Annotated in this window: 102 protein-coding genes (1 of these 102 running past the window's edge); 50 read left to right on the top strand and 52 right to left on the bottom strand. The window is 56.7% G+C overall.

All coding sequences use genetic code 11. The annotated features are described in order from the left end of the window. Positions 1-1,349, bottom strand: partial view of a M20 family metallopeptidase gene (locus HX773_RS13530; RefSeq protein ID WP_176971931.1) — the 5' portion only. 73 nt of this gene lie to the left of the window's left edge; only the first 1,349 of its 1,422 coding nucleotides appear in the window; its start codon is at positions 1,347-1,349; its stop codon lies off the left edge, out of view. A gap of 148 nt (positions 1,350-1,497) precedes the next feature. Between HX773_RS13530 and HX773_RS13525 the strand changes: the two genes are divergently transcribed. Beyond that, positions 1,498-2,424, top strand: a complete 927-nt coding sequence (locus HX773_RS13525) for a LysR family transcriptional regulator (RefSeq protein WP_176971930.1) — start codon at positions 1,498-1,500, stop codon at positions 2,422-2,424. Position 2,425: 1 nt separating this feature from the next. Here HX773_RS13525 and HX773_RS13520 read toward each other — a convergent pair whose 3' ends face one another. Then, complete coding sequence (locus tag HX773_RS13520) at positions 2,426-4,021, bottom strand: ABC transporter substrate-binding protein (protein ID WP_176971929.1); 1,596 nt, start codon at positions 4,019-4,021, stop codon at positions 2,426-2,428. 126 nt (positions 4,022-4,147) lie between these two features. On the opposite strand from HX773_RS13520, the gene pepT reads away from it, so the two are divergent. After that, complete coding sequence (gene pepT, locus HX773_RS13515) at positions 4,148-5,374, top strand: peptidase T (RefSeq protein WP_176971928.1); 1,227 nt, start codon at positions 4,148-4,150, stop codon at positions 5,372-5,374. A 68-nt stretch (positions 5,375-5,442) separates the two neighbouring features. On the opposite strand, the gene HX773_RS13510 is transcribed toward pepT, so the two are convergent. Beyond that, entirely contained in the window at positions 5,443-6,222 is a 780-nt protein-coding gene (locus tag HX773_RS13510) for a transporter substrate-binding domain-containing protein (RefSeq protein WP_176971927.1), read from the bottom strand. A 16-nt stretch (positions 6,223-6,238) separates the two neighbouring features. After that, a complete protein-coding gene (locus HX773_RS13505) occupies positions 6,239-7,405 on the bottom strand; it encodes a methionine aminotransferase (RefSeq protein WP_176971926.1) in 1,167 nt (388 codons plus the stop codon). A 126-nt stretch (positions 7,406-7,531) separates the two neighbouring features. Between HX773_RS13505 and HX773_RS13500 the strand changes: the two genes are divergently transcribed. Continuing rightward, the gene (locus tag HX773_RS13500; protein WP_176971925.1) at positions 7,532-8,374 is read left to right on the top strand and encodes a LysR substrate-binding domain-containing protein; all 843 of its coding nucleotides are present in this window, start codon (positions 7,532-7,534) and stop codon (positions 8,372-8,374) included. On the opposite strand, the gene HX773_RS13495 is transcribed toward HX773_RS13500, so the two are convergent. Then, entirely contained in the window at positions 8,371-10,038 is a 1,668-nt protein-coding gene (locus HX773_RS13495; RefSeq protein ID WP_176971924.1) for a methyl-accepting chemotaxis protein, read from the bottom strand. The two genes, HX773_RS13500 and HX773_RS13495, sit on opposite strands and share 4 nt — an antisense overlap. Before the next feature lie 213 nt (positions 10,039-10,251). Continuing rightward, positions 10,252-11,769 carry a carboxylesterase/lipase family protein gene (locus HX773_RS13490; protein ID WP_176971923.1) on the bottom strand — a complete coding sequence of 506 codons (1,518 nt, stop codon included), beginning with the start codon at positions 11,767-11,769 and terminating at the stop codon, positions 10,252-10,254. Positions 11,770-11,961: 192 nt separating this feature from the next. On the opposite strand from HX773_RS13490, the gene HX773_RS13485 reads away from it, so the two are divergent. Further along, complete coding sequence (locus tag HX773_RS13485; RefSeq protein ID WP_176971922.1) at positions 11,962-12,396, top strand: DoxX family protein; 435 nt, start codon at positions 11,962-11,964, stop codon at positions 12,394-12,396. A gap of 54 nt (positions 12,397-12,450) precedes the next feature. On the opposite strand, the gene HX773_RS13480 is transcribed toward HX773_RS13485, so the two are convergent. Continuing rightward, positions 12,451-13,788 carry a VOC family protein gene (locus tag HX773_RS13480; RefSeq protein ID WP_176971921.1) on the bottom strand — a complete coding sequence of 446 codons (1,338 nt, stop codon included), beginning with the start codon at positions 13,786-13,788 and terminating at the stop codon, positions 12,451-12,453. A gap of 88 nt (positions 13,789-13,876) precedes the next feature. Continuing rightward, entirely contained in the window at positions 13,877-15,211 is a 1,335-nt protein-coding gene (locus HX773_RS13475; RefSeq protein ID WP_176971920.1) for an aromatic acid/H+ symport family MFS transporter, read from the bottom strand. 322 nt (positions 15,212-15,533) lie between these two features. Here HX773_RS13475 and HX773_RS13470 point away from each other — a divergent pair, with 322 nt between their 5' ends. Next, positions 15,534-16,454: a LysR substrate-binding domain-containing protein gene (locus HX773_RS13470; RefSeq protein ID WP_176971919.1), complete on the top strand. Its 921-nt coding sequence runs from the start codon at positions 15,534-15,536 to the stop codon at positions 16,452-16,454. On the opposite strand, the gene smrA is transcribed toward HX773_RS13470, so the two are convergent. Continuing rightward, the gene (gene smrA, locus HX773_RS13465) at positions 16,451-17,017 is read right to left on the bottom strand and encodes a DNA endonuclease SmrA (RefSeq protein WP_176971918.1); all 567 of its coding nucleotides are present in this window, start codon (positions 17,015-17,017) and stop codon (positions 16,451-16,453) included. The genes HX773_RS13470 and smrA overlap by 4 nt on opposite strands. A gap of 296 nt (positions 17,018-17,313) precedes the next feature. On the opposite strand from smrA, the gene HX773_RS13460 reads away from it, so the two are divergent. Together HX773_RS13460 and uspE are read left to right on the top strand one after the other, a co-directional pair. After that, the gene (locus HX773_RS13460) at positions 17,314-18,066 is read left to right on the top strand and encodes an FNR family transcription factor (RefSeq protein ID WP_008106391.1); all 753 of its coding nucleotides are present in this window, start codon (positions 17,314-17,316) and stop codon (positions 18,064-18,066) included. 118 nt (positions 18,067-18,184) lie between these two features. Beyond that, positions 18,185-19,141 (top strand): universal stress protein UspE, encoded by a 957-nt coding sequence (gene uspE / locus HX773_RS13455; protein ID WP_176971917.1) that lies wholly within the window; start codon positions 18,185-18,187, stop codon positions 19,139-19,141. A 77-nt stretch (positions 19,142-19,218) separates the two neighbouring features. On the opposite strand, the gene pntB is transcribed toward uspE, so the two are convergent. Beyond that, a complete protein-coding gene (gene pntB / locus HX773_RS13450; protein WP_176971916.1) occupies positions 19,219-20,607 on the bottom strand; it encodes a Re/Si-specific NAD(P)(+) transhydrogenase subunit beta in 1,389 nt (462 codons plus the stop codon). An 11-nt stretch (positions 20,608-20,618) separates the two neighbouring features. Then, positions 20,619-22,148 carry a Re/Si-specific NAD(P)(+) transhydrogenase subunit alpha gene (gene pntA, locus HX773_RS13445; protein ID WP_176971915.1) on the bottom strand — a complete coding sequence of 510 codons (1,530 nt, stop codon included), beginning with the start codon at positions 22,146-22,148 and terminating at the stop codon, positions 20,619-20,621. Between the two features lie 539 nt (positions 22,149-22,687). Here pntA and ydgH point away from each other — a divergent pair. Continuing rightward, a complete protein-coding gene (gene ydgH, locus HX773_RS13440; protein WP_176971914.1) occupies positions 22,688-23,644 on the top strand; it encodes a DUF1471 family protein YdgH in 957 nt (318 codons plus the stop codon). 224 nt (positions 23,645-23,868) lie between these two features. Beyond that, on the top strand, positions 23,869-25,260 hold the full coding sequence (locus tag HX773_RS13435) for an amino acid permease (protein WP_176971913.1): 1,392 nt from the start codon (positions 23,869-23,871) through the stop codon (positions 25,258-25,260). On the opposite strand, the gene HX773_RS13430 is transcribed toward HX773_RS13435, so the two are convergent. Further along, positions 25,257-25,670 carry a hypothetical protein gene (locus tag HX773_RS13430; protein WP_008106403.1) on the bottom strand — a complete coding sequence of 138 codons (414 nt, stop codon included), beginning with the start codon at positions 25,668-25,670 and terminating at the stop codon, positions 25,257-25,259. The two genes, HX773_RS13435 and HX773_RS13430, sit on opposite strands and share 4 nt — an antisense overlap. 176 nt (positions 25,671-25,846) lie before the next feature. Here HX773_RS13430 and rstA point away from each other — a divergent pair, with 176 nt between their 5' ends. The 5 genes from rstA to HX773_RS13405 all read left to right on the top strand — a co-directional run bounded on the left by rstA (position 25,847) and on the right by HX773_RS13405 (position 31,105). Next, complete coding sequence (gene rstA, locus HX773_RS13425; protein WP_176971912.1) at positions 25,847-26,572, top strand: two-component system response regulator RstA; 726 nt, start codon at positions 25,847-25,849, stop codon at positions 26,570-26,572. Continuing rightward, positions 26,569-27,879 carry a two-component system sensor histidine kinase RstB gene (rstB, locus tag HX773_RS13420; RefSeq protein ID WP_176971911.1) on the top strand — a complete coding sequence of 437 codons (1,311 nt, stop codon included), beginning with the start codon at positions 26,569-26,571 and terminating at the stop codon, positions 27,877-27,879. Before rstA ends, rstB begins: the two co-directional genes overlap by 4 nt. Positions 27,880-27,891: 12 nt before the next feature. Then, entirely contained in the window at positions 27,892-29,379 is a 1,488-nt protein-coding gene (locus tag HX773_RS13415) for a carboxypeptidase M32 (protein WP_176971910.1), read from the top strand. Positions 29,380-29,549: 170 nt separating this feature from the next. Next, the gene (gene asr / locus HX773_RS13410; RefSeq protein ID WP_176971909.1) at positions 29,550-30,020 is read left to right on the top strand and encodes an acid resistance repetitive basic protein Asr; all 471 of its coding nucleotides are present in this window, start codon (positions 29,550-29,552) and stop codon (positions 30,018-30,020) included. A gap of 278 nt (positions 30,021-30,298) precedes the next feature. Beyond that, on the top strand, positions 30,299-31,105 hold the full coding sequence (locus HX773_RS13405) for a serine protease (protein ID WP_176971908.1): 807 nt from the start codon (positions 30,299-30,301) through the stop codon (positions 31,103-31,105). Between the two features lie 57 nt (positions 31,106-31,162). On the opposite strand, the gene HX773_RS13400 is transcribed toward HX773_RS13405, so the two are convergent. The 3 genes from HX773_RS13400 to HX773_RS13390 form a co-directional block, all read right to left on the bottom strand. Continuing rightward, the gene (locus HX773_RS13400; RefSeq protein ID WP_176971907.1) at positions 31,163-31,957 is read right to left on the bottom strand and encodes an SDR family NAD(P)-dependent oxidoreductase; all 795 of its coding nucleotides are present in this window, start codon (positions 31,955-31,957) and stop codon (positions 31,163-31,165) included. Positions 31,958-32,036: 79 nt separating this feature from the next. Further along, the gene (locus tag HX773_RS13395; protein WP_176971906.1) at positions 32,037-33,206 is read right to left on the bottom strand and encodes an MFS transporter; all 1,170 of its coding nucleotides are present in this window, start codon (positions 33,204-33,206) and stop codon (positions 32,037-32,039) included. Next, positions 33,203-34,348, bottom strand: a complete 1,146-nt coding sequence (locus tag HX773_RS13390; RefSeq protein WP_176971905.1) for a serine hydrolase — start codon at positions 34,346-34,348, stop codon at positions 33,203-33,205. The genes HX773_RS13395 and HX773_RS13390 overlap by 4 nt, the downstream gene beginning before the upstream one ends. A gap of 113 nt (positions 34,349-34,461) precedes the next feature. On the opposite strand from HX773_RS13390, the gene HX773_RS13385 reads away from it, so the two are divergent. Then, positions 34,462-35,367 carry a LysR family transcriptional regulator gene (locus HX773_RS13385; RefSeq protein ID WP_176971904.1) on the top strand — a complete coding sequence of 302 codons (906 nt, stop codon included), beginning with the start codon at positions 34,462-34,464 and terminating at the stop codon, positions 35,365-35,367. Here HX773_RS13385 and HX773_RS13380 read toward each other — a convergent pair. The 7 genes from HX773_RS13380 to HX773_RS13350 all read right to left on the bottom strand — a co-directional run bounded on the left by HX773_RS13380 (position 35,340) and on the right by HX773_RS13350 (position 40,200). Continuing rightward, a complete protein-coding gene (locus HX773_RS13380) occupies positions 35,340-35,924 on the bottom strand; it encodes an AAA family ATPase (protein WP_176971903.1) in 585 nt (194 codons plus the stop codon). The two genes, HX773_RS13385 and HX773_RS13380, sit on opposite strands and share 28 nt — an antisense overlap. Next, a complete protein-coding gene (locus HX773_RS13375; RefSeq protein ID WP_176971902.1) occupies positions 35,921-36,358 on the bottom strand; it encodes a PTS sugar transporter subunit IIA in 438 nt (145 codons plus the stop codon). Before HX773_RS13375 ends, HX773_RS13380 begins: the two co-directional genes overlap by 4 nt. A 9-nt stretch (positions 36,359-36,367) precedes the next feature. Further along, entirely contained in the window at positions 36,368-36,637 is a 270-nt protein-coding gene (locus HX773_RS13370) for a hypothetical protein (protein ID WP_176971901.1), read from the bottom strand. Positions 36,638-36,699: 62 nt separating this feature from the next. Beyond that, the gene (locus HX773_RS13365; RefSeq protein WP_176971900.1) at positions 36,700-37,542 is read right to left on the bottom strand and encodes a class II fructose-bisphosphate aldolase; all 843 of its coding nucleotides are present in this window, start codon (positions 37,540-37,542) and stop codon (positions 36,700-36,702) included. Beyond that, a complete protein-coding gene (locus tag HX773_RS13360) occupies positions 37,529-38,902 on the bottom strand; it encodes a PTS sugar transporter subunit IIC (protein WP_008110085.1) in 1,374 nt (457 codons plus the stop codon). Before HX773_RS13360 ends, HX773_RS13365 begins: the two co-directional genes overlap by 14 nt. After that, the gene (locus HX773_RS13355; RefSeq protein ID WP_008110086.1) at positions 38,895-39,209 is read right to left on the bottom strand and encodes a PTS sugar transporter subunit IIB; all 315 of its coding nucleotides are present in this window, start codon (positions 39,207-39,209) and stop codon (positions 38,895-38,897) included. The genes HX773_RS13360 and HX773_RS13355 overlap by 8 nt, the downstream gene beginning before the upstream one ends. 10 nt (positions 39,210-39,219) lie before the next feature. Further along, positions 39,220-40,200, bottom strand: a complete 981-nt coding sequence (locus HX773_RS13350; protein ID WP_176971899.1) for a 6-phosphofructokinase — start codon at positions 40,198-40,200, stop codon at positions 39,220-39,222. Positions 40,201-40,634: 434 nt separating this feature from the next. Here HX773_RS13350 and dld point away from each other — a divergent pair, with 434 nt between their 5' ends. The 3 genes from dld to HX773_RS13335 all read left to right on the top strand — a co-directional run bounded on the left by dld (position 40,635) and on the right by HX773_RS13335 (position 43,314). Further along, on the top strand, positions 40,635-42,335 hold the full coding sequence (dld, locus tag HX773_RS13345; protein WP_176971898.1) for a D-lactate dehydrogenase: 1,701 nt from the start codon (positions 40,635-40,637) through the stop codon (positions 42,333-42,335). 327 nt (positions 42,336-42,662) lie between these two features. Further along, positions 42,663-43,013 carry a type II toxin-antitoxin system RelE/ParE family toxin gene (locus tag HX773_RS13340; RefSeq protein ID WP_176971897.1) on the top strand — a complete coding sequence of 117 codons (351 nt, stop codon included), beginning with the start codon at positions 42,663-42,665 and terminating at the stop codon, positions 43,011-43,013. 1 nt (position 43,014) lies between these two features. Beyond that, positions 43,015-43,314, top strand: coding sequence for a helix-turn-helix domain-containing protein (locus HX773_RS13335; protein WP_176971896.1), 300 nt, complete (start codon positions 43,015-43,017; stop codon positions 43,312-43,314). Here the strand turns inward: HX773_RS13335 and pqqF are convergent. The 8 genes from pqqF to HX773_RS13295 form a co-directional block, all read right to left on the bottom strand. Next, positions 43,305-45,623, bottom strand: a complete 2,319-nt coding sequence (pqqF, locus tag HX773_RS13330) for a pyrroloquinoline quinone biosynthesis protein PqqF (RefSeq protein WP_176971895.1) — start codon at positions 45,621-45,623, stop codon at positions 43,305-43,307. The genes HX773_RS13335 and pqqF overlap by 10 nt on opposite strands. Then, positions 45,623-46,762, bottom strand: a complete 1,140-nt coding sequence (gene pqqE, locus HX773_RS13325; RefSeq protein WP_176971894.1) for a pyrroloquinoline quinone biosynthesis protein PqqE — start codon at positions 46,760-46,762, stop codon at positions 45,623-45,625. Before pqqE ends, pqqF begins: the two co-directional genes overlap by 1 nt. Continuing rightward, positions 46,749-47,027 carry a pyrroloquinoline quinone biosynthesis peptide chaperone PqqD gene (gene pqqD, locus HX773_RS13320; protein ID WP_061720121.1) on the bottom strand — a complete coding sequence of 93 codons (279 nt, stop codon included), beginning with the start codon at positions 47,025-47,027 and terminating at the stop codon, positions 46,749-46,751. Before pqqD ends, pqqE begins: the two co-directional genes overlap by 14 nt. Positions 47,028-47,031: 4 nt before the next feature. Beyond that, on the bottom strand, positions 47,032-47,787 hold the full coding sequence (gene pqqC, locus HX773_RS13315; RefSeq protein ID WP_176971893.1) for a pyrroloquinoline-quinone synthase PqqC: 756 nt from the start codon (positions 47,785-47,787) through the stop codon (positions 47,032-47,034). Next, positions 47,784-48,710, bottom strand: a complete 927-nt coding sequence (pqqB, locus tag HX773_RS13310; protein ID WP_176971892.1) for a pyrroloquinoline quinone biosynthesis protein PqqB — start codon at positions 48,708-48,710, stop codon at positions 47,784-47,786. Before pqqB ends, pqqC begins: the two co-directional genes overlap by 4 nt. Positions 48,711-48,765: 55 nt before the next feature. Next, positions 48,766-48,837 carry a pyrroloquinoline quinone precursor peptide PqqA gene (gene pqqA / locus HX773_RS13305; protein ID WP_002905689.1) on the bottom strand — a complete coding sequence of 24 codons (72 nt, stop codon included), beginning with the start codon at positions 48,835-48,837 and terminating at the stop codon, positions 48,766-48,768. Between the two features lie 148 nt (positions 48,838-48,985). Beyond that, positions 48,986-50,011 carry a dipeptidase gene (locus HX773_RS13300; protein WP_218168241.1) on the bottom strand — a complete coding sequence of 342 codons (1,026 nt, stop codon included), beginning with the start codon at positions 50,009-50,011 and terminating at the stop codon, positions 48,986-48,988. Positions 50,012-50,089: 78 nt separating this feature from the next. Beyond that, a complete protein-coding gene (locus HX773_RS13295; RefSeq protein ID WP_176971890.1) occupies positions 50,090-51,022 on the bottom strand; it encodes an ABC transporter substrate-binding protein in 933 nt (310 codons plus the stop codon). Positions 51,023-51,305: 283 nt separating this feature from the next. Here HX773_RS13295 and leuA point away from each other — a divergent pair, with 283 nt between their 5' ends. Then, positions 51,306-52,991 (top strand): 2-isopropylmalate synthase, encoded by a 1,686-nt coding sequence (gene leuA / locus HX773_RS13290; RefSeq protein ID WP_176971889.1) that lies wholly within the window; start codon positions 51,306-51,308, stop codon positions 52,989-52,991. Here leuA and HX773_RS13285 read toward each other — a convergent pair. Next, a complete protein-coding gene (locus HX773_RS13285) occupies positions 52,942-53,724 on the bottom strand; it encodes a helix-turn-helix transcriptional regulator (protein WP_176971888.1) in 783 nt (260 codons plus the stop codon). The two genes, leuA and HX773_RS13285, sit on opposite strands and share 50 nt — an antisense overlap. 1 nt (position 53,725) lies before the next feature. Continuing rightward, positions 53,726-54,589 carry an NAD(P)-dependent oxidoreductase gene (locus tag HX773_RS13280; RefSeq protein WP_176971887.1) on the bottom strand — a complete coding sequence of 288 codons (864 nt, stop codon included), beginning with the start codon at positions 54,587-54,589 and terminating at the stop codon, positions 53,726-53,728. Positions 54,590-54,808: 219 nt separating this feature from the next. Between HX773_RS13280 and pqqU the strand changes: the two genes are divergently transcribed. Beyond that, positions 54,809-56,920, top strand: a complete 2,112-nt coding sequence (pqqU, locus tag HX773_RS13275) for a TonB-dependent receptor PqqU (protein WP_176971886.1) — start codon at positions 54,809-54,811, stop codon at positions 56,918-56,920. Between the two features lie 382 nt (positions 56,921-57,302). Here the strand turns inward: pqqU and HX773_RS13270 are convergent, their stop codons facing one another. The 3 genes from HX773_RS13270 to HX773_RS13260 all read right to left on the bottom strand — a co-directional run bounded on the left by HX773_RS13270 (position 57,303) and on the right by HX773_RS13260 (position 58,966). After that, on the bottom strand, positions 57,303-57,857 hold the full coding sequence (locus HX773_RS13270) for an isochorismatase family protein (RefSeq protein ID WP_176971885.1): 555 nt from the start codon (positions 57,855-57,857) through the stop codon (positions 57,303-57,305). 17 nt (positions 57,858-57,874) lie between these two features. Beyond that, positions 57,875-58,300 (bottom strand): MarR family winged helix-turn-helix transcriptional regulator, encoded by a 426-nt coding sequence (locus HX773_RS13265; RefSeq protein WP_176971884.1) that lies wholly within the window; start codon positions 58,298-58,300, stop codon positions 57,875-57,877. 120 nt (positions 58,301-58,420) lie between these two features. Continuing rightward, a complete protein-coding gene (locus HX773_RS13260; RefSeq protein WP_176971883.1) occupies positions 58,421-58,966 on the bottom strand; it encodes a helix-turn-helix domain-containing protein in 546 nt (181 codons plus the stop codon). Between the two features lie 96 nt (positions 58,967-59,062). Between HX773_RS13260 and HX773_RS13255 the strand changes: the two genes are divergently transcribed. From HX773_RS13255 to HX773_RS13240, 4 genes are all read left to right on the top strand, one after another. After that, a complete protein-coding gene (locus tag HX773_RS13255) occupies positions 59,063-60,241 on the top strand; it encodes a benzoate/H(+) symporter BenE family transporter (protein ID WP_176971882.1) in 1,179 nt (392 codons plus the stop codon). A gap of 152 nt (positions 60,242-60,393) precedes the next feature. Next, entirely contained in the window at positions 60,394-61,737 is a 1,344-nt protein-coding gene (locus tag HX773_RS13250; RefSeq protein WP_176971881.1) for an SrfA family protein, read from the top strand. A 2-nt stretch (positions 61,738-61,739) separates the two neighbouring features. Further along, complete coding sequence (locus tag HX773_RS13245) at positions 61,740-64,712, top strand: virulence factor SrfB (protein WP_176971880.1); 2,973 nt, start codon at positions 61,740-61,742, stop codon at positions 64,710-64,712. Continuing rightward, positions 64,709-67,081, top strand: a complete 2,373-nt coding sequence (locus HX773_RS13240; protein WP_176971879.1) for a virulence factor SrfC family protein — start codon at positions 64,709-64,711, stop codon at positions 67,079-67,081. The genes HX773_RS13245 and HX773_RS13240 overlap by 4 nt, the downstream gene beginning before the upstream one ends. Position 67,082: 1 nt before the next feature. Here HX773_RS13240 and HX773_RS13235 read toward each other — a convergent pair whose 3' ends face one another. From HX773_RS13235 to HX773_RS13225, 3 genes are all read right to left on the bottom strand, one after another. Then, positions 67,083-67,355 (bottom strand): barstar family protein, encoded by a 273-nt coding sequence (locus tag HX773_RS13235; protein WP_176971878.1) that lies wholly within the window; start codon positions 67,353-67,355, stop codon positions 67,083-67,085. Positions 67,356-67,357: 2 nt separating this feature from the next. Further along, a complete protein-coding gene (locus HX773_RS13230; protein ID WP_176971877.1) occupies positions 67,358-67,792 on the bottom strand; it encodes a ribonuclease domain-containing protein in 435 nt (144 codons plus the stop codon). An 86-nt stretch (positions 67,793-67,878) separates the two neighbouring features. Then, on the bottom strand, positions 67,879-68,226 hold the full coding sequence (locus HX773_RS13225; RefSeq protein ID WP_008110158.1) for a helix-turn-helix domain-containing protein: 348 nt from the start codon (positions 68,224-68,226) through the stop codon (positions 67,879-67,881). A 293-nt stretch (positions 68,227-68,519) separates the two neighbouring features. On the opposite strand from HX773_RS13225, the gene HX773_RS13220 reads away from it, so the two are divergent. Both HX773_RS13220 and oqxB read left to right on the top strand, forming a co-directional pair. Continuing rightward, the gene (locus tag HX773_RS13220; protein WP_176971876.1) at positions 68,520-69,674 is read left to right on the top strand and encodes an efflux RND transporter periplasmic adaptor subunit; all 1,155 of its coding nucleotides are present in this window, start codon (positions 68,520-68,522) and stop codon (positions 69,672-69,674) included. Between the two features lie 18 nt (positions 69,675-69,692). Beyond that, entirely contained in the window at positions 69,693-72,845 is a 3,153-nt protein-coding gene (oqxB, locus tag HX773_RS13215) for a multidrug efflux RND transporter permease subunit OqxB (RefSeq protein WP_176971875.1), read from the top strand. A 114-nt stretch (positions 72,846-72,959) separates the two neighbouring features. Here oqxB and HX773_RS13210 read toward each other — a convergent pair whose 3' ends face one another. Together HX773_RS13210 and HX773_RS13205 are read right to left on the bottom strand one after the other, a co-directional pair. Then, entirely contained in the window at positions 72,960-73,445 is a 486-nt protein-coding gene (locus HX773_RS13210) for an Rrf2 family transcriptional regulator (RefSeq protein ID WP_008110154.1), read from the bottom strand. Positions 73,446-73,603: 158 nt separating this feature from the next. Next, a complete protein-coding gene (locus HX773_RS13205) occupies positions 73,604-74,803 on the bottom strand; it encodes an MFS transporter (RefSeq protein ID WP_370463605.1) in 1,200 nt (399 codons plus the stop codon). Positions 74,804-74,960: 157 nt separating this feature from the next. Between HX773_RS13205 and tus the strand changes: the two genes are divergently transcribed. The 4 genes from tus to HX773_RS13185 all read left to right on the top strand — a co-directional run bounded on the left by tus (position 74,961) and on the right by HX773_RS13185 (position 77,789). Further along, positions 74,961-75,890 carry a DNA replication terminus site-binding protein gene (tus, locus tag HX773_RS13200; protein WP_176971874.1) on the top strand — a complete coding sequence of 310 codons (930 nt, stop codon included), beginning with the start codon at positions 74,961-74,963 and terminating at the stop codon, positions 75,888-75,890. Positions 75,891-75,983: 93 nt separating this feature from the next. Next, complete coding sequence (locus HX773_RS13195) at positions 75,984-76,547, top strand: fasciclin domain-containing protein (protein WP_176971873.1); 564 nt, start codon at positions 75,984-75,986, stop codon at positions 76,545-76,547. Between the two features lie 43 nt (positions 76,548-76,590). Continuing rightward, on the top strand, positions 76,591-77,145 hold the full coding sequence (locus HX773_RS13190) for a sigma-70 family RNA polymerase sigma factor (RefSeq protein ID WP_176971872.1): 555 nt from the start codon (positions 76,591-76,593) through the stop codon (positions 77,143-77,145). Next, complete coding sequence (locus HX773_RS13185; protein WP_176971871.1) at positions 77,142-77,789, top strand: anti-sigma factor domain-containing protein; 648 nt, start codon at positions 77,142-77,144, stop codon at positions 77,787-77,789. The genes HX773_RS13190 and HX773_RS13185 overlap by 4 nt, the downstream gene beginning before the upstream one ends. Before the next feature lie 90 nt (positions 77,790-77,879). On the opposite strand, the gene fumC is transcribed toward HX773_RS13185, so the two are convergent. After that, positions 77,880-79,277: a class II fumarate hydratase gene (gene fumC, locus HX773_RS13180; RefSeq protein ID WP_101764505.1), complete on the bottom strand. Its 1,398-nt coding sequence runs from the start codon at positions 79,275-79,277 to the stop codon at positions 77,880-77,882. A gap of 197 nt (positions 79,278-79,474) precedes the next feature. On the opposite strand from fumC, the gene manA reads away from it, so the two are divergent. Continuing rightward, complete coding sequence (manA, locus tag HX773_RS13175) at positions 79,475-80,650, top strand: mannose-6-phosphate isomerase (RefSeq protein ID WP_176971870.1); 1,176 nt, start codon at positions 79,475-79,477, stop codon at positions 80,648-80,650. A 132-nt stretch (positions 80,651-80,782) separates the two neighbouring features. Then, the gene (locus HX773_RS13170; protein WP_176971869.1) at positions 80,783-82,282 is read left to right on the top strand and encodes a YdgA family protein; all 1,500 of its coding nucleotides are present in this window, start codon (positions 80,783-80,785) and stop codon (positions 82,280-82,282) included. Between the two features lie 143 nt (positions 82,283-82,425). On the opposite strand, the gene malI is transcribed toward HX773_RS13170, so the two are convergent. Beyond that, positions 82,426-83,454 carry a Mal regulon transcriptional regulator MalI gene (gene malI, locus HX773_RS13165; RefSeq protein ID WP_176971868.1) on the bottom strand — a complete coding sequence of 343 codons (1,029 nt, stop codon included), beginning with the start codon at positions 83,452-83,454 and terminating at the stop codon, positions 82,426-82,428. A 174-nt stretch (positions 83,455-83,628) separates the two neighbouring features. Between malI and malX the strand changes: the two genes are divergently transcribed. From malX to add, 3 genes are all read left to right on the top strand, one after another. Further along, positions 83,629-85,215, top strand: coding sequence for a maltose/glucose-specific PTS transporter subunit IIBC (malX, locus tag HX773_RS13160; RefSeq protein ID WP_176971867.1), 1,587 nt, complete (start codon positions 83,629-83,631; stop codon positions 85,213-85,215). Further along, positions 85,215-86,393 (top strand): MalY/PatB family protein, encoded by a 1,179-nt coding sequence (locus tag HX773_RS13155; RefSeq protein ID WP_176971866.1) that lies wholly within the window; start codon positions 85,215-85,217, stop codon positions 86,391-86,393. Before malX ends, HX773_RS13155 begins: the two co-directional genes overlap by 1 nt. Before the next feature lie 118 nt (positions 86,394-86,511). Next, positions 86,512-87,510 carry an adenosine deaminase gene (add, locus tag HX773_RS13150; RefSeq protein ID WP_176971865.1) on the top strand — a complete coding sequence of 333 codons (999 nt, stop codon included), beginning with the start codon at positions 86,512-86,514 and terminating at the stop codon, positions 87,508-87,510. A 68-nt stretch (positions 87,511-87,578) separates the two neighbouring features. Here the strand turns inward: add and HX773_RS13145 are convergent, their stop codons facing one another. The 5 genes from HX773_RS13145 to HX773_RS13125 all read right to left on the bottom strand — a co-directional run bounded on the left by HX773_RS13145 (position 87,579) and on the right by HX773_RS13125 (position 93,354). After that, positions 87,579-88,619, bottom strand: coding sequence for an oxidoreductase (locus tag HX773_RS13145; RefSeq protein WP_008110233.1), 1,041 nt, complete (start codon positions 88,617-88,619; stop codon positions 87,579-87,581). Positions 88,620-88,696: 77 nt separating this feature from the next. Beyond that, positions 88,697-89,614 carry an arabinose operon transcriptional regulator AraC gene (araC, locus tag HX773_RS13140; protein WP_008110234.1) on the bottom strand — a complete coding sequence of 306 codons (918 nt, stop codon included), beginning with the start codon at positions 89,612-89,614 and terminating at the stop codon, positions 88,697-88,699. A 67-nt stretch (positions 89,615-89,681) separates the two neighbouring features. Further along, positions 89,682-90,668: an L-arabinose ABC transporter permease AraH gene (gene araH, locus HX773_RS13135; RefSeq protein ID WP_176971864.1), complete on the bottom strand. Its 987-nt coding sequence runs from the start codon at positions 90,666-90,668 to the stop codon at positions 89,682-89,684. Positions 90,669-90,685: 17 nt separating this feature from the next. After that, positions 90,686-92,206 (bottom strand): L-arabinose ABC transporter ATP-binding protein AraG, encoded by a 1,521-nt coding sequence (gene araG / locus HX773_RS13130; RefSeq protein WP_176971863.1) that lies wholly within the window; start codon positions 92,204-92,206, stop codon positions 90,686-90,688. Between the two features lie 164 nt (positions 92,207-92,370). Continuing rightward, positions 92,371-93,354, bottom strand: a complete 984-nt coding sequence (locus HX773_RS13125; protein ID WP_097094058.1) for an arabinose ABC transporter substrate-binding protein — start codon at positions 93,352-93,354, stop codon at positions 92,371-92,373. 365 nt (positions 93,355-93,719) lie between these two features. Here HX773_RS13125 and HX773_RS13120 point away from each other — a divergent pair, with 365 nt between their 5' ends. Both HX773_RS13120 and araA read left to right on the top strand, forming a co-directional pair. After that, entirely contained in the window at positions 93,720-95,405 is a 1,686-nt protein-coding gene (locus HX773_RS13120) for a ribulokinase (RefSeq protein ID WP_176971862.1), read from the top strand. Between the two features lie 12 nt (positions 95,406-95,417). Continuing rightward, positions 95,418-96,920, top strand: a complete 1,503-nt coding sequence (gene araA / locus HX773_RS13115; RefSeq protein ID WP_176971861.1) for an L-arabinose isomerase — start codon at positions 95,418-95,420, stop codon at positions 96,918-96,920. A gap of 194 nt (positions 96,921-97,114) precedes the next feature. Here the strand turns inward: araA and yjfF are convergent, their stop codons facing one another. From yjfF to ytfQ, 4 genes are read right to left on the bottom strand one after another with little or no spacing between them, the layout of a single operon-like run. Then, a complete protein-coding gene (gene yjfF / locus HX773_RS13110; protein ID WP_176971860.1) occupies positions 97,115-98,101 on the bottom strand; it encodes a galactofuranose ABC transporter, permease protein YjfF in 987 nt (328 codons plus the stop codon). Then, on the bottom strand, positions 98,098-99,114 hold the full coding sequence (ytfT, locus tag HX773_RS13105) for a galactofuranose ABC transporter, ATP-binding protein YtfT (RefSeq protein WP_008110246.1): 1,017 nt from the start codon (positions 99,112-99,114) through the stop codon (positions 98,098-98,100). The genes yjfF and ytfT overlap by 4 nt, the downstream gene beginning before the upstream one ends. Then, positions 99,107-100,627: a sugar ABC transporter ATP-binding protein gene (locus HX773_RS13100; protein ID WP_176971859.1), complete on the bottom strand. Its 1,521-nt coding sequence runs from the start codon at positions 100,625-100,627 to the stop codon at positions 99,107-99,109. The genes ytfT and HX773_RS13100 overlap by 8 nt, the downstream gene beginning before the upstream one ends. Before the next feature lie 56 nt (positions 100,628-100,683). Beyond that, positions 100,684-101,640, bottom strand: a complete 957-nt coding sequence (gene ytfQ / locus HX773_RS13095; protein WP_100699935.1) for a galactofuranose ABC transporter, galactofuranose-binding protein YtfQ — start codon at positions 101,638-101,640, stop codon at positions 100,684-100,686. A 674-nt stretch (positions 101,641-102,314) separates the two neighbouring features. Between ytfQ and ydgT the strand changes: the two genes are divergently transcribed. From ydgT to HX773_RS13045, 10 genes are all read left to right on the top strand, one after another. Beyond that, positions 102,315-102,530 (top strand): transcription modulator YdgT, encoded by a 216-nt coding sequence (gene ydgT / locus HX773_RS13090; protein WP_036650139.1) that lies wholly within the window; start codon positions 102,315-102,317, stop codon positions 102,528-102,530. 110 nt (positions 102,531-102,640) lie between these two features. Continuing rightward, positions 102,641-103,084: a DUF2569 domain-containing protein gene (locus HX773_RS13085; protein WP_176971858.1), complete on the top strand. Its 444-nt coding sequence runs from the start codon at positions 102,641-102,643 to the stop codon at positions 103,082-103,084. 123 nt (positions 103,085-103,207) lie between these two features. Next, positions 103,208-103,789: an electron transport complex subunit RsxA gene (gene rsxA, locus HX773_RS13080; RefSeq protein WP_008110256.1), complete on the top strand. Its 582-nt coding sequence runs from the start codon at positions 103,208-103,210 to the stop codon at positions 103,787-103,789. Then, complete coding sequence (rsxB, locus tag HX773_RS13075) at positions 103,789-104,367, top strand: electron transport complex subunit RsxB (protein WP_110866053.1); 579 nt, start codon at positions 103,789-103,791, stop codon at positions 104,365-104,367. The genes rsxA and rsxB overlap by 1 nt, the downstream gene beginning before the upstream one ends. Then, positions 104,360-106,549 carry an electron transport complex subunit RsxC gene (rsxC, locus tag HX773_RS13070; RefSeq protein ID WP_176971857.1) on the top strand — a complete coding sequence of 730 codons (2,190 nt, stop codon included), beginning with the start codon at positions 104,360-104,362 and terminating at the stop codon, positions 106,547-106,549. The genes rsxB and rsxC overlap by 8 nt, the downstream gene beginning before the upstream one ends. Continuing rightward, positions 106,550-107,608, top strand: a complete 1,059-nt coding sequence (gene rsxD / locus HX773_RS13065) for an electron transport complex subunit RsxD (RefSeq protein ID WP_176971856.1) — start codon at positions 106,550-106,552, stop codon at positions 107,606-107,608. 2 nt (positions 107,609-107,610) lie between these two features. Next, the gene (gene rsxG, locus HX773_RS13060; protein ID WP_101764528.1) at positions 107,611-108,246 is read left to right on the top strand and encodes an electron transport complex subunit RsxG; all 636 of its coding nucleotides are present in this window, start codon (positions 107,611-107,613) and stop codon (positions 108,244-108,246) included. Then, the gene (locus HX773_RS13055; protein WP_008110261.1) at positions 108,239-108,940 is read left to right on the top strand and encodes an electron transport complex subunit E; all 702 of its coding nucleotides are present in this window, start codon (positions 108,239-108,241) and stop codon (positions 108,938-108,940) included. Before rsxG ends, HX773_RS13055 begins: the two co-directional genes overlap by 8 nt. Continuing rightward, entirely contained in the window at positions 108,937-109,572 is a 636-nt protein-coding gene (gene nth, locus HX773_RS13050; protein WP_176971855.1) for an endonuclease III, read from the top strand. Before HX773_RS13055 ends, nth begins: the two co-directional genes overlap by 4 nt. A gap of 118 nt (positions 109,573-109,690) precedes the next feature. Then, the gene (locus HX773_RS13045; RefSeq protein WP_176971934.1) at positions 109,691-110,527 is read left to right on the top strand and encodes a zinc-dependent alcohol dehydrogenase family protein; all 837 of its coding nucleotides are present in this window, start codon (positions 109,691-109,693) and stop codon (positions 110,525-110,527) included. Positions 110,528-110,569: 42 nt separating this feature from the next. Here the strand turns inward: HX773_RS13045 and HX773_RS13040 are convergent, their stop codons facing one another. Continuing rightward, positions 110,570-111,259, bottom strand: a complete 690-nt coding sequence (locus HX773_RS13040; RefSeq protein WP_176971854.1) for a CTP synthase — start codon at positions 111,257-111,259, stop codon at positions 110,570-110,572. Between the two features lie 652 nt (positions 111,260-111,911). Between HX773_RS13040 and dtpA the strand changes: the two genes are divergently transcribed. The 3 genes from dtpA to gstA all read left to right on the top strand — a co-directional run bounded on the left by dtpA (position 111,912) and on the right by gstA (position 115,276). Further along, positions 111,912-113,417 (top strand): dipeptide/tripeptide permease DtpA, encoded by a 1,506-nt coding sequence (gene dtpA / locus HX773_RS13035; protein WP_176971853.1) that lies wholly within the window; start codon positions 111,912-111,914, stop codon positions 113,415-113,417. A 272-nt stretch (positions 113,418-113,689) separates the two neighbouring features. Further along, the gene (locus HX773_RS13030; RefSeq protein WP_176971852.1) at positions 113,690-114,571 is read left to right on the top strand and encodes a LysR family transcriptional regulator; all 882 of its coding nucleotides are present in this window, start codon (positions 113,690-113,692) and stop codon (positions 114,569-114,571) included. Positions 114,572-114,670: 99 nt separating this feature from the next. Further along, positions 114,671-115,276 carry a glutathione transferase GstA gene (gstA, locus tag HX773_RS13025; protein ID WP_176971933.1) on the top strand — a complete coding sequence of 202 codons (606 nt, stop codon included), beginning with the start codon at positions 114,671-114,673 and terminating at the stop codon, positions 115,274-115,276. Positions 115,277-115,343: the final 67 nt, after the last annotated feature.

The following is a 115,343-nucleotide window of genomic DNA, read 5'->3' as shown; positions in this document are numbered from 1 at the left end:
AGGCGCGTCATAATCTGCAAACCTTCGCGCGCAATCGATTTCAACATATGCTCGTTGACGCCATGCTGGCCGCAGGCCGGATACGAGTGCGGCACCCACAAGGTTGGCAAACCGAGAATGTCGGAGAACACTTCATTAGGCAGCGAGCCGCCAAGATTAGGCAGCAGCGCCGGTTTCTTGCCGCTGGTTTCCGCCATGCTGGTCAGCACCCAGTTGACCAGCGGATCGGTGGGATCAAGGCGTGTCGCTGGCGATCCGCGCATAAACTCCACTTCCACATAGTCAAAACCGTGCTGATGCAGATGTGCGCGCACATGCTGGGCGAGGTTTTCCCAATCGGTACCCACCACAAAACGCAGCTGACAAACCGCAGTGGCGCTGCCCGGAATAGCATTCATCGGACGCGCCGGATTGCCGGTGAGAAACGACAACACTTCCAGCGTGTTCCAGCCATACAGGCGTTCGGTTGGCGTCAGTCCCGGCTCGCCCCAGTTCATGTCGATATCGGGATCGCCCGGCATACCGCCCACCTCGATATCGCCCAGAATATCGCGCACCTGCGGCGTCAAAGAGTTAGGTTTCAGCGCCTCAACCTGCAACACGCCCTGCGCGTTGACCAGCGAAGCGATAGCGTTGGCCAACTGCGTCCCCGGATTGCTCAACAAGCCGCCCCAGTTGCCGGAGTGATACGCGTTGTCACGCGCGTTAACGGTCAAACGGAAATTAACCGCGCCGCGTGAGCCCAGGAACAGCGTCGGACGAACCGCGTTGAGGCGCGGACCGTCTGAGGCAATAAACAGATCGGCTTGCAGCAGTTCGCCATGTTGCTGGCACAACTGCGCCAGCCCTGGCGAGCTGATCTCCTCGCCCATCTCGAACAGCATTTTGCAGTTGAAGCCCAGGCTGCCGCCGCGCAACGCAAACACCTGCTCCAGCGCCGCCAGATTGACGCAGTGCTGGCCCTTGTTATCGGCGCTGCCGCGCGCATACCAGCGATCGCCCTCTTCAACCATCTGCCACGGCGATAAGCCATCGCGCCAGTTTTCATCATCACCAAACACCACATCGCCGTGACCATAGCTGAGCAAGGTTGGCAGCATGGGATCTTCAATGCGTACCGCCACGAGGAAAGGTCGATTAGCGGCTTCCGGGTTGTCGATGGAATGCAACGTGAAGCCCAGTGCGATCAGCTGCGGGCCGATCTCATCCTGCAAATAGCGCTGTAATTCGCTGTCACGATCGTCGCGCTGGCTTTCGGTACGTTGCGCCACGCGACGTGCCAAAATTCGTTGAAACTCCCCGCTGTCAAAATAAGCGGTGGCCTGTTGAACCGCCTGTTGTGCTGTCATGTTTGCCCTGTCTTTTATTGTTTTGTCGTTAACGCATCTTTGCGGAAACACTGCTTTGCCACAATTATCAATTTATCGAGTAAGATTTGCTTTTAAAGCAAAGCCAGGCTGCCCGATTTCGAGGCATGCACCACCATGAGGCATCCGCATGTTAAGCAGTGAAATCCGCTATTTTCTCGCCGTCGCTAACACCGGCTCGCTTAGCGCCGCCAGCGAACAGCTGTTTGTGGCGGTGTCGGCGATCAGTCGGCAAATTCAGCGGCTGGAGAATCAGGTTGGCGTGCCGCTGTTTGCGCGTCACGCGCGCGGCATGGTGTTGAACGAGGCGGGCGAAATCTTCGCGCATCACGTACGTAAGAACCTGCTGGATATGGAGTATGCGCTGGCGGAGATTAAGGGACTGAAAGCGGTGCGCCGTACGCTGATCCGCGTAGCCTGCACCGATGGGCTGGCGTTTACCCTGCTGCCACGCATGATCGCGGATTTCCGCAATGATAATCCGGGCGTGCTGTTCGATGTGAAAGTCGCCAGCACGCAAGGCGTGGCGGAGGCACTGCGCAACGGCGAGTGCGATGTGGCGCTGCAGTTTAGTCTCCACGCTGAGCGCGGTGTGGAAGTGATGGGTTCGTGGCCGGCACCGGTGTTAATCGTTATGCATCAAACGCATCCGCTGGCGACCGCGCCGCAGGTCACGCTCGCCGATCTCAGTCACTATCCGCTGGCCTTGCCGCAGCAAAACACCACCGTGCGGCAACTGTTTGAGCTCGCCAGCCACATGAACGGCAGCCTGGTTGAGCCGGTGATGACCTGCGATACCTTTTCGATGCTGTTTCAATTCCTCTTGCGCACGCCGCAGGCGGTAACGATTTGCAGCGCCTTTACCGTGCTGCAGGAGGTGGAAACGCACGGTTTGATTTTGCGCTCGGTAGGAATTGATCAGCTGAGCCAGCGAACCTTGCAGCTGCAGACGCAATCAGGGCGACCTCGCAGTGCCGCCCTGAATGTGTTTCTCACCTTTTTGCTGCAACAGCTGGATGCGTTAGAGGAACCGCTGCGCCAGCGCTGGAAGCCGTAACTCAGTTCTTGATATCCACCGGATAGAAGATGTGTTTACCGAACGGATCGACCTGATAACCACTCACCGATTTGCGCACCGGCTCGAAGATGGTTGAGTGAGCAATCATCACCGCTGGCATTTGGTCATGCATAATCTGCTGCGCTTGCTGATACAGCGCCACGCGTTTGTCGTGATTCTGCTCGGCGCGCGCTTCGGTGATGATCTTCTCAAACGGCTGATAACACCATTTCGACGAGTTGGAACCGCCATTCGCCGAGGTGCAGCTGTAGAGCGGACCGAAGAAGTTATCCGGATCGCCGGTCGCTGTGGTCCAGCCCATCAGCGCTGCCTGATGCTCGCCGCCTTTCACGCGCTTGAGGTATTCGCCCCACTCATAGCTGACAATATTGGCTTTGATACCCACGTTGGCCCAGTCCGCCTGAATCATCTCCGCCATTCGTCGCGCATTTGGATTATACGGTCGCTGTACCGGCATCGCCCACAAGGCGATATCGGTGCCTGGCTTAATCCCCGCTTCCTGCAGCAGCGCTTTGGCTTTCTGCGGATCGTAGTCGTAATCCTTGAGATCTTTATCTGCACTCCACACGTCCGGCGGCAGGATGTTTTTCGCTACCGTGCCGGTACCTTTGAAGATGGCATCGATGATCGCCTGCTTGTTGATCGCCATCGCCAGCGCCTGACGCACCTTCACGTTATCCAGCGGCGCTTTGGTGGTGTTGAACGACAGGAAACCGGTATTCAGGCCCGATTTCTGTTCCAGCGTTAAATCGGGATTGGTGCGCATCTTCTCGAGATCGGCCGGATTGGGGAACGGCATAATCTGGCACTCGTTTTTCTCTAGCTTGGCGTAACGCACCGAGGCATCCGGCGTGATGGAGAAGACAATACGATCGAGTTTCGCCTTGCCCTGCCAGTATTCCGGGAAGGCTTTGTAGAGGATGCGTGAATCTTTTTGATACTGCACCAGCTCAAACGGTCCGGTGCCAATCGGCTCCATATCGACCTTCTCCGGCGTGCCGGCTTTCAACATCTGGTCGGCGTATTCTGCCGAATGGATCGAGGCAAAATACCAGGCTAAGTCGGCGAGGAATGGCGCTTCAGCGTGAGCTAAGGTGATGCGCACCGTATTGTCATCGACCTTCTCAATGCTGGTGATCAGCTTCGCCAACTCGAGACTTTCGAAGTTGGCGTAGTTACCGCCGGAGACATTGTGATACGGGTTTTTGGGGTCCATCTGGCGCATAAACGAGAAGATTACGTCGTCGGCATTGAAATCGCGCGATGGCTTAAACAGCTTGTTGCTCTGGAATTTCACCCCTTTGCGCAGATGGAAGGTGTAGACCTTGCCATCCGGGCTGATATCCCAGCTCTCGGCGAGGCTGGGCACCAGTTCGGTGGTGCCGGGCGTAAAGTCCACCAGGCGGTTAAAAATCGGCACTGCGCTGGCATCGACGCTGGTTCCCGAAGTGTACAACTGCGGGTTGAAGTTCTCTGGCGATCCTTCAGAACAGTAAACCAGCGTTTTTGCCGAAACCCCGCCCGCGACCGCCAAGCCGATTGCCGTGAGAGTGAGATTTGCCATCATTTTTTTCATCATGATCCTCGCTTTTTATTGACTTCCATGAGTCTGCTTCGTTATTTAATGTTCATCTGATTAATAAATAACATGATTTAACCAGCACGCGTACTACAGACGCCGCAATGCTAATAAGGAATTGTGATGACAGACCAACTTGCCAGCCAATTGACCCAGCGTTTCTACCGTTATCTGGCGGTTTCCAGCCAAAGCGATGCCAAATCAACCACGCTGCCGAGTACGCCGTCCCAACATGCGATGGCGGAGTTACTGGCAAAGGAGCTGGGCGAACTGGGATTGCAGGATATCGTGATTGACCAGCACGCCACGGTCACGGCGGTGAAACCTGGCAATCGCCCTGATGCGCCGCGCATCGGTTTTATCACCCATATTGATACCGTGGATGTCGGCCTGTCGCCGGACATCCACCCGCAAACCCTCAGGTTCACCGGTGAAGATCTGTGCCTCAACAGCACGCAGGACATCTGGCTGCGCGTGGCGGAACATCCAGAGATCCAACCTTATCTCGGGCAGGAGATTATCTTCAGCGACGGCACCAGCGTGCTGGGCGCCGATAACAAAGCGGCGGTGACGGTGGTGATGACGCTGCTGGAGAACCTGCGTGGCGATCACGGTGATATCGTGGTGGCGTTTGTCCCCGATGAAGAGATTGGCCTGCGCGGCGCCAAAGCGCTGGATCTGGAGCAGCGCTTTAACGTCGATTTCGCCTGGACAATCGACTGCTGCGAGCTGGGTGAAGTGGTGTATGAAAACTTCAATGCCGCTGCCGCAGAGCTGGTGTTCACCGGCGTGCCGGCGCATCCGATGTCGGGCAAAGGCGTGTTGGTCAATCCGCTGCTGATGGCGCATGACTTCATCTCGCGCTTTGATCGCTTAAAAACCCCCGAACATACCGAAGGCCGTGAAGGTTATATCTGGTTTAACGATATGAATGCCAACGCCAGCCGTGCGGTGTTGAAAGCGTCGATTCGTGATTTCGATTTGCAGGGTTTTGATGCGAAGAAACAGCAACTGGTGGAAGTCGCTGATGAAATCGCCGCGCGTTATCCCACCGGTCATGTGGCGCTGACCATTAACGACACTTACAGCAATATCAGTAATGCGATTGGTGAGGATCGTCGCGCGATTGATTTGATTTTTGCCGCGCTGCAGCAGGTGGGCGTAGAGCCGAAAGTGATCCCGATGCGCGGCGGCACCGACGGCGCAGCGCTGTCCGCCAAAGGATTATTGACGCCGAACTTCTTCACCGGCGCGCACAATTTCCATTCGCGCTTCGAGTTTTTGCCGGTTCCCTCGTTTGTAAAGTCGTATCAGGTGGCCGAAGCGTTGTGTTATTTAGCCGCGAAATAAAACAAAAAGGTCGTCATAAATGACGACCTCAAACCGTAGGGTCGCCATTTATGGCGACCTTTTCAACGTTATTTGCTAGCGGAAACATCAATCCCAGGGAAGAATTTCGCTGCCAGCTTGGTAACGGTGCCATCGGTTTGCACCTTGGTGATCGCCGCATCCAGCTCTTGTTTCAGTTTGTCATCGCCTTTACGCAGGCCAAAACCGATACCGGTGCCGAGAATGGTGTCATCTTCTACCGGCTTGCCGGCAAAGGCGAAACCTTTACCCTGCGGCTTTTCGAGGAAGCCCGATTGACCGGCAGCTGACATCACCAGCGTGCCGTCAAGACGACCGGCAATCATGTCGTTGTAAACCTGGTTCTGATCCTGATAAGAGGTCACCGTAACGCCCTGCGCTTCCCAGTGCTTCTTGGCATAGGTTTCCTGAATCGAACCCTGCAACACACCGATGTTTTTGCCTTTCAGTGATTCGGCGGTTGGCTGCAGCTTCTCGCCCTCTTTCACGATCAGCATGGTCGGAATGCGATAGATCGGCTTGGTGAAGTCGATGCTTTTCGCACGCGCTTCGGTGATGTTCATCGCGGAGTTAATGGCATCAAATTTTTTCGCCTGCAGAGCTGGAATCAGCGCATCAAAGCTGCTTTCCACCCACTTACAGTCGAAGTTGCCTACCTGACAAATCGCTTTACCCAGTTCGATATCGAAACCTTCCAATTCGCCCTGCGCGTTGCGGCTCTCAAATGGCGGATACTGTGATTCCAGACCATAGCGTAAGGTTTCCTGCGCCAGCGCGTGCGCCGAGGTCAGCATGCCCAGAGCGACAAACAGTGCGTTCAATTTTTTCATTATATTTACCCCTAAGTTACCCTTTGACCTGGCAGAGCGCTTCTGCACCGGCCTGAAGTGTTGCGTCGTCTTTTGCGAATGACAGGCGAATTAATTTATTGTCAGTGCCGTCCATATAAAACGCCGACAACGGAATGGTGGCCACACCGTGATCGACGATGAGACGTTTTACCATTTCGCTATCACTTTCGTCACTGAAATGTCCGTAGCTGGCCAACATAAAGAACGAACCGGCGCTCGGCAGCAGCTTAAACGGCGAATCCTGCATCAAGGTCAGCAGGCGATCGCGCTTCTCCTGATAAAACGGCGACAGCTGCAGATAGTTCTGCGGATTTTGCAGATAGTGAGCAAAACCCACCTGCATCGGTGTATCGGCGGCGTACATCATGAACTGATGAACTTTGACGATCTCGTCCATCAGCGCTGCCGGTGCCAGCGCATAACCCACGCGCCAGCCGGTCACGTGGAAGGTTTTACCGAAGGATGAGACCACCACGCTGCGCTGCGCCAGTTCCGGATGCGTTGCCATGCCGCAGTGCTTACGACCATCAAACAGAATGTGTTCGTAGACTTCGTCAGACAGCACCACGATATCGGTGTTGCGCGTCAACGCGGCTAACTGATCCAGATCCGCCGCTGACAGCACCTGCGCGCTAGGGTTGTGCGGCGTATTGATGATGATCATGCGGGTACGCGGCGTAATGGTGGCGCGCAGCTCGTCCCAATTGATGGCAAAATCAGGCACCTGCAACTTCAGGCCAACTGGCGTAGCGCCCTGCAGACGGACCACCGGCGCGTAGCTGTCAAAAGCCGGTTCGAAGAAGATCACTTCATCGCCCGCGTGTACCAGCGCGGAAATCGCCATGTAAATACCCTGGCTGGCGCTGCCGGTGATCAGCACTTCGCTGCCGGCATCATAGTGCTGGCCATACAGCGTATGAACTTTCTCCGCCAGCGCTTCACGCAGCGACGGCAGGCCGGTCATTGAAGCGTATTGGTTATGGCCGTCACGCATCGCCTGGCTAACCAGCTCAACCAGCTGCGGATCGCAGGGGAAGTTCGGTGCGCCTTGCGACAGGTTAATGGCTTGGTGTTGCGCCGACAGCTGGCCAATGACGCTAAAAATCGTCGTGCCGACATCGGGCTGTTTGGAAGAGATGTTAACACTGCTATTCAGGGTCATTGGTGCCTCGTGTGGTTGCATAACCACGTATCGAAAGTAGATTTCTATTCAACGGTGTGCGGCTTGAGTCGACAAGCGAATTGTTGTCATAATAGCCATGATTAAAAATCATAGCTTGAGGTTGTTATGTCCCGCTCTGCTCTGCCGCTCAATGCCATCCACGCGTTTCTGGTCACCGCGCGCCATCTCAACCTGACGCGTGCCGCTAGCGAACTGTGCATTACTCAAGGCGCAGTGAGCCGTAAAATCGCCACGCTGGAGAGCTGGCTGGGCTTCGCGCTGTTTACCCGCCACGCGCGTGGCCTGCATCTCACCGAACAAGGTGCCGCGCTGCTGCCGGAACTGCAGCAAGGTTTCGCCATGCTGGTGAATGCCACAGAAAAAGCCAGCCGCAGCAACGCCTCGATTCGCCTGAAAGCGCCCACCTGCGCCATGCGCTGGCTGGTGCCGCGTCTGGTGGCGCTGGAACAGCAGCGTCCGGATATTCACGTAGCCTTGACCACCACGCTCGATCATGGCTCGCAGCTGGATAATTTTGACGCGGCGATTGTGTTTGGCCCGTCGCCAGCCGGTTCGATTTGCCTGTTTGAGGAGCGTTTAACGCCGGTAATGGCCAGCAGCGTCACGCCGCCCAGCCAGATTGGCGAACTGGCGAAGTTTACTTTTCTGCATCCGACGCAGGATTCACGCGACTGGCAGCTGTGGCTGGCCGGGCTGGATGCCGCGTTGCCGATGGCGCGTAATCAGCATTTCGCCACCATGGATTTAGCTATCAGCGCTGCGATTCAGGGATTTGGCGTCACGGTGGCGGATGTCACTTTAGTGCAGAACGATGTGGTGAATGGGCGACTGATTGCGCCGTTTGCCGCCTGTGTGGCGACCGGCGCAAGCTACAGCCTGTTACAGCGGGCGGAAAAAGATGCGCCACCGTTCCTGCCGGAACTGGTGGCGTGGTTATCTGAGGTTTAGAAAGAGACCCATTCGTCAGAGGTTGATTTCGGCTGCGCGAGACCTGCGCCAGACAAGACCGGCCGACGCAGCGCGGTTGGCGATACCACGGCTTTACTCACAGGTGCGCTATCCGACAGACGGAATTTCGCCACCGAGGCCTGCAACTCCTGCGTCTGGCGCTCCAGCGCGCTGGCAGCGGCAGAAACTTCCTCAACCAGCGAGGCGTTCTGCTGGGTGACGCTGTCCATCTCGGTGACGGCGGTACCAACCTGCGAAATGCCTTTGCTCTGCTCTTCCGACGCAGCAGCGATGTGCTTCATGATCTCATTCACATCCTGCACCGACTTAAGAATGTCGTGCATGGTGCTACCCGCGCTGCTCACCAGCTCCGAACCTTTTTCCACGCGCTGCACAGAATCTTCGATCAATGTAGCGATCTCTTTCGCCGCACCGGCGCTGCGCTGTGCCAGATTGCGCACTTCGCTGGCCACCACGGCAAAACCACGGCCCTGCTCACCGGCGCGCGCGGCTTCTACCGCGGCGTTCAGCGCCAGGATGTTGGTCTGGAAGGCGATGCTGTTTATCACATTGGTGATCTCAGCGATCTTCTTCGAGCTGCCGGAGATGCCTTGCATGGTGGTCACCACTTCACCCACCAACCGCCCGCCCTGCTGCGCGGTGCCGGTAGCGGTTTCGGCCAGCGAACTGGCCTGACGCGCGTTGTCGGCGTTGAACTTCACGGTGGCGGTTAACTGCTCCATGCTGGCCGCCGTTTGCTCCAGCGCCGCCGCCTGCTCTTCGGTGCGTGAAGAGAGATCATTGTTGCCGGAGGAGATCTCCGCCGCGCCGCGATAGATGTTTTCAGTGCCGCTGCGAATCGCGCTTACCGCTTCACGCAGGCTGTCCTGCATGGCACGCAGCAGCGGCACCAGTTTGCCGACGCAGTTACGGCCAAAATCTTCCACCGGCTGACTCAGGTCGCCCTGCGCAATAATCGCGAAATGGTTGCGGATGCGCTCCAGCGGTTTCACCAGCATCGCCACCAGATAGCGATCGGTAAACAGCAGGATGAACAAACCAATCACCACCGCCACCAGAATGATCACCTTGGTGATGCTGGTGAGCTTATCGACGGTGACGCGCGTCTCATCCAGTTTGCTGCCTGCGGCTTTATTGAAGGCTTCCGCGCTGGCACCAAACGCGCGACTGAGCGGCGGCGTGACGTTATTGGCCTGCGCGCGATAGGCTTCAACCGTGCCCTGCTGCGCCAGCGAGACCTGCGGTGCGATACCTTCATCCAGCAATTTTTGCCAGTTGGCGATCACGCTATTGGCGGTCTCCGCGTCCATCGGACCCGGCGCCATGGTTTTAAACTGCGCCAGCAGATTTTTCATGTTGTCGAGCGCTTGTTGCACTGGGGTAAAAGCATCAGCACTGACTGCGGTTCCTGAGGCGCGACCTTCCATCACGCGTGACAGACGCGTAACGACACGAAAATATTGATCATTTCCTTTGCTTAAAACCGTCATTTGATTGACCAGCTGGCGGTCAATCTCGTTGCCCTCGCCGAGGGCGTTCAGTGAGTGGACGCTAAACAGCCCAACGGCACACCACAGCAGGCAAAACAGCCCAAGAATGGTGAGCAATACGGCGCGGATGGTGAAATTTTTTAAGATACCCATACATAATCCCTTGGTGTGAAACGCGAAGGAGGCCCGATAAAATCGGGCATATTGCGTTTATCGGCACTGGATCGGGAAAATGTAACGGTTTTGTAAGCTAATTAATTGCTTACTGACGCAGGTGAGGAAAACGCGCTTTTATGATTTATCAGCAAGATAGGTGTGAATTTGGCTTATAAATTCATTTGCCTGCTTAAACCATTAGCAGGCTCATCAAAGCTTAACGTGGCTGCACATCATCAAACGGAACAAACGCAGCCGTCCACGCATAAAGCGCGCCTTCACCACCGCCTGGGCTTTGCCCTGATCGCCCAACGCCAGCGTCAAATCTTCGCCCGGTCGCCAGGCTGGCCAATCAACCTCGCCGGGTAAATGCGCGCTGAACTCGCTGGCTTCACGCGCGAAGGTGACCCAATAGGCGCTGACTGCGCCGGCGAACGCTTTATCCTGCTCGCTGTAGCTGCGTTCCGCCGGCGGCGTTAGCGTATCCAGCGTGTTGAAGACATAGGGAATTTCATTGCCGTGCCAGGTGCCGTGCGGATAGAGATCGCGCGCGTTTTCGGAGACGTAATCGAACCAGTAACGCCATGCGGGCATGCCGATATTGTGCTGCGCCTGAGCGACTATCAACGGTAACACCGTGAACGCCATATCACGCGCCACCGCGCGTCCCAGCAGCGCATCATCATGAATGTCGTACAGCCATTTCATCAGGCGATAACTGACGCGGTTCTTGCTGCGCATCTGTCGCAACACCGCCGTGGCATCCACGCCAAAATAGTCCAGCACGCTGGCTTCATCGCTGTTGCTGCCAATCATCAACGGGACGCGATGCTGCTTGCCGCTCATAAATGTGGTTAACATCGGTTTCGGCAGCACCGCATCGCCGCTGATGGGCACCGGGCCAAGCGCCAGCGGGCGCTCTAACGGCCAGAATTGTTCGGCGGGTAGCTCGCGCAGCTGCTCGGCGCTGGCATCTTCGGGTAAAGCAAAATGCGCCGCGACCTGCAAACCGATCTGTTGTGCCTGCTTTTGCGGGATGTCGGGCAAACTGTAGGCGCTCTGTACGATGCCTTTGTGAAACAGCGCCTCGGAGAGCGGTGAACAGCACAGCGATAACACGCTGCGCGCGCCAGAGGATTCACCAAACAGCGTCACGTTATGGCGATCGCCGCCAAACGCAGGAATGTTGCGCTGAATCCACTGCAACGCAGCAATTTGATCGAGTAAGGCAAAGTTGTTGATCACGCGCCCGGCGGGATATTGCGCATCCAGCGCCGGATGAGAGAAGAAACCGAAGTGACCAAGCCGATAGTTGAGCGTTACCACCACCACGCCTTGCGCCGCCAGCGCTTTACCGCGATAGGGATCGAGATTACCTGCGCCGATGGAAAAACCGCCGCCGTGCAACCAGACCATCACCGGCAACGGCCGCGAGGGCTCGACATCTGGCGTCCAGATATTCAGGTAGAGACAATCTTCACTGAAGCGACCGGGATCGCCACCGCCAGCGGCCACGCAATAGTCACGGTTCTGCCAGCTTGCCGCGCCCCATTCGGTCGCGTCACGCACATCCTGCCACGGCTGCACCGGCTGCGGCGGTCGCCAGCGTAAAGCGCCGGTGGGTGCTGCTGCGTAAGGTATTCCTTTGAAGACAAAAAGATCTTCGTCAATCAGGCCTATGAGTTCACCTTCTGCGGTCATGATCCTCAGACGTCGTTCATTTTTCATCTCGGGTTCCCTGATAATGCATCGTTCCATTATTTGCAGGCCTTGGACGAATGTCCATGTTCTGAAAGCATTTGCAGATTAAGCCGAAACGCGGCGCGATTCTTTGAACAACTCCATCAAATATTTTGGCTAACCCCATTGAGACCATTTGTTTTAAGGTTGCAAGTTAACCTGGCGCGACGGAGAAACACCATGTTTGGTGGCATTAACCAGATGTTCAACCGGATGTGCGATCACCCGGACTTCGGCAAACTGCTGTTACGCCTGACGTTTGGCGGATTGCTGCTGTTTCACGGGGCGTTCAAAGTGGTGCATGGCGTGGGCTGGATTGCGCACATGCTCGCCGTCAAAGGGATGCCAGGTTTCATCGCTTACGGTGCTTACATCGGGGAAATAGCGGCACCAGTAATGGTGATCATCGGATTACTGACGCGCCCTGCGGCGTTCATTATTGCGGTGAACATGATTGTTGCGACACTGCTGGTAAAAATGGGCGCAGTCTGGCATCGCACAGATGTCGGTGCCTGGTCGCTGGAGACAGAAGCCCTTTACCTGCTGGGTGCGCTCGCCATTATGTTTTTGGGTGCCGGGAAGTACACGCTGGTGCGTGACGCGCGCTTGCAATAACGACAAGAAAAGCAGCCGGTCTGCAAAAGTTACAGGCCGGCTGTACAATTTTCCTTAGGCTACGCCACAGCGCTCCAGACTGCGCTGCTGCATCTGCTGATACAACGCCATTTCATCCTGCACCGCGCTACCTAAAGCGCTTTCAAAATCCGCACGGCTGGCATTACCCGCGCTGCGCGTTTGCGCCACATCGCCTAAATTCGACTGGAAAATCCCTGCGGCACTCACCGGCAGGAAATCTTCGTAAACGATCGGTTCGGCGCTTAAACGCCCTTCTGCCAGCAACTGCGTCACGCTTTCGCCCGCGCGTGGTGGCAGATGCTCGCCTTTTTCGGTCAGGCGATAACGGAACCACGCCAGCTGCTGCTCGCGCAAGGTCTCTTCGTCGTCGGGGAAATCACCAAACACTTCACTGAGATGTTGCTGGTGATGCTGGTTATCGCTGCCGGTGCCGGCTTCGGCCAGCAGGCGATCGTAAAGTTCACGCCCTTTCGGGGTGAGCGCCGCGCCGCGCTGTTCAATCTCCCCAAAGCGCGCGGTGTGCGTGCCCGGCGTGCCATCGTTAAAGTGCACCGCTTCTTCCAGCGCTTTGAAGCTGGTCTGGCGCAGCAGAATCGGTACTTTGCGCTGGGGCGGACCTTCGATCAGGGTTTTGGGATCGATGCCGCGCGAAGGCATCAGCGCTTGCACGCGATCGATATCCAGCGTGCGCGGCGTTAAATGGTTGATGTGGCAACCGCGGAAACACACCACATCGGCAATCAGACGATGCTGCTGGCTCAACGCATGATAAGTGGCGCTGTCCACGGTGGTGTGCGCATGCCAGCGGAAGGTTTCCAGCGCTTCCTGCACGAAAGTGGCGGCATCGGCTGCGTTTAAGCCGCCCTGCTGCTGATGCTTAGCGATCAATGCGCGGCAACCCGGCGTAAAGATATCGCGCGCGGCGAGAATCGCAGCGGCCTTCTCGCGCAGCGCCGCATCATCAATCAATTCCAGACGCAGCAGCGAGGTGAAAACGCGGAACGGATTATGGCGCAACGCGCGATCGCTGACCGGACGAAACGCCGTGGAGTGCACCGGCACACCGGCTTGCGACAGGTCGTAATATCCCACCGCTTCCATGCCCATCACGGCAAACATCTGGCGCAACGTGCTGAGTTCATCAGCCTTGCCGACGCGAATCGCACCATGACGCTCGACGCTCAGGCGACTCAGTTCATCGGCGGCCGACAGGCGATTTTTTAACTCGGGATTGGCTTCCAGCGTACGTTCATTAACGGCGGTGACCAGCTGCGTCAGCGTGCCGTATTGCGGCACTTCCTGCTGATACAGGGTCGACATTGCCTGCGAAAACAGCGTGCGGATGGCATCGCTGCTGAGAAAGTTTGGCATCATCATCACCTTGGGCTTACGGGTTGTTGCTACTGTAGATCAACCCTTTAGCGGCGGGTAACAATTTCGTGGAACTGTGATCGCCTTGTCACTCGGTGAGGTTTGACTGGTCATCAAAGCGACATTTCAGCACCAGCATGATGGTGGTTAACACGGCGGGAATCGCCAGCAGCAGAAAGATCTGACTGAACGTCCAGCCAAGCGTTAACAACTCAGCACCGACAAAGGCGCTGAGGATAGCGCCGATGCGCCCAATGCCATGCATCCAGCTGGAGCCGGTGGCGCGCGCGTGGGTTGGGTAATAGCTGGCGGAGAGCGCATTCATGCCGGTATTAGCGCCGTTAAAACAGAAGCCGCTGCAGAAAGCGATGGCGCTCATTAAGCCGACCTGCGCGGGTGAAAAACCCAGAGCCACAATGGCGATGCCGCCGCAGAAATAGATCACCGCCAGCGCCAGATTGGCGTTGATGCGATCCATCAACCAACCAGCAAACAGCGAACCAATGGTTCCACCGGCCTGATACATCGCCGTGACAATCGCCGCTTCCGTCACCGACATGCCGAGCGTGCTGATCAATGAAGGCATCCAGCTGCCAATCAGGTAAACGAGGAACAGCCCCATAAAGTAGCCGCCCCACAACATCAAACTGCCGAACAGATAGCGGCGCGACACCACGGTCGCCACCGAACCTTTACGCGCGGTGGGCAGCTCAGTGCTTTGATAATGGCTACCCGGCTGCACGGTGCCGGGCAGCATACGTTCGAGGATGGCGTGAATATGTGCGGCAGGCGCGCGACGGCTAATCAGAAAACGTACCGATTCCGGTAAGCCGCGCACTAAAAAGGGCAGCACCAGCAGCGGCAGCACGCCGCCCATCAACATTACGGAGTGCCAGTCATAACGCGGCAGCAGCCACGAAGCGGCAAAGCCTCCCGTCGCGGCACCGAAGGTAAAGCCACAGAACACCACGGTGATAATGAATGAGCGGCGACGTTCGGGCGCGTATTCGGCCACCAACGTGCCCACGTTGGGCATCGCGGCCCCAAGCCCTAAACCGGTGAGAAAGCGGAACAGCATCATCTGTTCGATGTTTTGCGCCATCGCCGTGGCCAGCGTCCAGAGACCGAAAAACAGCACGCTGATCAGGATCATCACGCGACGACCGTAGCGATCGGCCAGCGGTCCGGCGACCATCGCACCCAATGCCAGACCAATCAACGCCGCGCTGATCACCATGCCGAGTTGATGATTAGTGACGCCCCAACTGGCTTTCAGCGTGGGCGCAATGAAGCCCATCAGCGCAATGTCCATGCCGTCCAGCGCCACCACCACGAAGCACAGCGCGATTAAGCGCTTCTGCCAGCTGCTAAGCGCACTCTTATTGATAAGCTGGCGAACGTCTACTGCTTCAACGCTGGTCACGTAACGACTCCTGCACTTTTAACCGTTTAGGGCATCAGTTTTAGTAAAAAAAACGGCGCTTATCATAGCTCATCGTTAACAATAACAGGCACTGTTTTTGGATGTAATTGAGAATTATTCAACTTTTTTCGGTGTATGTTGTTGATTTTAGACCGCGTGAATAGGCTGCAAAAAGTGTCTTTTTCAGCTTTACTCATAAATACAGCAGGTTAGCGGCGAAGCTTGCATAGCGGTTGTTTTGTTAATATAAATTTGCAGGCAAGTTAACATAATTAACGTTTCCTCATTGCTGCTACTCGGCATAACTCATTATGTTGGGCGTATGGACAAAAATATCCTTTTCAATCAGCGCATTCGCTTGCGTCATTTACATACCTTTGTGGCGGTGGCGCAGCAAGGCACGCTCGGTCGCGCCGCGGAAACGCTCAATCTGAGCCAGCCTGCTTTGTCGAAAACACTGAATGAGCTTGAAGAGTTGGCCGGCGCGCGACTGTTTGAGCGCGGACGGCTCGGCGCGCAGCTCACCACGCTGGGCGAACAGTTTCTGATTCATGCGGTGAAAGTGCTGGATGCGCTCAATCATGCCGGGCAGAGCTTCAACGCACCGCAGCCGGGCCGACCGGTGGTGATTCGGCTCGGCGCGCTGACTACCGCGGCGATGGGTATGCTGCCGCAAATTCTCGATCGCTTCCATGAACAGCAACCCAACACCACGGTGCAGGTCGCGACCTTGCATAACAACGTGCTGTTGGCCGGTTTACGTGCGGGTGAGTTTGATGTCGGGATTGGTCGTATGGCGGACAGCGATATGATGGCCGGACTGACTTATGAATTGCTGTTTCTGGAATCACTCAAACTGGTGGTGCGCCCCGATCATCCGCTATTGAGCGAGAACGTTATGCTGTCGCGCGCGATGCAGTGGCCGGTCGTGATTTCGCCGGAAGGCACCGCACCGCGCCGTATCGCGCAGCATATGCTGAATGAGCAAGGTTGTACCTTGCCAGCAAACTGCGTCGAAACCTCATCAACATCGCTGGCGCGCCAGCTGGCGCTACGTTACGACTATGTGTGGTTTGTGCCTTCTGGCGCCATCAAAGAAGATTTGAATCATGATGCGTTGTGCGCGCTACCGATTGCCTCGCCGGGGCCAGGCGAACCGGTGGGCATTATTACGCGCAGCGGCAGCCCGTTAAGCCTGAGCGCCGAAGTGTTGATGGCGACCATCCGCAAATTCCACAGCTAGCGACTGTGTTTCGCATGACGCTCACGGTTCTCCAGGCGCGCCTGTTCGGTTTTGCGTAAACCGACGTAGAGCGCGCCCGCTCCACCGTCTTTCGGCTGCGCCGTGCAAAAGGTCTGCACTTCTGCAAATTCCGGCAACCATCGCGCCACATAGCTGCGCACAATATTGGCGTGCGACTCATCGTCACGCCCTTTGCCATGAATGATCAGCAGATTGCGCAATCCATGCTTATTGGCTTGCTGCATAAAGCTGAACAGCGCCTGACGACAGGTTTCCACCGGTTGACGCAACAGATTTAGGCTGGCTTCGGGCGGGTATTTGCCTAGTCGCAGCTTATCCAGTACGCCTTGCTGTACGCCTTCGACTTTGAACTCCAGCGATGTTGTCAGGGGAACGATGTCGAGAAAGCCACGCGTGAGGAAATTTTCCTGCTCGTCACTTTCCTGCGGCGCACGCGGCGCTTTAGGCGAAGGGGCGCGTAGCCATTGGGTGTTAGCGCAATTTTTTAATGGTGTCACATCACCCATGGCATCACGGAAAAGGTCTTCATCATCAAGGTTCATGGTGTTTCCTCTCGCCTGGTGTTTGCCTGTGCGTCCAGTTCGACGCTAAAGCAAAAGAGTAGCAAAGGATTATTGGCAAAACATCTGTCACTTTTTGCGCTGTATTAAGCGCGGTATAGCTGTAAACCTGGCAACAAAACGTTCCAGATCAATAAATGCCCTCCAGCCAGACCAGCGCAAACCGCGTAATACCTGACATTTGTAGGGTTTTAAGGACATTTACTGCTCGGATGAGTTCCCTTCGCTTAGAAAAATGTTAAAATTGACCGCAGTCAATAATCATCGAGCGTAACTATATGATCCAGGAAAAACGCAGCATTCGACGTATTCAGTCTGGCGGTTGTGCCATCCATTGTCAGGATTGCAGTATCAGCCAATTGTGTATTCCCTTCACGCTGAACGAGCACGAACTGGATCAGCTGGATAACATCATTGAGCGCAAAAAGCCGATTCAAAAAGGCCAGACGCTGTTCAAAGCCGGTGATGAACTGAAATCTCTCTACGCTATCCGCTCCGGCACCATCAAAAGCTATACCATCACTGAACAAGGCGACGAGCAAATTACTGGCTTCCATCTGGCAGGCGATTTGGTTGGTTTTGACGCTATTGTCGGCGCCAAACATCCGAGCTTTGCGCAAGCGCTGGAGACCGCGATGGTGTGCGAAATTCCGTTTGAAACTCTCGACGACCTCTCCGGTAAAATGCCGGCGCTGCGTCAGCAGATGATGCGTTTGATGAGCGGTGAAATCAAAGGCGATCAGGATATGATTCTGCTGCTGTCGAAGAAAAATGCTGAAGAGCGTCTGGCGGCATTTGTCTGGAACCTGTCGCGCCGTTTCGGCCAGCGCGGTTTCTCACAGCGTGAATTCCGTTTGACCATGACGCGTGGCGACATTGGTAACTATCTGGGACTAACCGTAGAAACCATCAGTCGTCTGCTGGGTCGCTTCCAGAAAAGTGGCATGCTGGCCGTGAAAGGCAAATATATCACCATCGAGAACCACGCTCTGCTGGCAGAATTAGCTGGCCAGACCGAACAAGCCGCGTGATTCTGTGCCGGGTTAATAAAAGTTATTTTATTGATCCGGCAACAACTTTTCCGCTTCTGCCCTGTCCAAACTTAGGCTATCTTTAACCCAACTTGCTTTGGTTTTAGGAGATCGGCTTATGTCCCGGTACCAAAATATTCTGGTGGCTATTGATGCCCAGCAGGACGATCAGCCCGCGCTGCGTCGTGCGGTTTATCTCAATCAACGTATTGGCGGAAAAATCAAAGCTTTCCTGCCTATCTACGACTTCTCATATGAAATGACCACGCTGCTGTCGCCCGACGAGCGCTCCAATATGCGCAAAGGGGTAATCAGCCAACGTACCGAATGGATCCGCCAACAGGCCCAGGCGTATATTGAGGCCGGCGTTGAAATTGAAATCAAAGTGGTTTGGCATAACCGTCCATATGAAGCCATCATCCAGGAAATAATGGCGCATCAGCATGATTTAGTGCTGAAAATGGCGCACCAGCACGATCGCCTCGAAGCGGTCATCTTCACCCCGACAGATTGGCATCTGCTGCGTAAATGTCCATGTCCGGTGTGGATGGTGAAAGATCAGGCGTGGCCTGAAGGCGGCAAAGCGGTGGTGGCGGTCAACTTAGCCAGCGAAGAGCCGCATCATGATGAGCTCAATCAGAAGCTGATTCGTGAAACCACGCTGCTGGCCGAGATGGTGAATCACACCGAAGTGCATTTGGTCGGCGCTTATCCCATCACACCGATCAATATTGCTATTGAACTGCCCGACTTTGATCCCAGCGTCTACAACGACGCGATTCGCGGCCAGCATTTAGTGGCGATGAAAGCGCTGCGTCAAAAATTCTCCATCAGCGAAGAGTTCACTCATGTGGCGAAAGGTTTGCCCGAGGAAGTGATTCCGGATATCGCCTCGCATCTGGATGCCGGTATTGTGGTACTCGGCACCATTGGCCGTACCGGTTTGTCAGCCGCGTTCCTGGGTAACACTGCGGAACAGGTGATTGATCATCTGCGTTGTGATTTGCTGGCGATCAAGCCAGACGATTTCAAATCGCCGATTGATTACGATGACGAAGAAGATGAAGACGATTGATTAAAAAAGGGCGGCTCGCAATGGCCGCCCTACTTATTTCTACTCAGGGCGGTGAATCACATCACCGCCCTGCTTTTTTACAGCGCGCGCAGGATGCCTTCCACGCTCGCTTTCGCATCGCCAAACAGCATCTGCGTATTGTCTTTAAAGAACAGCGGATTTTGCACGCCTGCGTATCCGGTGCTCATCGAGCGTTTAAACACAATCACGTTCTGCGCTTTCCACACTTCCAGCACCGGCATGCCAGCGATTGGACTGCGCGGATCATCCAGTGCGGCTGGGTTAACGGTGTCATTCGCGCCGATAACCAAAACGGTATCGGTATCGCTGAAGTCATCGTTAATCTCATCCATTTCCAGCACCACATCGTATGGTACTTTCGCTTCCGCCAGCAGTACGTTCATGTGACCAGGCAAACGACCGGCAACCGGGTGAATACCAAAGCGAACTTTGATACCGCGCGCGCGTAGCTTTTCGGTAATCTCCGCAACCGGATACTGCGCCTGCGCCACCGCCATGCCATAACCCGGCGTGATCACCACAGAAGAAGAGGCTTTCAGCATTTCTGCTGTCTCTTCCGCCGTAATTTCACGGTGCTCGCCAACTTCATCACTTTCGCCGCCCACGCTTACGTCGGTACCAAAACCACCGGCGATCACGCTGATAAAGGAGCGGTTCATCGCTTTACACATGATGTAAGAGAGGATGGCACCGGAAGAACCGACCAGCGCACCGGTAACGATCAGCAAATCATTGCTCAGCATGAAGCCTGCCGCCGCTGCAGCCCAACCGGAGTAAGAGTTCAGCATCGAGACCACAACCGGCATATCCGCACCGCCAATCGACGCCACCAGATGCCAGCCAAACACCAGCGCAATGAGGGTCATCAGCAGCAGCGCAAACACCTGCGCGCCGGTGCTATCAGTTTGCACGAACCACAGCATCAGCAGGAAGGAAACTACCAACGCCGCGAGGTTCATTTTATGACGATGTGGCAGCATCAGCGCTGAAGAGGAGATCTTGCCGCGCAGTTTGCCAAACGCCACCAGTGAGCCGGTAAAGGTCACCGCACCGATGAAGATGCCGAGAAACACTTCGGTCAGATGGATATTTTCCATCACCGGCGCGAGGCCCGGAGCGTGATCGATGTAGCTGTTGAAGCCCACCAATACCGCAGCTAAACCCACGAAGCTGTGCAGAATGGCAACCAGTTCCGGCATTTCGGTCATTTCGACTTTCTTCGCCAGACGCAAACCAATCGCACCACCGATCACCATCGCCACCAAAATCCAGGCCACGTTCCCGGTGTTCGGGCCAAAAATGGTGGCGAGCAGCGCAATCGCCATGCCGCTCATACCAAAAATATTACCCTGCTTTGAGGTCTCGTGTTTCGAGAGACCGGCAAGGCTGCAAATAAACAGAATCGCGGCAACAATATATGCTGCAGTAACTAATCCGCCAGACATGTTGCTACCCCTTAATTCTTACGAAACATTTTCAGCATGCGCTGGGTGACGGTGAAACCACCGAAGATATTGATGCTGGCGATCAGTACGGCGATGAACGACAGAATCGTTACCCAACCGCCGTGGCCCATCTGCAGCACCGCACCCACCACAATAATGCCGGAAATGGCGTTGGTAACGGCCATCAACGGCGTGTGCAATGCGTGACTCACGTTCCACACCACGTAATAGCCGACCACGCAAGAGAGCGCGAACACGGTGAAGTGCGAGAGGAAGTCCGGCGGTGCGACGTTGGCCAGGCAGGCAAACAGCACCACCGCCAATGCCAGCAGCAAATACTTGCGCCATGGCGAAACCGGTTTGGCTTCGGCCTTCGGCAGCGGCTGTGCGGCGGGTTGCGCTTTCGGCGCGGCGGAAACCTGAATCGGCGGCGCTGGCCATGTCACTTCGCCATCACGAATCACCGTCACACCGCGCACCACCACGTCTTCGAAATCAACGGTAATTTCGCCGTTTTTCTCTTTGCACAGCAGTTTCAGCAGGTTGACAAGGTTAGTGCCGTAAAGCTGTGAGGATTGCGTTGGCAGGCGGCTTGGCAAATCGGTGTAACCAATAATCTTCACGCCATTGGAGGTTAAGGTCACCTGATCGGCAACCGTTAATTCGCAATTACCGCCGGTTTGCGCGGCCAGATCGACAATCACGCTGCCCGGTTTCATGCTGGCAACCATCTCAGCAGTAATCAGCTTCGGTGCCGGACGGCCAGGAATCAGCGCGGTGGTGACAATAATGTCCACTTCTTTCGCCTGCGCGGCAAACAGCTCCATCTCCGCCTTAATAAAGGCTTCAGACATCACTTTGGCATAACCATCGCCGCTGCCCGCTTCTTCTTCGAAGTCCAGCTCAAGGAACTCGGCGCCCATACTTTGCACCTGCTCTTTCACTTCCGGACGCGTATCGAAAGCACGCACGATGGCACCTAAACTGCCTGCCGCACCGATTGCCGCTAATCCCGCGACGCCCGCACCGATCACCATCACTTTGGCTGGCGGCACTTTACCGGCAGCGGTGATTTGTCCGGTGAAGAAGCGGCCAAATTCGTGAGCGGCTTCAACGATGGCACGATAACCTGCGATGTTCGCCATTGAGCTCAACGCATCCAGTGCCTGCGCACGTGAAATACGCGGCACCGAATCCATTGCCATCACGGTGACGTTACGTGCTGCCAGCTTTTCCAGCAGCGCAGGATTCTGCGCAGGCCAGATAAAGCTCACCAGCGTGCTACCGGCGCGCGTCAGTTCAATCTCCTGATCGTCCGGCGCATTCACTTTTAAAACGATGTCCGATTGCCACACATCGTGAGTGTTAGTAATAGTGGCGCCGACGGCGATAAAGCTCTCATCATCAAAGCTGGCGCGAAGTCCCGCGCTCTGTTCAACGGTGACGCTAAATCCCAGCTTGATCAGTTGCTCAACGGTCTTTGGCGTGGCGGCCACGCGCGACTCGTTGGCTAACCGTTCTTTGGGTATCCCAATTAACATACTGTTTCCTTTCAACAATTAAAGGATGAGGTTCTGTAAGTGGCAAAAAGCTCAAAAGCCGAAACAGTGTTTCAGCTTTTTATGAGCAAAATGCACAATGTAACAAAGTCTTTATAACCTACTGAAAATATGAAGAGTGATCCACAGCGATAGCGCCTACTTATGACATTCACACAAATATTCAGACACAAAGATTGAATGCCACGTTTTGCGACTGCATTTGGTGTTTATTAAAAAATATTCTGCTGCGCAAAATCGTGTCATGTCGAATTAAGTGTTTTTAAAAACCTTTAATTAACAATGCGTTAACTATTATGGCACTAAGTGTTACCAGAATAAGTGGTTATCTGTGCAAAAAAGAGCCGTAACAGAAGTAAATGACAGGTCGATGAATAAACGGCAGAGATTGTCAATGTTATGCGCTTAAATTGGCTGAGACAGGCCGATTATTACATGCAATAATCAGCGGCTAATCTGTTATACATCAAGAGTCCAGCACGTTTTCGTACTCATTTTGCGTAAGGCGAAGGATCATTTTTATGAAGCTGAAGAACACCATTCTGGCGTCAACCTTGTTATCACTGCTGGCAGCAAATGCGTTCGCTGCTAAAGAGTTAACGCCAGAGCAAGCGGCCGCGTTGAAACCATTCGAACGTATTAATATCAGCGGCCGTTTCAATGCGATTGGCGATGCAACTGATGCCATCTCCAAACAAGCCGATGCCAAAGGCGCTGACTCTTTCTATGTTCAGGGTATTAATGATAGCAACGGCAACGGCGGTAACTGGCGCGTAACGGCTGATTTGTATAAAGCCAACGCACCAAAAGCGGATGATTCCACTAAATATCGCACCTTCTCTGGCGTGAAAGAGCTGCCGAAAGCAGAAGCATATCGCCTTGAGCCGTATGACACCGTGTCGGTAAATGGCTTCTTCTCCAGCCAGCCGGATGTTAATGAAGCGATTGCCAAGGCAGCCAAAAATAAAGGCGCGGCTTCGTTCTTTATTGTGCGTCAGGTTGATGCGAACAATGGCGGCAACCAGTACGTGACCGCGTATGTTTACAAGGCTGATGCGCCAGAACGTAAAGTGCAGAACACCTCTGATTCAATCCCAGCGGATTCTGAAGCCGGTAAAGCAGCACTGGCCGCTGGCGGCACCGCCGCCACTAAAGTGGCCATTCCTGGCGTAGCCTCTTCGGATACTCCAAGCCGCAACGTCGGTCGTTTCTTCGAAACGCAAAGCTCAACCGGCCAACGTTACACGGTGAAAACCGCCGATGGCCGCAGCGTGCAGGAAGTGAACGCCATTACTGCTGCGCAGATGCAGCCGTTTGACACCATCACCTTCTCCGATCACTTCGGTACTCCAACCGAAATCTCTGAAGCGGTTGGCAAGCGTGCGGTGGATAAAGGCGCGAAGTACTATCACATCACGCGTCAATGGCAGAACCAGAGCGGCGGCAACCTGACCGTCACCGCCGATCTGTTCAAGTAATTGCGATTAAGGGCGGCGTCCGTCGCCCTTTTCAAAATCTCCTTCATACTAACTGCATAATCTGTGCGCAGATTTGCATAGTCTTGCATTGCCTTCCCCGTTTGCACTCCGTAAAATCTGCCGCCTGTTTTTAGGGGATTCCGTTTCAAAGTTGGCTCATTGCCACGCGACACTCCAGCGGAATCGTCACCACCCAGCATACTCTGCTGTTTAGGATGGGCGTTTTGGATAAAAAATTAGGTCTTAGTGCGCTCACCGCGTTGGTACTCAGCTCTATGCTGGGCGCTGGCGTGTTCAGCCTGCCGCAAAATATGGCGGCGGTTGCCGGCCCGGCGGCATTGCTGATCGGCTGGCTCATCACCGGCGTTGGCATCATCTTCCTGTCGCTCGCCATGCTGTTACTGACGCGGCTGAAACCGGAGTTGGATGGCGGCATCTTTACCTATGCGCGCGCCGGCTTTGGCGAGCTGATGGGCTTCTGCTCGGCGTGGGGATATTGGCTGTGCGCGGTAATCGCCAACGTCTCTTATCTGGTGATCGTCTTCTCGGCGCTGAGTTTCTTTACCGACACGCCGGATCGCGTGGTGTTTGGTGATGGTAATACGTGGCAGGCGATGCTCGGCGCGTCGGTGCTGCTGTGGCTGGTGCATTGTCTGGTGCTGCGCGGGGTGCAAACTGCGGCCAGCATTAATCTGCTGGCGACCTTAGGCAAATTGGTGCCGCTGCTGCTGTTTGTCGTGCTGGCGCTGCTGGCGTTCAACTACGATCGCTTCCGCTTTGATTTCAGCGGCGTCGAGCTTGGTCAGCCGCTGTGGCAGCAAGTGAAGCAAACCATGCTGATCACCTTGTGGGTGTTTATTGGTGTGGAAGGCGCGGTGGTGGTTTCTGCGCGTGCACGTAATAAGCAGGATGTCGGACGCGCCACGCTGATGGCGGTGCTGGCCGCGCTGCTGGTCTATTTGCTGGTCACGCTGCTGTCGTTAGGCGTGATTCCGCGTGCCGAACTGGCGCAGATGCGCAATCCTTCTATGGCCGGTTTGATGAAGCATTTGCTCGGTCATTGGGGCGATGCGGTGATTGCGGTCGGATTGATTATTTCGGTGTGCGGCGCTTATCTGAGCTGGACGATTATGGCCGCTGAAGTGCCGTTCCTCGCCGCACAACAAGGTGCCTTCCCGCGCAGCATCGCGCGTCAGAACCGCCACAACTCCCCTTCGGCCTCGTTATGGCTGACCAACGGCAGCGTGCAGGTTTGCCTGATTTTGATCGCCTTAACCGGCGCGGATTACAACACGCTGCTGACCATCGCTTCAGAGATGATTTTGGTGCCCTATCTGCTGGTGGGTCTGTATCTGATAAAGGTGGTGCGCGGGCAGAACAAACCCTGGGCGATGTTTACCGGCGTCGGTGCCAGCGCCTACGGCATTTGGCTGCTGTATGCGTCGGGTCCTTTGCATCTGCTGCTCTCTGTTGTGCTCTATGCGCCTGGATTGCTGCTGTTCCTGTTTGCACGACGCGGCGGCCGTGGCGACAAAGTGTTGTCACAGCTGGAGCGCATCGCGATTGTGTTGTTGATTGCGGCGTCACTGCCCGCATTGTGGCAGCTAACGAATTAGTGCGGCTGGACGGGAATAGAAACGCACAGCAGGTCATCCTGCTGTGTCAGATTGAGCGGCTTACGGTATTCCTGATGAATAGCGTCAAGCTGCTCCGCTGACAGCGGATACGGCAGCTGAATATCAAAGCGGCTGATGTGTTGTTGCTCGGCTAAGGTGATTAAGCGCGCGATATTAATCTCGTCGCTCACCTGCGTTGAAATGATTTGTAATGCTAATTCTTTCAGATGATCGTCGCTGGCCTGAAGGTTGTGCGCCGATTTACGCGTCACCATGCCAAAAATCGGCATCACGCCATAAATGGCATCGACAAAACTCCAGCGTTTTTTGCAGGAAGCGGAGAGAAAATCACTGTAATTGAAGCAGATGCGATCACTGTATCCGGCTGAAGCCAGCTCTTTATCAGACACCCTCGCACTCCTCCTGTTTTTCGTTACGGTTCCGAACCTTGCGCTACAACGCGCCGCTAATAATGGCACATTTCACGGTATACATACCAGTAACGCAGGGATATTTCGTGCGGTAGCGTAGAGCTCAGGACCAGGAAAAGCTATGCTGCTGAGATTCTCATCCGTCACAGTGAATTATGAACAAAATCGTCTATGTGGAAGATGAGCCAGAAGTGGGCGAACTGATCGCCGCTTACCTTGGCCGCCACGATATTGAAGTTATTGTTGAAACGCGCGGTGACCGCGCCGAAGCCACCATCGCCCTGCACGATCCCGATTTAGTGATGCTGGACATCATGTTACCCGGCAAAGATGGCATGACATTGTGCCGCGATCTGCGTGCCAGCTGGCAAGGTCCGATTGTCTTGCTCACTTCGCTCGACAGCGACATGAACCACATTCTGTCGCTGGAAATGGGCGCTAACGATTACATTCTCAAAACCACGCCGCCGGCGGTGTTGCTGGCGCGTCTGCGTCTGCATCTGCGTCAGGCGCATGTCGGTCAGCCGGAAGTGACGCCCGCCCTGCAAAGCTCACAGCGCGTGCTGCGTTTTGGCTCACTGACCATCGACTCGCTCAATCGTCAGGTGACGCTGTTTGAGGAGAATATTGTGCTGTCCACCGCCGATTTCGATCTGCTGTGGGAACTGGCAAATCACGCCGGACAGATCCTCAATCGCGATGCGCTGCTGAAAACCCTGCGCGGCGTAACCTACGATGGCATGGATCGCAGCATTGATGTGGCGATTTCTCGCCTGCGTAAAAAATTGTACGACAGCGCCACCGAGCCGTTCCGCATTAAAACCATCCGTAACAAAGGCTATCTGTTCGCGCCGCAGGCCTGGGATACCCGTTCCGCATGAGAAAGCTCTTTATTCAGTTCTATTTGCTGCTGTTCGTCTGTTTTCTGGTGATGACACTGCTGGTTGGGCTGGTGTACAAATTCACCGCCGAACGCGCCGGACGCCAGTCGATGAACGATTTAATGGCGAGTTCGCTGTTCTTGATGCGCAGCGAACTGCGTGAGATCCCCCCGCGCGACTGGAGCAAAACCATTCGCAGCCTCGATCTCGATTTGTCGTTTGATCTGAATATTGAGCCGATGAGCAAATATCAGCTGGGTGACGCGGATATGAAGCGCCTGCGCGCCGGCGAAATCGTGGCGATTGACGATCAGTACACCTTCTTACAGCATATTCCGCGCAGTCATTACGTACTTTCCGTCGGCCCGATTCCTTACCTTTTCTATCTGCATCAGATGCGCATTCTCGACATTGCGCTGCTGGCGTTTATCGGTATGTCGCTGGCGCTGCCGGTATTTATCTGGCTGCGTCCGCACTGGCAAGAGATGCAGCGGCTGGAGAAAGCCGCGCAGCGTTTTGGTCGTGGCGAACTCGACGTGCGCACCCATTTTGAAAGCACGTCCAGCCTGCACAGTCTTGGCGTGGCGTTTAATCAGATGGCGGAGAACATCAACACGCTGGTTGCCAGCAAGAAACAGCTGATTGACGGCATTGCGCACGAGTTGCGTACGCCGCTGGTGCGGCTGCGTTACCGGCTGGAGATGAGCGATAACCTCACCGCAGCGGAATCCGCCGCGCTGAACCGCGATGTGGGTCAGCTGGAGAGTTTGATTGAGGAGTTGCTGACGTATGCGCGCCTCGATCGCCCACGCGTTGATCTTCATCTGCAATCCTTCGATCTGGCGCAATGGCTGCGTGTACACATTGAAGACGTGCAAACCATGAACCCGCAGACGCAGATTGCGCTGGATATCCCGCAGCTGGAGAACGTCGGCAGCGCCGATACGCGCCTGATGGAGCGCGTGCTGGATAATCTGGTGAATAACGCCCTGCGCTACGCGCAACAGCGCCTGCGCGTCAGCTTATGGTTTGATGGCGCGCTGGGCTGTTTGCAGGTGGAAGACGACGGTCCGGGCATTCCGCAGGAAGAGCGCGCCCGCGTGTTCGAGCCTTTTGTACGCCTCGATCCAAGCCGCGATCGCGCCACCGGCGGTTGTGGTTTGGGTCTGGCGATCGTGCACTCTATTGCGCTGGCCATGCAGGGAAATGTCTCCATTGAAAGCAGCCCGCTCGGCGGCGCCAGCGTTCGCTTTTGCTGGCCGGTTGATCTACCCTTGCGGGACATTGCGTCACGCTTACCGTCATAAGGAGCTTTTTACGTGACTTCAGCTTATCAAGAACTTAGCCGCACTTTTCAGCGTCTCTCCCGCTTTGGCCATTTAGGCGCTATTGCCGGTGTCGATATGCAAACCACTATGCCGCCGGGCGGCAGCCAGGCACGCGGTGAAGCGATGGCCGAACTGAGCGTGTTCATGCACGAAGTGCTAACCGATAAACGCCTCGGCGGGCTGTTTGATGCCGCACAGCAGGAATCGCTGAATGATGTCGAGCAAGTTAACCTGAGCGAGATGCAGCGCGCCTGGCAACAAGCGACGCTGCTGCCTGCGTCACTGGTGGAAGCCAAGTCGCTGGCCGGTTCGCGCTGTGAACACGCCTGGCGTCAACAGCGTCCGGCGAACGACTGGCAAGGTTTCTCAGCCAATCTGAAAGAAGTGGTTAAGCTGAGTCGTCAAGAGGCGCAACTGCGTGCTGATGCGCTCGGCGTATCGCGCTACGACGCGCTGCTGGATGTGTTTGAACCGGGCATGACCAGCGCGCAGCTGGATCAAACCTTTGGCGATTTGAAAAGCTGGCTGCCCGACCTGCTACAAAAAGCCGTGGCGAAGCAGCAGCAAACCCCGATCGCGCAGCCGGTGGGGCCGTTCGCTATCGAATCGCAGAAACAGCTCGGCCTGAGCGTGATGAAAACGCTGGGCTTCGATTTCAATCACGGCCGTTTAGATGTGAGTGCGCACCCGTTCTGTGGCGGCGTGCCGGAAGATGTGCGCATTACTACGCGTTACAACGAGAACGACTTCCTCAGCGCCATGATGGGCGTGATCCATGAAACCGGTCATGCGCGTTACGAGCAGAATCTGCCAAAACAGTGGCGCGGTCAGCCGGTGGCGCAGGCGCGTTCTACCGCAATTCATGAGTCGCAAAGCCTGTTTATGGAGATGCAGCTGGGGCGCAGTAAAGCCTTCCTGCAGCATATTCATCCGCAGGTGGTAGCGCTAATGGGCGATCAGCCTGCGCTGGAGTTAAACAACTTTATCCGTCAGACGCAGCGCGTGAAGCCGGGCTTTATTCGCGTCGATGCCGATGAGTTAAGCTATCCGGCACACGTGATTTTACGTTACGAGATCGAGCGCGCGCTGATTGAGGGCGAGATTGAGGTTGATGATATCCCGGCGCTGTGGGACGAGAAGATGCAGCAATCGTTGGGCATTGATACACGCGGTAATTATCGCGATGGCTGCATGCAGGATATTCACTGGACTGACGGCGCGTTTGGCTATTTCCCAACCTACACCTTGGGCGCGATGTACGCAGCCCAGCTATTCCAGGCGGTGAAACGTGCGATTCCACAGGTTGAGACGCTGATCCAGCAAGGTGAGTTGCAGCCGGTGTTCGACTGGTTACAGCAGAACATCTGGCAGCACGGTAGCCGTTTCCCGACGCAGCAGTTGCTGATCAATGCCACTGGTGAAGCGCTGAATCCGCACTATTTCCGTCAGCACCTTGAACAACGTTATCTGTCTGAGTAAACTGCGCGGCGGCCGATGCGGCCGCCCTTTTCACTTCCTTTACGCCGCTTTGTACAATCCGTTACACGCCGATACCAATGCCTCACGGAAAGCCTGAATTGTTTTTCATATAGTGTTTTCACCGGCCCCGCAGTGGGCTACACATGAAAAAATAGTTCGAGGATTTTGCAATGAAAAAATTATTTGCACTGGTGATCGCCGCTGCTATGGGTATGTCTTCTGTTGCTTTCGCTGCTGAGACTACAGCTGCTCCTGCAACGCCAGCCACTACTGCAGCGCCAGCGAAACACAAAGCAGTACATCATAAGAAACCCGCTGCTCAGAAAGCGCAGGCTGCTAAGAAACACAAGAAAGTAGAGAAGAAAGCGCCAGCTGCACAGAAAGCTCAGGCCGCTAAAAAGCATCACAAAAAAGCAACCAAGCCAGCTGCACAGAAAGCCCAGGCTGCTAAAAAGCATCACAAAGCAACCAAGCCAGCTGCACAGAAAGCCCAGGCTGCTAAAAAGCACCACAAAGCAACCAAGCCAGCTGCACAGAAAGCTCAGGCTGCTAAAAAGCACCACAAAAAAGTAACTAAACCAGCTGCGCAGAAAGCTCAGGCTGCTAAAAAGCATCACAAAGTGAAAAAAGCAGCTAAATAAGATCGCCTTTAGCGCCAACACCGTATTGATGATTGAAAACACCCGGTTATGCCGGGTGTTTATTTACTGGAGTAGCGAAAAATGGTGCGTCGCTATCGCTTCGAAATTATTCTGATTGTGATGATCCTCTGTGGCATAGTTGCAGCCAGCTTTTTTATCTAGTCGTTGTAGCGTGCTGATTACTCCAATATTTCTCCCTTTTTCACCGCTCACCGACTATAGTTATCGCTCAAGCGTGATGACAACAACTTCTACTTATTCTCGCCATTGAGAGAACTATGCGCCTGGCTATCCTGTTACTCGTTGGTCTTTTCAGTTTTAACCACACAGCACATGCCGATGATGAAGATGGGCCAAGCCCGGAAGACATCAAAACGTTGTTCTTTGGCAAAGATCACCGCCAGGCGATTAGCGACGTGAGCGCCGCGCCCTGGGATGCCATCGGTCAGTTAGAGACCGAAAGCGGTAACCTCTGCACTGCCACCCTGATTTCTGCTCATCTGGCGTTGACCGCTGGACACTGTTTATTGGCTCCGCCCGGCAAGTTTGATAAGCCGGTGGCGCTGCGTTTTATGGCCAGCGCGAAAGGCTGGCGCTACGAGATTCATGATATTGATGCGCGCGTTGAACCCTCTTTAGCGCGCCGGTTGCAGGCAGACGGCGAAGGCTGGATCGTGCCGCCGGGAGCCGCACCCTACGATTATGGGCTGGTTATTTTGCATAATCCGCCATCCGGGATTGTGCCGATTCCACTGTTTGAGGGTTCGCGTAGCGATTTAACCGCCGCGTTGAAAACCACGCAACGTAAAGTGACGCAAGCTGGATATCCGGCCGATCATCTGGATACGCTCTATTCGCACAGTGATTGTTTAGTGACCGGTTGGGCGCAGCGTGCAGTGTTGTCGCATCAGTGCGATACCTTGCCGGGCGACAGCGGTTCGCCGCTGCTGTTGAAGAACGGTGATGAGTGGCAGTTGATTGCGGTACAGAGTTCGGCACCCGCGCCGGCCGATCGTTACCGTGCCGATAACCGCGCGATTGCGGTGCCGTCCTTTAAAGATAGGCTGGAAGAGTTAGCACAATAACCCGCCCTATGGCGTAGGGTCGCCATTCATGGCGACCTGGTCAATCACCGCACCCGACTAAACAATATCATCCACCACGCCGCCATCGACGCGCAGCGCGGCACCGGACGTAGCCGACGCCTGTTTGGAGCATACATACACCACCATATTCGCCACCTCTTCAACCGTGGCGGCGCGCTGGATCACCGAACTTGGCCGCTGCGCCATCACAAACTCTTTCGCCAGCTCTTCCAGCGGCTTACCGGTACGCTTCACCTCATCTTGCATCATCGCGGCAAAGCCATCAGAGAGCGTTGGGCCTGGCAACACGCTGTTCACCGTCACGCCGCTGCCCGCCACCACTTTCGCCAGACCGCGCGCCAGCGACAGCTGCGCCGTTTTGCTCACGCCGTAATGCAGCATATCGGCGGGAATGTTCAAGGCTGATTCAGAGGAGATAAACACCACGCGGCCCCAACCACGCTTCACCATCTCCGGCAATAAAGCCCGCGACAGACGCACGCCAGACATCACGTTAGTTTGCCAATAGGCATCCCAGGTTTCGTCATCCACCTGATAGAAATCCTGCGGACCGTAAATCCCGGCGTTATTCACCAGAATATCGATCGGCGGCAAGCCGTTGAGCAGTTGCTTAACGCCCTGCGCACTGCCGAGATCGGCGATAAAGGTGTGAATTTTGGCACCCGCCACTACGCCGTTAAGCTTCTCCCGCGCACGACTCACCGATGCTTCGCTGCGGCCGTTCAGCACCACTTCCGCCCCGCTGGCCGCCAGACCTTGTGCAATGGCAAAACCGATGCCGCCAGTTGATGCGGTGACTAAGGCTGTTTTTCCGTGTAAATCAATATTCATTTAGCTTTCCTCTGTGAGCATATTCACAAAAGCCTGGTTGATGCCGCCGGATATGCATTGACAAATCATGCGGTTATTATCACGACAAAGGATTAACGCTGGCCTGCACCCCGCGCTGACCTGACCACCAGGCAATGCCCAACGCCATGAACAACAACAGCAATAACACCGGGGCAAAACTGCCGATTCCGAGATTTTGCAGTAACACGCCACCGAGCATGCCGCCGCCAGCCATCGCCAGATTCCACACCGTGACCAGCATCGATTGCGCGACATCGGTCGCGGCACCGGCGCGATTCACCATGGCGGTTTGCAACAGCGTCGCCGCCCCACCAAACGCCAATCCCCACAATGCCACCGCCAGCCACACCAGCGGCACGCTCGCCGCATTCAGTTGCAGCAATAACGCAGCCACCATGAAAAGGCCGATGCTGATTAGCGTGAGCGGCTGTAAAAATCGGTCGACGAATATACCGGTGATAACGATGCTGACCAGCGAGCAGAAGCCAAACAGCAGCAGTATCGCATCAGTTCGCGCCATCAAGCCCGCAGGTTGCAGGAAAGGTGAGATATAGGTGTATAGAATGTTGTGCGCCAGCACGATGCCCAGCACCAGTAACAATACGCTGCGCACGCCGGGTAAACGCAACACCGCACGCAGTGGCCTACGTTGCTGCGCCGATGGTCCCGGCTGCTCCGGTGCGGTCAGACGCAGCACCAGCATCAACAGCAGTGACAACGCACTGAGCGCCATAAAACTCTCGCGCCAGCCGATGGCATTCCCGACGAAAGTCCCAAGCGGCACGCCGATGGAGAGCGCCAGCGGCGTGCCGGCCATTGCAATGGCAATGGCTTTGCCCTTTTGCTGCGCAGGTGCCATCGCTGCCGCGTAGCCCGCCAGCAGTGCCCAGAGTACGCCTGCGGCTGCACCGGCAATCGCGCGCGCCACCAGCAGCAAGGTGTAATCACGGGCAAAGGCCGTCACCAGATTCGCCACGGTAAAACCGGCCAGCGTAAACAACAATAAACGGCGGCGGCGCATCCCTTGCAATAGCGTCATCAGCGGGATGGCGGCCAGAAAGGAGCCCACCGCATAGGCAGTGATGCTCTGCCCAGCCGCCGCGGCTGAAATGGCAAAATCCTGTGCCATCGGCGTCAATAATCCGGCGGGAAGCGCTTCGGTAACAATGGTGACAAACGCCGCCAGGCTTAGCGCCAGCAACGGAATCAACGGTAAGCGCTCTCTCATTGTTCCTCCCACAAACCCTGATACACCGCGTCACGCAGATCATTAACAAACGCGCCTGACATGCCTTCATACAGCGTGTTGCTCAAGGCGACGACGCTCAACTGCTTAAGCGGATCGACAAACCACGCGTGCCCGTATGCGCCGCCCCAACGCCAGGTACCGATCGATTCTGGCGAAGCGGCGAGAACAGGGTCGCGCAATACTGAGAAGCCAAGACCAAAACCGACGCCCGGTGAATCTGGAATCTCATGTGCACCAATTTGATCGCGCGCCATCTCCGCCACCCAGGCCGACGGCAGCAGTGTGCCGCCGCCCGTGCGCAGGGTTTCCAGCAGGCGCATCACATCGCTGGTGGTTCCGACCATTCCCGCGCCACCGGAAGGAAATGCCTGGCGATCATAAACGCGTGAGGGATTAAAGCGGATGCCGACGGTGCCTTCGAACGGTGCAACACATTCGCCTTCGCGTAGCGCATGAGGCTGCGGATAATCGTTCACATACGCGGTGGCTACGTTCTGTTCTGGCGATAAGAAAAAGTCCGTGGCGCCCATCGCCAGCGGCCCAGTGACCAGCGCCCGCACCGACTGATCCAGTGGCTGTTGCTGCACCTTTTCAATCAGCGCACCCACCACGTCAATCGCCAGCGAATAACACCATGCTGAACCTGGCGCAAACAGCAAAGGCACCGAACCGATACGCTGCACATTTTCCGCCAGCGTCAAATCAGATCTGTCCATGCCATCCGACACGCCCGCTCGCGCATACGGACCGTCGTCACTCTCCTCCAGAAAACGATAGCCAAGCCCGGCGCAGTGACTTAGCAACTGACGCAAGCTAATGGTTGCCGCACTGCCGTCTGCCAGCGTCGGCTTAAAGCCGGGCAGCCAGCGCTGCACATCTTCATCCAGCTGCAGCTCGCCTTGCGCCACCAGCACCATTGCGGCGGTGGAGACGATCAGTTTGCTCACCGACGCGAGACGGAAACGCTCCCCTTTCGCCATCGGACGCTGATTTTCCCGATCGGCCCATCCCGCCGCCTGGTGATAAATTATCTCACCGCGCTGCGCGACCATCACCTCGACCCCGACCAAACGCTGCTGGTCCAGCGCCTGCTGCATCACCGTCTGAAGTAAACCCTGCATGCTTTTCTCTCCTCAATCATGAATGACATCACAGTAGCCACTTCTCAATTACGGAAAAAGCGGGGTATATTTCTCGACTTAACGGACAATATTGTCCGCAATGGCGGAATCATATGGACAGTCTGAACGGGTTTGTAGTGTTCGTGCAGGTCGCTGAAACCCGCAGCTTTGTTGCTGCCGGGCGTCATTTGGGGATCTCTGCTTCTGCGGTGGGGAAAAGTGTGGCGCGGCTGGAGGAGAAACTCGGTGTCAGGCTGTTTCACCGCAGCACACGTAGCATCACGCTTACCGCCGAAGGCTCCCTTTTCCTGCAGCGCAGTCGCCGCATTTTGGCGGAGATTGAGGCTGCCGAAAGCGAATTGTCACAGGCCGCTGGGCGGCCAAGTGGGCGTTTGAAACTGAGTCTGCCGATTGTAGGTTCGCTGATCTTGCCGGTATTAGGCGATTTTATGCGGGCATATCCGGAGATTCAGCTCGACCTGGATTTCAGCGATCGCGTGGTAGATGTGATTGCCGAAGGGTATGACGCAGTGATGCGCGGCGGTCCGCCAACGGATTCACGGCTGTCGGCGCGTAAACTGGGCTATGCCTACTCTGTGGCAGTCGCATCGCCGGACTATCTGGCCCGGCATGGTGAACCCAAAACGCCTGAAGCGTTGACTCAGCACGCTTGTTTGCACTATCGCTTCAACACCACGGGCAAGCTTGAGCGCTGGGTGCTGCGCGGCTACGAAGATGAACAGGAACTGACGCTACCCACTACCATGATTTGTAACAACATTGAAACCCGCGTCTGCTTTGCGATGCGTGGCTTAGGCATCGCCATGCTGCCGGATTTCTCTATTCGTGAGGCACTGGCACAAGGCACGCTGCGTGAAGTATTGAGCGACTTCGCCTGCCACCGTAATGTATTCCATTTGTTGTGGCCCGCCAGTAAATATCCGTCGCCAAAAGTACGTGCGCTGATCGACTTTCTCAGCGCACGCGTTTTTCAACCCGATGCCGATAAAGCCGGTTGAGCGCTGATCGGCAGCCGCAGTTGGCGCTGCAACCAGGCGCAGGCTGCCGCCTGGTCCGGATTGCGTGCGTTAAGCTGCAACACCGGACCCAGCGCCATCGGCTGGGCGGTTTCCGCTAACTTGCGCAGTTCAGGCAGATACTCCGCGCCCGGATGTCCCGGCATGCGATCGGTTAAACGTGCCTGATAACGCGCCACCGCCTCATCCGGCGTGATCGCCAGCCACAGCTCCAGCACCCGCGTCACGCCCGCCTGCTGCAATCCCTGCTGCAACACCTCTTTCGGCTGGAAGCCAAACCAGGCATCGATGACATAGATGCAACGCGTCGGCGCTTGCGCCACCACTTGCCAGATCGCCTGATACGCCGCACAGCCTAACTGGCGATTGCGCAGGCGATCCACCGGCGCAAAGTTGGCCATAAACGGCTCTTTCAGACTATCCAGCGTCAGCACCGGAAAACCGAACTGCTCAGCCAACGCGCGCGTCAGAGTGCTTTTGCCGGAAGCCGGAATGCCGTTCACCAGCACCACCATCTTCTCTTCAGTGTCGGTTGTCATAGGATTTCTATCACCTCCGCCGCACTGCTGGCGTTGCGCAAGCGCACCAGCGTCTCCTCATCCTCCAGCAGCGTGACAATCGCGCGGATGCCCTCTTCAATGTGGGCGTTGCTGTCACGCGCACCGAACATAATCACGATGTCGGCTTTGTCGCTGCCGTCGAATGAGATCGGCTCATCCAACACAATCATGCTGAAACAATCTTTCAGCACGCCGGTTTCCGGCCGCGCATGGGGAATAGCGATACCCTCCTCAAACACATAATAGGCACCGTGTTCCAGCGTGTTAGCAATCACCGCTTCCGGATAGCTGGCTTTGATGTAACCCCCGCTGACCAGCGGTTGTGCCGCCAGCGCGATCACCTCGCGCCAATCCCTGGCGCTGATCCCCACCTGAATCGCACTTGCCTCCTGCAGCAGCTGTTTAATACTCATACTGCCTCCTTAAAATGATTTGCGAATGGTGTTGCGCAGTTCATCGATTTTGACAAACAGCGGATCAATTTCCTGACGATACTGTCGACTTTTGGCAAAGATATTTAATGCACGATTATATTCCAGCATTAATTGTTTTTGCGTGTCTGTCGCCTGCGGGTTATTCGCCAACTGTTGTTCCAGTTCGCTTATTTTCCCGCTGATGGTTTCAGCCTGAAGATCTATTTCCTGTGAATCCTGGCTCTTATTATTGGAGCCCTTTTTCAAGAATCCAAACATAGCGTCTCCTGCCCCGAATGGCGCCGGGCACCTCAGGTTATTACGTCATGAGTGAGTCGGAATTAGCGGAACAGCTGAATCTTTTCTACCAGCACATTGGTCACGGCATCGTTGGCCGGCACAAGGAAATTACGCACGCTGTCGTTGACCTTGCCCTTTTCAAACGTTTGCTTGCAGTTTGCGACCCACTGCACATTCATCTCGGTGCCGACGTTGACCTTCTCAATGCCGCTGCGCACCGCAAGACGCATATCTTCATCGCTAACACCCGTACCTCCGTGCAGCACCAGCGGCGTGTGGGTGGCGTCAGTGATATCCGCCAGGCGCTGATGCTGAATATGCGCTTTGCCGGTGTACAAGCCGTGCACCGTGCCGATGGAGATCGCCAGCATATCGACGCCGGTTTCTTCCACGAAGCGTTTGGCGTCATCCACCGTGGTGAACGCGGTTTCGCTCATCGCCACCACTTTGCCATCTTCCGAACCGCCAATTGCGCCCAGCTCCGCTTCGACCGAAACCGCCAGCGGGCGCGCCATATCAATAACACGGCGCGTATTAGCGATGTTCTCTTCAATCGGCAAATGTGAGCCGTCATACATAATTGAACTGAAGCCTGCATCCAGCGCGGTTTGGATAGCGTCTAAATCCGAACAGTGATCGAGGTGCAAACAGGTTGGCACGTTACGGCTTTCTGACAGTGAACGAATGGCATCCACCAATAATTTATGTCCGAGGTATTTCGCTGTTCCGGTTGAGATCTGAATCATTAAAGGACTATTGGTTTTCTCTGCCGCGCTAAAAAAGGCCGGCAGCATTTCCAGACAGTGCAAATTAAAGGAACCAAGCGCTTTAAAATCACGTTCTTTAGCCACCTGTAACAGATCGGTAAAGTTATAAAGTTTCATGGAGCTTTTCCTCATGGGATTTAGACTTCGTGGATTTTCCGTTAACAAACCAGGCGATGAGAGTAATAAAGGCAATAAACAGCGCGACGAACAGCCAGTTATTCTGGAATGCATGGCCAAGCACCAGGCCGGTACTGATGACATCCGAATCACTGAAGGTAACGCCGGTAAAACCGTAACTTTCCAGCATCGGCACCAGAATCGCCGGCAGGAAGGTAATGAACAGACCGTGCACGAAACCGCCGATCATTGCGCCGCGACGCCCACCGAGCGCATTACCGAACACGCCTGCGGTGCCACCGGCAAAGAAGTTAGTCAGCAATCCTGGCAGAATCATCGCCAGACCAAACATCGGGAACACCAGCATACCAACCACCGAACCCAGCGTGGTGGCGAGGAAGCCGACGATCACCGCGTTCGGGGCGTACGGGAACATCACCGGGCAGTCGAGCGCCGGTTTCGCATCCGGCACCAGACGCATGGCGATACCACGGAAAGCCGGCACCAGTTCGTTCAGCAACAGACGTACGCCGCTATACAGCACGAACACACCGCACACGAACTGAATCGACTGCATAAAGGCGTACATCAGGTAGTTCATGCCGTTGCTGTACTGGCCGATAAATTCCGGACCGGCGGCGACCGCAGGGATCAGGTACATCGGCACCATCACCACCGCCATCGACAAATAGGTGTCCTGCAGGAATTTAAAGTTGTCGGGCAGTTTGAGATCTTCGGTGGAGCGCGAACCTTTGCCCACCACCTTCGCCACCGCCGCCGTCAGCAGATAGCCGATGGTGCAGAAGTGCCCGAGCGCCACGTCGTCGGAATCGGTGATGCGGCGCACCACTGGTTGGGCCAGCGCGGGCATCACCACCGCCATAATGCCGCCAAAAATGCCGCCGGTAAGGATCAGAGGTAAACCTGTCAGCCCCGCTTTGTAGCCAATCACCGCACCAATCGTCGCCATCCACAGCAGCGCCTGACCGGTAAGGAAGATGTATTTGAACGGTGTCAGACGCGCAATGATGATGTTGACGATAAAGATCACCAACAGCGTCAGCGCCACTTCTGAACCCAGCTCGCGGTTTGCTAACCCGGCAATGGCGGCAACGTCGGTGATATAACCCTGCATGCCAAAACCGTGGGTGAAAATGGTGTTCAGGAAGGTCAGCGTACCGACAATAATGTTGATACCGGCCATCATAATTAAGAAACCGAGCAGGGTTTTAAAGGTGCCTTCCACCACCTTGCCCGCCGATTTTTTTTGCAGTAGCAGACCAATCAGGGCAATAAAGGCGATCAGTATCGATGCCTGCCCCAATAAGTCTTTTACCAGGAAGTCGATCACACTATTCATGATTAGCAACCTTTAAGTTACGTTCTTTCATAAACGCCACGATTTTCTCTTCAATTTCCGCTTTGTCGGTCAGCTTGTTGAGAATAATCACCCGCTTGATCTGTTCCGGGCTGGCATCGGCATTTAACACATCAGCAAAGGCTTTCTGGGTTAAAATCATGTCGGATTTAAAGGCGTTTGCTTCAGAAATGGTGGTGTGATCGATATCAGCATCAATTTCGAGTTTCTTTAATACTGACTTGGCGCTCATCTCAATCGCAAAGCTTGAACCCAAACCACATCCACAGACACATAATATTTTCAGCATGGCTATTTCCTCACAGAATTTGCAGTTGTTTAGCGAGTTTATAATGATGCCCTTCAGTATCGACCAGGCGTTTTTTCATGCTTATTAAATCAATCGGAATCGGTCGATTACTGCCATTAATAATCACCGCTTTATTGCGCATTCCCGACTGAATACAACGCGCGACTTCACTGGCCATAATGGTGCCCTGATAAATCTCTTCACAGGTAGGATCGCCATTACGCAGGCCATAACCGATAATCGTTTTACGAATACGCACACCAATTAACGGTTCAATTTGTTTAATTAAGGTATCGATAGCGCCCTGAAAGCCCGGTGAATATTCACGGGTGTAGCCTTCCGAGCACAAAATTATCACGCTGTTCTGCGCCGCCAGCCGCTGGGTGATGCGTTCCGCCAGCTCCTGCGGTGCAATCTGGCATTCCGGGATCAGCGCGAAATCCGCATTGGATTTAATCGCTGACTGCAAGGTTAATTCACCGCAATAACCGCCCAGTAGCTCCACCATAAATACACGACCGGTTAAGGCGCGGCCGGTATTACGTAATTTCGCCACCTCTTTTAACACCTGCTCACAGGCGGTGGAGAAACCGATGCTGTAATCACTGCCAAAGACATCGTTATCGATGGTCATGCCAACGCCAAAACAGTTGACGCCAAATTCGCTCAGCGTATGCAGGAATTGTAATGAACCATCTCCACCCGCCATAATTAATACATCGATGCGCAGCGATTTAAGGTGTTTGGCGATCATCTCATATTCCGGACGAATTAGTTTCCTGCTGGTTCGTCCCGATTGCATCACCGGAATAGCGGCGATGGCGTAATCCACTAAATCACGTTGGGATATTTCCTGATGATTGTTATCCAGCAAGCCTGGAATGCCACCATTAAATAACACCATTTCCGCTTGAGTTAAGCGCGATATTTGATACACAAAGTTATTAATCCCGGTGACATCGCCACCGCTGATCACCATGCCAATTCTCATTGTCATCATCCTTTATGCTGTGCGTCTGGAATTCATTCTTCCGATTAACCGCATTGTTATTTGCAACGAATGTCACACTTTTGCCATCAATTCTCCGGATGAGATCATTGACAGCGACCATTAAAGGCTTATTTTTGTGATATATATCACATGAGGCTTTTCACATTAAAATGATAATGCCAAATGAAATCATAGGGTTATATTTATTTTGCGCAGTAAAATCGGCAGCCCAAATAAACGCTCTCTTCGCGGTTTTTCTTTCGATCTATTTTGTGATTTCCCGCGCATTTTTATCGGTTCCTCACGATTATTCCGTAAAAGATAAAGGGATAATGATTCCGTGCGTTATTTACGCGTCAGGGCCAGTGAAGGATTGACTCAATGCAGCTGCGCTTGTCCAATACCGTGGCAGATAAAGAATAAAGAAGAGAAAAATGAGCATGCAGAAGGATATGTTGCGTAAGTTGGCAGCGGTGGTAGGTGACAAACAGCTATTAACCCATGCGGATGATAAAGCCTGGTACATAAAGGGATTCCGCGTCGGACGCGGCGACGCGCTGGCGGTGGCATTACCGCAAACCCTGTTGCAGCTGTGGCAAACACTGCAGGTGTGCGTGGCGCACGATGTCATTGTGTTGATGCAGGCGTCAAATACCGGCGTCACCGGCGGCTCAACGCCCGACGGCGATGATTACGATCGCGATATCGTGATCATCAGCACCCGCCAGCTCAAAGGCGTGCAGGTGATCGATCAGGCGCGTCAGGTGATCGCCTTCCCCGGCACCACCTTGACCGAACTGGAGCACACCTTACAGCCGCTGGGTCGTGAGCCGCACTCGGTGATTGGATCGTCCTGCATCGGCGCGTCGGTGGTCGGCGGGATCTGTAATAACTCCGGTGGCTCGCTGATTCGGCGCGGCCCCGCGTTTACCGAAAAATCCTTGTTCGCGCGTATTCATGCGGATGGTCGCTTAGAGATGGTTAATCATCTCGGCATCGAGTTGGGCGACACGCCAGAAGTGATGCTGGAGAACCTGACGCAGCAGCAGTATCAAACCGGCGAGCAAGCCGACTGGCAGGGAAAAATCTGGGCCGATGATTATGCCGACCGCCTGCGAGATGTGGCTGCGGATTCTCCGGCGCGATTCAATGGCGATCTGCGCTACCTGCACGACAGCTCGGGCAGCGCCGGTAAAGTGGTGGTGTTCGCCGTGCGCTTGCCCACCTTCGAAGCCAGCGCCGGCAGCGATACCTTTTACATCGGCACCAACGATGAGAACGTGCTGGTGGCACTGCGTCGTTTCCTGTTAACCAAGATGAGCGAACTGCCGCTGCAGGCGGAATATATCCATCGCAACGCCTTCGATTTAACCGTGCGCTACGCCAAGCATATGTATCTGGCGATCCGCAAGCTGGGCCCGCAGGCTATTCCGCAGATGATGGCCAACAAAGCCAAATGGGATGTGCGCGTCAGCCACCTGAAATTCCTGCCGCGCAATTTTGTTGATCGGGTGCTGCAATTCTTCAACCAATTGACGCCGAGCTTTATCGCGCCGCGCATCATGGATTACCGCAGCGAGTATCAACATCATCTGATGATCAAAGTGGAGTCGCCGCAAACCGCCGAATTACAGCGCTTGTTGCAGCAGTTCTTTGCTGAGCAGCAAGGCGGCTTTTTCCATTGCAATGCGCGTGAAGCGGCGGATGCATTTTTAGTGCGTTTCGGCGTGGGCGGCTGCACCATTTCCTACTGCGACGCGCTGGGTTACAACCCCAACGAGCGACTGGTGGCGTTTGACGTGGCGCTGCGCCGTAATGACGATGCATGGCGTTTGACGCTGCCGGATCATCTGGCGGCGCAGGTGCAGGTTGATTCGTGCTGCGGGCACTTTTTCTGCTTCGTCAATCATCAGGATTACGTGCTGAAACCCGGCTACGACGCGAAAGTGTTTAAGGAAGAGGTGAAGCGATATCTGGAACAGCGCGGCGCGAAATATCCCGCCGAGCACAATGTCGGACATCTTTATCAGGCATCGTGCGAACATGTCGCGCACTGGAAACAGCTCGATCCCACCAACAGCTGTAATCCGGGGATTGGCAAAACCAGTAAGAAGAAGTTTTGGCGGGAGATGTAACATCGCACGTAGGGTGCGTATTTATGGCGTAATGCTCGTCAGTTAAGAGATAAAAACACAAATTACTACGCGCACAAATCGTAGCGGCGCAATTCATTGCGCGATAAATCGCGCCGCTACGGAAGGTGCGGTGATTTGATACGGTGCTTAACTGATCGGCATTAGCGCATTTATGGCGACCCTACTTAATGACGAATGATTTCGCATACGCTTCGGTTGAAATAGTATTTATGCGCGAAAGTTACTTTACTTAATCATTTCTCTGGTTGATTTCATAGCCTAAAAGCTATAGCCTAATCCATAGCAAATAAGCTATGGGATGGCATTATGTGGCAAATATTAACAACGGATGTCTTTGACCAGTGGTTTCTGGCGCAGCGTGAAGCACTTCGTGAAGACGTGTTGGCGGCGATGACGATTTTAGGAGAGATGGGACCACAACTCGGCCGCCCCTTTGTCGATACATTAAAGGGAGGCGAATTCCCAAATTTGAAAGAGCTGCGCATTCAGCACGCCGGTGAGCCCATCAGAGCCTTTTTCGCTTTTGATCCGGTGCGACGCGCTATCGTGTTATGCGCTGGAAATAAAACCGGTTCTAACCAAAAACAATTTTACCGAACGATGATTCGCCTCGCTGAAGTGGAATACCGCAAGCATTTGGCGCAGATGGAGGGATAAGATGGCTACTTTAAAAGAATTACTGGCAAAACAATCACCTGAAAGCCAGCAGCGCATCGCTAAGAAAGTCGAAATATTGCGCCAGGAGATTGCCTTGAGCCAGTTACGCGAAGAGCTCAACCTCTCGCAAACCGAACTGGCTCGCACTATCGGCGTCTCGCAGCCCACGCTGGCAAAAATGGAAAATCCAGGCAACGATCCGCGCCTGTCCACACTCAAACGTTACGTCGCGGCATTGGGCGGCGAACTGCGTATCGACGTGACACTGCCAAACGGCAAAACAATCGCCTTTCAGCTTTGATTAACCAAAATCAACCAGCGATGCCGTTCGCGCAGCAGACGATGGTGCAGTTGCTCGAGCTGCGGCAGCGTCAGTGCCTGAATGGCAGCGCGATTGAGAGTGGCCAGGCCGTGCCGCTGGCGCAGGGTTTCGAGAGCGGCCTCGCCATTGTCTTTGCTTGCGCACTGCGTCATTAGGCTTGCCTGCCATGCCGCCAGCTTTTGCGGCGAGATTGCCGCGATCTCGGCAACCATCTCTCGCATAAAGCGTTTGCAGTGACCCAGCAGCGCGCGCCAGGAGATATCCGGTGATTGCAGCGCCAGCATTAAGCCATCCACATCCGCCACCCGCTGATAGCGCGCCGACACCACATAACCAATTTGCTGATCCACGCGCAGTCGCTGGAAGAAGCGCGTTTCCAGCATCAGCGCCAGCACGCGTAAAGCGGCCAGGCTGGCATCGTCGGCCTGCGGTAACGGCATAAACAGCAGCAGCGCCTGATCGCGCCCGTCGCAGGCGATGGGCACGATGCCGCGTTGCAGTCGTGCGGGCGGCGTGTAGCGCGCCAGATCCGGCGTAAAATCTCTGAGCAGATGTGCCACGCGCTGGCTTAACGCGGTATGGGTGCCGCACCATGCCGCCAGCCATTGCGGCGAAGGTAATGGCTTGAGCAGGCAAGTGGGCAAAGCGGCAAGCAGTTGACGAATCACGATCGAATGGGTTTTCGCTACATGTTGCACCAGCACCGGCGTGTTCAGCGCCTGTAATGCCTGATGCACGCTTAACAACGCGCGATCGGCGGATGCGGGCAGATTGAGCAGCAGCTGCCAGCTTGCCTGCGTCTGTTGCCAGCTGCCGTTGCCACCCGCGTGGCGCAATTCCGCCAGCAACGGGCGCAACTGTCGCTGCCGCGCCTGCGCTTCTTCATCACTCAAGGTCTGATAAAACGCCGGACGCAGCAGCAGCGTTTCAACCTGTTTTACCGGTGCAATCAGCGGCAACGGCTGCGCCACGGGCGGGAGACGAGGGAGCTGAATGTCGACGGAGGCGGGATAGAAGTGAAACGCTGCAGGTTGGGTTGCAGCCAGCGACAGCGGTAGCCATTCGGCCAGTTGCAGGGTAAAGCCCTGCGTCTGATGCGGTGCGCCGTCAATCTTTTGCTGCGTGAGCAGACGCGTGCGCGAACAATCTGGCAACGCTGCGACAAAATCCGTGAAGTTATCTGGCAGCGCGCAGCCTGGCGCGAATCCTAATGCCCGGCCGCGCAACTGTTCGAGCGGCGACAAGGTCACGAAATCCTGCTGCGCGAGTTGTGCGTAGTGCTGCAGCTGAATCACATTACATTCAGTTAACGCAGCCAGATGCTGCCAAACGCGTTGCTCAATCTGTTGCGCCTGCGCCGGGGAAATGCGCCTGGCGCTAAAGCGCAGCGCCAGTAACGCTTGCTGCTGATCTTGCCATAACCATTGCGCGTCAAAGGTTTCGCATAACGCCTCAATGCGCAATTGCGCCAGCAAGCTGCCAGGCGCTTCGTCTTGCCAGAACAGGTTAAGTAAGGTGACATTGTCACGCACAGTCTGCTCATCGCCCGCGACCAACATCGTCAGCCAGAAATTTTCTTCACCGCCTAATTGCAGCAAACGATCCCCGGGCAGCAGCGCAGGTTTAACAGCCGCAGCGCGTTCTCCACCCGCCAGCAAACTGCCGCCGAAGCGTGCCGCCAGCTGTTCGAGCTCATCCAGTGATTGCGGGCCTTGCAGCCAAAGCTGCATATTTTCAGTGCGATAGAAGCGGCGATGAAAATCGCGTAGTGCGGATTGCAACGCCGTGACATTGTCACCGAAAGCCTGTCGACTGCCGACGCGAAAGCGCTGAAAACGTCCTTGCAACTTATCCAGCACGGCGACTTCACTCAGCGTGTCGGCATGGTTTTGCAGCAGTTGATACTCAGCCTCAATTACCGCCGCTTCCTGCTGAATAGCCTGCGCCGTCAGCAACGGTGCCGTCAACATATCGCACAGCCGCTGCACGCCTGCCGACAGCGACGGTGCTGGGAGCTGAAAGAAATAGGCGCTGCGGCTCAACTGCGTGGTGGCATTCACCTGGCCGCCCTGCTGCTGCAGCCACGGCATCAGGCGATCGTCGCCGTGAAAAGCTTCGCTGCCGCAAAACAGCAGATGTTCCAGCAGATGTGCCAAACCCGGCCAGCGATCCGCCTCATCCAGACTGCCGGCCTGCACGCGCACCAGCGCCGCCGCCTCACGCGCGTCAGGCTGATGATAAAGATGGCAGCGCAGGCCGTTGGCAAGCGTGAGCTGGCGCGCGTGCATCAGGTGACGCGCTGCTTAAAGATCAGTTCGGAGTTGCTGCGATTGCGGAACTGCAGCTGCTGGATTTTGATGTCGCTGCAGTTAGCTTCACGCCGTGCTTCGAGAATCTTGCCGTGATGCGGCGATTTGCTGCACACCGGATCGGTGTTATCGGCATCGCCGGTCAGCATAAAGGCCTGACAGCGACAGCCGCCAAAGTCTTTCTCTTTCTCATCGCAGGAGCGACAGGGTTCCGGCATCCAGTCAAAGCCGCGATAGCGGTTAAAACCAAACGAGTTGTACCAGATATCGTCCAGCGTGCGTTCCAGCACCGACGGGAACTCAACCGGCAGCTGACGCGCGCTGTGGCACGGCAACGCGGTGCCGTCAGGCGTGACGCTAAGGAAGATCGATCCCCAACCGCCCATGCAGGGTTTCGGCCGCTCTTCGTAATAATCCGGCGTGACGAACAGCAGATTGGTGAGATTGCCGCTGGCGCTCATGCGCTGACGATAATCGGCCACCACCGCTTCGGCGTTGGCGATCTGCTCGCGCGTCGGCAGTAATCCTTCGCGATTGAGCTGCGCCCAGCCGTAGAACTGACAGGTCGCCAGCTCGACATCGTCGGCTTCCAGTTCGATACAGAGATCGATGATCTTGTCGATCTGGTCGATGTTATGGCGATGCAGCACGAAGTTCAGCACCATCGGATAGCCGTGCGCTTTCACCGCTTTCGCCATCTCCAGTTTCTGCTGGAATGCCTTTTGCGACCCGGCCAGCGCGGCGTTCAGCGTTTCATCGCTGGCCTGGAAGCTGATCTGGATATGATCGAGCCCGGCGTCGGCAAAGGCATCGAGTTTTTTCGCCGTCAGGCCGATGCCGGAGGTGATCAGGTTGGTGTAGAAACCGAGATCGCGCGCGGCGCGGATAAGCTCCGGCAGGTCTTTGCGCGTCAGCGGTTCGCCGCCGGAAAAACCGAGCTGCACGCTGCCCATGGCGCGCGCCTGACGAAACACCTCAATCCACTGTTCGGTGGTCAGCTCTTTCTCCTGCTGGGAAAAATCCAGCGGATTGGAGCAATACGGACACTGCAGCGGGCAACGATAGGTCAGTTCTGCCAGCAGCCACAGCGGTGGCGTCACGCTTTTACTCGGGTTCACGACACTGTATCCATTTTTGTTCGATGGCTGATTGCAGGAACTCTTTGACGTCATCGCCGACGCCGCCCGCGTCCGGGAAACGCGCATCCAGCGTGGCAACGATTGCCGCCACATCCTGTTTGCCATCCACCAGTTCGAGGATCGCCACGGCGGTCTCGTTCAGTTTGGCCATGCCTTCAGGATAGAGCACCACATGGCTATCCTGCGCCGCTTCCCACTGCATGCGGTAGCCGCGACGGAAAGCCGGAATCACATTATCTTTCATGTTGTTATACCAGTCTTGTGCTGTGCCAGGACACCTGATCGGTGACCGTATGATAAGGCGGACGTTGCAGCGCATACGCCATGGTCATGGCATCGAGCATGGTCCAGAGAATATCGAGCTTAAACTGCAGGATCTCCAGCATGCGGTTCTGCTGTTCGGCGCTGGTGAACACCTCAAGCGCCAGCGCCAATCCATGCTCCACATCGCGGTTCGCCTGGCTTAGACGGCTGCGGAAGTAGAAATAGCCTTCCTCTTTGATCCACGGATAGTGCTGCGGCCAGCTGTCGAGACGCGACTGATGTATCTGCGGAGCGAACAGCTCGGTCAGCGAGCTACAGGCCGCTTCCTGCCAGTTGGCGCGGCGCGCAAAGTTAACGTAGGCGTCCACCGCAAAGCGCACGCCCGGCAGCACCAGCTTCTCGGATAGCAACACCTCACGATCTAAACCTACCGCTTCACCCAACTGCAGCCAGGCTTCAATCCCGCCTTCGTGACCGTTGCTGCCGTCGTGATCGAGGATGCGCTGCACCCATTTACGCCGCGTCGCCGCATCCGGGCAGTTAGCCATGATCGCCGCATCTTTCAGCGGAATATTGGTCTGATAATAGAAGCGGTTCGCCACCCAACCCTGAATCTGCTCGCGCGTTGCATTGCCGTTGTGCATGGCAATGTGATACGGGTGATGAATGTGGTAGAACGCGCCTTTGTCGCGCAGCGCCTGCTCAAACGCGGCAGGCGATAACGCTTCAGTAATGATCACGATGCAAACTCCTGCAGATGAATCGCCATGCCATCCCAACTCACTTCAATGCCCTGCTGCGTCAAATAGGCGCGCTGCGGCGATTGCTCATTAAGAATCGGATTGGTGTTATTAATGTGAATCAAAATCTTGCGTTTGGCCGGCAGCGCAGCCAGCAACGCCATTAAACCTTGTTCTTCGGCCAGCGCTAAGTGGCCCATCGCTCTGCCGGTATTTTTGCCGACGCCGGTGGCGAGCAGCTCGTCGTCCTGCCACACCGTGCCATCAATCAACAGGCAATCGGCTTTTTCCAGCCACGGCATGATCACCGCATCCGGCTCGCCGAGTCCCGGCGCGTAGAGCAGCGTTTGGCCGTTGGCGGTGTTTTCAATGAACAGCGCTACGTTGTGGCCCGGCAGCGGGCGATCGCGATACGGCGAATACGGCGGCGCGTTGCTGAGAATCGGAATCGCGGTGAACTGCAAACTGTGGCAGACATCGACGCGGAACGGCTCCAGCGGGGTTAACGCATGATGCTGCAGACCGCCATTCCAGTGCTGCAACATGGTGAAAATCGGGAAGCCGCTGGTGAGATCGCCATGCACTTCCGGCGTGCACCACACCTGATGCGGACAACCTTCGCGCAGGCTCAGCAAGCCGGTGGTGTGATCGATTTGGCTGTCGGTCAGAATGATGCTGCCAATCGCCGTGCCGCGCAGCACACCTTTTTTGATCAGTTCTGGCGTGTGGGCAATTTGCTGGCTGATGTCCGGCGAGGCGTTACACAGCACCCAATCTTCACCGTTGTCGCTGACAATGATCGAAGATTGCGTGCGCGCCTGCGCCTGAATGCTGCCGTTACGCAGGCCGCTGCAATTGGCGCAGTTACAGTTCCACTGCGGGAAGCCGCCGCCAGCCGCTGAACCGAGGACTTTAATAAACATGAACGTTGACCAGAGAGAGAAAACAAAATGCCCGCACGAACGGCGGGCAGAAGTCTTAGCGGTTGGAGATGTACAGAGTCACTTCCAGGCCCAGACGCAGGTCAATAAACGCAGGTTTTTTCCACATAATGGTCTTCCTCATAAAGCAAAAACGCAGAGAAATCTCTGCTGAAGAGGATTGCGGCTGTGACGTAGATCACATCGCAATCCGTACGCGCGCAGATGTTGCGCCAATGTAGCGAGCAGATCAACCCTGATTCGGTAAGGGAATTGTGCTAATCCTGCCAAATTTGTTGCAACACGCGCTGCCAGTTGCCCCATGCGAGCTGCTCAAGTGCTGTTTGATCGTAGTCGAACGAACGCAACAACGCATAAAGATGCGGTAATCCGCTCACGTCTTTCAGCGCCTCAGGCACGCTGATGCCATCAAAATCGGAGCCCAGCGCCACATGATCACGGCCCATTATCGCGATCAGGTGCTCAACATGTTTAACAATTTCGATCAATGCGGTGTCGCTGTCGCGTTTTCCGTCGCTGCGCAGGAAAGCGTTGCCAAAATTCACGCCCACCACGCCGCCGCTGTCGCGAATGGCGCGCAGCTGATCGTCGGTCAGATTACGCGGCTGCGCGCAGAGCGCGTGCGCATTGGAGTGCGTCGCCACGAGTGGCGCGGTTGACAGGCGCGCGGTGTCCCAGAAGGCTTTTTCGTTCATGTGCGACAGGTCGATCAGCATGCGATGGCGATTGGCAGCGGCGATCAGCTGCTCGCCTTGTTCGGTCAAACCCGGCCCGCTGTCCGGTGAGTTGGGGAATGATCCGCTGACGCCTTCGCCAAAGCGATTGGGTAGATTCCAGAACGGCCCGATGCTGCGCACGCCCGCCTGGTAAAATGCATCAAGCGCTTCACCATCGCCATCAAACCCATCTGCGCCCTCAATATGCGCCACCAGCGCCAGCACGCCGTCCGCGCGACAGGCGGCAATATCAGCGGTGTTAAGGCATAACCGCGCCCGCCCGTCAGATTGCGCCGCCAGCGTTTTCAGGATGTCGAGCTGCTGCCAGAGAATCGTCAGCGCATCGAGATTTTCCCCGGCACGCTGTGGCGCGACCTCTTTGATATAGCGCGGTGGCGGCACGAACATCGCGAACAGCCCACCGGCAAAACCGCCCAGCTGCATGCGCGGAAAATCGAGGTGGCCCTTTTCGATGCCGTGAAAAAATGCCTGCGCTGGATCATCGCGATGATGCAGCCACAGATTGAGGAGCAGGTCGTTATGACCGTCGAAGGTTTTTAGCAACATGAGGGAATCTTTGACGAAACAACATGCCGCCATGCTACGCGCGCGCTGCTGTTTCGCCAAATGCGGGCGCACAAAGGGTTAGTTCTGCGCAACCTTTAAGCCGTGATAGAAGGTCGGTTTCACATCAAGAGGCTTCTGGATCAAACCGTATTTCTGGTAGAAATCGGCGGTTTCCTGCTGCTGGTCGATGGTGGCATCATCAATGCTCTGCCAGTGCGATTTGCGGCGTGAGAAGGATTTCGCCGCGGCCTCTTTCGGGAAGCCGATGATTTTTGCCAGCGTGGTTGAGTACTCATCGACATGGCTGTTGGCCCAGCGATCGGCAGCGGCTAAGCGATTGACGTAATCCTGCAGCGCCGCGCGTTTGGCTTCATCGTTCAGCGCGGCGTCGGTGGCGGCGAGGAAACTGTTGCCGCTGGACAGGCCGACGCCGTTAACCAGCACGCGTCCGGTGTGGGTCACTTCTGCCAGCGCGGTATAAGGATCCCACGTTGACCAGGCATCCACCGAACCGTTTGCCAGCGCGATGCGCGCATCCGCCGGCGTTAAGAAGCGCCAGTTGACCTCTTTATCGCTGACGCCCGCCTGCTCCAGCGCTTTGAGCGCCTCAAAGTGACCAATCGATCCGCGTCCGGTGGCGATGTTTTTGCCCTTTAGCTCGGCGACGGTTTTGATGGGCGAATCCGGGCTGACCAGCACCGCCAATCCTTCGGGTACCGATTTGCTCACCGCCACCGCTTTCACCTGCGAACCGGCCGCCAGCGAGAACAACAGCGGCGCATCGCCGATAATACCGGCATCCACCGCACCGGCATTCAGCGCTTCCGCCAGCGGTGCCGCCGCCGGGAACTCGGCCCATTCGATTTTGTAATTGAGGTTATTCAACTGCTGCGCCGCTTCCATTTCCGCGTGCATATTTCCCTTTTGATCGGCAATGCGCAGCGTCACGGTTTCTGCCGCCGCCGTGCCGCTGGCTGTCACGATCAATAGTGCCAAAGCTGCTCTTTTCATTGTGTTTTATCCCATCGCGCAAAACCCCAGCCTAACCCGCGCGCGCCAAATGACCGATGCCGATTTCGCATGAGATATGCCGACAATGGTATATAGCGGTGTGATGCGGTCGCCATAAATGGCGACCCTACGACCTAACCCACGCATTTGTAGGGTCGTCATTTATGGCGACCGACGGCATGGCCGCGCAAATGTCACTTTTGCGCGAGTGGTTGTCAGCAATGCGCGAGCCGCGCCACGCGATGCTGGGCGAGACTGAACGCCACATCACAAGGAGATCGTTATGCTCACGCAACCCGCTGCAAAATACCGTCCGTTTCCGGTCATCGACTTACCCGATCGTCAGTGGCCCTCGCGCCAGCTGACGCAGGCACCGCGCTGGCTCTCAACCGACTTACGCGATGGCAATCAGGCGCTGGCGACGCCGATGGACAGCGCGCGCAAGCTGGAGTTCTGGCAACTGCTGCTGCGCTGTGGCTTCAAGGAGATTGAGGTGGCGTTCCCGGCGGCATCGCAGACCGATTTTGATTTTGTACGGTTGCTGATTGAGCAGAAGCACATTCCCGACGATGTGGCGATTCAGGTGTTGACCCAGGCGCGCAGCGACCTGATCGATCGCACTTTCGACGCGCTGCGTGGCGCGCCAAACGCCATTATTCATCTGTACAACGCCACCGCGCCGCTGTTCCGCGAGCGCGTGTTCCGCCAGAGCAAAGCCGAGATTATCGAACTGGCCTGCGCCGGTGCGCGTCAAATTCACGCCCGCTGCGAAGCGCAAAAGGATACCGCGTGGACCTTCGAGTATTCGCCAGAAACCTTCTGCTTTACCGAACCGGAGTTTGCGCTGGAGATTTGCGAAGCGGTGGCGGCGATTTGGCAGCCGGGCCCGGCGCGTCCGATGATCATCAACCTGCCCGCGACCGTCGAAGTGAACACGCCGAACGTCTATGCCGATCAGATTGAGTATTTCTGTCGCCACTTCAGCCAGCGATCGCAGGTAGCGATCAGCGTGCATCCGCATAACGATCGCGGTACCGGCATCGCCTGCGCCGAGCTGGCGCTGCTGGCGGGTGCCGATCGCGTCGAAGGCTGTTTGTTTGGCAACGGCGAGCGCACCGGCAATGTTGATATCGTCACGCTGGCGCTCAATCTCTACACCCAGGGCATCGCGCCGCAGCTCGATTTCAGCGATATCCAGCAGGTGCTGGAAGTGGTGACGCGCTGCAACCAGCTGCCGGTACATCCGCGTCATCCGTATGCCGGTGAACTGGTGTTTACCGCCTTCTCTGGTTCGCATCAGGATGCGATTCGTAAAGGCTTTGCCGCACGCGCTGAGCGTGAAGAATCGATCTGGCAGATGCCGTATTTGCCGCTCGATCCGCTGGATATCGGCTGCAGCTACGAAGCGGTGATCCGCGTCAATAGTCAATCGGGTAAAGGCGGCACCGCCTGGCTGCTGGAGCAGAATCACGGTCTGCAGCTGCCGCGCGGCTTGCAGCAGGATTTCAGCCGTCTGGTGCAGCAGCAAACCGACCAGCACGGTCAGGAGATGACGCACCACGCGCTATGGCAGCTGTTTTGTCAGCATTACGGCTTAACGCAGCCCGCGCGTCGTTTGCTGGAAGCGGAAAGCCACAGCGACGAGAAAGGCGAAACGCGTCTCAAGGCGCGGCTGCAACAGGGCGCGCAGCCGGTGACGCTGGAAGGCAAAGGCAACGGCTTGCTCTCAGCCGCCGTTGCCGCGCTGCATCAGCGCTATGACGTAATCATCACCATTGAGGATTATCACGAACACACGCTGGGCAAACGCAGCGATAGTCGTTCGGTAACTTACATCAGCTGCATTAATGCACGCGGTGAACGCGCGTGGGGCGTGGGCATTGATAACGATGTGGCGCGCGCTTCACTGCAGGCGCTGCTCAACGCAGCACACGCTTTTCTGCCGCAGGAAAGTAGTTCGCTGGCGTAACACCGAGTACGCGGCGAAACATCGCGCTGAAGGCGCTCGGACTGTCGTAGCCGAGATCGAGCGCCACCGTCAGCACGCTATCGCCCTGCGCTAAGCGGGTTAACGCCACACTCAGTCGCGCGCGGCGCACCCAATCGCTGAACTGCAAACCGGTTTCGCGGCTGAAATGGCGCGCCAGCGTGCGTTCGGCCACGCAGAGTTGCGTGGCGGCGCGAGCCAGCGTCCAGTTTTCGCCGGGCGCTTGCTGGATCTGCTGGCACAAACTCAGCAGCCGCTCGCTTTCCGGCAGTGGCAGACCAAACGGCAGCACGTCCATCACGCGAATCTCATCGAGGATCAGCTCGTAAATCCGCTCTGCGCGGCTGCCGGGAACGTACTGCTCCGGCAGCGCCAGCGCGCTGACAATCAACTCGCGCAGCAGCGGCGAAATCTGCACCACCTGACAACTGGCGGGCAGATCGGCGCGCGCCAGCGGATCCACAAACAGCGTGCGCGCGGCCACGGCACCGACGATGTGCAGCGCGTGACGCGTTCCCGCCGGCAGCCAGACGCCGCGACTCGGCGGCACAATCCAGCTGCCGTGCTGCGTTTCCACTTTCACCACGCCGCTCAGCGTGTGGATCAGCTGGGCGCAATCGTGGTGATGCCACGGCTCCGCGTCGCCATGCGCATAATCGTGCGCATAAGGCACCAGCGGACGATAGGCGAAGTCGAAGTTGAGCCGCGCACTCATGTTAGCGTTTCAGATATTGGTAAACCGCCGCCAAATCCTGCTCGCCGTAACCGGCGTCTACCGCTTGCTGCCAGACATCCACGATGTTTTCCAGCGCCGGCAGTTTGCTATCGCCTGCCGCATCCAGCGCCAGTTTGGCGTCTTTCAGCGCCCAAACCAGATGCATCTGCGGCGTGAAATCACCGCTGGCAATCATGCCGAGTTTCATTTTGGCGTACGGTGCCGCCAGCGGACCGCCATCCAGCACTTTCCACAGATCGTCGGTGCTGAAACCAAACTCTTCCGCCAGACGCGTACTTTCCGCCAGGCTCTGCATCAGACCAATCAGCCAGCTGTTCACCACCAGCTTCATGCGCGAACTGGCGCCCGCCTCGCCCAGCCACTGCGTGCCTTTTCCGATCGCGGCGAACACCTGCTCGGCGGCCTCCGCGTTGCTCTGATCGCCGCTGGCCATCACCAGGATTTGTGCATTTTCGGCCGGTGCTTTGGTGCCGGAAACCGGTGCATCGATAAACACCACGTCCGGACGCGCGCTTTTGAATTCCGCGATCAGTTGATCGGTGGCTGCCACGCCGATGGTGCCCATCTGGCAAATTGTCGCGCCCTGCTTGAGCGCGGAGCTGGCGTCGTTCAGCGCCTGACGCGTGGTAGCGCCGTCGGCCAGCATGGCGATCACCACATCCGCGCCACTCACCGCTTGCGCTGCGCTGTCGGCCAGCATGATGCCTGCATCCAGCAAATCTTCGCCTTTGGCACGCGTGCGGTTCCAGCCGCGCACCGTGAAGCCTTTTTTCAACAGGTTAGCGGCAAACGCATGCCCCATCGCGCCCAATCCCAGTACCGCGACCACAGGTTGTTGACTCATCATTCCCTCTCTTTTGTGCCTTCAGACAAAACCGCCAGACTGACAGAATTTCCCTGACGCAGCCAGGCCAGAGATGCGATGAAAAAACATTTTCAACACCGCAATTATTAATAATCCGTCATACTATTAACGCTTTTCAAACAAATGATAAAACGATTAACATACGCGCCATTAATGTTCCATTCGGTTCATTTCACGCCCTTTTTACGGTCTTTCATAATGAAAATAGCTTTACTGCGACAGGCTTCGCTGCTGATGCTGCCTGCGATGTTACCGGTCTCGGCGCTGGCGGCAAACGCGGCCAGCAATACCATGGTGGTGAGCGCGGCGCCGTCCGCCTCGGGCCTTTCTGAACTCGACACGCCAGCCGCGGTTAGCGTGGTGTCGGGCGACGATATGCGCCATGCCGCACCGCGCGTGAATTTGTCAGAAAACCTCAGCAGCGTGCCGGGTTTGCAGATACAAAATCGTCAAAATTATGCCCAGGACCTGCAGATTTCGGTGCGCGGTTTCGGTTCGCGTTCCACCTTCGGCCTGCGCGGGATTCGCATGTACGTTGACGGGATCCCAGCCACCATGCCCGACGGCCAGGGACAAACCTCCAACATCGATATCGGCTCAATCGATCACATCGACGTGCTGCGCGGCCCGTTCTCGGCGCTGTACGGCAACTCGTCGGGCGGCGTAATTAACGTTGAAACCGAAACCGGACAGCAACCGACCACGCTGGAAGCCAGCAGCTGGTATGGCAGTTACGGTAGCTGGCGTAACAGCGTTAAAGCCAGCGGCGCAACCGGCGACGGTACGCAAGCCGGCGACGTCAACTACACGGTTTCCGCCTCGCGCTTTACCACGCACGGCTTCCGCGATCACAGTTCGGCGCAGAAAAACCTCGGCAACGCCAAACTCGGCGTGCGCATCGACGATGTCAGCACCCTGACGCTGCTGTTCAACAGCGTGCACGTTGAAGCGCAGGATCCAGGCGGTTTGACCGCCGAGCAGTGGAAAGATAATCCACGCCAGGTCGCCAGCAACGTGACCTTGTACGACGCGCGTAAAACCGTCGATCAAACGCAAGCGGGCCTGCACTATCAGCGCCAGATGAGTGAAAACGACGACCTTAGCGTGATGATGTACGCCGGTGAACGTGAAACCACGCAGTATCAATCGATTCCTAAAGCCACCCAGCTGCGCGCAGGTTATCCCGGCGGCGTCATTTCTCTGTCACGGCATTATCAGGGCATCGATACCCGCTGGACGCACCGCGACGCGCTGTTCACCATTCCGGTAACCTTCACCGGCGGGCTCGACTACGAAACCATGACCGAGAAGCGCAAAGGGTATCAAAACTTTAGCGGCGACGAGCTGGGCGTGCAGGGCGAGATGCGTCGTAACGAACGCAACCTGATGTGGAACCTCGATCCTTATCTGCAAACCGCGTGGCAGCTGACCGATAAACTGTCGCTGGATGCCGGCGTACGTTTCAGCACGGTGAATTTCGACTCCAATGACTATTACGTCACCGACAGCGATCCGGATGACAGCGGCAATCGTCGCTATCACCGCTGGTTGCCTGCCGCTGCGCTGAATTACGCGATTGATAACAGCTGGAATGCCTATGTTTCTGCTGGTCGCGGCTTCGAAACGCCGACGCTGAATGAGTTGTCCTACCGCGCCGCCGATCAGGCCGGACTCAATCTCAACCTGCAACCCGCCACCAGCGAAACGTTTGAACTAGGCAGCAAGAAACGGATTGGCAATGGCCTGTTAACTGCGGCGATTTTCCAGACTGACACCAAAAACGAGATCGTTTCCGACAGCAGCTTTGAAGGCCGCACCAGCTACAAAAACGCCGGTGAGACCCGCCGTCGTGGATTGGAGCTCGGCCTCGACCAGCAGTTTGGTGAAAGCTGGCGCTTCAAAGCCGCATGGACCTTGCTGGATGCCCGCTATCGCTCTAACGCCTGCGGCACCGCAAGCTGCGACGGCAACCGCATTCCCGGCATTGCCCGTAACATGGCTTACGCCGGACTGGCTTACGCGCCCGATCAAGGCTGGTATGCCGGAACCGATGTGCGCTACCTGAGCGATATCGCGGCGGATGATGAAAACGATGTGAAAGCGCCGTCTTACACCGTGGTCGGCGTGAACAGCGGTTATAAATGGCTGGTGCAGAACTGGACGCTGGATCTGTTTGGCCGCGTCGATAACCTGTTTGATCGCAACTACATCGGTTCGGTGATCGTGAATGAAAGCAACGGTCGCTACTACGAACCGGCGCCGGGGCGCAATTACAGCGTGGGTCTGACGGTGAGTTACGCGTTTCAGTAAATAAACGTGAATGCCGGTGCGCATAAATGCGCACCCTACGAAAACCTCGCCAATTACAGTAGGGTCGCCATTCATGGCGACCGATTTACCCTCAGCTAACAAGCAGCATGCAAGACTTGTCTGTATTGCAGGGCCTTTACTGTTTTTACTTAGGAAAGAAGCTGCCGATTCGCTATTTTCATTTTCTTTTTCAATATGAGAAAGAACATGACTAAAAAGAAAATTTCAGCGAAACGTCCAGTGCCCAATCAGAAAGTGAAAGCAGTTAAGCACTCCCTCACTCCTATACATCAACGAATGTCAGATCCTTGTGCATCTGAAATCGACTTTGTACCTGTCAGGCTGAACATCACTTCTCGCCCTGTAGAATGGTAGTTATCTTTTACTTCAACAACGCCAGCACATCATCGGTGGTGCCGGTTTCGCCCAGGCGCGGGAAGATGCGATCGACGCTGTTTTTGTGCGTTTCGGCATTCAGGCAGGTCATAGCGTCGGTAGCCAACGTGACGTTGTAACCCAGCTCATACGCCTGACGCGCCGTGGATTCCACGCCGATGCTGGTGGCGATGCCACAAACCACTACCTGCGTGATGCCGCGCTGCTGCAGCTGCTCGTGCAAATCCGTGTTATGGAAAGCGCCCCAGGTTTTTTTGGTGATGACGATGTCGCCGCGCTGCTGCGCCAGGTCTGGCACCAACGTCGCCCAATCGGCTGGCAGATCGCCAGCGTGTTTCGGCTGCTCATTGCGGCCAGGCGCGCCGCCCGCAACGTTGACCAGCACCACGGGGCGCTTTTGCCCACGGAAAGCATCGGCCAGACGCGCTGAGCGCTCAATCACTTCATGCGCCTCTAACGGTGCGACCGGCAGCGCAACAATGCCGTTTTGCAGGTCAATCACAATCAGCGCGGTGTTGTCGTCAAGGGTAGTTAAAGCCATGTTGAGTCCTCTCAGGATTATTGGTCGGCAAGTCGTTGCAGTAAGGGAATAGCGGCCAGCAGCGTGTGTTGTTCCTGCGCATTCAACTGCGTCGCAATGCTGTTGAGCAGCCAGTCATCACGTTGTGCGCGGTTGGCGGCGATCAGTTTCAGGCAGGCATCGGTGGGTTGATAGCGGGTTTTCCGGCCATCCAGCGGATCGGCGGCGCCCTGCACCATACCCAGCGTCTGCAGGCTGGCCACGGTGGCGCCCATCGACTGCGTGCGCACCCCTTCCAGCGTAGCCAATTCTGTTACCGTCATGGCGCCCTCGCGCACCAGATAACCGAGTACCGATACCTGCGGCCAGGTGAGATCGCCCGGCGGCGCCGATTCCCGCAGGCGACGCGCCAGTTTGCCATTGATGCTGCGCAGTAACGCCGCCGCGCTGTTGAGGTCGCTCATGGCACCTTCTCCTTACTGATGAGCCGCGAGTATATAAATACGAAGGCAAACTGGGTAGTTTACCTTCGTATCAATTTGTAATTGTGCCGGATTGTTAGGTGGTCGCAATGAATGGCGATCCTACGGGCGTTGCAGATAATGAATCAAACTGTGGAAACGCAGCGGCGTGCTGAGGGGATTGCGGTAGCTGTGCGGCGTATCGGCGGCGAACTGGCTGGCTTCGCCCGAGAGCAAACGCCGCCATGTGCCTTCCACGCCCAGCAACAATTCGCCTTCCTGCACCACAACCTGCTCAATCACCCCGCTTTCATGCGCCGATGAATCGCTCTGCGCGCCACCCGCCAGCGTCACTTCCAGTAGATCAAAACGCAGTTTGGCATCGTACGGCAGCAACGGCTTAACCTGCATCTGCGCGTTGGGCTGGCTGAAGGTCGCCACGCTGCCCGGCGGTTGATCGCTGCCCTGCACAAAGAAGGAAAACGGCACGTTAAAGCCGGTGGCGATTTTCCACAGCGTCGCCACCGTGGGGCTCGATTCGCCGCGCTCAATTTGGCCGAGCATCGCTTTGCTCACGCCGGTGCGATCCGCTGCCAGTGTCAGGCTCCAGCCGTTGGCCTGACGCAGCTGTTTCAGCGCCAGACTCAAATGTTGATGCAAATTTTCCATGTGTTCTCCCGAAAAGCTCGCGCGCAGTGTAGCACTTGTGCGCTATAACGCTCCATGCCACAATGTGCGTTATAACGCACAACCGGATGTGACCTGATGACAACCGCCACCACGCGCAGTGCTTTCTCCTTCCCGATGCTGATTTCGGGTTTTATCGCCGTGCTGGTGGGTTACAGCAGCACGGCGGCGCTGATCTTTCAGGCGGCGCAGGCGGCGGGCGCTTCGCCGGAGCAGATTGGCGGCTGGCTGTCGATGCTCGGCGTCGGTATGGGTTTGGCCTCGCTCGGCTTATCGCTGTGGACACGCATGCCGATTCTCGCCGCCTGGTCAACGCCCGGCGCGGCGCTGCTCGCCACCAGCGTGCAGGGCTTGACGCTGAATGAAGTGGTGGGCGTGTTCGTCGCCACCAACCTGCTGATTGTGTTGTGCGGCGTCACCGGCCTGTTCGCTCGTTTGATGAATCACATTCCGCAGTCGCTGGCGGCAGCGATGCTGGCCGGGATTCTGCTGAAGTTTGGCATCGGCACCTTTAGCGGTTTGCAGAGCAATTTCGCGCTGTGCGGCAGCATGTGTCTGGTGTGGCTGTTGAGCCGCCGCTGGCTGCCGCGCTACGCCATCATTCTGGCGTTGATCGCGGGCGTGCTGGTGGCGCTCGGCCAGCAATCGATCCACTTTCCGCCGCATGCGCTGGCGATCAGCCAGCCGGAATTCATCATGCCGCAGTTTACTCTGTCGGCGCTGATTGGCGTGGGTTTGCCCTATTTCCTCGTCACCATGGCGTCACAAAATGCGCCCGGCATCGCCACCTTGCAGGCGCACGGTTATCAGCCGCCGGTATCAGCGCTCACCGGCTGGACCGGATTTATTGCTTTAGTGCTGTCGCCGTTTGGCGGCTTTTCGGTGTGTATCGCCGCGATTACCGCCGCTATCTGCATGGGCGACGATGTCGATCCGAATCCGGCGCGCCGCTGGATGGCGTCGGCATTGGCGGGCGTGTTCTATCTGCTGACTGGCTTTACCGGCGGATTGATCGCCATCATGCTGAGCGCCTTGCCGCCGGTGTTGATTGCCACGCTGGCGGGCCTCGCGCTACTCGCCACGCTGTCCGGCAGTTTGCAGCGCGCCTTAACCGAACCGGATCAGCGCGACAGCGCCATCGTGGCGTTTCTCATCACCGCCAGCGGTATTTCGCTGCTCGGTATCGGCTCCGCCTTTTGGGGTTTGCTCGGCGGCATGCTGACCTATGCGATCCTTTCCCCGCGCAGCCGCGCTTAAAATTTCAGCAATCTTCTCCGCACGCGGGAAAAACGCCCTGTTTTTCCCCCTTTATCAGCCGTTTGATTTCGCTGCATTTGGCTTAAGATCACTATCATCGCCAAAAACACACACTGTTCTGCCTCAGACAACCACCGATAAGGGCCCAACGAGTGGCAAAAACTTTTCTGCGCAGCGGCAATCTGGACACGGTACTGGCACTGGGTGAAAACGGCCAGCCGGTCTGGACATCCGCGCTGCAAATCCGTGAAACCCTGCGCCTGCGCCGCCAAACCACGCTGGCCAATTGCCTCGCGATCCCGCAGGTCAACGAGCGCGGTGACCGCCTCGATTGGTACGCCCCGTTTAATGGCAAAGTAAAATCCTGGCTGGGTGCCAGCGATCACGAGCGCCGTCAGGCGCTGGAACTGCTGACGCTTAACCAGCAGGATCTGCAGGCGCTGAGCCTGCGCGCGCGCGACGCGGAGAATCCGGCGATGCGCTTGTTTGCTGCGTTGCTGAGCAAAACGTTGCAGTTCCCGGATCAGCAGTACGTTTATCTGGTGGATGGCAAACCGGTGATCACCTTCTGGGGCTTTGTCGATCCGCAGGCGCGTTCGCGTGATGACGCGCTGGCCTGCCTGCGCGATTCGCTGGAAGATGAACTGCCGCCGCTGCTGCCAGAACCGCCAGCACCCGCTCCGCTGGTGGTGGCGCCGGTAATTGCGCCGCTGATCGAGGTGCCGCCTGCCGCAGCTGAACCGCTGATCGCGCCGGAACCTGAAGTCGAAGAACCGGCGGTTGAGGTCATTCCTGAGCCCGCGCCTGAACCGATACCCGAACCTGTCACGCCGCCACGTCGCGCCTTTGCCGTGCGTCCGCTGATGCTGCTGTTGCCGGTTGCGGCGCTGGTGGCTGCGGGCGTCGCCTTCTGGCTGCACAGCGCGCCGCAACCTGCTGCGATTCGCGTTGCGGATGTGCCTGTGCCGGTGAGTAAGCCGCCTGCCGTGATGGTTAAAGCGGAAAAACTCGCCGCCACGCTGCCACAAACCGCCGCCACCGTCGTTGCCGCCGCGCCGATTGCTGCACCTGTCGCGCCGCCGGAAGTGGTGGCTGAACACACCGAACCGGCCAAAGCCGATGATTTGGTGATGACCACCGAAGATGCGCGCGTTGGATCGGTGAAATTTATCAATGGCACCTGGCGCGTCACGTTGCGTCAAACCAATCTGCCGACCGGCAAACCGCCAAGCCTGCGTTATCAAATCCGCAACGGCAAAGGCACCGCCACCATTACCCAGGGCGACAACATTCGCTGTAAAGCCGATGTCACCGCCGCGATGACCACCGCCGGCAGCATGGAAGTGCGCAGCCGCTATACTGCGACCTGCAGCGATAAATCGCGTTACCGCATGCCGGAACTGGTGTGTAAAGCCGGTGATGGCATCGCCAGCTGTACTGCGCAATATGGCGCAGATCAGGTCTTCCCGTTGACGATTAAGCGTGAGAGTAAGTAAACATGTTGGCTCCCCTCATCGATGACAAACAGAAAATCACGCTGATTGAAGATAGCGGTGTGCAGTTTCTTGATTTCGGTTTGCGTTTACCTGCGTTGCAGGCACGCCGCCAATTCGTGCGGCAAACCGCCAACGGCCCGCTGCTGCGCCTCAATGTCGACGGCAACAGCGGCAAGTTCCTGCTCTATCCGGAAGACGGTGGCGCAGCGGAAGTGGTGCGTCCGGAAACGGATATCGCACTGGCCGATTCCCTGAAACTGCTGGCCCATCAATGGCTGCCGCTGCCGGTGCTGCGCTGTACCAGCGGACGTCGTTTTATCGGCGGCCCGGACAACTGGGCGCGTCTGCATCTGGCACCGCTGGCGCAACCCGACGCGGCAGGCAACACCCATCGCATCACCCTCGCCTTTGATACGCGCATTGTGTCTGAGCAGGATGGCGGCGAGCAGCACGGTTTAAGCAAAGCCGATGCGCAGAACGGCGTCAGTTTCGCCCTCGCCTGGCACAACTACGAGCTGGGCGAATTTCTCGACCATACGTGGGTTGATGGCTGGCTGCGTGAAACCTTTAGCCAGCAGGTGCATGCGCTGGAATCACGCCGCGAACAGGAGCTGAACCAGGCGCTGCGTGAATTCGAATATCAGGCGCACTATCTCAACTTACTGGAACTGCTGGGCGAGCAGCTCGATCTGGCAGAAATCTACATTCAGGCAACCTCGCTGCAAACGCCGGCGGTCAACGTCGATATCATTCTCGACGTCGGCAACTCGCACACCTGCGGCATTCTGGTGGAAGATCACGCCGAAGAGAGCAGCGGCCTGCGTCAAACCTACGAGCTGCAGCTGCGCGATCTCTCTGAGCCGCATCAGGTCTACAACGAGCTGTTCGACAGCCGCCTGGAGTTTGCTGAAACCCGTTTCGGCAAGGCCAACTTTTCGCTGGAGAGCGGCCGCGAAAACGCCTTTATGTGGCCGTCACTGACGCGCGTAGGCCGTGAAGCCAGCCGTCTGGCGCTGCTGCGTGCTGGCACCGAAGGCAGCACCGGTTTATCCAGCCCGCGCCGCTATTTGTGGGATGAAGCGCGCTATCAGCCAGGCTGGCGCTTCAACGCCAACGGCAGCAGCGATGAGCCGCAGGCCAGCGCGCTGCCGTTCACCTTACTGATCAACGACGAAGGCCAGCCGCTACACGCGCTGGCGGAAGACGATCGTCTGCCGGTGTTCTCCGCCAGCTACAGCCGCAGTTCGCTGATGACCTTTATGCTGTGCGAACTGCTGGCGCAGGCGATGATGCAGATGAACAGCGTGGCGCAGCGCCAGCGCATGCCGCAAAGCCAGGCGCCGCGCCAGCTGCGTCATGTGATCCTGACGCTGCCATCGGCGATGCCGAAGCCGGAGCGTGAGATTTTCCGTCGCCGCATGCAGGAAGCCATCGCGCTGGTGTGGAAAGCCGAAGGCTGGCATCCAGCCGAAGAAGCGTTTACTGCCGCCAGCCAGGCCAACAGCCTGCGTCCGGTGCCGGATGTGCAGATGGAGTGGGACGAAGCCACCTGCGGTCAAATGGTATGGCTGTTCAACGAAACCCAGGTCAACTTTGCCGGTCGCGCAGAAGATTTCTTCAGCAGCATGGCGCGCCCGGATCGTCCGCGTGAAGTTGACGAGTTGCCAGGTAAAAGCCTGCGCATCGCCTCGATTGATATCGGCGGCGGCACCACCGATTTAGCCATTACCCAATACCGCCTCGATGACGGCCAGGGCAACAACGTCAAAATCACCCCGCGCTTACTGTTCCGCGAAGGCTTCAAAGTCGCCGGTGACGATATTCTGCTGGATGTGATTCAGCTGTGGATTCTGCCAGCGTTGCAGCAGAGCTTGCAGAAAGCCGGTTTGCAGCTGGCCGAACCGCTGATGAACAAGCTGTTTGGCCACGACAGCCGCATGGACGGACAAGCCACGCTGCGTCAGCAAGTGACGCTGCAGCTGTTTATTCCGCTGGCGCAGGCGGTGCTGGAGCAGTACGAAAACTGGGATCCGCTCGACAGCCACAGCGAAATCAATGCGCTGTTCGGCGAGCTGGTGCCACAAAAACCGGCCAGCAGCGTGCTGGCGTTTGTGAACGGTGAAATTCAGCGCACGCTCGGCGGCGACAGCCGTTTCGATCTGCTTGAGGTGCCGCTGGTGGTCAGCATGGCGCAGCTGCACGGCGAGTTCCTGCAACACCGTATGGCGATTATTCCGGCGCTGCGCGCGATGTGCGAAGTGGTGTCGCTGTATCAGTGCGATGTGCTGCTGCTCACCGGTCGTCCATCACGCTTCCCTGGCATTCAGGCGCTGGTGCGCCATCTGCAACCGCTGCCGGGCAGCCGTATTTTGTCGCTGGAAGGCTATCACACCAGCGACTGGTATCCGTTTAACAAGCAAGGCCGCATTGATAACCCGAAATCCACCGCGGCGGTCGGCGCGATGCTGTGCCTGCTGGCGCTCGATCTGCGCCTCAGCAGCTTCTGGTTCCGCGCCGGTGATTTCGAACCTTACTCCACCATTCGCTATCTCGGCGTGCTGGATGAGACCTCAGCGCTCAGCGACGATAATCTGTGTTACAGCGAGATCGATCTCGACAGCAGCAGTTTCGCGCTGGATCGCAAAAGCAGCTTCCGCATTCGCGGCAACGTTTGCCTCGGCTTCCGCCAGCTGGAGAACGATCGCTGGCCGGCCTCGCCGCTGTATAGCCTGAGCATTGTTGACCCGACGCTGGCGCGTCAGGTTGCCGGCGAAAGCGTACTGCGCATCAAGCTGGCGGTGCAGCCCGGCCCGGATAATCTCGGCCCGGAGCGTTTGGTGCTGAGCGATGCGCGTATGGATGACGGCACGCGTGTGCCGCTGGAGCAACTGAGTCTGAAACTGAACACGCTTTCTGCCACCGGCAACGCGAATGCGCAATATTGGATCGACAGCGGGAGCGTCTGCAAACGATGAGAACTGCCAAAAAAGCCACCTCAGTGACACCAGCAAAACGTCTGAGTCTGATGCAGGAAACGCTGGATGGCGCGCTGAACTGGGTGGAAACCCATCAGGCACACGCGCCGCGCTTGGCGATGGAAGCCGAAACGCTGACGCTGCAACTGCGCCGTGCGCGCGTGGAAAGCCATGCGCTGGCGCGTCAATTGGCGCGTCCGGTTACGCTGGCGCTGTTTGGTCAATCACAGGCGGGTAAAGCCTGGCTGCTGAGCGAAATGGTCGGCGACGCGCAAGGCCAGCTGATTGCGCGCCTGGGCGATAAAACCTTCAATTATTTCCAGAACATCAATCCAGGCAATCTCGATTTCGCCATCGCCACCCGCTTCAGCCATCAGCGCGAAACGCAATCCAACGCCTGGCCGCTGGAGATGACGCTGCTGAGCGAAGTGGAGCTGATTCGCCTGATGCTGGCCTGCGCCAAAACCGAAGAGCAGCCAGACAGCGCACCGATTGATGCCGCATTACAACGCTTGCAGCGCCATCGTCAGGATGAAGTGCAACCGGGTTTAGATAGCGATGCGCTGATCACCTTGTGGGCGTGGAGCCGTCGCCATCATCGTCACGCCGAAATTCTCGATCGCCACTTCTGGCCGCAGGCGGTGGCGCTGGCACCGTGGCTCAACGTCGACGATCGCGTGCAGCTGTTTGCGCTGCTGTGGCCGGGACAAACGGCGCTCAACGAAAGCCTGCGCAGCCTGATGCACTTGCGCCATCAGCTGCGTCACGCGCCGCGCGTGTTAGCACCGCTTAGTTTACTGGCGGATGACGCCGCGCTGCCGGCCGAAAAGCTGGTGAGTAATGATGCCGATTGGCAAGAGATGATCGACGTGTGCCCAATCGTCGCTAATCGTCTCGGCAAAGCGCAGCCGGTGCCGCTGGGCTTGCTGGCGCTGCTGACGCTGGAAATCACCCTGCCGTTAAGCTCCACGCCGCGTCAGGCGCTGTACGATGAAGCCGATATGCTGGAATTGCCCGCGCCGGGCACGCCTGCCGACCGCGCGCAGCAAGACGAGCTCGCCCAGTTGCGCAAACGCGATCCGCTGCGCGCTACGCTGCTGGAACAGAAACGCGCGCTGCTGCCGGGGCTGTACGCCGCGCGTCAGGGCATTGATCTGATGCTGATCTGTACCGCCGCCAGCCAGCGCCAGGATACCGATGTCGCCGCCAGCGCGCTGCGCGAGTGGCACATACATCAAACCATCGCCGCCAGCGGTGAGAAGCCGCGTTTGATTTGGGCGATCACGCCGCATGACGCGCGCTATCAGCAGCAGCAGATTAGCGTTGACGAAGCGGTGCAACGCCAGATTGGTCAGCCGGGACAGAGTTGGGGATCGATGCTGGCGCTCGATCGCGCAGGCGTCGATCGCATGGGCAGCTGGTTGCAGGATGAGATGCAGCCGGAAGCGCGCCGCGATCGTCTGGCGCTGCAGCTCAGCGCGCTGCAGCACAAGCTGGTGGAACGTTTGCAGCCGTGGACCGAATCCAGCGCCACGCCAGAACAAGCGGCTCGCAAGCAGGCGATCTCCGATACGCTGCTGAAATGCTTGCAACATCGCACCGGTTTGCACGGCGAACTGCTGGAGCGTTTGCAGCCGTCGCGTGAAGCGGTGCGCCAGCTGTGGCTGAGCCAGAACAGCAGCCATCACATTCAGCACAGCGCCAAAACGGCGGCCGCTGAGCAGAGCTATTTCGGCATCGGCTTCGAGTTCGATCTGTTTAAAGATGAGCCGGTGGCCGCCGCTGAGCCGCGCAGCTCGGGCGGTCAGCGCGATCAGCAATTCCCGCAGCAGGTGTTTGCGCTGTGGCTGGAGCACTTGCGTCAGCTGCCGGAGAGCCGCAGCCTGCTGGCGCTGCTCAACGTCGATAAGCCGACGCTGGAGATGCTGGTGGAAGAGTTAATTACCGCCAGCTTCCGTCTCAAGGTGCTGAGCAAACTGCAAAGCGCGCTTAACGAGCCGGATGCGCAGGCCAGCGCCCATGAAGCGCGTACCGATCGTCAGGTTTCACGCGCCATGACGGTGCTGGGGGATTTCGTGGCGTGGCTGGGCTTTTTACAGCGCCCGGAGAGCGAGCGTCCTGAAAGTCGCGTCAATCGCGGTCAGACCATTTTTGCCCGCCCGCCTGCGCCGAGCGTCAGCTTCTCGCCGGGACAGCGTTTGACGCGTCTGTCGGCCGCGCCCGCCAATCATACCGCTTACTACATCTATGACTGGCTGGTGGGTTTGAATTCGGTGATCGTTGAGAACAATGGCTACACCGGCGGCGGCGATTTGCCCGCGAATGCGCGACAGATGCTGGCGATTTTGCTGTTACCGCTGCACGCGTAGTTTATTCCCCACGCACCAGGCGCAGCTCGCCTTGCAACTGCTGCTGCGCCTCTTCAAGTAACGCCAGCACCGGCGCAAATTCGGCACTCTCGCTGGCGTCATCGGCATGCGCTAAATAGAAGGTGGCCGGCAGCGCCATGCCGCCGGTCAGCCAATCCCACAGCGCATCAAGATTGTTACCGAAATCCACTGGGCAGGCACTCTGCTGCACCAGCGCGCGGTAAAATGCCTGGCGATCCGACAAATTTTCAAAGTCAAAATGGAGCGTCAACATGGTTAAGGCACCTGTTTGAAGCTGCGATAGTGATCGGTGGTGAGGAAAATCAAGCCATCGGAAGAGTAAAGCAGACGATCGGCGTCGCGGTGGCCGCAATCGTAATTGACGTCAGCTTCATACCATTGTCGACCCGCCTGCATCGGCAGCCTTCTTTCGCGGTTGCTAAAGCGGTCGCCACCAATCGCGCGGCCCGGCAAGACCTCACACAAGTTGCCCTTGCTGGGATTCCAGCCCTGACGACGTGCTTCATATTTGGTGAGATAGAGATCGGGTAATTTGTGATGCTGCTGCAGCCAACGCGCCACGGTGTTGGCATCGGTGAGTTGCGAAATATCGGGGTGGCTGGCTGACCATTTATCGGACAAACGCGGTTTAAGCCCGAGCCACAACGCGGCCAGGATCAGAATTAAGGCAATCCAGAGTTTTTTTGACATGGTGACATCCTGAAAAACAGGACGACGATAATAACAGATTTAGGGCAGGGAAAAACGCGGGCCAGCAAAGCTGGCCCTGGCGGGGTTTACTGCATCGCGCTGGCGGATGGCGCGGCGTGACGACGCCATGCTCCCGGCGCTACGCCATACTGGCGTTTGAAGCTGCGGTTAAACGACTGCTGCGAGTCAAAACCGAGTGAAATCGCAACGTTAAGAATCGGTTCATTGCTGGTGGTCAAGCGATCCGCTGACTTCTTCAGCTTCTTCTCACGAATGTATTCGCCCAGAGGCAAACCCGTATGCTCTTTGAACATACGTTGCAGGTGCCATTTCGAATAACCGGCGCGCCCCGCTACGGTATCCAGATCCAGACGCGTTTCAATATTGTTGTCAATCCAGTCGATCAAATCGTGAATAAATGCGGTGGTCATCATCTCGTTTTCTCCGGTCGCCGTTGCGAACAGTATCAGTATCAGTTGCAATTACACTTTAAGGTTGAACGACTATGCCAGTTAATGCAAGTTTTATTATTGCATTAAATGCCGCACTGCGCGTAGGGGCTTTGATCGTTCTGCAACGTAATGATCAAAACCGCACATAAAGTGTATCAGATATTCTTGCAGATGCAGTTTGAGCAAGCCTACACTCGTGGCGTTTTAATGCAATCATAAAAGTTGCAGATTTTTCGTACGTCTCCTTTCTTTTTCACCAATGCGGAATAACAACAATGCATCTGCAAACATATAGGGTTCAATGGGCGGTAAGCCTGTCAGGAGTGATGTTGCTGGGAAGCCTGCTGGCCGGTTGCGATCGCGGTGTGGCGCAAAACGCCCCGCCGCCGCCGCCCGAAGTGAGTGTCGCGCAGGTGGTAGAGCAGAAAGTCAGCCAATGGGATAGCTTCAATGGCCGTTTCGAAGCGGTGCAGAGCGTGCAGCTGCGGCCGCGCGTTTCGGGCTATATCGATCAGGTTAATTATCGCGAAGGCGATGAGGTGAAAAAAGGTCAGGTGCTGTTCACCATTGACGATCGCACCTATCGCGCCACGCTGGAGCAAGCGCAGGCCGAACTCGCCAACGCGCGCAGCCAGGCCACGCTGGCCCGCAGTGAATCGGCGCGTACCGATAAACTGATCGGCACCAATGTGGTGTCACGCGAAGAGTGGGAACAGCGTCGCTCGGCGGCTAATCAGGCGCAGGCCAGCGTGCTGTCGGCGCAGGCCGCGGTGGATATGGCACAGCTGAATCTCGATTTCACCCGCGTTACCGCGCCGATTGAAGGTCGCGCCAGCCGCGCGATGATCACCACCGGCAACTTAGTTACCGCCGGTGACAGCGCCAGCGTGCTGACCACGTTGGTGTCGCAGGATCGCATGTACGTCTACTTCGACGTCGATGAAGCCACTTATCTGCATTATCAGGCGATGGCGCGTAAAGGCGAAAATCGCGGATCGCTGCCGGTGGAAGTGGCGCTGACCGGCGAACAGGGTTTTCCGCATCGCGGCACCGTGGATTTCCTCGATAACCAGCTGACCGCCAGCACCGGCACCATCCGCATGCGCGCCTCGCTGGATAATCAGCAGCGTCAGTTCACGCCGGGCCTGTTTGCGCGCGTGCGCTTGCCGGGCAGTGCCGACTTCACCGCCCTGTTGATTGACGATAAAGCCGTGCTCACCGATCAGGATCGTAAGTACGTTTACGTAGTGGATGCGCAGGGTAAAGCCCAGCGCCGCGATATTCAGGCCGGTGATTTAGCCGATGGGCTGCGCATTGTGCAGCAAGGCCTGAAACCTGGCGACAAGGTGATCGTTAACGGCTTGCAGAAAGTCTTTATGCCTGGCATGCCGGTGACCGCCCAACCGGTGGCGATGCGCTCCGCTCAATAACCTTCGAGACTGCCTTTTATGGATTTCTCCCGCTTTTTTATCGACCGACCGATCTTCGCCGCGGTGCTGTCGATTTTGATCTTTACCACCGGACTGATCGCCATTCCGCTGCTGCCGATCAGTGAATATCCCAACGTGGTGCCACCGAGCGTGCAGGTGCGCGCGGAATATCCCGGCGCTAACCCCAAAGTGATTGCAGATTCCGTGGCGACGCCGCTGGAAGAAGCCATCAACGGGGTAGAAAACATGATGTACATGAAATCCGTGGCCGGTTCCGATGGCGTGCTGGTCACCACCGTGACCTTCCGTCCAGGCACCGATCCGGATCAGGCGCAGGTTCAGGTACAGAATCGCGTGGCGCAGGCCGAAGCGCGTCTGCCGGAAGAGGTGCGCCAACTTGGCCTCACCACGCAGAAGATGTCACCGACGCTGACGCTGGTGGTGCACATGTTCTCGCCACACGGCAAGTACGATTCCCTCTATCTGCGTAACTACGCCACCCTGAAGGTGAAAGATGAACTGGCGCGCCTGCCGGGCGTCGGTCAGATTCAGATCTTCGGTGCCGGTGAATACGCGATGCGCGTCTGGCTCGATCCCAATAAGGTGGCGGCGCGTGGTTTGACCGCCTCCGATGTGGTCAGCGCGATGCAGGAGCAGAACGTGCAGGTTTCTGCCGGTCAGCTTGGCGCTGAGCCGCTGAAGAAACAGAGCGATTTTCTGCTGTCGATAAACACCCAAGGTCGTCTGGAGAGCGAAGAGCAGTTCGGCAATATCATCCTGAAAACCGCCGACGACGGCACGCTGGTGCGCCTGCGTGACGTGGCGCGCATCGAGATGGGTTCCGGCAGCTACGCGTTGCGTTCACAGCTGAACAACAAAGATGCGGTCGGCATCGGTATCTTCCAGGCGCCGGGCGCCAACGCCATCGATCTGTCGAATGCGGTGCGCGACAAAATGGCCGAACTGGCAACCCGCTTCCCGGACGATGTGCAGTGGGCCGCGCCGTACGACCCAACGGTGTTCGTGCGTGATTCGATCCGTGCCGTGGTGCAAACGCTGTTCGAAGCGATTGTGCTGGTGGTGCTGGTGGTGATTCTGTTCCTGCAAACCTGGCGCGCATCGATCATCCCACTGCTGGCGGTGCCGGTTTCGGTGGTCGGTACTTTTAGCATCCTTTATCTGCTCGGCTTCTCGCTCAATACTCTGAGTTTGTTTGGCCTGGTGTTAGCGATCGGGATTGTGGTGGATGACGCCATCGTGGTGGTGGAGAACGTCGAACGTAATATCGAGCAAGGCCTCTCGCCCACCGCGGCGGCGCATCAGGCGATGCGTGAAGTGTCCGGACCGATTATCGCCATCGCACTGGTGCTGTGTGCGGTGTTCGTGCCGATGGCGTTCCTGTCCGGCGTGACCGGTCAGTTCTACAAGCAGTTTGCGGTGACGATTGCCATTTCAACGGTGATCTCCGCCATCAACTCGCTGACGTTGTCACCGGCGCTGGCGGCGCTGCTGCTGAAGCCGCACGATGCCGCGAAGGATATGCCGACGCGTATTATCGATCGCCTGCTCGGCTGGCTGTTCCGTCCGTTTAACCGCTTCTTCCAGCGCAGTTCAGATGGCTATGAATCGCTGGTGGGTAAAACCTTGCGTCGTCGTGGCGCGGTGTTCGGCGTCTACGTGCTGCTGCTGGCCGGAGCGGGCTTTATGTTCCATACCGTGCCGGGCGGCTTTATTCCGACCCAGGATAAGCTCTATCTGATTGGCGGCGTGAAGATGCCGGAAGGTTCGTCGCTGGCGCGTACCGATGAAGTGATTCGCAAGATGAGCGAGATCGGCATGAACACCGAAGGCGTGGCCTATTCGGTCGCCTTCCCCGGTCTGAATGCGTTGCAGTTCACCAACACGCCGAATACCGGCACGGTGTTCTTCGGCCTGAAGCCGTTCAACGAGCGTAAGCGCAGCGCGGCGGAGATTAACGCCGAGATCAACGCCAAGATCGCCAAAATCCAGCAAGGCTTTGGCTTCTCAATTATGCCACCGCCGATTTTGGGTCTGGGACAAGGTTCGGGTTATTCGCTGTATGTGCAGGATCGCGCGGGGCTCGGTTACGGTGCGCTGCAAACCGCCATCAACACCATGACGGGTGCGGTGTTGCAGACGCCGGGCATGATGTTCCCGATTTCATCCTACCAGGCCAACGTGCCGCAGCTGGATGTGCAGGTGGATCGTGATAAAGCCAAGGCGCAAGGCGTGTCGCTGACCGAACTGTTCAGCACGCTGCAAACCTATCTCGGATCGTCGTACGTTAACGATTTCAATAAGTTTGGTCGCACCTGGCGCGTGATGGCGCAGGCGGATGGCGATTTCCGCGATAGCGTGCAGGATATCGGTAATCTGCGTACCCGCAACGATCGCGGCGAAATGGTGCCGATTGGCAGCATGGTGAATATCACCACCACGTACGGCCCGGATCCGGTGATTCGCTATAACGGCTATCCGGCGGCGGACCTGATTGGTGATGCCGATCCGCGCGTGCTCTCTTCAGCGCAGGCAATGCAGAAGCTGGAGGAGATGTCGACGCAGGTGCTGCCGAACGGCATGAACATTGAATGGACCGACCTGAGCTATCAGCAATCAACGCAGGGCAATACCGCGCTGATCGTCTTCCCGGTCGCCGTATTACTGGCGTTCCTGGTGCTGGCGGCGCTGTATGAAAGCTGGACGCTACCGCTGGCGGTGATCCTGATTGTGCCGGTGACCATGCTCTCGGCGCTGGTCGGCGTGTGGCTGACCGGTGGCGATAACAACGTGTTTGTGCAGGTTGGGCTGGTGGTACTGATGGGGCTGGCGTGTAAGAACGCGATTCTTATCGTCGAGTTTGCGCGCGAGCTGGAGATGCAGGGCAAGAGCATTGTCGATGCAGCGCTGGAAGCCTGTCGCCTGCGTCTGCGTCCGATCGTTATGACCTCGATTGCCTTTATCGCCGGTACCATCCCGCTGATTCTTGGTGAAGGTGCAGGCGCAGAAGTGCGCGGCGTAACCGGGATTACCGTGTTCTCCGGCATGCTGGGTGTGACGCTGTTTGGCCTGTTCCTGACGCCGGTGTTCTATGTGACGCTGCGCAAGCTGGTGACGCGCAAGCAACCACAGGCTGAAGTGCAAACGGTGTAAGGGTTTTAGGTGAAATGAACAATCCGGGCCAAGTGCCCGGATTTTTTTTTGCGTGCAGATTGAGGCAATAAAAAAGGTCGCCATGAATGGCGACCCTACGTGATGGGTGCGGTTTTAGCGGCCTTTTTTACACAGGTCGGCGAGTTCGAGATCGGGCAACTCTTCGCAGTTGCTGGTGTCGTTATGCTTCAGTTCGGCCAGCGCGTCCGCTACGGTGCGGGTTTCCAGCACTTTCAGCGACGCTTCTTCAGCCTCTTCAGCAATCGATTTGAAATACCAACACAGGTTGGCACTGACCAGACAACGCGGTGCCACGTCGGGACGTGACGCCCAGAGTTTTTTATCTTCAATCACAGAAGTATAAATGTCGCGCAGCGTAATCTCGGCGGCCGGGCGACCCAAATGAATGGAGCCGGTGCGGCCAAGCGTTGAGACGATGATGCCGTCACGCGTGAGCGGAACCATAAGTTTCCGAATGAAACTGGGGTTCGCTTCAAGACCATACGCCAATATGGCACTGGTCGAGCGTTTGCCCAGTTGCTCCGCCATCGCTACGCTCAAAACCATCTGCAAAGCTGTCGGGAAGCGGTAATCAAGCATTTCAATATCCTGAGTTGCGGTTATCTTGTTGTTTTTATGCCGCGACAGTGAGTAATCAATGAGCAATAAATATAACAAACACTGTTGCTTTTTAGAAGTCAACGTCCGTGATCCAGGCACGTATTCCCCATTAAATCGGGCAGAAGCGCACAGGCTGCTTAGTTTATCACTCCCCTTTCCGACTGTGGGCTAGCCTGCGGCAATTTCTGCTGCAACAGCACGACCAACAGCACGTTAATCAACGCCAGAACGCATAACAACCACAGCGTGGCGCTGGCACCGAGGTGCTGAAATACATAGCCGCCAACCAGCGGCGTCAAAGCCTGACCGATTAAGGCGGGACGCGCCATGCGCCCCACCACAATCGCGTAGGCCTCTGGTTTGACCATTACCAGCGGTAAAGTTCCCCGCACAATGGCACGCAAACCATTCCCGGCACCGTACAGCACCATGCTGAGCACCGCAAACTGCGGATAACACGCCAGCAGCAGCAAGCCGAGCGCCACCAATCCCACCGAGAAAAAGGTGGTCCAGATCGGGTGGCCGCGCTTAAAAGCGATATCCACGATGCGCGATCCCACCTGACAAGGACCGAGAATCGCGCTGATAGCCAGCGCCGACGCCAGCGTGTGGCCGCTGGCCTGCAGCAAGGTGATCAGCTGCACCGAAATCGCCGTCATGATCACCGAAGCGAGGGTGAAAATGCTGCACAGCAGCCAAAACAGCGTGGGTGCCAGTTCGTCGCCCTGCGCGGTTGGTTTTGCCTTAGCGGTGGCGATTTTCGCTTCTGGCGCGGGCAGCGCGTAAAGATAGGCGGGCAACACGGAAACACATAACATTCCGGCGATGGCAAAACAGGCGCCGCGCCAATCCAGCCAGTGAATCAGCAGCGCGGTGCCCGGCCAAACGATGGTGGTACAGAAGCCAGAAATCAGTGTGATGCCGGTAATCGCGCCGCGCGCCTGGCCGCCATAGAGCGTGCCGAGCGTGGCAAATAGCGCATCGTACAGGCCCATCGACATACCCACGCCGATAATCAGCCAGGCAAACAGGAACAGCGGCAGATTATGGCTCAAGCCCATGATCACCAGACCGATCGCCATCACCGCCCCGCTCGCCGCCAGCAATGCGCGGCCATAGGAGCGGGAAATCAGTCGCCCACTCAGCGGCGCCAGCAAACCGGAAATCAGCATGCCGAGCGATAGCGCGCCATACACCCATTGTTGCGACCAGCCGGTTTCCGCCACGATCGGATTGGCCATCACCGCCATTAAATAGAAGGATCCGCCCCACGACAGGATTTGTACTACGCCAAGCGTAACAATGGCGGCGGCAGGTGGCTTTGGCTGAGGCTTCACAACTTTTATCCGTTAGCAGGCAAAGCATTGTTATAACACGTTCATCCAGCTTGAAAAATCCCACGGTTCCCTGCTTAACAAAATCCTTGCGCTACGCTGGCAGACTGGCACCCAAGTCAGTACACTTAAAAGTATGTTGTAACTATGGAGGCGTTTTATGGCTCGTTATGATTTGGTTGCCGATCTGCACGAATGCGTTAACGCGCTGGAAGCGGGTTTAGGCGCGTTACGTCAACACATTGAGCAGCAACCGCTGTTGATTGCGCGCGTGTTTAGCCTGCCGGAAATTGAGAAAGGCCGCGAACATGATGAAATTGAACGCATCGCGGTGACACAGCATCTTGGTAAAACGGCACGCGACATGGCGCTAACGCATTACTGCCGCCTGTTTATGCAGCATCAATCGGAAAAGCTCAGCACCAAAGCCGCCGTGCGCTTGCCGGGCGCGATTTGCATTGAAGCCGATGGCGATGTGCATGCGCAGATTACGCAGCAGGTTGACGAGATTAATACGCTGAAGCAGCGGCTGGAACAGCTGATTACCGTGGAATCGGGCCTGCCGAGCGAGGCGCGTTTTGAGTTCGTTCATCAGCATCTGCGCGGGTTAATTACGCTTAACGCCTACCGCAGCGTGACGCTGCTTAACGCGCCGGACAGTTTGCGCTTTGGCTGGGCGAATAAAAACATCATCAAAAACGTCACGCGTGATGCGGTGGTGGAACAGCTGGAGCGCAGCCTCAAAGCCAATCGCGCGCAGGCTCCGTGGACGCGGGAACAGTGGGCGGAGAAAGTGCAGCAAGAGCTGGAAGCGATTCTCGCGTTGCCAGCCGGTGCGAAGCTGAAAATTAAGCGTCCGGTTAAGGTGCAGCCGATTGCCCGCGTGTGGCGCGCCAGCGAGAAAAAACAGGTGCAGCTTGCCTGCCCTTCTCCGCTGCTGGTGCTGTGCCGCGATCGCACGCAGGTGCCGATTCTCGGAGAGCTGCTGAACTACGATGCCGATAACGTTGCCTGGCGTCATAAACCGTTGGCCGAGCCGCTGCATCTGATCATTCCGCGTCTGCATTTGTGGAGCGATCGGCTGGCGTAAAATTTATTTTTAAATCGATGCATCCAATTCACTCGCTGCCCTCGTATATCAGAGTGTGAGCAACTTCTTCGCTCCCTACTACGAGGATTTATGATGAAAAAGCTAATGAGCATTGCAGTCGTATCCGGCACTTTACTGTTCACCGCAGGCGCATTCGCCGCCATGAATAATGACTCGGTGATGGTTGGCGGCGCAGCGATGTATCCGCAAAAAAACATCGTCGAAAATGCGCTAAATTCTAAAGATCACACCACGCTGGTGGCGGCGGTGAAAGCCGCTGGTCTGGTGGAAACCCTCGAAGGCAAAGGTCCGTTCACGGTGTTTGCACCGACCAATGCCGCCTTCGCCAAACTGCCGGCGGGCACCGTGGATAATCTGGTGAAACCTGAAAACAAAGCCATGCTGACCAGCATCCTCACTTACCATGTGGTGGCCGGTAAATACGACATGAAAGCGCTGGAGATGAAGATCAAACAAGGTGGCGGACATGCCGAGCTGAAAACCGTCAACGGCCAGCCGCTGTGGATCATGAGCAACGGCCCGCACAACATCCAGCTGAAAGATGGTCAGGGCAACGTGGCCAATATCAGCACCTATGACGTCAATCAGAAAAATGGTGTGATTGATGTGATCGATACCGTCTTGATGCCTAAGTAATTGCCTATACTCGGATTGGGCATTTTAGCCAACCGGGAAGATGATGGATAATAGGCTTGCAGAACGGTTAGATAACTTATTGCCGGCGATCGCGAAAGGCGATCGCCGCGCGTTTGAGCAACTGTATCGACTCACTTCGCCGCACCTGTTTGCCCTCGCCCTGCGCATGCTGCGTCAGCAAGGTTGGGCGGAAGAGGTGCTGCACGATTGCTACCTCACCATCTGGAACCGCGCCGCCTCGTTCGATGCCACCCTGAGCGCGCCGATGACGTGGATGACGCACATTGTGCGCAATCGCTGCATTGACGGATTACGCAGCGGACAAGCGCGCCTGACGCTGGAGGCAGAAGAGTTTAGCGACCTGCTACAAATCACCAGCGAAGACGAACAGAATAACTGGCACGATGCGGCACAAGCCGATCGCCTGCGACACTGCATTGGTCATCTGAGCAGCGAACAGCAGCAAAGCATCACGCTCGCCTATTATCAGGGGATGTCCCACAGTGATATTGCCGCCTGGCTGCAACAGCCGGTTGGCTCGGTAAAAAGCTGGATTCGCCGCGCGCTGGAGCATCTGCGGGAGTGTGTGGGCCTATGAACGATAAATTACAACGCGATGATGCCTTATCGGCCGAGTATGCGCTGGGCACCTTAAGCGGGCTGGCGCGTTTGCGCTTTGCACGCAGGTTACGTAACGAGCCTGCCCTTGCGGCCAACGTTGCGCGCTGGCAAACCATGCTGGCGGGCCTGGATAATCAACTTGCGCCCGTCACGCCACCGGAAAAGGTGTGGAAGAAAATTACGCTGAGCCTGCCGGAGAAAAGCGTGCCGCCGCTGCAACGCCGCTACGTGGGCTGGCTGTTGGCGGCCAGTATTGCGGCCATCGCGCTGGTGGCCTCGATCTTCCTGCAGCAACCGACGCTGACGCCGTTAACGGTATTAAGCGATGCGCAGCACCGCGAACAATGGGTGCTCAGCGCCGATAGCAAGCTGGCGCAGCTGAGCCTGACGCCGTTACATCCGGCGGCGCTGACGGCCAGTAACAGCCTTGAACTCTGGGTGATTCCGGCGGGAAAAGCGCCGATTTCGCTCGGTTTAGTGGATAGTGAAAATGCCACGGATATCGCGCTGAAAAATCCTGAGCTGGCGCGTTCCGGCATGATTGCCATCAGCCTTGAGCCGCGCGGCGGCTCGCCAACCGGCCAGCCAACCGGTCCGGTGCTGTATAGCGGACAGCTGTAAATCACCGCACATTCCGTAGCGGCGCGATTTATCGCGCAATGAATTGCGCCGCTACGATGGGTGCTATTTCTGCCAACTTTTAACAGCAGTTTACTGCTTCATGCTGCCAACCATCTCTTCCGGACGCACCCACTCATCGAACTGCTCTTCGGTCAGATACCCCAGCTTTAGCGCTGAGCCTTTCAGCGTCAGTCCTTCTTTATGGGCTTTCTTGGCGATTTCCGCCGCTTTGTCGTAACCGATATGGGTATTCAGCGCCGTCACCAGCATCAGCGATTCGTTCAGCAGCTGATCGATGCGCTCGCGCACCGGTTCAATGCCAATCGCACAGTGGTGATTGAAGCTGTCCATGCCGTCGGCCAGCAGACGCACCGATTGCAGGAAGTTGTGGATCACCATTGGACGGAACACGTTGAGCTCAAAGTTGCCGGATGCGCCGCCAATGTTGACCGCCACGTCGTTTCCCATTACCTGACAGCACAGCATGGTCAGCGCTTCGCACTGCGTGGGGTTCACTTTGCCTGGCATGATCGAGCTGCCTGGCTCATTTTCCGGGATCGCCAGTTCGCCGATGCCGCAACGCGGGCCAGACGCCAGCCAGCGCACGTCGTTGGCAATTTTCATCAGCGAAGCCGCCAGGCCTTTCAGCGCACCGTGCGCGTGGACCAACGCATCGCAGGTCGCCAGCGCTTCGAACTTGTTCGGCGCGGTAACAAACGGCTGTTTGGTCAAATCGGCCAGCGCTTTTGCCACGCGTACCGCGTATTCCGGATGGGTATTCAGTCCGGTCCCGACCGCGGTACCGCCGAGCGCCAGCTCTGCCACGTGCGGAATACTGTTTTCGATGTGTTTGAGATTGTGCTCGAGCATCGCCACCCAGCCGGAGATCTCCTGACCGAGCGTCAGCGGTGTCGCATCCTGCAAGTGGGTACGACCAATTTTGACGATATCTTTGAAGGCGTCGGATTTTTCACTCAGCGTCTTTTTCAACACGTGAATCTGCGGAATCAGCTGCTCCCGCACGGCGATGACCGCGGCCACGTGCATGGCGGTGGGGAACACATCGTTAGAGCTTTGGCTTTTATTCACGTCGTCATTCGGGTGCACCAGACGCGACATACCACGCTCGCCGCCAAGAATTTCACTGGCGCGGTTAGCCAGCACTTCATTCATGTTCATGTTGGTCTGGGTGCCGGAGCCGGTCTGCCAGATCGCCAGCGGGAACTCCTCGCTGTGCTTATCGGCCAGCACTTCGTCGGCGGCTTTGAGAATCGCCTGAGCGCGATCGGCCGGAAGCAAGCCGAGATCCTGGTTCACCTGCGCCGCCGCGCGTTTGGTCAGCGCCAGCGCATGCACCAATGCCACCGGCATTTTCTCGGTTGAGATTTTGAAATGTTCCAGCGAACGCTGGGTTTGTGCGCCCCACAACTTATCTGCCGGTACTTCGATCGGTCCCATTGAGTCTTTTTCAATGCGATTGGCTGCCATGACTACGTCTCCTTAGCTCAGATTTTGAGGTTTCCGCTCTAAACGCCTTCCCGCGACGCCGTTGAGCGAGCAAGATTGTCACATACAAGAATTTAACATTATGCGAGGCTATCGCCTTTATTGCACTTGTTCGTGTATTTTCTATGGCACTTTCTGCTTTAATAAGCCTATTTACTTACGGTTATTAAGGGTAAACGATGCAAAAATTGAACAATTCGCTGCAAAATTACGCCTGGGGCAGCAAAACTGCGCTGACCGAACTCTACGGCATCGAAAATCCACAAGGCTTGCCGATGGCGGAACTGTGGATGGGTGCGCACCCGAAAAGCCCTTCTACCGTTGAGGTCAACGGCGAAGCGCGTTCGCTGCGTGAGGTGATTGACGCCGACAAAGTCGCCACGCTCGGTAAAGCGGTGGCTGAACGTTTCGGCGAGCTGCCGTTTCTGTTTAAAGTGCTGTGCGCCGATCAGCCGCTGTCGATTCAGGTGCACCCCAGCAAAGCCGCTGCCGAACAGGGTTTTGCGCGTGAAAATGCCGCCGGCATTCCGCTGAGCGCTGCCGAACGTAACTATAAAGATGCCAATCACAAGCCCGAGCTGGTGTATGCGCTGACGCCGTTCCAGGCGATGAACGGTTTCCGTGAGCTGCATGAGATTGTCTCGCTGCTGGAACCGGTGGCCGGTGCGCATCCGCAAATCGCTCACTTCCTCGAAAACGCTAACGAAGCCAATCTGGCCAAACTGTTCGCCACGCTGCTTTCGCTGCAAGACGAGGCCAAATCGCGCGCCATCGGCGTACTGAAATCGGCGCTCAACGCGCGTGAAGGTGAACCGTGGCAGACGATCAAATCTATCGCCATCGATTATCCGGATGACACCGGTCTGTTTTCGCCGCTGCTGCTCAATGTCATCACCCTGCAGCCGGGTGAAGCGATGTTCCTGTTTGCCGAAACGCCGCACGCCTATCTGAAAGGCGTGGCGCTGGAAGTGATGGCGAACTCCGATAACGTGCTGCGCGCCGGTCTGACGCCGAAGTTTATCGATATCCCGGAACTGCTGGCTAACCTGAAGTTCCAGGCTAAACCGGCCGCGACGCTGCTGACGCAGCCGCAGCGCGACGGTGAAATCCTGAACTTCCCGATCCCGGTAGAAGACTTTGCCTTTGCCATTCATGGGCTTTCCGCTGCGCCGCAAGCGCTGGCACAAAACAGCGCGGCCCTGCTGTTCTGCATTGAAGGTCAAGCGGTGATTGAGAAGTCCGGGCAACAGCTGGTGCTGAAGCCGGGTGAATCCTGCTTTGTGGCCGCCAATGAGTCGCCGGTGAACGCGGCAGGCACCGGACGTCTGGCGCGCGTGTTTAATACGCTCAACTGAGATCCGGCTGACGCTGCCAGCATTAACTGCTATTCTTTCAAACTATTAATTTAAAACGCCTGCGGGCGTTTTTCTTCACCCGTCGCGCACCGACCAGCGGCGTGCGGACGCAAGGATAAGGACGACACAGCGATGAAAAAGACCCAGGTTGCCGTAGGTGTAATTGTGGCGCTCGGCGTGATTTGGACTGGTGCTTCATGGTTTACCGGTAAACAACTGGAAAGCCATATGGATGAGATGTTGCAGAACGCCAACGCGCAGCTGAATGCTTACGCGCCGAACAGCCGTTTGACGCTGAGCTATCAGGATTATCAGCGCGGCGTGTTCAGCAGCAAAACCAAATTAGTGGTGCAGGCCAGCTCGCAAACCAATGACAATCCGCTGTTGAAGCCTGGTCAAAGCATCGTGCTGAACGAGACGATCGATCACGGTCCGTTCCCGTTCGCCCAGTTGAAGCGCGGCAGCCTGATCCCAAGTATGGCGTCCGTGCATACCGAGCTGGAAAACACCGATGCGGTGAAGAAACTGTTTGAACTGACCAACGGCAAATCGCTGGTCAACGCCGATACCCGCGTCGGCTACAGCGGTGCGACCAATACCGATCTCAACCTGCTGGCGGTGGATTACAACAATCCGCAGACCGGCGATCGTCTGGCCACCAATGGCGGCACGCTGAACATCAGCGCCGACAGCAAAGGTGACAAAGTCAGCCTCGACGGCGACTTCTCCAGCATCGCGGTAACCAGCAAAAACCAGGTTGAATTGCCGGTGCTGTTTACGCTGAATGGCCTGAAGCTGAGCGGCGATACCCACCTCAGCCCGGAAGGCGTGCGCGTTGGCGATCAATCGATCTCTCTGGATAAACTGGATGCCAGCATCAACGGTCAGGAAGGTTTGTCGCTGGAGAAGCTGAAAACCACCTCTTCCTTCGACAACAAAGAGGGCAAGATTGGCGGCCAGCTGGATGTCAATGTTGACAAGATTACCCTGCAGAAACAGCCGTTTGGTGAAGCTAAGCTGGCGATGAAATTTGCGCAGTTCGATGCGCAGGCGGTGAAAGCCTTCTCCGATACCTACAACGCGCAAATGCAGGATCTGCTGAACCAGCCGGGCGTGGCGGAAGATCCGATTCGCTATCAGGCCAGCGTGCAAACCATTCTGCGTAATAACCTGCCAACGCTGTTGAAAGGCTCGCCAACGCTGAGCATCGCGCCGCTGAGCTGGAAAAATGATAAAGGTGAAAGCACCTTTAACCTGAACGTGGGCTTTAACGATCCGGCCACCGTGAGCGGCGAGGCGCAGAGTTTGGGTGCCGCAGTCGATCGCGTGCTGAAAACCCTCGACGGCAAGCTGGCGATCAATATGCCAATGGCGACAGAAACCATGCGTCATGTCGGTTTGGCGGAAGGTTATCAGGGCGACGATGCGCAGAAGCTGGCGGATCAGCAGGTGAAAGGTTTAGCGGCAATGGGCCAGATGTTCCGCCTGACGCAGCAGCAGGATGACAACATCGTCACCAGCCTGCAATACGGCAACGGCCAGGTCACGATGAATGGCGACAAGATGACGCTGGAGCAGTTCCTGTCACGCTATATGCTGGGCGCACCAACCAGCGAAGGCATGCCAGAGTAACTCACTTAAGCAATAAATTGCCTTTGTATGCAGGTGCGCATGAATGCGCACCCTACGAAAATCCCACCAAATTACCGTACGGTCGCCATTCATGGCGACCGTTTCACGCTTAACTAACGAGCATAACCGGCAACTGCCCGCCCTTAAACTTCGCCGCGCATCAGCTGCGGTGGCACAATCAAGCTTTGAATCTCCGCTTCCGGCTGCGCCAGCCGCTGCAACATCCTTTCCGCCGCCCTTCTTCCCACATCACGCGCTTCGCTACTGACAAAGGTCATGGTGGGATCGTGCAGCTCCCGCTGCGGATCGTCATTAAAGCCCACCAGCGCCAGCTGCTGCGTGTAGTAACTATCCACCGCGCCTTCTCCAAAGGTTCGCCCGCAGCGTAACGCGCCGAAATAGCAGCCGAGCGCGGTGCTGCCGTTATGCGCCAGAATCGCGGTGATGCCGGGATGTTGACGCAACAACTGCAGCGTTAACGCCGACACGCTTTGCTGGCGATCGTCGCACTCAATAATCCAGTCGGATCGAAACGGCAAACCGTATTGCAGCAAGGTGGCGCAATAGCCGCCAATCCGCTCGGCGCGCGTCAACGACGATCCTAAACCGCCCATCCAGGCGATGCGCTGATGCCCCTGCCGAATCAGATACTCCGTTGCCATGCGCGCCGCCTGGCTGTTATCGGGCCGCAGTGAGTCGACATTGTCGAGGCTGCTGGCGCGTGAGGCGCAGACTAACGCAATGTTTTGCTCCTGCGCCTGCGGCACCAGCGTTTCTGCCTGCGCCACCGCGCCGCCGAGCACAATCCCTTCCGCGCCCTGCGCCACCAGCGTGTCAAAACAGCGTTTAAGATGTTGTCCGTGCTGACCGCTTTGTGTCAGCACCAGCACTTTGCCCTGCTGCTCCAGCACTTCGCTGAGCCCGGCCGTCATCGCGGCATAAAAGGGCTGGCTGAGATCGCGCACGATCAAGCCGACCACGCCGCTTTCGCCGCCGCGCAAAATCGAGGCTGAGCGATTACGCACATAGCCAAGCTGCTCAATCGCCTGATTGACGCGTGTGGCCGTTGCGGGCGAGATACGCCCTTTACCGGAGAGCACCAACGACACGGTAGAGACCGACACCCCGGCGACCAACGCCACATCATGAATAGTGGTTTTCTGCTGGGACATAGTGTTCCGTTACCGACGTCCAAATTCAAAGAGGTAAAACGTTACACTGATTGCACCAAAAATAAAGTCTGCAATTAGTCACTCTTTGTGATTATAGCCACAAAAATAAGTGGTAAAACGTTTTATCATCCTTGACCACATTGAAGCCTTTCACTTTTATTGCCAGGAGAATCTATGTCAGCCAGCCGCCCGAAAATGTCACTTTGGGAGTTTTTCCAAAGTTTGGGTAAAACCTTTATGTTGCCCGTCGCCTTGCTGTCGTTTTGCGGCATCCTGCTCGGCATTGGCAGTTCACTCAGCAGCCACGATGTTCTAACGCTGATTCCTCTGCTCGATCAGCCTTTCCTGCAATACCTGTTTATCTGGTTAGCCAAGATTGGTTCCTTCGCCTTTAGCTATCTGCCGGTGATGTTCGCGATTGCGATTCCGCTGGGAATGGCGCGCGAGAACAAAGGCGTGGCGGCGTTTGCCGGTTTTGTCGGCTACGCGGTGCTGAACCTCAGCATCAACTTCTGGCTTAATATCAACGGTATTCTGCCAACCACCGATGCCGCAGTGCTGAAAGCCAATAACGTACAAAACATTCTCGGCATTCAATCGATCGATACCGGTATTCTTGGTGCGGTGATCGTCGGTATCGTGGTGTTCTGGCTGCATGAGCGTTTCCACAACATCCGCCTGCCGGATGCGCTGGCATTCTTCGGCGGTACGCGCTTTGTGCCGATCGTCACAGCGATGGCGATGGGCGTGCTGGGCCTGGTGGTTCCGCTGATTTGGCCATTCTTTGCACGCGCGATTACCGGCCTCGGCTGGGTGATCAACAGCGCCGGTGAATTTGGTCCGATGATCTTCGGTACCGGCGAACGTCTGTTATTACCGTTTGGCTTGCAGCACATTCTGGTAGCAATCATTCGCTTTACCGATGCCGGCGGCACACTGGATGTGTGCGGTAAAAGCGTTAGCGGTGCATTGACTATCTTCCAGGCGCAATTGGCCTGTGCGGATACGCACGGCTTCGCCGAGAGCGCCACGCGCTTCCTGTCGCAGGGTAAAATGCCGGCCTTCCTCGGTGGTTTGCCGGGTGCGGCATTGGCGATGTATCACTGCGCCCGTCCGGAAAACCGTCATAAAATTAAAGGCCTGCTGATTTCCGGCGTGGTGGCTTGCGTAGTGGGCGGCACCACTGAACCGCTGGAGTTCCTGTTCCTGTTCGTCGCGCCGGTGCTGTATCTGATCCACGCGCTGCTGACCGGTTTGGGCTTCACCGTGATGGCGATGCTGGGCGTGACTATCGGTAACACCGACGGCAACGTGATCGACTTCTTCGTCTTCGGCGTGCTGCACGGCCTCTCCACCAAATGGTATTGGGTGCCGGTGATTGCTGCGGTGTGGTTCGTGGGTTATTACGCCATCTTCCGCTTTGCTATCAGTCACTTCAACATCAAAACGCCAGGCCGCGAAGTGGAAACCAACAGCGTAGCGCAGCAGGTTAACCGCGCGGCTGTCGGTAAATCCGGCTTTAACACACCAGCGATTCTGTCGGCGCTGGGCGGCGTGGAAAACATCGCCTCACTGGATAACTGCCTGACGCGTCTGCGCATCACCGTGGTCGATATGAGCAAAGTCGATGATGCAACACTGAAAGCCAACGGTGCGATTGGCGTGGTGCATGTCAATGCCACCAATCTGCAAGTGGTGATGGGTCCGCAGGTGCAGTCGGTCAAAGATGAGATGGCACACCTGATGAGCGCGACGGTGTAATGATGCAGGATTTCGCTTTCAATCATGTGGTGGATCGCCACGGCAGCTGGTGTACGCAGTGGGATTTCGTGGCCGATCGTTTCGGCGTGGCGGACTTGCTGCCCTTCACCATCTCCGATATGGATTTCGCCACTGCGCCCTGCATCCTCGAGGCGCTGCAGCAGCGCCTCACGCACGGTGTGTTTGGCTACAGCCGCTGGCAGCATGATGATTTTCTTTCTGCCATTCAACATTGGATGCGCAGCCGTTTCGCGACAGAAGTGGCGGCAGAATCGCTGGTTTATGGCCCGTCGGTGATTTACATGGTGGCGCAGCTGTTGCGCCACTGGACGCAGCCGGACGATGAAGTGCTGATTCACACCCCCGCTTACGATGCGTTTTATAACACCATCAATGGCAATCAGCGTCGCGTGCTGGAGCTGCCGCTGCAGCGCCACGCTAACGAATGGCTGTGCGACATGGCGCAGCTGGAAAGTTTGCTGGCGCGTCCGCGCTGCAAAGTGATGCTGCTGTGCAGTCCGCATAATCCTACCGGCAAAGTGTGGCGCGAAGATGAGCTGCGCCAGATGGCAGCGCTGTGTGAAAAGCATGGCGTGAAGGTGATCAGCGATGAAATCCACATGGATATGGTGCTGAGTGATGCGCGGCATACGCCGTGGAGCCAGGTTGCGCAGTCCGATTGGGTGCTGTTTACCTCGGCCTCCAAGAGCTTCAACATTCCGGCGCTGACCGGCGCGTGGGGCATCATTCCTGATGAGCGCGATCGTCAGGCGTGGTTCCACGCGCTGAAGCAGCAGGATGGCTTATCCTCGCCGGCAGTCATGGCGCTTGCCGCTACCATCGCGGCTTATCGCGAGGGCGCGCCGTGGCTGGATGCGTTGCGCGCCCATCTGCGTGGCAACATGCAGCACATCGCGCAGCGCCTGAACACGGCGTTTCCGCAGCTTAACTGGCAATTGCCCGCCGCGACTTACCTGGCGTGGATAGATCTCAATCCGCTTGGCATTGACGAACAAGCGCTGCAACAGCGTCTGATTCATCAACACAAAGTGGCGATCATGCCGGGTTCGACCTACGGCGCGGCGAGTCGCGGTTATCTGCGTCTCAACGCGGGTTGCCCGCGCAGCAAACTGGATGATGGGCTGGATCGCCTGATTGCCGGGTTAAAATCGTTCTAAAATGCGACGGATGCTGATTAATTCAGCATCCGTTTTGCTGTTTGCGCAAATCGCTGGCGCTGTTGCGCAAGATGTTTTTATAATCCTCTGCACTTTATGAAACTTAAGCGAGTGCGCCATGATTGATCTAAAACTCCCCCTTACCGACATTCACCGCCACCTTGATGGCAATATCCGCGCACAAACCATTCTCGATTTAGGTCGTCAGCATAATCTTGCGCTGCCCGCTGATACGCTTGATGCATTGCGTCCACATGTGCAGGTCACCGCCAATGAGCCGGATCTGGTGAGCTTCCTGCAGAAACTCGACTGGGGCGTGAAAGTGTTGGGCGATCTTGATGCCTGTCGTCGCATTGCGCTGGAAAACGTCGAAGATGCGGCGCGCGCTGGCATTCACTATGCGGAACTGCGCTTCTCACCGGGCTATATGGCGATGACCCACAAATTACCAATTGCCGGCGTGGTTGAGGCGGTGATCGATGGCGTGCGCGCCGGTATTCAGCAATACGGCGTCGATGTACGCCTGACCGGCATTATGAGCCGCACCTTTGGTGAGGAAGCTTGCCTGCGCGAGCTGGAAGGTTTGCTGGCACATCGCGATGGCATCACCGCTGTCGATTTGGCCGGTGACGAATTAGGCTTCCCCGGCAGCGAATTCCTCAGCCACTTTAATCGTGCACGTGATGCCGGTTTTCGTATTACCGTTCACGCCGGTGAAGCCGCGGGCCCGGAAAGCATCTGGCAAGCGATTCGCGAGCTGGGCGCGGAGCGAATTGGTCACGGCGTGAAGGCGATTGAAGATCGCGCACTGATGGATTTCCTTGCTGAGCAGCGCATTGGTATTGAGTCGTGCCTGACTTCGAATATTCAGACCAGCACGGTGTCGTCGCTGAGCAGCCATCCGCTGAAAACCTTCCTGCAGCACGGCATTCTCGCCACTATTAACACCGACGATCCGGCGGTTCAGGGTGTTGAGCTGGCACATGAGTATGAAGTGGCGGCACCGCAAGCGGGATTGACGGCGGAAGAGATGCGTCAGGCGCAGGATAATGGCGTGACCATCGCGTTCCTGAGTGATGCCGAGAAAGCCGCGCTGCGCGCGCGCGTAGCGGGATAAAAAAAGGTGCGCATAATACGCGCACCTTACATCGTAGGGTCGCCATTCATGGCGACCGCTTTACAGAATTAACGCAATGACATGGTCTGGCGCTTCTCGGCGGACTGCAAGCCCAGCTCGATCAACTCCATCACCTGAATCGCCTCTTCTGCCTGCACCGGATTCGCACCTGTGCCTGCAATCGCATCACGAATGCCTGCGTAATATGCCGGATAGTTGCCTGGCAAGGTCAGCAGCTCTTTCTCCACCATCACATCACCTTCCGCCAGCGTCAGCGTACCGTTGCGCATGTCGTAGCCCCAATCTTCCTGCGGCGGACGTTCACCCGCTTTCAGACGATCTTCCTGCGGATCGAGGCCGTACTTCACGTAGCTGCCGCGCGTACCGTGCACCACAAAGCGCGCGGATTCCGCCGCCACCAGCATGCTGGCGTGCAGCACCACGCGACGCGTTGGATAGGTCAATACCGCATGGAAGTAATCGGTGGTTTGTGCGCCTGGACGCAGTTCCGCCATATCGACATTAATCGCGACCGGCGTGCCAAACAGCTGCAAAGCCTGATCCAGCACGTGCGGTCCGAGATCGAACCAGATGCCGCTGCCCGCGCCTTTCATTTCACGCCAGCGCTGACGCACTTCCGGGCGGAAACGGTCGAAGTGGGATTCGAAATAGCGTACTTCGCCCAGCGTGCCGTCGTTCAGCAGGGATTTCAGCGTCAGGAAATCACTGTCCCAGCGGCGGTTATGGAACACCGACAGCAGCAGACCTTTGGCTTTGGCCAGCGCATCCAGCTCACGCGCTTGTGACAACGTCACGGTAAACGGTTTATCGACCACCACGTGTTTACCGGCGTTGAGGGCCGCTTTGGCTAATGGGAAATGGGTGTCATTCGGGGTCGGAATAACAATCAGTTGCAGTGTCGGGTCATCCAGCAGCGCTTGTGGATCGGAAACCACCTGCACGGACGGCCAGTCAGCATGCACTTTGCTGGCATCGCTGCTTGAAATCGCCGCCAGCTCAACATCCGGCGTACCGGCGATCAAGGGTGCATGAAAGGTTTTGCTGGCAAAACCGTAGCCGATTAGGCCGACACGTAATTTATCGCTCATTCTCATTCCTCTTGTTCGTTACCAGACTGATTTAAGACGAATCGGTCTATAAGAACAAGGCGGAATCACCTGAAAACTCAGGAAATAGCACTCCGTGCGGATTGCCAGCTCTCGTGCGCCACCAAAGCATCCTGCGCATCCTGACTGCGGCGGCGGAAGTCGCTGGGGCTGACGCCAACGCGTTTGCGGAACACGCGCGAGAAGTAAAGTTGGTCATCGTAGCCCACTTCGCGCCCGACGGAAGCGATCGGTTCCTGGGTGGTTTGCAGCAGCAATTTGGCGCGGATCACCCGCTGATCTTCGCGCCAGCGCAGCAGATTAATGCCCATTTGCTCGCGGAACAGATGCGCCAGCCGTGACGGCGACAGGCAAACATGGCGCGCCACTTCTTCAATCTTCACTTCACCCGCCAGATGATTGGTGACGTACTGGCAAGCTTCAATCACGCGCGGATCGCGGATCTGTTGATGGCTGCGCGGATCCTCTTCCACCGCGCGCAGCAGCAAGCGCTCCAGCAGGTTCATCGCCAGCTCTTCGGCGAAGCGACGTCCGGAGTTGTGAGTTTGCTCGATGCTGGCGAACAGGCGATCAAACTCGGCACGCTGCGCTTCTGACAGACGCAAGCGCCCCACGCCCTGACTCTCATCCTGCCACTGCAACCAATCGGTCCAGTAAGCACGCGGACGGAAATAGACCCAGCGATGGAACCAGCACGGGCTGTCTGGCGCGCGTCCGTAATAGTGCGGGGTTTTCGGTTGAAACAGCAGCAGATCGCCCGGCTCGCAGTCGAAAGCGGATTCGCCATCAAACACGCGGCCCTGACCTTTGATGGTCAGATTAAGGATGTAACCTTTCATGCCGTGCGGACGATCGATAAAGAAATCGAGCGCGTCATTGGCATTGATCGGCGTTAAGCCTGCCACCAGCCAGGCATTGAACGCATAGCCCGGCAATAAGGGATTCTGCTGCTCACTCGGGGGTTCGCGATGATACATAATGCCCTCACTCTTCCGTTTCGCGGCGCTGAGCGCGCCCACCTTCCGGCACGCTCAGCCTTGGTTATCAGGCGGCTTTACTTTTCTGTTTGTAGCGGTCAAAAATCACCGCCGCTAACAGTATCAAACCGCGCACCACATACTGTGAGAATGGCGAGATATTCAATAAATTCATCGCATTCTCAACCGTGCCCAGAATCAGCACGCCCGCCACCACGTATGAAATTTTGCCGATGCCGCCTTTCAGCGACACGCCGCCCAGCACGCAAGCCGAAATGACAATCAGCTCGTATCCGAGCGAGGTCATTGGCTGGCCGCTGGTCATACGCGACGCCAGAATAATGCCCGCCGCCGCCGACACTAAACCGGACAGAATGAAGATAATGATGCGCGTGCGCACCACCGGCACGCCGGCCAGACGCGCGGCTTCTTCATTGCCGCCAATCGCCAGCGTGTTGCGACCAAAGGTGGTTTTGTTCAGCAGGAAACCGAACAGCACCATGGTGGCGATGGTGAGCCAAATCGGTGCCGGCACGCCGAGCCAGTTGGCGTAACCGAGGGTAAAGAAGCGCTCGTCTTCAATCCCCACCGCTTTGCCGTCGGAGAAGATGTAAGCCAGGCCGCGCACAATCTGCATCGTCGCCAGCGTAGTGATCAGGGCGTTGATTTTCAGCCGCGCGATGACGAAACCGTTGATAAAGCCGGTGGCCATGCCGAGCAGCAAACCGGCCGCCACGCCAATCCACAGGCTTTCGGACATGTTGATCACCACCGCGGTGACCACACCGGCGCAGGCGATCACCGACGCCACGGACAGGTCAAAGTCGCCGGAAGCGAGACAGAACAGCATGCCGCACGCCACCATGCCGGACATCGACATCGCCAGCCCGAGCCCTTTCATATTGATGATGGAGCCAAAATTCGGCACGAAAATGGCACAAACGATAAACAGCAGTGCGAACACCACCAGCATGCCGAAGTTGTCCCAAATCCGCCCCAGTTGCAGCCCGTTGCGCTGCACCGGTGGCGTGTTGGAAGTGGTAGATGAAGCCATTATTGCTCTCCTTTACATCAGGCCACGGCGGCCGCTTGAGTGGTTTTCGGCATCGCCAGGCTCAGCGTCAGCTGCTCTGTGGCCGTGTCGTGGGACAGTTCACCGGCGATCTCACCTTCACGCATCACCAGAATGCGGTCGGCTAATCCCATCACTTCCGGCAGATCGCTGGAGGCAAACAGCACCGCAATCCCCTTCTTCGCCAGTTGATAAATCAGGTGGTAGATTTCGTGTTTGGCACCGACGTCAATGCCGCGCGTCGGCTCATCGAGCAGGATTACGTTCATCTCTTCCGACAGCCAGCGGCCCAGAATCGCCTTCTGCTGATTACCGCCCGATAGATTCATGATCAACTGATGCGGGCCCGGCGTTTTGATATTGAGCGAGCGAATGTGGATGTCGGCATTTTTCGCCTCCCAGCTCGGTTTGATCAGGCAACCGGCGGTGAGATTGTGGCGACGCGCGCTGATGTTGATGTTGTCGCGCACCGAATGCACCGGAATGATGCCCTCGGTTTTCCGATCTTCCGGACACAGCATGATGCCAGCACGAATGGCATCGATCGGCTGGCGGATGTTGAGTTTTTTGCCATCCAGCGTTACCGTGCCAGCGCGCAGTTTGGTGGCACCAAACAGCCCTTTCATCAGTTCACTGCGTCCCGCGCCGACCAGGCCAAACAGGCCGACGATTTCCCCGGCGCGCACCGTCAGCGAAATCGGCGTACGCACGCCCTTCGCCTCTACCGCGTCCAGCTGCAGACGCACCGGGCCCAGTTCACGCGGCGCGTAACCATAAATATCCCCCAGATTGCGTCCCACCATCGCCTGCACCAAATCGTCGTGATGGGTGTTTTTCATGTCGGTGAAGGTGCGCACGTAGCGGCCATCTTTAAACACGGTGATGGCGTCGCTCAGGGCAAAAATCTCCTCCATGCGGTGCGACACGTACAGCACGGTGCGGCCCTGCTCGCGCAGCTGACGGATCACGCGGAACAAGTGATCAATCTCGCGCGCCGACAGCGAGCTGGTCGGTTCGTCAAAGGCAATAATGCGCGCGTTACGCGCCAGCGCTTTGGCGATCTCCACCATCTGCCACTGGCCGAGCGACAGGTATTTCAGCGGCAGGTCCGGATCGATATCCATGCCAAGATTTTGCAGCTGCAAACCGGCTTCATAGCGCAGCAGTTTGCGATTCACCAAACCGCGCTTGTGCGGCAGCTGGCCGAGATAGATGTTCTCCGCCACGCTCATTTCCGGCACCAGATGCAGTTCCTGATAAATGATCGCCACGCCGGCATCCAGCGCATCCACGGTGGTGTTGAAACTTTTCGGCTGGCCTTTAATGCGGATCTCGCCGCCGCTGGGCTGGTAGCTACCGCTGAGAATCTTCAACAGCGTTGATTTACCGGCACCGTTTTCCCCCATCAGCGCGTGCACTTCACCGGCACGGCAGCTAAATGAGATGTCCTGCAGCGCTTTTACGCCGGGAAAGGTTTTGCTGATGCCATGAAACGACAGAAAAGCTTGATCTATGTTCATGGTGACTCCTCTAAGCCTTCATGCTTCGCACTGTAACTGCGTTGGCTGCGTGAACTTACCCCGGTCACTTACAAAAGTAAGCTCCCGGGGATAAGTGCACTTGCCGCCTTGTTACAGCACGAATCATTTTGGCTGCCTGTTAGGCAGGTTTTGGGAAAATGGGATTACTTCAGCCCTTTCTTATCCAGCTCGGCTTTAAAGTTATCGCGGGTAATCAGCACCACATCGGTGACTTCGGTGAACTTCGGCGGCTCCTGATCTTTGGTTACCCAGTTGTAGAGCATCTCGCTGCTCTTATAACCGTGCACGTCCGGGCTTGGCAGCAGCGAACCGTAGAAGCCGGTGGCGGAACCTTTCGACAGCTCACTCACCGCATCCACACCGTTGATGCCGATACCGATCACATCGGGCGCCTTAAAGCCCTGACCTTCGGTGGCGCGCACGCCGCCCAGCACGGTGTTATCGTTCATGCCGAGAATCAGCCAGTGTTTCACTTCCGGATGCTGCACCAGCAGCGAGTTACCGGCGTCAAAGGCGCCTGGGATATCGTTGGATTTGGTCGGCACCTGATAGATCTGCTTCTCCGGGAAACCGGCGGCTTTCAGCGCGTCCATCGAACCGCTGGTGCGACGGCGTGCGGTGTCGAGTTCGTTAGCGGTGATGGCCATCACGCCGGTCTCTTTCACATCCCAGCCGCGTTTTTGCATCTCTTTATACAGTTCCTGCCCCTGACGCTCGCCGATTTTGGTCGCCGCCATCATCACCAATGGCACGGTATCCATCGGCTTGCCTTTGGCGGTCACGAACTGGTCATCAACGGCAATCACTTTCAGACCGTAACCGCGCGCTTTGGCGACAATCGCGGAGCCGAGTTTGGGATCCGGCGTACAGATGACGAAGCCTTTCGCGCCGCTGGCGGCCAGGCTGTCGATGGCGTTGAGGGTTTTCTCACCGTCAGGCACGGCAATTTTGATCACTTCAAAGCCGAGATCCTTGCCGGCTTTATCCGCGAATTTCCATTCGGTCTGGAACCAGGGTTCCTCCGGTTGTTTAACGAGGAAACCGAGTTTCATGGTCTCGGCGATAGCGGATTGTGACATAACCGCGGCGAGACCTACCGCCGCCAGCGCTTTAGTGAATTTATGCATGATGCTCTCCGGCACAATGTTGTTTTAGGCTGTTATTAACCAATCGGTGTAAACGCTACCAATCAAATAATTCTGTGGGGTACAGCTAAAAATCAGCGCGTTAGCGCAAAGGTTGTACAAAGGCTGCGCAAACGCTGGGCTAGTTGTAGCGGGAATGGAAAGGAAAAATGTAGAGCGGTATCACATCCCAAAACGATGACAAAATTCTCCATATATTCAGCAAATTTAACCGGTCATTAACTTTTGCAGTCGATCACACATCCTCGCCGATGGCAGAAAAGTGCATATTCTCAGCGACTGATGACTAACCGCTTCTGCCGCCCCATTCCAGGATAGAGCCAGATAACTCACACAGGAGAATCCCAATGGGTGCTGGCACCATAACAATTGGGCTGGATTTCGGCAGTGACTCGGTGCGTGCGCTGGCCGTGGACTGTCACAGTGGAAAAGAGCTGGAAAAAGCGGTGGTCAACTATGCGCGCTGGGCCAACGGCGAATTTTGCGACGCGCACGCCAACCGCTTTCGTCACCATCCGCAGGACTATATCGATGCGTTAGAACAGGCGATCGTCACCGTGGTTAACGCCTTAACGCCTGAACAGCGCGCCGCCGTCGTCGGGATTGGCGTGGATTCCACCGGCTCGACGCCCGCGCCCATCGATCGTGATGGCAACGTGCTGGCGCTGCGCCCGGAATTCGCCACCAACCCCAACGCGATGTTCGTGCTGTGGAAAGATCACACCGCGATTGAAGAAGCCGAAGAGATCAATCAGCTGTGTCGTAGCGGTCGTTTCAACGATTACACCCGCTATATTGGCGGCGTGTATTCGTCGGAGTGGTTCTGGGCCAAGATACTGCACGTGTCACGCGCAGATGCTGCGGTACGTGACGCGGCAGTGTCTTGGGTGGAACTTTGCGATTGGGTGCCCGCGCTCCTCAGCGGCACTACCGCGCCCGCGCAACTGCGTCGTGGACGCTGTGCCGCCGGGCACAAATCACTGTGGCATCCGGAGTGGCAGGGCTTGCCGCCGGCTGACTTCTTCCGCGCGCTCGATCCTCTGCTGGTCGAGCAGCTCGATTCTCCCCTGTTCGCAGAAACCTGGACCGCCGATGTGCCGGTTGGCACGCTCAGCAGCGAATGGGCGCAGCGCCTCGGCTTATCGCAACAGGTGATTCTTTCGGGCGGCGCGTTTGACTGCCACATGGGCGCGGTTGGTGCCGGTGCGCAGCCTTACACGCTGGTGAAAGTGATTGGTACCTCAACCTGCGACATTCTGATTGCCGACAGCGACACCGTTGGCGACCGCGCGATCAAAGGTATCTGCGGCCAGGTGGATGGCAGCGTGGTGCCAGGCGCGATTGGCTGCGAAGCCGGTCAGTCAGCGTTTGGCGATATTTATGCCTGGTTTAGCCGCCTGCTTGGCTGGCCATTGCAGCAGGCGGCGCAGCACCATCCGGAGCTGCAACCGCAGTTAGCCGCGCTGCAAAAAGATCTGATCCGCAACCTCACCGAAGCCTGGGCGGCCAATCCGCAACTCGATCATCTGCCGGTGGTGCTCGACTGGTTCAACGGCCGCCGCACGCCGGATGCTAATCAGCGCTTAAAAGGTGTGATCACCGATCTCAATCTCGGCACCGATGCGCCGGCGCTGTTTGGTGGCCTGATCGCCGCCACCGCGTTTGGCGCGCGCGCCATTATGGAGTGTTTCGAACAGCAGCAGATTCCGGTGCAGAGCATCCTGACGCTCGGCGGCATCGCGCGCAAATCCCCCGCCATCATGCAGGCATGCTGTGACGTGATGAACCGTCCGCTGGATATCGTCGCCTCTGACGAATGCTGTGCGCTCGGCGCCGCCATTTTTGCCGCCGTTGCTGCGGGCGTGTATGCCGATGTGCCTGCCGCCCAGCACGTGATGGCCAGTCCGATTGATGTGACGCTGCAACCCAACGCCGAGCGCGTGGTGGTTTATCAGCAACTTTATCAACGTTATCAAAACTGGTGCCAGGCCGCTGAACCGCAGTACGCCGCGCGCACCGCATCCGCTCAGTAAAGGAGAGATTTAATGGAACAGCACAACGCACAACAGGTGTGGTTTGTTATTGGTACGCAGCACCTTTACGGCGCGGAAACCTTGCGTCAGGTAGAACAGCACGCTCGCCAGGTGATGGACGGATTGAATCAGGCCGGCACCTTGCCGGTATCGCTGGTGCTGAAGCCGCTGGTGAAATCACCAGACGAAGCGCTGGCATTGTGCCGCGACGCCAACCACGATAATCAGTGCGTCGGCATCATTACCTGGCTGCACACCTTCTCGCCGGCCAAGATGTGGATTGGTGGCCTGAGCATCCTGAATAAGCCGCTGCTGCAATTCCATACCCAGTTCAACGCGGAGATTCCGTGGGACAGCATGGATATGGACTTTATGAATCTTAACCAAACCGCGCACGGCGGCCGCGAGTTCGGCTTTATCGGCGCGCGTATGGGCTTACAGCACAGCGTGGTTACCGGTCACTGGCAGGATAAAGCCAGCCAGCAGCGCATCGGACGCTGGATCAATGCCGCGCTGGCAAAACAGGCCAGCCAGCAGCTGAAAGTGGCGCGCTTCGGCGACAACATGCGAGAAGTGGCGGTGACCGAAGGTGATAAAGTCGCAGCACAGATTCAGTTTGGTTACTCCGTGAATGGCTGGGGCGTGGGCGATTTGGTCGAGGTGGTGAATAGCGTCAGCGATGGCGATGTCAACGCGTTGATTGACGAATATGAAAGCCAATATCGCTTTACCGATGCCGCCGCCGTCAACGGCGACAAACGTCAAAACGTACTGGATGCAGCACGCATTGAGCTGGGTCTGAAACGTTTCCTCGAAGCCGAGGGCTGCAAAGCCTTCACCACCAACTTCCAGACTTTACACGGCATGACGCAACTGCCCGGTTTGGCGGTGCAGCGCTTGATGGGCCAGGGCTACGGATTTGCCGGTGAAGGCGACTGGAAAACCGCCGCGCTGCTGCACATCCTCAAAATCCAGGCGGGCGCACGCGCTGGCGGCACCTCCTTTATGGAGGATTACACCTATCACTTCTCACCGGGCAACGATTTGGTGCTGGGCTCGCATATGCTGGAAGTGTGCCCGTCCATCGCCAAAGAGGAGAAGCCGCTGATTGATGTGCAATTCCTCGGCATTGGTGACAAAGCCGATCCGGCGCGCATGATCTTCTCCACGCCAGCAGGACGCGCGGTGAATGCCAGCGTGATCGATCTGGGCGATCGTTTCCGTTTGCTGGTGAATGTGGTGGATGCTATCGAACAGCCAAAACCGCTGCCAAAATTGCCGGTGGCCCGTGCGCTGTGGCGTGCCCAGCCATCGCTAGCCACCGCATCAGAAGCCTGGATTCTGGCCGGCGGCGCGCACCATACGGTGTTCAGCCAGGCGCTGGATTTGGATGATATGTATCTGTACGGCGAGCTGAATGGCATTGAAGTGCTGGTGATTGATGAGGAGACGCGCTTACCGGCATTTAAAGATGCACTGCGCTGGAATGAGGCGTATTACCGCCTGGCACGTTGATTAGTCCTCTGCGATATTCCCCTCATCCTAACCTTCTCCCGCAAGCGGGAGAAGGAACCGTTTTATAAACGCTGTCACTCCGAACTCAACTTATGCTTTTGCTTAAGGCAATAGTGCTGCTTATGGCTGCACCGATCGGCTCCCTCTCCCGCGTGCGGGAGAGGGTTGGGGTGAGGGAAAGGCGGGTGAAGAAGTTAAGAGGTCAAACGCTTAACAGGAGCGTTTTGCTGGCGATCCCACATCACCGTTAACAGGCGTTGCAGCGCGATAAACGCGAACAGCAGAATGCCGATGGCGATCTTGGTCCACCATGAACTCAAGGTGCCGTCGAAGTTAATCCAGGTCTGAATCAATCCCTGAATCAACACGCCGAACAACGTGCCCAACACCGTACCCACGCCGCCGGACAACAAGGTGCCACCAATCACCACCGAGGCAATCGCGTCCAGTTCCACACCCAATCCCGCCAGCGCATAACCCGCCGAGGTATAAATGGAGAACACAATGCCCGCCAGCGTCGCCAGCGTGGTCGACAACATATAAATCTTGATGGTCGTCGCGCGCGTCGACACGCCCATCAGCTGCGCAGAAGTCAGACTGCCGCCAATCGCATACACCTGATTACCAAAGCGCGTGCGGTGCGCCAGGATAATGCCGCCGAGCACCACCACCAGCATAATCAGCGCCAGCAAGCTCAGGCGTCCGCCGCCGGGGATCTTCCACGCCAGACTCGACAGCGTGGTATAGAGCGGATGATCGATAGGAATCGAATTCTCCGATACCAGATAGCTGCAGCCGCGCAGGAAAAACATCCCCGCCAGCGTAATGATAAATGCCGGGATTTTCAGCGCATCGATCAGCCAGCCCATCATCGCGCCAAACAGCGCGCCCATCGCCAGCACCAGCGCAAACGCCAGAAGCGGATCGAGATGATAATCACCAATCACCCGCGCCAGAAACACGCCGCTGAAGGCAATCACCGCGCCCACCGACAGATCAATGCCGCCGGACAAAATCACGAACGTCATACCGACGGCGATAATGCCGAGGAAGGCGTTATCGGTGAGGATATTGCAGATCACGCGCGTTGAAGCGAAGCCGGGAAATTGGCTCAGGCAAAACAGATAACCCGCCACAAACACCAGCAGCGTGATCATCAATGGCAGATGACGTTTCATCATTTCGGGCGTCTCCGTTTCAACATGGCAATAAAGCGTGGCGACTGCAGCAGCAATACGCACATCACCACCACCGCTTTCACCACCTGATTGAGTTCAGGCTGGAAGCCGGACAGCAAAATACCGGTATTCATCGACTGAATAATCAAGGCGCCAATCAGTGACAGCACCAGATTGAAGCGTCCGCCCATCAGCGAGGCTCCGCCAATCACCACCGCTAAAATGGCATCCAGCTCCAGCCACAAACCGGCGTTATTGGCGTCGGCACCGCGGATATCCGCAGCGACGATCATGCCCGCCACCGCCGCACACATGCCGCTAATCACATAGGTCGACATCACCACCAGCCAGCCATTAACTCCGGCATTGCGCGCCGCGCGCAGGTTGATACCGACCGCTTCGATAAACAGCCCAAGCGCGGTTTTGCGCGTCAGCAGCCACACCACTAACGCCACCAGCAGCGTAATCCATACCGGCACCGGCAGCAGCCACAGCGAACCGCTGCCAAACCACGCCAGGCTATCGCTGTTGAAGGTGACGATTTGGCCCTGCGTGATCAGCTGCGCCACGCCGCGTCCCGCCACCATCAAAATCAGGGTGGCGACAAACGGCTGAATTTTTAGCAGCGCTACCAAAATGCCATTCCACAAACCGCAGGCCAGGCCGGTACCGAGCGTCACCAGAATGATGAACGGTAAGCTGTGCCCCGCCACCGTCAAAGTTGCCGCCGTCGCGCCCGCAATCGCCATCACCGCGCCCACCGACAGATCGATGCCGCCGGTGGCAATCACCAGCGTCATGCCAATCGCCAGCAGCGCAACCGGCGCGGCGCGGTTGAGGATATCAATCGGGCTGCCGAACAAACGGCCATCCTGAATGTGAATGGCAAAAAAGTTATTCGCTACCAGGCTATCCACCAGCAGCACCAGAATCAGCGCCACAATCTGCGGCATGCCGGGCGGCAGCTTCGGCTTACGCCGTTCGGGTTTGTCATGTGTCATAGGGGATTCAAGCATGTTGTGCTCCTCCATCGGCGATGGCGTTGACGATCGCGGCCACCGACAGCTGCTCCAGCGGGATTTCGGCCACCTGCTTCAAATCGCGCATGATCAACACGCGATCGGCATAGCCCACCAGTTCTTCGAGTTCAGAGGAGATAACCAGCAGCGCCAATCCGTCGGCGCACAGGGTTTCAATTAAGCGAATGATCTCGGCGTGCGCGCCTACATCGATGCCGCGCGTTGGCTCGTCGAGGATCAGGAATTGCGGTTTGGTCACCAGCCAGCGCGACAGCAGCACCTTTTGCTGGTTGCCGCCGGACAACAGCTCAACCGGCTGATCGGCATGCGGCGTGCGAATGCCAAGGCTCTTGATAAAGCGTTCGGCGATCTCCTGCTGCTCACGACGCTTGATCGGTCGCAGCCAGCCGCGCTGCGCCTGCAGCGCCAGAATGATATTTTCGCGCACCGACGCGCCACCAATGATGCCGTCGGTTTTACGATCTTCCGGACAGAAACCCATGCCAAGACGCGAAGCCTTGGCGGGCGTGCGGATGTTCTGCACTTTGCCCTTGATGGTCGCGGTGCCGCGATCCGCCCGGCGAATGCCGAACAGCACTTCGGCGGTTTCGGTACGGCCTGAACCAAGCAATCCCGCCAGTCCCACCACTTCACCCGGACGCACCTGCAGGTTGAAGGGTTCAATGGTGCCCTTCTTGCCATAATCTTCAAACGACACCACCGGCTGATTGCTGCGCAGCGTACTGCCCTGACGCTGTAAAGCAGTTTCCAGCAGCTCGCGCCCCAGCATCAGCTTGATCAGTTCAATCTGCGGCAGCGTGGCGGTATCGCGCGTGGCAATAAACTGGCCGTTACGCAGCACAGTGATGCGATCGGTAATGCGGTAAACCTGGTCGAGAAAATGGGTGACAAAAATCAGGCTCATCCCTTTGGCTTTCAGCTGCGCCATCAGGGTAAACAGCATTTCGACTTCATTGGCATCGAGGCTGGCGGTCGGTTCATCGAGGATCAGCACCTGCGCGGAGAGATCGACCGCGCGGCAAATCGCAATGATCTGCTGCATCGCCACCGAGAAATGGCCCAGCGGACGCGTCACGTCGAGCACGAAGCCGTAATTGCGCATCAGCGCATCGGCATCGCGCACCATGCGTTTGCGATCAATCATGCCGAAGCGACGCGGCTCGCGGCCAATGTACAAATTATCCGCCACCGACATATTCGGCAGCAGGTTCACTTCCTGATAAACCGTGCCAATGCCCATCTCCTGCGCATCAGCGGTGTTGTGCGGCGTAATCGCCTTGCCGTTAAGGGTTACCGTGCCGGCATCGCGGGTATACACGCCGGTCAGGACTTTAATCAGCGTGGATTTGCCCGCGCCGTTTTCGCCCAGCAACGCCATAATCTCGCCCTTGCGGATGCTGAACGAGACATTATCCAGCGCCTTCACGCCAGGAAAGCCTTTGCTGACGCCGCTAATGGTCAGCAGTGCGGTTTCATCGGAGGTGCTCATCAGGTTCTACCTCGCCTTACGTCATCAAAAACCGCCCCGAAGGGCGGTTGCGGGGATCAGTAACCCATGCCTTTTTTGGTATCGAGCTGCGCCTGCGCGGAGTCCGGCAGATACAGTTTCGATTCTGTTTTGATGATTTTCGGCGGCATCGTGCCGTCTTTCTTGAATTTCTCCAGCGCGTCGAATGCCGGACCGGCCATATTTGGCGTCAGCTCCACGTTGGCATTGGCTTCACCGGCCAGCATCGCTTTGTAGATATCGGGCACGCCGTCAATCGAACCGGTAAGAATATCTTTGCCTGGCTTGAGACCCGCTTCTTTGATCGCCTGAATGGCACCGATCGCCATATCATCGTTATGCGCGTAAACCATGCAGATGTTCTTGCCGTTGTTTTCCGCCTTGATAAAGCTCTCCATCACCTCTTTACCTTTACTGCGGGTAAAGTCACCGGACTGCGAACGAATCACTTTAATGTTGTTGTGGCCAGCGATGGCTTCGGCGAAGCCTTTCTTACGGTCAATCGCTACGCTGGCGCCGACGGTGCCTTGCAGCTCGACGACGTTACATTTTTTGTCCGCGACCGTTTTCACCAGCCAGTCACCAATCAACTTACCTTCCAGCACGTTGTCCGCGGTGACCACCGCCATGTACAGCGATTTGTCTTTCACCACGATGGCGCGATCGAGTAAGAACACTGGGATCTTGGCGTCTTTGGCTTCTTCCAGCACCGGTTCCCATCCTGTTTGCACCACCGGCGCAATGAAGATGGCATCAACGCCCTGCGCGATGAACGAGCGCACCGCTTTGATTTGGTTCTCTTGTTTCTGCTGGCCATCGGCGATTTTCAGCGTGATACCGCGCTTTTGCGCTTCACTTTTTGCCACATTGGTTTCTGCTGAACGCCAGCCAGATTCCGAGCCAACCTGTGAGAAGCCTACCGTCATATCAGCGGCCAACACCGACGTACTCAGTGCCGAGCTCACCATGGCGGTCAAGAGTAAACGTTTCCACATAATTTCATTCCTCTGAAGGGAGTGTGTTGTAGGGGTACAAAACGCGAATTAAGCCTGGCTGAAAAGCGCGTAAACAAGCGCGACATACTTCACAAATCAGAGTGAATTAAAGGAGTTACGCGAACAGACAATGCTTCAGCCAGCATGGCGTTATGGACAAATTGCCTGCTAATCATTGCGGAGGTGGTTAAATAAATGTAATAAACAGAATCGGTTATGCTTCTCACTACTGGAAACGATTACAGCGGGTGCGTAAAGAATGGTTATTGTCTGCCGCGACAATCAATTATTGGTTTTGTGACTGCTCGCACAGATTGTGAGTGCCGGTTTCATGGCGTGTGCATAAATTTGCTGACCAGTGCGGAATAAATAACGGATTCATCCGCAGCGCGATCGCAAATACCTATTATAGAGACGGAGAAATAACGGCTTTCGAATAATGCATTAATAGTGTGAGATTTTCTCACAAGCCCGCTAAATACCGGCCTGAATTTGCCTTAAATCGTACTTTAAATGCGCGTTTAAAACGCCTAAAAGGCAAAAAAGTGTCGTTTCATGAGCGAATTAGCGCATGTTGTCTGAATTTTGTATTTTTTTGTGAGTCGCGTATGGACTCTCGCTGCGTGCTCCCTATACTTGGGCACTTCCGAGTACTTTATATTTAAATGGCAATCATGACTGCGTTAGATTACCTGCTGAAATTCCGCAAAGTGAATAATCTCGATAGTCTGGAAAAACTCTACGACCATCTTAATTATTCGCTGACTGATGATAACGAGATCATCAATATGTATCGCGCTGCCGACCATCGACGTGCTGAACTGGTCTCTGGCGGACGTCTGTTCGATATGGGCCGCGTGCCGAAAACCGTATGGCGCTACGTGATCTAATTGATTTATCCCCTCTTTATCTGCGCTCTTGCGTTGTCCAGGTCGGGCGTGCCCCGTTTGGACATGATACGCTCTGCATCGCCCTCTTCTCTGCAAACAGGATCTTGTCGATGACCCAACTGGTGAACCCGCCACGTATTGCTGGCTGGCTACTGCTGCCGCTGGCGTGGCTGATTATGACCATGCTGACCAGTGCGCTGGTGGTGGCGATGTATCTGAGCCCGCTGTTTAATCCCGAATTACGCACCACGCTGTTCTCGCACGGCGGCACCTTGCTGACGCAATGGTCGATCTCACTGCTGACCGCGGCGGTGGTGTGGGCCTATAGCATTTGGGTGTGCTGGATTTTCTGTAAACGTTCGCGTCGTTTACCGCGCCACTACATCCTGTGGCTGCTGATGACGATTCTGCTGGCGTTAAAAACCTTTGCCTTCACACCGGTGGCCGATGGCAAAGCGATTCAGACGTTGCTGCTGTCGCTGCTGGCTGCTGCGGTGTTTGTGCCCTATTTCAAACGCTCTCAACGCGTAAAACAGACGTTTATCCAGCCATAATGACGTGAGTTTCGTCAGCAATTTAATTCTGAGTGCTCTCAACGCGCCCACAAACCCGTTGAAGGTTGAGATGCACCTCTCAATTCCGGATAATAGACGCCTTTCGGCTTCCCAGGTTAAAAAATGACCGATTACTTACTTCTCTTTATTGGCACCGTGCTGGTGAACAACTTCGTGTTGGTCAAATTCCTCGGCCTTTGCCCATTTATGGGCGTGTCAAAAAAACTGGAAACGGCCATTGGCATGGGACTTGCCACCACCTTCGTGATTACGCTGGCGGCGATCTGCGCCTGGCTGGTGAATCACCTGATTCTGGTGCCGCTCGACCTGGTCTATCTGCGTACCCTCGCCTATATCCTGGTGATTGCGGTTGTGGTGCAGTTCACCGAAATGGTGGTGCGTAAAACCAGTCCGTCACTCTATCGCCTGCTGGGCATTTTCCTGCCGCTGATCACCACCAACTGTGCGGTGTTGGGCGTGCCATTACTGAGCGTTAACCTCAATCACACCTTCCTGCAGGCGGCGCTGTATGGCTTCAGTGCGTCACTCGGCTTCTCACTGGTGATGGTGCTGTTCGCCGGTATGCGCGAGCGTCTGGTGCTGGCGAATGTTCCCGCGCCGTTCAAAGGCAACTCGATTGCGCTGATCACCGCAGGTCTGATGGCGCTGGCCTTTATGGGCTTCACCGGGCTGGTGAAATTCTAATGACCGCGATTTGGATTGCGATTATCGCGCTGGCTGCATTGGGCCTGGTGTTTGGTGCCCTGCTGGGTTACGCCTCGCGTCGCTTCGAGGTGGAAGAAGATCCGATTGTTGAACAGATCGATGAGATTTTGCCGCAAAGCCAGTGTGGTCAGTGCGGCTATCCCGGCTGCCGCCCGTATGCCGATGCGGTGGGCAACAACGGTGAAGCCATCAATAAGTGCGCGCCCGGCGGCGAGCAGACCATGCTCAAGCTGGCCGCGCTGCTCAACGTTGAACCGCAACCGCTCGACGGCGGCGCAGACGTGCTGGAGCCGATACGGACCGTGGCGTGGATCGATGAAGAGAACTGCATCGGCTGCACCAAGTGTATTCAGGCTTGCCCGGTAGACGCCATCGTTGGTGCCACGCGCGCCATGCACACCGTGCTGAGCGATGTCTGCACCGGCTGCGATCTCTGCGTTGCGCCTTGCCCGACCGACTGCATTGAGATGCGCCCGGTTGCCACCACCACGGCCAACTGGAAGTGGAATCTCGACACCATTCCTGTACGGGTGATCCCGGTAGAAACCCATGCTTAATTTGTTAAACCTGTTCCGCAAAGAGAAGCTGTGGGATTTTCAGGGCGGTATTCATCCGCCGGAAATGAAAACACAGTCCAACGGCACGCCGCTGAGCCAGTTACCGCTGCCTGAGCGCTTTATCATTCCGTTAAAACAGCATATCGGCCATGAAGGCGAGATTTGCGTGGCGCCCGGCGACAAAGTGTTACGCGGTCAGCCGCTGACCTTTGGCGGCGGACGCATGCTGCCGGTACACGCTCCGACATCTGGCACTATCGAAGAGATTGCGCCACACATGACGGCGCACCCTTCTGGACTCTCCGAGCTGTGTATTTTCCTGCGTGCCGACGGCGAAGATCGCTGGACCACGCTCGATCCGCAGCCCGATTACCGCGCCCTGTCGCGTGAAGAGGCGGTAAAACGCATTCACAATGCGGGCATCGCCGGATTAGGCGGCGCGGGCTTCCCGACCGCAACCAAACTGCGCGGCGGCCTGCGCGGCGTCAAAACCCTGATCATCAACGCTGCCGAGTGCGAGCCGTACATCACCGCCGATGACCGTTTAATGCAGGATTGCGCCGCCGAAGTGCTGGAAGGCTGCCGCATTCTGGCGTGGGTGTTGCAGGCTGAACGCGTGCTGATCGGCGTAGAAGATAACAAACCGGAAGCGATTGCCGCGCTGAAGCAGGCATTGGGCGGCGATCGTGAATTGCAGATTCGCGTGATTCCTACCAAGTATCCGTCTGGCGGCGCGAAACAGCTGACGCAAATTCTCACCGGCCTCGAAGTGCCACACGGCGGACGTTCCACCGATATCGGTGTGCTGATGCAGAACGTCGGCACCGCGTGGGCGGTAAAACGCGCCATCGTTGACGGCGAACCGATCACCGAACGCGTGGTGACGCTGACCGGCGAAGCGCTGGCGCGCCCGCGCAACGTCTGGGGACGTCTCGGTACGCCGGTGAGCCACTTGCTGCAGCATGCCGGTTTTACGCCGGGATCGCGCCAGATGGTGATCATGGGCGGTCCGCTGATGGGCTTTACCCTGCCGTCGCTGAACGTACCGCTGGTAAAAATTTCCAACTGTATTCTGGCACCGTCGGCCAGCGAAATGGGCAACGATCAGGAAGAACAATCCTGTATCCGCTGCAGCGCCTGCGCCGATGCCTGCCCGGCTAAACTGCTGCCGCAGCAGCTGTTCTGGTACAGCCAGGGCGGCGATCACGAAAAAGCGCGCGCGCACAATATTGATGACTGCATTGAGTGCGGTGCCTGCGCTTACGTCTGCCCGAGTAATATTCCGCTGGTGCAATATTATCGCCAGGAAAAAGCCGAACTGCGCGCCATCGACCTCGAAGCGAAACGCACTGCCGAAGCGAAAGCGCGTTTTGAAGCGCGTCTGGCACGTCTGGAACGCGAAAAACAGGCGCGTGAAGCGCGTCATGAACAGGCTAAACAGCGCGTGGCGCGTAGCGATCAGGGTGAACTTGACGCCGCCGTGGCACGCGTGAAAGCGCGTCAGGAAAAAACGCCGGAGCAGGATGCTGCGGAACGCGAAGCGCGTCATGCACAAGCCTTAGCGCAGCAGGCCGAGAAGCAAGCTGAAACGCAGGCGCTAAGTCGTCAGTCCGGCGATCCGCGTAAAGCGGCGGTGGAAGCGGCGATTGCCCGCGCGAAAGCGAAGAAAGCGGGCGCGCCGGCGGCTGACATAGCGCCTGCCGCTGAACCTGCTGCTGAAGTCGATCCGCGTAAAGCGGCGGTTGAAGCCGCGATTGCGCGTGCTAAGGCGAAAAAAGCCGCCGCACAACCTGCTGCATCGACAACAGCTGAGCCGCCAGCCGACGCACCTGCTGCTGAAGTCGATCCACGCAAAGCTGCCGTTGAAGCGGCGATTGCGCGCGCCAAAGCCAAAAAAGCCGCCGCTGCCGCACAACCCGCTGCATCGGCACCCGCCGAGCCGTCAGCTGATGCACCTGCTGCTGAAGTTGATCCGCGCAAAGCCGCCGTTGAAGCGGCGATTGCGCGTGCCAAAGCGAAGAAAGCCGCCGCTGCCGCGCAGCAGGCTGAAGCCACATCTCCTGAAGTGGAGGCTGCTGCCTCTCCTGACTCCGCCGACCCACGCAAAGCGGCGATTGCCGCTGCGGTCGCCCGTGCCAAAGCGCGTAAAGCGCAGCAGCAGCCTTCGACGACTGAGGATTAAATGGCTTTTCGTATCGCAAGTTCTCCCTATACCCACAACCGCCGCAGCACCGGCAATATCATGCTGCTGGTGGTGTTTGCCGCGCTGCCGGGCATGGCCGCACAATGGTATTTCTTTGGCGTGGGTTTCTTAATTCAGGTTTTGCTGGCAACCGCCACCGCGTGGGCCACCGAAGGGGCGATTCTGCGCCTGCGCAAAACGCCGGTGGTGCCGACGTTATCCGATAACTCCGCCCTGCTTACCGCGTTGCTGCTGGGCATCAGCCTGCCACCACTCGCGCCATGGTGGTTGGTGGTGTTAGGGACCATTTTTGCCATCGTCATTGCCAAACAGCTGTATGGCGGTTTGGGGCAAAACCCGTTTAACCCGGCAATGGTGGGTTACGTGGTGCTGCTGATCTCCTTCCCGGTGCAGATGACCAGTTGGCTGCCGCCCGATAGCCTGCAGGCGATCAAACCCGGCCTGCTGGATTCGCTCAGCATGATCTTCACCCACCACACGCTGGCCGGTGAAACCATGCAGCAGCTGCAGCTCGGCGTTGATGGCGTTAGCCAGGCGACACCGCTCGATACCTTTAAAACCGGTCTGCGCGCCGGACACAGCGCGGAACAGCTGCTGGCGGAGCCGATCTACAGTGGCGTGTTAGCCGGTGTTGGCTGGCAGTGGGTTAACCTCGGTTATCTGCTCGGCGGCGCGCTGCTGCTGGCGAAGAATGCCATCCGCTGGCACATTCCGGTCAGTTTCCTCGTCTCGCTGGCGTTCTGCGCCACGCTCGGCTGGTTGTTCTCGCCGGCGTCGCTTAACTCACCGCTGATTCACCTGTTCTCCGGTGCCACCATGCTCGGCGCGTTCTTTATTGCCACCGATCCGGTGACCGCATCAACCACCAATCGCGGCCGCCTGGTTTACGGCGCGCTGATTGGTTTGCTGGTGTGGCTGATTCGCAGCTTTGGCGGCTATCCCGACGGCGTCGCCTTCGCGGTATTGCTGGCCAATATTTGTGTGCCGCTGATTGATTACTACACCCAGCCGCGCGTTTACGGCCATCGCAAGGATTGAAGATGATCGAAGCTATTCGTAAAAATGCGGTGACGCTGGCGGCCTTTGCGGTGATCACCACCGGCGTGACGGCGGTGGTTAACTATGTCACCAAGCCGACGGTGGAGCATCAAACCGCGCTGCAACAGAAAAATCTGTTAGATCAGGTGGTACCGACCGATCTGTACGACAATCACATCCAGCAAGAGTGTTATCTGGTGACCGATGCGCTGGCGCTGGGCAATGATCGCCCGCACCATCTCTATTTAGCGCGTAAAGGCGATCAGCCGGTGGCGGCCGCGCTTGAGACCACCGCGCCAGACGGCTATTCTGGGGCGATTCAGATGTTGGTCGGCGCCGATTTCCACGGCAAAGTGCTGGGCGTGCGCGTGGTTGAGCATCATGAAACGCCGGGCCTCGGCGATAAAATCGAACTGCGTATTTCAGACTGGATTAACAGCTTCAATGGCAAAGTGATCCACGGCGCTGATGACAAAAATTTTGCGGTGAAAAAAGACGGCGGTGAATTCGACCAATTTACCGGCGCAACCATTACGCCACGCGCGGTGGTTAACGCCACCAAGCGCACCGCGCTGCTGATTGAAACACTGCCAGCGAAGCTTGCTTCGCTGCCTGAATGTGGAGATGCAAATGAGTGAAGCCAAGAATTTACTGGTCGGCGGCCTGTGGAAAAATAACTCCGCGCTGGTGCAGCTGCTCGGTCTCTGTCCGCTGCTGGCGGTGACCTCAACCGCGACCAACGCCCTCGGTTTAGGCCTGGCGACCACGCTAGTGCTGACCATCACCAACAGCGCAATTTCCGCCTCGCGTCGCTGGGTGCCGGCCGAAATCCGTATTCCGATTTACGTGATGATCATCGCTTCGGTGGTGAGCTGCGTGCAGATGCTGATTAACGCCTACGCCTACGGTTTGTATCAGTCGCTCGGCATCTTTATTCCGCTGATCGTCACCAACTGCATCGTGGTCGGTCGCGCTGAAGCGGTCGCCTCAAAGAGCAGCATTCCGCTCTCCGCACTGGACGGTTTTGCCATTGGCATGGGCGCAACCTGCGCGATGGTGACGCTGGGATCGATTCGTGAACTGATTGGCAGCGGCACGCTGTTTAATGGTGCGGATCAGCTGCTGGGGCCGTGGGCCAAAGCGCTGCGTATTGAAGTGGTGCACTTTGATTCCCCGATGCTGCTGGCGATGCTGCCACCGGGTGCCTTTATCGGCTTGGGCATGCTGCTGGCGGCGAAATACCTGATCGATCAGAAGATGAAACAGCGTGCGGCCACCCGTGCAGCAGCGCCTGAAGCAGAGCCGCAAGGCGCAACCGGGAAAGCGGTGTGAATAAAGAGAAACGCGCGCAGATCCTTACGCGCCTGCGTGATGAGAATCCGCATCCGACCACAGAACTGAACTTCAGCTCGCCGTTTGAGTTGCTGATTGCGGTGTTACTCTCCGCGCAAGCCACCGACGTCAGTGTTAACAAAGCCACCGCGAAGCTCTATCCGGTGGCGAATACGCCAGCAACCATTCTGGCGCTTGGCGTGGATGGCGTTAAGGAGTACATCAAAACCATCGGCCTGTTTAACAGCAAGGCGGAGAACGTCATCAAGACCTGCCGCATTCTGCTGGAACAGCACGACGGCGAAGTGCCGGAAGATCGTGCGGCGCTGGAAGCGTTGCCGGGCGTCGGGCGGAAAACCGCCAACGTGGTACTGAATACCGCTTTTGGCTGGCCGACGATTGCTGTCGATACGCATATTTTCCGCGTCAGCAATCGCACCCGCTTTGCGCCGGGTAAGAATGTAGAAGAAGTGGAAGATAAGCTGCTGAAAGTGGTGCCGGCTGCGTTTAAAGTCGATTGCCATCACTGGCTGATTCTGCACGGTCGCTATACCTGCTTGGCGCGCAAACCGCGTTGCGGATCCTGTCTGATCGAAGATCTGTGTGAATTCGACGCCAAAACCGAACTCTGAATCGCTGCCGCTAAGCAATCTTGCCCTCGCTTATCGGCAGTTTGGCGATCCTGTTAGCGTACTCACGCTCGAATCCTCTGGTTTAGCGCCCTGCGCTGCTGGCCTGCTGCGCGTGGCAATGCAGTTTGCTCCCGTTAATGCTTCCGACCTGATTCCAATTACCGGCGCCTATCGTCATCGCGTCTCGCCGCCGCTCATCGCCGGCTATGAAGGCGTCGGCACAGTGATCGCTGCTCCGCCCGCGTTCAGTCATTTGCTCGGCCAGCGCGTGCTGCCGCTGCGTAGCGCCGGTACCTGGCAGCGCTATGTTGATTGCGACCCGTGGATTGCGGTGCCGGTTCCGCCCGACATCAGCACCACGCTGGCGGCGCGCGCCTATATCAATCCGCTGGCGGCGTTGCTGATGCTCAAACAGTGGTCGCCAGCCGGTAAGCGCGTGCTGATCACCGCTGGCGGTTCCGCTTGTGCCCTGTTACTGGCGCAGTGGGCGCGGCAGATGGGCGCGAGCCGCATCACCGTGATTCATCGTGCGCCGCAACATGGCGAACGGCTGCAGCAATTGGGCATTGCTGCGCTACCTGAGACGCAGCGGGCAGAGATTGTGGCTGTCGCTCAGCAGTGCGATCGGGTGTTTGATGCGGTCGGCGGTGACATCGGCCAGTTGATTTGGCAATCGTTGTCTATCGACGCTGAATTCGTTGCTTATGGCGTGCTGAGCGGCAAGCCGGTGCGGGTCAATGCGCCACGTCCGGCGCTGCACTGGTTCCACGTACGGCACACGCTGGAGGGTTTAGCGCATCAGGATTGGCAGCGGCTGTTCGGTGAGCTCTGGCCGCTGTTACGTGCCAGTGAGTGTGGCGAGGTGGAGATTTTCCCGCTGGAGAAGTGGCGTGATGCTATTCAGTGCTATCACCAATCGGGGCGCGATCGTAAGCCGTTGTTGCAGATCAGTTGATTGAGGTCGCCATGAATGGCGACCCTACGACAAGCTGCGTATTTAACCTGCGGCGGCCTGCAACCAGGCGACCACCAGCGGCGACAGCCGGTTCTGCAATGCCGCCCTTTCGGACTGGAACAAAGTGGCGATAAAGAACGGGTGATCGGTCAATTCAATGCCGCGCACGTCGCCTTCCAAATCCCACGACGTGATCTGCAGATTCTGCGTCGCCAGCGCTGCGCTGAACTCGGCGTTGACGCCAAAGTTGCAGTGGTAACCCTCATCGCTCTGTAACGCACCGTAAGCCTGAGCAATACGTGAACCCGGCTGGAAGGTCACGCTGCCACGCTGTTCCACCAGCGAACAGGCCAGCGGTGCAATCACCCAACGACCGCTGGGATCGGTTTCCGCATGCGCTGCATCTTCCCAGCCCAGCACATTGCGCGCGTACTCCACGATGGCGTACTGAAATCCGCCGCATGAACCCAAAAATGGCTTACCGCTTTCCCGCGCCCAGCGAAGGGCGGCAAACACGCCCGCGTCATTGAGATAAGGACTGCCCGGAACCAGCCAAATCGCCTGGTAATCATTGAGGTTGTGCTGATCGAGCTCTGGCGTGGCGATCCAGTCGGCGCTGACGTTGAGGGAAAGGGTTTTTGCAGCGAGTTGTACAGCGGGAGGAATGGCCTGATGCGCAACGGCATTAGCACGGTAATCGCCAATCAGGGCGACACGAATCGACTTCATCATGACTACGTCCTTTCAGGGAAAAAAGGAGGTTACAGCAAAGTTAACCCGCTGTCTAAACGCCTTAAACGCCGATTTGTGCGGCTTTCGTTTCCACGCATTGCGCTTATGGCCGCCTATTTATCTGCCAAATAGGGTGTCAGATCGCGCTAATATTCGCCAGATGTCAGCTACGCAAACGTTTTCTTCTTTTACCCTGATAATTAATTCGTGGTTTTGTGCGCAGGATCAACTAATTAGCGTTCTGGAATCTTTTGACTGCTTATAACGCTCACCAATCAAGCTGTTGTGCTTATATTGTGCACAACAGCAATAATAATCTCTGTATAAATTATGAACTTTAGCGTTATGTTCTGACAAAGACTCTCTGAGCAGTTTATATCAGGAAAATGATCTTCCAGATCTGCATTTCACCTGTTTATCCTGATATAATGCCACCCAGCGAGATTTAACACTGATTTACAACTTTGTATAACGGCATTAACCCTACCTATTGCAAGTATTTCAGCGTGCAGAAAATGCTTGCCCTGTTGGACTGATTCAGCCAAATTAGTCGCCGTTTTTCCTTTCTAATAACAATGTTGCGCGGGATTACCCAGCCCGACGCAGACTTAATTCCTGTCGCAAAACAGGCTATGTTAAAACTGAGGTACAAGTGTCAACTGCAAACAAACACACTGACGGGGCGCCAAGCCTCAACGCTTTTAAGCAACCGAAAGCGTTTTATCTGATCTTCTCCATCGAGCTGTGGGAACGTTTTGGTTACTACGGCCTGCAAGCCATCATGGCGGTTTACCTGGTTAAACAGCTGGGCATGTCCGAAGCGGACTCCATTACGCTGTTCACCTCGTTTAGCGCGCTGGTGTATGGTTTAGTCGCCATCGGCGGCTGGCTCGGCGATAAAGTGCTGGGTACCAAACGCGTCATCGTGCTCGGCGTGATGGTGCTGGCGCTGGGTTATGCGCTGATTGCCTTCTCCGGCCATGACACCTCTATGGTGTACATCGGTATGGCGACCATCGCCGTTGGTAGCGGTTTGTTTAAAGCTAACCCGTCTTCCCTGCTGTCGACCTGCTATGAGAAAGATGACGCGCGCCTCGATGGTGCCTTCACCATGTTCTATATGTCGATCAACATCGGTTCCCTGTTCTCGATGATGCTGACCCCGTGGCTGGCGGCGAAATATGGCTGGGGCGCGGCGTTCTCGCTGTCGGTTGTCGGTCTGGTGATCACGCTGCTGAACTTCCTGTTCTGCCAACGTCTGGTGAAAAACTACGGATCCAAGCCGGATTTCGCCCCGCTGCAGATGGGTAAACTGTTGATGACGCTGGTTGGCATCGTGGCGCTGATTGCGCTGGCGGCCTGGCTGCTGCATCACCAGAGCATCGCACGTATCACCTTGGGCGTGATCGCCGCAGGTATCGTGCTGATCTTCGCTAAAGAAGCTTTCGCCCTGAAGGGAGCCGCACGTCGTAAGATGATCGTGGCCTTCCTGCTGATGGTAGAAGCGATTGTGTTCTTCGTGCTCTACATGCAGATGCCGACCTCACTCAACTTCTTCGCTATCCGCAACGTTGAGCACGCGATTCTCGGCATCACCTTTGAGCCAGAGCAGTTCCAGGCGCTGAACCCGTTCTGGATTATGCTGGCAAGCCCGATTCTGGCAGCGGTGTACAACAAGCTCGGCGATAAAATGCCGATGCCACACAAATTCGCCTTCGGTATGGTGCTGTGTTCCGCGGCTTTCCTGGTGCTGCCGTTTGGTGCCAAATTTGCCAACGAAGCCGGTATCGTCTCAGTGAACTGGCTGATCCTCAGCTATGCGCTGCAGAGCATCGGTGAGCTGATGATTTCTGGTCTCGGCCTGGCGATGGTGGCACAGCTGGTTCCACAGCGTCTGATGGGCTTCATTATGGGTTCCTGGTTCCTGACCACCGCGGGTGCGGCAATGATTGCCGGCAAAGTCGCGAACCTGATGGCGGTGCCGAGTGATGTAACCGATCCGCACACGTCACTGGCGGTTTACAGCCATGTGTTCCAGCAGATTGGTATCGCCACCGGCGTGATTGCCCTGCTGATGTTAATCACCGCGCCACTGCTGAACCGCATGACGCAGGATGATAGTCAAACTGAACTGAAACGCGCCAGCGCCAATCAGTAAGTAGAAAACCGGGCATGTCCCTACTGCCGCTCAGTTAAGCATTCTGTATGCAGGTGCGCATGAATGCGCACCCTACGAAAAACGCGCCAATCCTTTGTAGGGTCGCCATTTATGGTGACCGAAAGATGCGTAACTGACGAGCATTAGGGCGTGTCCCGGCTTTTTTCTGCCCGCCATTCACATTTCCTTTAACGATTTCTGCCGCCCACACTTCGCTTTTTGCTCGCTTAACTTCATGATGTCGGCTCACTGTTAATCAGAGTGGAATAAGCATGGACAGGTTTGATGAGCTTGAGGTGTTTGTCGCGGTTATCCAGCAAGGCAGTTTGGCCGGTGCCGCGCGTTTGTTACAGCGATCGCCACCGGTGATCACTCGCACCCTCAACACCCTTGAAGCCCGCCTCGCCACCACTTTGATTGAGCGCACCACGCGCCAGCTGGCACCCACCGAAGCCGGCTGGCAGCTGTTTGAGCAGGCACAACGCGTGCTGAGCGATTATCAGCGCGCCATCGACAGCGCTCACCATAGCGGCCTGCATGGCTTGCTACGTTTAACCGCGCCGGTGCAGTTTGGTCGTCGCCACGTGATGCCCTTGGTGAATGCCTTCCTGCAACAGCATGTGGAGATGCAGATTGAAGTGGTGCTCAGCGACAGCTATCAGGACCTGATTGAAAACGGCCTCGATATCGCGCTGCGCATTGGTGAATTGCAGGACTCTTCGATGGTGGCGCGTCAGGTTGGCACTGTGCGCTCGACGCTGGTTGCCAGCCCCGACTATCTGCAACAGGCTGGCACGCCTCTTCATCCCACTGAACTGACTCAACATGCGTTAGTAACGAGCCTGCGCCATACGCGCGAGTGGCGCTTCGCCCAGGATCTGCGCGTGCGCATTACGCCGCGTCTGCGGGTTAATGATGTGGAGAGCCAGCTGGAAGCGTTGCGCAGCGCACACGGCATTGGACGGCTGCTGTCGTATCAGGTTCTCGACGATATCCACAGCGGAAATTTGCTGCGTTTACTGCCTGAATGGGAACCGGCGCCGCTGCCGGTGCAATTAGTGACCCAGCGCGTGAAGAATATGACGCCTAAAGTGCGGCAATTTTGGGATTTTGCGCTCGAAAAGCTGCCATTACTGCCATGCTTTGCTGAATAAACCTGAACGGTGACCGCAATTCCTGATCGCAGTCACGGGTAAAAATCCCTGGCAGACTTATGCTGCTTCGATCACCACAACACTCAAGGAGAAGCCATGATGAAACTCTATTGTAAGCCCGGTGCCTGTTCGCTATCACCGCATATTGTCGCGCTTGAATGCGGACTCGACTTTACCCAGGTGAACGTTGACCTGCAGAAGAAAGTGACCGAGCAGGGAGAAGATTACTGGCAGATTAACCCGAAAGGACAAGTTCCGGCGCTGCAGTTTGACGATGGCAGCATCCTGACCGAAGGCGTGGCGATTGTGCAGTATCTGGCGGATCTCAAGCCGGATCGCAATCTGCTGGCCCCGACCGGCAGCCTGACGCGCTATCACACGCTGGAGTGGTTGAGTTTTGTCAGCAGCGAACTGCACAAAAGTTTTAGTCCGCTGTTCCGTCCGGATACGCCGGAAGATTATAAAACCATTGCGCGTGCGCAACTGGAGAAAAAGTATCATCAGGTGAATGAGGCGTTGCAGGATAAACAGTGGCTGCTGGGATTGCGCTTTACCGTTGCCGATGTCTATCTGTTCGTGGTGACGCGCTGGGCTAAGGCCATCAAGCTGGATTTAGCGGGACTGGATGCGCTGGATGCCTGGTTTAATCGGGTTGCGGAGCGCCCAGCGGTGCAGGCGGCGTTGAAGGCGGAAGGTTTGGTTTAACCCGGCGCAATTCTTCGTCGCATCGCTATTAATGCGAACGCCCCAGATCGTAGATACCGTCTTGCCA

The sequence above is a fragment of the Pantoea sp. B9002 genome, from assembly GCF_013385945.1.
Lineage (GTDB): Bacteria > Pseudomonadota > Gammaproteobacteria > Enterobacterales > Enterobacteriaceae > Pantoea.
The sequence above is the reverse complement of the archived record's forward strand: the minus strand, read 5'-3'. Positions and strand labels throughout refer to the sequence as shown.

Coding starts and splice junctions, on each gene's coding strand:
- HX773_RS13525 (WP_176971930.1), top strand. CDS start 1,498: ATGTTAAGCAGTGAAATCCGCTATTTTCTCGCCGTCGCTAACACCGGC.
- HX773_RS13520 (WP_176971929.1), bottom strand. CDS start 4,021: ATGAAAAAAATGATGGCAAATCTCACTCTCACGGCAATCGGCTTGGCG.
- pepT (WP_176971928.1), top strand. CDS start 4,148: ATGACAGACCAACTTGCCAGCCAATTGACCCAGCGTTTCTACCGTTAT.
- HX773_RS13510 (WP_176971927.1), bottom strand. CDS start 6,222: ATGAAAAAATTGAACGCACTGTTTGTCGCTCTGGGCATGCTGACCTCG.
- HX773_RS13505 (WP_176971926.1), bottom strand. CDS start 7,405: ATGACCCTGAATAGCAGTGTTAACATCTCTTCCAAACAGCCCGATGTC.
- HX773_RS13500 (WP_176971925.1), top strand. CDS start 7,532: ATGTCCCGCTCTGCTCTGCCGCTCAATGCCATCCACGCGTTTCTGGTC.
- HX773_RS13495 (WP_176971924.1), bottom strand. CDS start 10,038: ATGGGTATCTTAAAAAATTTCACCATCCGCGCCGTATTGCTCACCATT.
- HX773_RS13490 (WP_176971923.1), bottom strand. CDS start 11,769: ATGAAAAATGAACGACGTCTGAGGATCATGACCGCAGAAGGTGAACTC.
- HX773_RS13485 (WP_176971922.1), top strand. CDS start 11,962: ATGTTTGGTGGCATTAACCAGATGTTCAACCGGATGTGCGATCACCCG.
- HX773_RS13480 (WP_176971921.1), bottom strand. CDS start 13,788: ATGCCAAACTTTCTCAGCAGCGATGCCATCCGCACGCTGTTTTCGCAG.
- HX773_RS13470 (WP_176971919.1), top strand. CDS start 15,534: ATGGACAAAAATATCCTTTTCAATCAGCGCATTCGCTTGCGTCATTTA.
- smrA (WP_176971918.1), bottom strand. CDS start 17,017: ATGAACCTTGATGATGAAGACCTTTTCCGTGATGCCATGGGTGATGTG.
- HX773_RS13460 (WP_008106391.1), top strand. CDS start 17,314: ATGATCCAGGAAAAACGCAGCATTCGACGTATTCAGTCTGGCGGTTGT.
- uspE (WP_176971917.1), top strand. CDS start 18,185: ATGTCCCGGTACCAAAATATTCTGGTGGCTATTGATGCCCAGCAGGAC.
- pntB (WP_176971916.1), bottom strand. CDS start 20,607: ATGTCTGGCGGATTAGTTACTGCAGCATATATTGTTGCCGCGATTCTG.
- pntA (WP_176971915.1), bottom strand. CDS start 22,148: ATGTTAATTGGGATACCCAAAGAACGGTTAGCCAACGAGTCGCGCGTG.
- ydgH (WP_176971914.1), top strand. CDS start 22,688: ATGAAGCTGAAGAACACCATTCTGGCGTCAACCTTGTTATCACTGCTG.
- rstA (WP_176971912.1), top strand. CDS start 25,847: ATGAACAAAATCGTCTATGTGGAAGATGAGCCAGAAGTGGGCGAACTG.
- rstB (WP_176971911.1), top strand. CDS start 26,569: ATGAGAAAGCTCTTTATTCAGTTCTATTTGCTGCTGTTCGTCTGTTTT.
- asr (WP_176971909.1), top strand. CDS start 29,550: ATGAAAAAATTATTTGCACTGGTGATCGCCGCTGCTATGGGTATGTCT.
- HX773_RS13405 (WP_176971908.1), top strand. CDS start 30,299: ATGCGCCTGGCTATCCTGTTACTCGTTGGTCTTTTCAGTTTTAACCAC.
- HX773_RS13400 (WP_176971907.1), bottom strand. CDS start 31,957: ATGAATATTGATTTACACGGAAAAACAGCCTTAGTCACCGCATCAACT.
- HX773_RS13395 (WP_176971906.1), bottom strand. CDS start 33,206: ATGAGAGAGCGCTTACCGTTGATTCCGTTGCTGGCGCTAAGCCTGGCG.
- HX773_RS13390 (WP_176971905.1), bottom strand. CDS start 34,348: ATGCAGGGTTTACTTCAGACGGTGATGCAGCAGGCGCTGGACCAGCAG.
- HX773_RS13385 (WP_176971904.1), top strand. CDS start 34,462: ATGGACAGTCTGAACGGGTTTGTAGTGTTCGTGCAGGTCGCTGAAACC.
- HX773_RS13380 (WP_176971903.1), bottom strand. CDS start 35,924: ATGACAACCGACACTGAAGAGAAGATGGTGGTGCTGGTGAACGGCATT.
- HX773_RS13375 (WP_176971902.1), bottom strand. CDS start 36,358: ATGAGTATTAAACAGCTGCTGCAGGAGGCAAGTGCGATTCAGGTGGGG.
- HX773_RS13370 (WP_176971901.1), bottom strand. CDS start 36,637: ATGTTTGGATTCTTGAAAAAGGGCTCCAATAATAAGAGCCAGGATTCA.
- HX773_RS13365 (WP_176971900.1), bottom strand. CDS start 37,542: ATGAAACTTTATAACTTTACCGATCTGTTACAGGTGGCTAAAGAACGT.
- HX773_RS13360 (WP_008110085.1), bottom strand. CDS start 38,902: ATGAATAGTGTGATCGACTTCCTGGTAAAAGACTTATTGGGGCAGGCA.
- HX773_RS13355 (WP_008110086.1), bottom strand. CDS start 39,209: ATGCTGAAAATATTATGTGTCTGTGGATGTGGTTTGGGTTCAAGCTTT.
- HX773_RS13350 (WP_176971899.1), bottom strand. CDS start 40,200: ATGAGAATTGGCATGGTGATCAGCGGTGGCGATGTCACCGGGATTAAT.
- dld (WP_176971898.1), top strand. CDS start 40,635: ATGAGCATGCAGAAGGATATGTTGCGTAAGTTGGCAGCGGTGGTAGGT.
- HX773_RS13340 (WP_176971897.1), top strand. CDS start 42,663: ATGTGGCAAATATTAACAACGGATGTCTTTGACCAGTGGTTTCTGGCG.
- HX773_RS13335 (WP_176971896.1), top strand. CDS start 43,015: ATGGCTACTTTAAAAGAATTACTGGCAAAACAATCACCTGAAAGCCAG.
- pqqF (WP_176971895.1), bottom strand. CDS start 45,623: ATGCACGCGCGCCAGCTCACGCTTGCCAACGGCCTGCGCTGCCATCTT.
- pqqD (WP_061720121.1), bottom strand. CDS start 47,027: ATGAAAGATAATGTGATTCCGGCTTTCCGTCGCGGCTACCGCATGCAG.
- pqqB (WP_176971892.1), bottom strand. CDS start 48,710: ATGTTTATTAAAGTCCTCGGTTCAGCGGCTGGCGGCGGCTTCCCGCAG.
- HX773_RS13300 (WP_218168241.1), bottom strand. CDS start 50,011: ATGTTGCTAAAAACCTTCGACGGTCATAACGACCTGCTCCTCAATCTG.
- HX773_RS13295 (WP_176971890.1), bottom strand. CDS start 51,022: ATGAAAAGAGCAGCTTTGGCACTATTGATCGTGACAGCCAGCGGCACG.
- leuA (WP_176971889.1), top strand. CDS start 51,306: ATGCTCACGCAACCCGCTGCAAAATACCGTCCGTTTCCGGTCATCGAC.
- HX773_RS13285 (WP_176971888.1), bottom strand. CDS start 53,724: ATGAGTGCGCGGCTCAACTTCGACTTCGCCTATCGTCCGCTGGTGCCT.
- HX773_RS13280 (WP_176971887.1), bottom strand. CDS start 54,589: ATGAGTCAACAACCTGTGGTCGCGGTACTGGGATTGGGCGCGATGGGG.
- pqqU (WP_176971886.1), top strand. CDS start 54,809: ATGAAAATAGCTTTACTGCGACAGGCTTCGCTGCTGATGCTGCCTGCG.
- HX773_RS13270 (WP_176971885.1), bottom strand. CDS start 57,857: ATGGCTTTAACTACCCTTGACGACAACACCGCGCTGATTGTGATTGAC.
- HX773_RS13265 (WP_176971884.1), bottom strand. CDS start 58,300: ATGAGCGACCTCAACAGCGCGGCGGCGTTACTGCGCAGCATCAATGGC.
- HX773_RS13260 (WP_176971883.1), bottom strand. CDS start 58,966: ATGGAAAATTTGCATCAACATTTGAGTCTGGCGCTGAAACAGCTGCGT.
- HX773_RS13255 (WP_176971882.1), top strand. CDS start 59,063: ATGACAACCGCCACCACGCGCAGTGCTTTCTCCTTCCCGATGCTGATT.
- HX773_RS13245 (WP_176971880.1), top strand. CDS start 61,740: ATGTTGGCTCCCCTCATCGATGACAAACAGAAAATCACGCTGATTGAA.
- HX773_RS13240 (WP_176971879.1), top strand. CDS start 64,709: ATGAGAACTGCCAAAAAAGCCACCTCAGTGACACCAGCAAAACGTCTG.
- HX773_RS13235 (WP_176971878.1), bottom strand. CDS start 67,355: ATGTTGACGCTCCATTTTGACTTTGAAAATTTGTCGGATCGCCAGGCA.
- HX773_RS13230 (WP_176971877.1), bottom strand. CDS start 67,792: ATGTCAAAAAAACTCTGGATTGCCTTAATTCTGATCCTGGCCGCGTTG.
- HX773_RS13225 (WP_008110158.1), bottom strand. CDS start 68,226: ATGATGACCACCGCATTTATTCACGATTTGATCGACTGGATTGACAAC.
- HX773_RS13220 (WP_176971876.1), top strand. CDS start 68,520: ATGCATCTGCAAACATATAGGGTTCAATGGGCGGTAAGCCTGTCAGGA.
- oqxB (WP_176971875.1), top strand. CDS start 69,693: ATGGATTTCTCCCGCTTTTTTATCGACCGACCGATCTTCGCCGCGGTG.
- HX773_RS13210 (WP_008110154.1), bottom strand. CDS start 73,445: ATGCTTGATTACCGCTTCCCGACAGCTTTGCAGATGGTTTTGAGCGTA.
- tus (WP_176971874.1), top strand. CDS start 74,961: ATGGCTCGTTATGATTTGGTTGCCGATCTGCACGAATGCGTTAACGCG.
- HX773_RS13195 (WP_176971873.1), top strand. CDS start 75,984: ATGAAAAAGCTAATGAGCATTGCAGTCGTATCCGGCACTTTACTGTTC.
- HX773_RS13190 (WP_176971872.1), top strand. CDS start 76,591: ATGGATAATAGGCTTGCAGAACGGTTAGATAACTTATTGCCGGCGATC.
- HX773_RS13185 (WP_176971871.1), top strand. CDS start 77,142: ATGAACGATAAATTACAACGCGATGATGCCTTATCGGCCGAGTATGCG.
- fumC (WP_101764505.1), bottom strand. CDS start 79,277: ATGGCAGCCAATCGCATTGAAAAAGACTCAATGGGACCGATCGAAGTA.
- manA (WP_176971870.1), top strand. CDS start 79,475: ATGCAAAAATTGAACAATTCGCTGCAAAATTACGCCTGGGGCAGCAAA.
- HX773_RS13170 (WP_176971869.1), top strand. CDS start 80,783: ATGAAAAAGACCCAGGTTGCCGTAGGTGTAATTGTGGCGCTCGGCGTG.
- malI (WP_176971868.1), bottom strand. CDS start 83,454: ATGTCCCAGCAGAAAACCACTATTCATGATGTGGCGTTGGTCGCCGGG.
- malX (WP_176971867.1), top strand. CDS start 83,629: ATGTCAGCCAGCCGCCCGAAAATGTCACTTTGGGAGTTTTTCCAAAGT.
- HX773_RS13155 (WP_176971866.1), top strand. CDS start 85,215: ATGATGCAGGATTTCGCTTTCAATCATGTGGTGGATCGCCACGGCAGC.
- add (WP_176971865.1), top strand. CDS start 86,512: ATGATTGATCTAAAACTCCCCCTTACCGACATTCACCGCCACCTTGAT.
- HX773_RS13145 (WP_008110233.1), bottom strand. CDS start 88,619: ATGAGCGATAAATTACGTGTCGGCCTAATCGGCTACGGTTTTGCCAGC.
- araC (WP_008110234.1), bottom strand. CDS start 89,614: ATGTATCATCGCGAACCCCCGAGTGAGCAGCAGAATCCCTTATTGCCG.
- araH (WP_176971864.1), bottom strand. CDS start 90,668: ATGGCTTCATCTACCACTTCCAACACGCCACCGGTGCAGCGCAACGGG.
- araG (WP_176971863.1), bottom strand. CDS start 92,206: ATGAACATAGATCAAGCTTTTCTGTCGTTTCATGGCATCAGCAAAACC.
- HX773_RS13125 (WP_097094058.1), bottom strand. CDS start 93,354: ATGCATAAATTCACTAAAGCGCTGGCGGCGGTAGGTCTCGCCGCGGTT.
- HX773_RS13120 (WP_176971862.1), top strand. CDS start 93,720: ATGGGTGCTGGCACCATAACAATTGGGCTGGATTTCGGCAGTGACTCG.
- araA (WP_176971861.1), top strand. CDS start 95,418: ATGGAACAGCACAACGCACAACAGGTGTGGTTTGTTATTGGTACGCAG.
- yjfF (WP_176971860.1), bottom strand. CDS start 98,101: ATGATGAAACGTCATCTGCCATTGATGATCACGCTGCTGGTGTTTGTG.
- ytfT (WP_008110246.1), bottom strand. CDS start 99,114: ATGCTTGAATCCCCTATGACACATGACAAACCCGAACGGCGTAAGCCG.
- HX773_RS13100 (WP_176971859.1), bottom strand. CDS start 100,627: ATGAGCACCTCCGATGAAACCGCACTGCTGACCATTAGCGGCGTCAGC.
- ytfQ (WP_100699935.1), bottom strand. CDS start 101,640: ATGTGGAAACGTTTACTCTTGACCGCCATGGTGAGCTCGGCACTGAGT.
- ydgT (WP_036650139.1), top strand. CDS start 102,315: ATGACTGCGTTAGATTACCTGCTGAAATTCCGCAAAGTGAATAATCTC.
- HX773_RS13085 (WP_176971858.1), top strand. CDS start 102,641: ATGACCCAACTGGTGAACCCGCCACGTATTGCTGGCTGGCTACTGCTG.
- rsxA (WP_008110256.1), top strand. CDS start 103,208: ATGACCGATTACTTACTTCTCTTTATTGGCACCGTGCTGGTGAACAAC.
- rsxB (WP_110866053.1), top strand. CDS start 103,789: ATGACCGCGATTTGGATTGCGATTATCGCGCTGGCTGCATTGGGCCTG.
- rsxC (WP_176971857.1), top strand. CDS start 104,360: ATGCTTAATTTGTTAAACCTGTTCCGCAAAGAGAAGCTGTGGGATTTT.
- rsxD (WP_176971856.1), top strand. CDS start 106,550: ATGGCTTTTCGTATCGCAAGTTCTCCCTATACCCACAACCGCCGCAGC.
- rsxG (WP_101764528.1), top strand. CDS start 107,611: ATGATCGAAGCTATTCGTAAAAATGCGGTGACGCTGGCGGCCTTTGCG.
- HX773_RS13055 (WP_008110261.1), top strand. CDS start 108,239: ATGAGTGAAGCCAAGAATTTACTGGTCGGCGGCCTGTGGAAAAATAAC.
- HX773_RS13045 (WP_176971934.1), top strand. CDS start 109,691: ATGCAGTTTGCTCCCGTTAATGCTTCCGACCTGATTCCAATTACCGGC.
- HX773_RS13040 (WP_176971854.1), bottom strand. CDS start 111,259: ATGATGAAGTCGATTCGTGTCGCCCTGATTGGCGATTACCGTGCTAAT.
- HX773_RS13030 (WP_176971852.1), top strand. CDS start 113,690: ATGGACAGGTTTGATGAGCTTGAGGTGTTTGTCGCGGTTATCCAGCAA.
- gstA (WP_176971933.1), top strand. CDS start 114,671: ATGAAACTCTATTGTAAGCCCGGTGCCTGTTCGCTATCACCGCATATT.